General features: G+C 71.6%; 103 protein-coding genes and 2 pseudogenes (1 of these 105 cut by a window edge). 55 read left to right on the forward strand and 50 right to left on the reverse strand.

Going from position 1 to position 113,803, the window contains the following annotated elements:
- Positions 1-75 precede the first annotated feature (75 nt).
- Positions 76-1,146 carry a septation protein SepH gene (sepH, locus tag AB0J02_RS25455; protein ID WP_363196071.1) on the reverse strand — a complete coding sequence of 357 codons (1,071 nt, stop codon included), beginning with the start codon at positions 1,144-1,146 and terminating at the stop codon, positions 76-78.
- 521 nt (positions 1,147-1,667) lie between these two features.
- Here sepH and AB0J02_RS25460 point away from each other — a divergent pair.
- A complete protein-coding gene (locus AB0J02_RS25460; RefSeq protein ID WP_363196072.1) occupies positions 1,668-2,867 on the forward strand; it encodes a hypothetical protein in 1,200 nt (399 codons plus the stop codon).
- Between the two features lie 7 nt (positions 2,868-2,874).
- On the opposite strand, the gene AB0J02_RS25465 is transcribed toward AB0J02_RS25460, so the two are convergent.
- Both AB0J02_RS25465 and AB0J02_RS25470 read right to left on the reverse strand, forming a co-directional pair.
- Complete coding sequence (locus AB0J02_RS25465) at positions 2,875-4,206, reverse strand: D-arabinono-1,4-lactone oxidase (RefSeq protein WP_363196073.1); 1,332 nt, start codon at positions 4,204-4,206, stop codon at positions 2,875-2,877.
- The gene (locus AB0J02_RS25470; RefSeq protein WP_363196074.1) at positions 4,154-5,410 is read right to left on the reverse strand and encodes an MFS transporter; all 1,257 of its coding nucleotides are present in this window, start codon (positions 5,408-5,410) and stop codon (positions 4,154-4,156) included. Before AB0J02_RS25470 ends, AB0J02_RS25465 begins: the two co-directional genes overlap by 53 nt.
- Before the next feature lie 116 nt (positions 5,411-5,526).
- On the opposite strand from AB0J02_RS25470, the gene AB0J02_RS25475 reads away from it, so the two are divergent.
- A complete protein-coding gene (locus AB0J02_RS25475) occupies positions 5,527-6,666 on the forward strand; it encodes a ferrochelatase (RefSeq protein WP_363196075.1) in 1,140 nt (379 codons plus the stop codon).
- Positions 6,667-6,676: 10 nt separating this feature from the next.
- Positions 6,677-7,474, forward strand: a complete 798-nt coding sequence (locus AB0J02_RS25480; protein ID WP_363196076.1) for an inositol monophosphatase family protein — start codon at positions 6,677-6,679, stop codon at positions 7,472-7,474.
- 101 nt (positions 7,475-7,575) lie between these two features.
- On the opposite strand, the gene AB0J02_RS25485 is transcribed toward AB0J02_RS25480, so the two are convergent.
- A complete protein-coding gene (locus AB0J02_RS25485; RefSeq protein ID WP_363196077.1) occupies positions 7,576-7,749 on the reverse strand; it encodes a hypothetical protein in 174 nt (57 codons plus the stop codon).
- 335 nt (positions 7,750-8,084) lie between these two features.
- On the opposite strand from AB0J02_RS25485, the gene AB0J02_RS25490 reads away from it, so the two are divergent.
- The 4 genes from AB0J02_RS25490 (at position 8,085) to AB0J02_RS25505 (ending at position 11,692) form a co-directional block, all read left to right on the forward strand.
- A complete protein-coding gene (locus AB0J02_RS25490; RefSeq protein WP_018535991.1) occupies positions 8,085-8,738 on the forward strand; it encodes a response regulator transcription factor in 654 nt (217 codons plus the stop codon).
- Between the two features lie 7 nt (positions 8,739-8,745).
- Positions 8,746-9,987, forward strand: a complete 1,242-nt coding sequence (locus AB0J02_RS25495) for a HAMP domain-containing sensor histidine kinase (protein WP_363196078.1) — start codon at positions 8,746-8,748, stop codon at positions 9,985-9,987.
- Positions 9,988-10,416: 429 nt separating this feature from the next.
- A complete protein-coding gene (locus AB0J02_RS25500) occupies positions 10,417-10,713 on the forward strand; it encodes a DUF4193 domain-containing protein (RefSeq protein ID WP_018535993.1) in 297 nt (98 codons plus the stop codon).
- Between the two features lie 13 nt (positions 10,714-10,726).
- A complete protein-coding gene (locus tag AB0J02_RS25505; RefSeq protein ID WP_363196079.1) occupies positions 10,727-11,692 on the forward strand; it encodes a hypothetical protein in 966 nt (321 codons plus the stop codon).
- 1 nt (position 11,693) lies between these two features.
- Here AB0J02_RS25505 and AB0J02_RS25510 read toward each other — a convergent pair whose 3' ends face one another.
- Positions 11,694-12,140, reverse strand: coding sequence for a DUF3093 domain-containing protein (locus AB0J02_RS25510; RefSeq protein ID WP_363196080.1), 447 nt, complete (start codon positions 12,138-12,140; stop codon positions 11,694-11,696).
- A 58-nt stretch (positions 12,141-12,198) separates the two neighbouring features.
- Here AB0J02_RS25510 and AB0J02_RS25515 point away from each other — a divergent pair, with 58 nt between their 5' ends.
- From AB0J02_RS25515 to AB0J02_RS25555, 9 genes are all read left to right on the forward strand, one after another.
- Positions 12,199-12,783, forward strand: a complete 585-nt coding sequence (locus AB0J02_RS25515) for a PaaI family thioesterase (protein ID WP_363196081.1) — start codon at positions 12,199-12,201, stop codon at positions 12,781-12,783.
- Positions 12,780-13,298 carry a dUTP diphosphatase gene (gene dut, locus AB0J02_RS25520; protein ID WP_363196082.1) on the forward strand — a complete coding sequence of 173 codons (519 nt, stop codon included), beginning with the start codon at positions 12,780-12,782 and terminating at the stop codon, positions 13,296-13,298. Before AB0J02_RS25515 ends, dut begins: the two co-directional genes overlap by 4 nt.
- Before the next feature lies 1 nt (position 13,299).
- Positions 13,300-14,082 (forward strand): DUF3710 domain-containing protein, encoded by a 783-nt coding sequence (locus tag AB0J02_RS25525; protein WP_363196083.1) that lies wholly within the window; start codon positions 13,300-13,302, stop codon positions 14,080-14,082.
- A gap of 226 nt (positions 14,083-14,308) precedes the next feature.
- Complete coding sequence (locus tag AB0J02_RS25530; RefSeq protein WP_363196084.1) at positions 14,309-15,514, forward strand: alginate lyase family protein; 1,206 nt, start codon at positions 14,309-14,311, stop codon at positions 15,512-15,514.
- A gap of 99 nt (positions 15,515-15,613) precedes the next feature.
- On the forward strand, positions 15,614-16,342 hold the full coding sequence (locus AB0J02_RS25535) for an ABC transporter ATP-binding protein (protein WP_363196085.1): 729 nt from the start codon (positions 15,614-15,616) through the stop codon (positions 16,340-16,342).
- 92 nt (positions 16,343-16,434) lie between these two features.
- Positions 16,435-19,050 (forward strand): sensor histidine kinase KdpD, encoded by a 2,616-nt coding sequence (locus tag AB0J02_RS25540; protein ID WP_363196086.1) that lies wholly within the window; start codon positions 16,435-16,437, stop codon positions 19,048-19,050.
- On the forward strand, positions 19,047-19,730 hold the full coding sequence (locus tag AB0J02_RS25545) for a response regulator (protein ID WP_363196087.1): 684 nt from the start codon (positions 19,047-19,049) through the stop codon (positions 19,728-19,730). Before AB0J02_RS25540 ends, AB0J02_RS25545 begins: the two co-directional genes overlap by 4 nt.
- Positions 19,731-19,823: 93 nt before the next feature.
- Positions 19,824-20,234, forward strand: a complete 411-nt coding sequence (locus tag AB0J02_RS25550) for an OB-fold nucleic acid binding domain-containing protein (protein ID WP_255970494.1) — start codon at positions 19,824-19,826, stop codon at positions 20,232-20,234.
- A 3-nt stretch (positions 20,235-20,237) separates the two neighbouring features.
- On the forward strand, positions 20,238-21,005 hold the full coding sequence (locus AB0J02_RS25555) for a DUF3159 domain-containing protein (RefSeq protein ID WP_363196088.1): 768 nt from the start codon (positions 20,238-20,240) through the stop codon (positions 21,003-21,005).
- A 112-nt stretch (positions 21,006-21,117) separates the two neighbouring features.
- Here the strand turns inward: AB0J02_RS25555 and AB0J02_RS25560 are convergent, their stop codons facing one another.
- Both AB0J02_RS25560 and AB0J02_RS25565 read right to left on the reverse strand, forming a co-directional pair.
- Positions 21,118-21,789, reverse strand: a complete 672-nt coding sequence (locus AB0J02_RS25560; RefSeq protein WP_164558793.1) for a TrkA family potassium uptake protein — start codon at positions 21,787-21,789, stop codon at positions 21,118-21,120.
- Positions 21,789-22,457 carry a TrkA family potassium uptake protein gene (locus AB0J02_RS25565; RefSeq protein WP_363196089.1) on the reverse strand — a complete coding sequence of 223 codons (669 nt, stop codon included), beginning with the start codon at positions 22,455-22,457 and terminating at the stop codon, positions 21,789-21,791. Before AB0J02_RS25565 ends, AB0J02_RS25560 begins: the two co-directional genes overlap by 1 nt.
- A 264-nt stretch (positions 22,458-22,721) precedes the next feature.
- Here AB0J02_RS25565 and AB0J02_RS25570 point away from each other — a divergent pair, with 264 nt between their 5' ends.
- The 3 genes from AB0J02_RS25570 (at position 22,722) to AB0J02_RS25580 (ending at position 27,002) form a co-directional block, all read left to right on the forward strand.
- Positions 22,722-23,423 carry a lytic transglycosylase domain-containing protein gene (locus AB0J02_RS25570; protein ID WP_363196090.1) on the forward strand — a complete coding sequence of 234 codons (702 nt, stop codon included), beginning with the start codon at positions 22,722-22,724 and terminating at the stop codon, positions 23,421-23,423.
- Positions 23,424-23,503: 80 nt separating this feature from the next.
- On the forward strand, positions 23,504-25,549 hold the full coding sequence (locus AB0J02_RS25575; protein WP_363196091.1) for an APC family permease: 2,046 nt from the start codon (positions 23,504-23,506) through the stop codon (positions 25,547-25,549).
- 124 nt (positions 25,550-25,673) lie between these two features.
- Complete coding sequence (locus AB0J02_RS25580) at positions 25,674-27,002, forward strand: TRAM domain-containing protein (protein WP_363196092.1); 1,329 nt, start codon at positions 25,674-25,676, stop codon at positions 27,000-27,002.
- Positions 27,003-27,029: 27 nt separating this feature from the next.
- On the opposite strand, the gene AB0J02_RS25585 is transcribed toward AB0J02_RS25580, so the two are convergent.
- Both AB0J02_RS25585 and AB0J02_RS25590 read right to left on the reverse strand, forming a co-directional pair.
- On the reverse strand, positions 27,030-28,454 hold the full coding sequence (locus AB0J02_RS25585) for an MFS transporter (protein WP_363196093.1): 1,425 nt from the start codon (positions 28,452-28,454) through the stop codon (positions 27,030-27,032).
- Positions 28,451-29,302, reverse strand: a complete 852-nt coding sequence (locus tag AB0J02_RS25590; RefSeq protein ID WP_363196094.1) for an alpha/beta hydrolase — start codon at positions 29,300-29,302, stop codon at positions 28,451-28,453. Before AB0J02_RS25590 ends, AB0J02_RS25585 begins: the two co-directional genes overlap by 4 nt.
- A 90-nt stretch (positions 29,303-29,392) precedes the next feature.
- On the opposite strand from AB0J02_RS25590, the gene AB0J02_RS25595 reads away from it, so the two are divergent.
- Both AB0J02_RS25595 and AB0J02_RS25600 read left to right on the forward strand, forming a co-directional pair.
- Positions 29,393-30,322 carry a LysR family transcriptional regulator gene (locus AB0J02_RS25595; RefSeq protein WP_363196229.1) on the forward strand — a complete coding sequence of 310 codons (930 nt, stop codon included), beginning with the start codon at positions 29,393-29,395 and terminating at the stop codon, positions 30,320-30,322.
- Positions 30,282-30,512 carry a hypothetical protein gene (locus AB0J02_RS25600; protein ID WP_363196095.1) on the forward strand — a complete coding sequence of 77 codons (231 nt, stop codon included), beginning with the start codon at positions 30,282-30,284 and terminating at the stop codon, positions 30,510-30,512. Before AB0J02_RS25595 ends, AB0J02_RS25600 begins: the two co-directional genes overlap by 41 nt.
- 179 nt (positions 30,513-30,691) lie before the next feature.
- Here the strand turns inward: AB0J02_RS25600 and AB0J02_RS25605 are convergent, their stop codons facing one another.
- From AB0J02_RS25605 to AB0J02_RS25650, 10 genes are all read right to left on the reverse strand, one after another.
- Positions 30,692-31,315: a TetR/AcrR family transcriptional regulator gene (locus tag AB0J02_RS25605; protein ID WP_363196230.1), complete on the reverse strand. Its 624-nt coding sequence runs from the start codon at positions 31,313-31,315 to the stop codon at positions 30,692-30,694.
- Positions 31,316-31,427: 112 nt separating this feature from the next.
- Complete coding sequence (locus tag AB0J02_RS25610; RefSeq protein WP_363196096.1) at positions 31,428-33,056, reverse strand: ABC transporter ATP-binding protein; 1,629 nt, start codon at positions 33,054-33,056, stop codon at positions 31,428-31,430.
- The gene (locus AB0J02_RS25615) at positions 33,053-33,976 is read right to left on the reverse strand and encodes an ABC transporter permease (protein ID WP_363196097.1); all 924 of its coding nucleotides are present in this window, start codon (positions 33,974-33,976) and stop codon (positions 33,053-33,055) included. The genes AB0J02_RS25610 and AB0J02_RS25615 overlap by 4 nt, the downstream gene beginning before the upstream one ends.
- A gap of 66 nt (positions 33,977-34,042) precedes the next feature.
- Positions 34,043-34,993: an ABC transporter permease gene (locus AB0J02_RS25620; protein ID WP_363196098.1), complete on the reverse strand. Its 951-nt coding sequence runs from the start codon at positions 34,991-34,993 to the stop codon at positions 34,043-34,045.
- 2 nt (positions 34,994-34,995) lie between these two features.
- Positions 34,996-35,865 carry an IclR family transcriptional regulator gene (locus tag AB0J02_RS25625; protein ID WP_363196099.1) on the reverse strand — a complete coding sequence of 290 codons (870 nt, stop codon included), beginning with the start codon at positions 35,863-35,865 and terminating at the stop codon, positions 34,996-34,998.
- Positions 35,866-35,952: 87 nt separating this feature from the next.
- On the reverse strand, positions 35,953-36,930 hold the full coding sequence (locus tag AB0J02_RS25630; protein WP_363196100.1) for a polyprenyl synthetase family protein: 978 nt from the start codon (positions 36,928-36,930) through the stop codon (positions 35,953-35,955).
- A gap of 322 nt (positions 36,931-37,252) precedes the next feature.
- Positions 37,253-38,599: an NtaA/DmoA family FMN-dependent monooxygenase gene (locus AB0J02_RS25635; RefSeq protein WP_363196101.1), complete on the reverse strand. Its 1,347-nt coding sequence runs from the start codon at positions 38,597-38,599 to the stop codon at positions 37,253-37,255.
- 106 nt (positions 38,600-38,705) lie between these two features.
- Positions 38,706-40,334: an ABC transporter substrate-binding protein gene (locus AB0J02_RS25640; RefSeq protein ID WP_363196102.1), complete on the reverse strand. Its 1,629-nt coding sequence runs from the start codon at positions 40,332-40,334 to the stop codon at positions 38,706-38,708.
- Positions 40,335-40,401: 67 nt separating this feature from the next.
- The gene (locus AB0J02_RS25645) at positions 40,402-41,424 is read right to left on the reverse strand and encodes a polyprenyl synthetase family protein (protein ID WP_363196231.1); all 1,023 of its coding nucleotides are present in this window, start codon (positions 41,422-41,424) and stop codon (positions 40,402-40,404) included.
- 62 nt (positions 41,425-41,486) lie between these two features.
- Positions 41,487-44,045: a cytochrome P450 gene (locus tag AB0J02_RS25650; RefSeq protein WP_363196103.1), complete on the reverse strand. Its 2,559-nt coding sequence runs from the start codon at positions 44,043-44,045 to the stop codon at positions 41,487-41,489.
- A 234-nt stretch (positions 44,046-44,279) separates the two neighbouring features.
- Between AB0J02_RS25650 and AB0J02_RS25655 the strand changes: the two genes are divergently transcribed.
- Positions 44,280-45,509: a cytochrome P450 gene (locus tag AB0J02_RS25655; RefSeq protein WP_363196104.1), complete on the forward strand. Its 1,230-nt coding sequence runs from the start codon at positions 44,280-44,282 to the stop codon at positions 45,507-45,509.
- Positions 45,510-46,412: 903 nt separating this feature from the next.
- On the opposite strand, the gene ispG is transcribed toward AB0J02_RS25655, so the two are convergent.
- Both ispG and dxs read right to left on the reverse strand, forming a co-directional pair.
- Positions 46,413-47,555: a flavodoxin-dependent (E)-4-hydroxy-3-methylbut-2-enyl-diphosphate synthase gene (gene ispG, locus AB0J02_RS25660; protein WP_363196105.1), complete on the reverse strand. Its 1,143-nt coding sequence runs from the start codon at positions 47,553-47,555 to the stop codon at positions 46,413-46,415.
- A gap of 6 nt (positions 47,556-47,561) precedes the next feature.
- Entirely contained in the window at positions 47,562-49,493 is a 1,932-nt protein-coding gene (gene dxs / locus AB0J02_RS25665; protein WP_363196106.1) for a 1-deoxy-D-xylulose-5-phosphate synthase, read from the reverse strand.
- Positions 49,494-49,645: 152 nt separating this feature from the next.
- Here dxs and ispH point away from each other — a divergent pair, with 152 nt between their 5' ends.
- The 3 genes from ispH to AB0J02_RS25680 are packed head-to-tail and all read left to right on the forward strand — an operon-like array spanning position 49,646 to position 53,585.
- Positions 49,646-50,686 (forward strand): 4-hydroxy-3-methylbut-2-enyl diphosphate reductase, encoded by a 1,041-nt coding sequence (gene ispH, locus AB0J02_RS25670; RefSeq protein WP_363196107.1) that lies wholly within the window; start codon positions 49,646-49,648, stop codon positions 50,684-50,686.
- Entirely contained in the window at positions 50,683-52,080 is a 1,398-nt protein-coding gene (locus AB0J02_RS25675) for a cytochrome P450 (protein WP_363196108.1), read from the forward strand. Before ispH ends, AB0J02_RS25675 begins: the two co-directional genes overlap by 4 nt.
- 47 nt (positions 52,081-52,127) lie before the next feature.
- Entirely contained in the window at positions 52,128-53,585 is a 1,458-nt protein-coding gene (locus AB0J02_RS25680) for an MFS transporter (protein WP_363196109.1), read from the forward strand.
- A gap of 18 nt (positions 53,586-53,603) precedes the next feature.
- On the opposite strand, the gene AB0J02_RS25685 is transcribed toward AB0J02_RS25680, so the two are convergent.
- Together AB0J02_RS25685 and AB0J02_RS25690 are read right to left on the reverse strand one after the other, a co-directional pair.
- The gene (locus tag AB0J02_RS25685) at positions 53,604-54,278 is read right to left on the reverse strand and encodes a response regulator (RefSeq protein WP_363196110.1); all 675 of its coding nucleotides are present in this window, start codon (positions 54,276-54,278) and stop codon (positions 53,604-53,606) included.
- Complete coding sequence (locus tag AB0J02_RS25690; RefSeq protein ID WP_363196111.1) at positions 54,275-54,502, reverse strand: hypothetical protein; 228 nt, start codon at positions 54,500-54,502, stop codon at positions 54,275-54,277. Before AB0J02_RS25690 ends, AB0J02_RS25685 begins: the two co-directional genes overlap by 4 nt.
- Between AB0J02_RS25690 and AB0J02_RS25695 the strand changes: the two genes are divergently transcribed.
- From AB0J02_RS25695 to AB0J02_RS25705, 3 genes are all read left to right on the forward strand, one after another.
- Positions 54,497-54,823 (forward strand): hypothetical protein, encoded by a 327-nt coding sequence (locus tag AB0J02_RS25695; RefSeq protein ID WP_363196112.1) that lies wholly within the window; start codon positions 54,497-54,499, stop codon positions 54,821-54,823. The two genes, AB0J02_RS25690 and AB0J02_RS25695, sit on opposite strands and share 6 nt — an antisense overlap.
- Positions 54,824-54,906: 83 nt before the next feature.
- Positions 54,907-55,134, forward strand: a complete 228-nt coding sequence (locus AB0J02_RS25700) for a DUF2945 domain-containing protein (protein WP_363196113.1) — start codon at positions 54,907-54,909, stop codon at positions 55,132-55,134.
- Positions 55,131-55,472, forward strand: a complete 342-nt coding sequence (locus tag AB0J02_RS25705; RefSeq protein WP_363196114.1) for a DUF3140 domain-containing protein — start codon at positions 55,131-55,133, stop codon at positions 55,470-55,472. The genes AB0J02_RS25700 and AB0J02_RS25705 overlap by 4 nt, the downstream gene beginning before the upstream one ends.
- Here AB0J02_RS25705 and AB0J02_RS25710 read toward each other — a convergent pair.
- Positions 55,437-55,643 (reverse strand): annotated as a pseudogene (locus AB0J02_RS25710) (hypothetical protein); the annotation flags it as partial. The gene AB0J02_RS25705 and the pseudogene AB0J02_RS25710 sit on opposite strands and share 36 nt — an antisense overlap.
- A 114-nt stretch (positions 55,644-55,757) precedes the next feature.
- Here AB0J02_RS25710 and AB0J02_RS25715 point away from each other — a divergent pair.
- From AB0J02_RS25715 to AB0J02_RS25725, 3 genes are all read left to right on the forward strand, one after another.
- Complete coding sequence (locus AB0J02_RS25715; protein WP_363196115.1) at positions 55,758-56,924, forward strand: spore photoproduct lyase family protein; 1,167 nt, start codon at positions 55,758-55,760, stop codon at positions 56,922-56,924.
- A 67-nt stretch (positions 56,925-56,991) separates the two neighbouring features.
- Positions 56,992-57,402 (forward strand): VOC family protein, encoded by a 411-nt coding sequence (locus tag AB0J02_RS25720; protein WP_363196116.1) that lies wholly within the window; start codon positions 56,992-56,994, stop codon positions 57,400-57,402.
- 57 nt (positions 57,403-57,459) lie between these two features.
- On the forward strand, positions 57,460-59,850 hold the full coding sequence (locus tag AB0J02_RS25725) for an excinuclease ABC subunit UvrA (RefSeq protein ID WP_363196117.1): 2,391 nt from the start codon (positions 57,460-57,462) through the stop codon (positions 59,848-59,850).
- Positions 59,851-60,203: 353 nt separating this feature from the next.
- Here AB0J02_RS25725 and AB0J02_RS25730 read toward each other — a convergent pair whose 3' ends face one another.
- The 7 genes from AB0J02_RS25730 to AB0J02_RS25760 all read right to left on the reverse strand — a co-directional run bounded on the left by AB0J02_RS25730 (position 60,204) and on the right by AB0J02_RS25760 (position 67,611).
- Positions 60,204-60,620, reverse strand: coding sequence for a DUF3237 domain-containing protein (locus AB0J02_RS25730; RefSeq protein ID WP_363196118.1), 417 nt, complete (start codon positions 60,618-60,620; stop codon positions 60,204-60,206).
- A gap of 13 nt (positions 60,621-60,633) precedes the next feature.
- Positions 60,634-61,446 (reverse strand): ATP-binding cassette domain-containing protein, encoded by an 813-nt coding sequence (locus tag AB0J02_RS25735; protein ID WP_363196119.1) that lies wholly within the window; start codon positions 61,444-61,446, stop codon positions 60,634-60,636.
- Entirely contained in the window at positions 61,439-62,404 is a 966-nt protein-coding gene (locus tag AB0J02_RS25740) for an ABC transporter ATP-binding protein (RefSeq protein WP_363196120.1), read from the reverse strand. Before AB0J02_RS25740 ends, AB0J02_RS25735 begins: the two co-directional genes overlap by 8 nt.
- Positions 62,401-63,249, reverse strand: coding sequence for an ABC transporter permease (locus tag AB0J02_RS25745; RefSeq protein WP_363196121.1), 849 nt, complete (start codon positions 63,247-63,249; stop codon positions 62,401-62,403). The genes AB0J02_RS25740 and AB0J02_RS25745 overlap by 4 nt, the downstream gene beginning before the upstream one ends.
- Positions 63,246-64,196 carry an ABC transporter permease gene (locus AB0J02_RS25750; RefSeq protein WP_363196122.1) on the reverse strand — a complete coding sequence of 317 codons (951 nt, stop codon included), beginning with the start codon at positions 64,194-64,196 and terminating at the stop codon, positions 63,246-63,248. Before AB0J02_RS25750 ends, AB0J02_RS25745 begins: the two co-directional genes overlap by 4 nt.
- Positions 64,193-65,851: an ABC transporter substrate-binding protein gene (locus AB0J02_RS25755; RefSeq protein WP_363196123.1), complete on the reverse strand. Its 1,659-nt coding sequence runs from the start codon at positions 65,849-65,851 to the stop codon at positions 64,193-64,195. The genes AB0J02_RS25750 and AB0J02_RS25755 overlap by 4 nt, the downstream gene beginning before the upstream one ends.
- A gap of 77 nt (positions 65,852-65,928) precedes the next feature.
- Positions 65,929-67,611 (reverse strand): CocE/NonD family hydrolase, encoded by a 1,683-nt coding sequence (locus AB0J02_RS25760; RefSeq protein ID WP_363196124.1) that lies wholly within the window; start codon positions 67,609-67,611, stop codon positions 65,929-65,931.
- Between the two features lie 145 nt (positions 67,612-67,756).
- Between AB0J02_RS25760 and AB0J02_RS25765 the strand changes: the two genes are divergently transcribed.
- From AB0J02_RS25765 to AB0J02_RS25790, 6 genes are all read left to right on the forward strand, one after another.
- The gene (locus AB0J02_RS25765; protein WP_363196125.1) at positions 67,757-68,338 is read left to right on the forward strand and encodes a TetR/AcrR family transcriptional regulator; all 582 of its coding nucleotides are present in this window, start codon (positions 67,757-67,759) and stop codon (positions 68,336-68,338) included.
- 184 nt (positions 68,339-68,522) lie between these two features.
- Positions 68,523-69,998, forward strand: a complete 1,476-nt coding sequence (locus AB0J02_RS25770) for an amidase (RefSeq protein WP_363196126.1) — start codon at positions 68,523-68,525, stop codon at positions 69,996-69,998.
- Positions 69,999-70,266: 268 nt separating this feature from the next.
- A complete protein-coding gene (kdpF, locus tag AB0J02_RS25775) occupies positions 70,267-70,356 on the forward strand; it encodes a K(+)-transporting ATPase subunit F (protein WP_363196127.1) in 90 nt (29 codons plus the stop codon).
- 8 nt (positions 70,357-70,364) lie between these two features.
- Positions 70,365-72,029, forward strand: coding sequence for a potassium-transporting ATPase subunit KdpA (gene kdpA, locus AB0J02_RS25780; RefSeq protein WP_363196128.1), 1,665 nt, complete (start codon positions 70,365-70,367; stop codon positions 72,027-72,029).
- Positions 72,030-72,067: 38 nt separating this feature from the next.
- On the forward strand, positions 72,068-74,176 hold the full coding sequence (gene kdpB, locus AB0J02_RS25785; protein WP_363196129.1) for a potassium-transporting ATPase subunit KdpB: 2,109 nt from the start codon (positions 72,068-72,070) through the stop codon (positions 74,174-74,176).
- Between the two features lie 5 nt (positions 74,177-74,181).
- Positions 74,182-74,832 (forward strand): potassium-transporting ATPase subunit C, encoded by a 651-nt coding sequence (locus AB0J02_RS25790; protein ID WP_363196130.1) that lies wholly within the window; start codon positions 74,182-74,184, stop codon positions 74,830-74,832.
- A gap of 54 nt (positions 74,833-74,886) precedes the next feature.
- Here the strand turns inward: AB0J02_RS25790 and AB0J02_RS25795 are convergent, their stop codons facing one another.
- From AB0J02_RS25795 to AB0J02_RS25820, 6 genes are all read right to left on the reverse strand, one after another.
- On the reverse strand, positions 74,887-76,440 hold the full coding sequence (locus AB0J02_RS25795; protein ID WP_363196131.1) for an AbgT family transporter: 1,554 nt from the start codon (positions 76,438-76,440) through the stop codon (positions 74,887-74,889).
- A 14-nt stretch (positions 76,441-76,454) separates the two neighbouring features.
- A complete protein-coding gene (locus AB0J02_RS25800) occupies positions 76,455-77,402 on the reverse strand; it encodes a PHB depolymerase family esterase (RefSeq protein ID WP_363196132.1) in 948 nt (315 codons plus the stop codon).
- A gap of 67 nt (positions 77,403-77,469) precedes the next feature.
- Positions 77,470-78,243: a creatininase family protein gene (locus AB0J02_RS25805; RefSeq protein WP_363196133.1), complete on the reverse strand. Its 774-nt coding sequence runs from the start codon at positions 78,241-78,243 to the stop codon at positions 77,470-77,472.
- Positions 78,240-78,938: a GntR family transcriptional regulator gene (locus AB0J02_RS25810; RefSeq protein ID WP_363196134.1), complete on the reverse strand. Its 699-nt coding sequence runs from the start codon at positions 78,936-78,938 to the stop codon at positions 78,240-78,242. The genes AB0J02_RS25805 and AB0J02_RS25810 overlap by 4 nt, the downstream gene beginning before the upstream one ends.
- Positions 78,939-79,010: 72 nt before the next feature.
- Entirely contained in the window at positions 79,011-79,676 is a 666-nt protein-coding gene (locus tag AB0J02_RS25815; protein ID WP_363196135.1) for a response regulator transcription factor, read from the reverse strand.
- On the reverse strand, positions 79,673-80,893 hold the full coding sequence (locus AB0J02_RS25820) for a sensor histidine kinase (RefSeq protein WP_363196136.1): 1,221 nt from the start codon (positions 80,891-80,893) through the stop codon (positions 79,673-79,675). Before AB0J02_RS25820 ends, AB0J02_RS25815 begins: the two co-directional genes overlap by 4 nt.
- Before the next feature lie 238 nt (positions 80,894-81,131).
- Between AB0J02_RS25820 and AB0J02_RS25825 the strand changes: the two genes are divergently transcribed.
- From AB0J02_RS25825 to AB0J02_RS25855, 7 genes are all read left to right on the forward strand, one after another.
- On the forward strand, positions 81,132-81,962 hold the full coding sequence (locus AB0J02_RS25825) for an ATP-binding cassette domain-containing protein (RefSeq protein WP_363196137.1): 831 nt from the start codon (positions 81,132-81,134) through the stop codon (positions 81,960-81,962).
- A 145-nt stretch (positions 81,963-82,107) separates the two neighbouring features.
- Positions 82,108-82,947 (forward strand): ABC transporter ATP-binding protein, encoded by an 840-nt coding sequence (locus AB0J02_RS25830; protein WP_363196138.1) that lies wholly within the window; start codon positions 82,108-82,110, stop codon positions 82,945-82,947.
- 12 nt (positions 82,948-82,959) lie between these two features.
- Positions 82,960-84,297: an FtsX-like permease family protein gene (locus AB0J02_RS25835; RefSeq protein WP_363196232.1), complete on the forward strand. Its 1,338-nt coding sequence runs from the start codon at positions 82,960-82,962 to the stop codon at positions 84,295-84,297.
- A gap of 95 nt (positions 84,298-84,392) precedes the next feature.
- Positions 84,393-84,779 carry a cell division protein SepF gene (locus AB0J02_RS25840; RefSeq protein ID WP_363196139.1) on the forward strand — a complete coding sequence of 129 codons (387 nt, stop codon included), beginning with the start codon at positions 84,393-84,395 and terminating at the stop codon, positions 84,777-84,779.
- Positions 84,780-84,881: 102 nt separating this feature from the next.
- Positions 84,882-86,051, forward strand: coding sequence for an ATP-binding protein (locus AB0J02_RS25845; protein WP_363196140.1), 1,170 nt, complete (start codon positions 84,882-84,884; stop codon positions 86,049-86,051).
- Between the two features lie 200 nt (positions 86,052-86,251).
- Positions 86,252-86,566 (forward strand): nucleotide pyrophosphohydrolase, encoded by a 315-nt coding sequence (locus tag AB0J02_RS25850; RefSeq protein ID WP_363196233.1) that lies wholly within the window; start codon positions 86,252-86,254, stop codon positions 86,564-86,566.
- Positions 86,567-86,772: 206 nt separating this feature from the next.
- The gene (locus tag AB0J02_RS25855) at positions 86,773-87,264 is read left to right on the forward strand and encodes a DUF6099 family protein (RefSeq protein WP_363196141.1); all 492 of its coding nucleotides are present in this window, start codon (positions 86,773-86,775) and stop codon (positions 87,262-87,264) included.
- Positions 87,265-87,345: 81 nt separating this feature from the next.
- Here AB0J02_RS25855 and AB0J02_RS25860 read toward each other — a convergent pair whose 3' ends face one another.
- Entirely contained in the window at positions 87,346-87,582 is a 237-nt protein-coding gene (locus AB0J02_RS25860; RefSeq protein WP_363196234.1) for a hypothetical protein, read from the reverse strand.
- A 431-nt stretch (positions 87,583-88,013) separates the two neighbouring features.
- Between AB0J02_RS25860 and AB0J02_RS25865 the strand changes: the two genes are divergently transcribed.
- The 6 genes from AB0J02_RS25865 (at position 88,014) to AB0J02_RS25890 (ending at position 97,336) form a co-directional block, all read left to right on the forward strand.
- A complete protein-coding gene (locus AB0J02_RS25865; protein ID WP_363196142.1) occupies positions 88,014-88,934 on the forward strand; it encodes an LLM class F420-dependent oxidoreductase in 921 nt (306 codons plus the stop codon).
- 87 nt (positions 88,935-89,021) lie between these two features.
- Entirely contained in the window at positions 89,022-90,617 is a 1,596-nt protein-coding gene (locus tag AB0J02_RS25870; protein ID WP_363196143.1) for a 3' terminal RNA ribose 2'-O-methyltransferase Hen1, read from the forward strand.
- Positions 90,614-93,178, forward strand: a complete 2,565-nt coding sequence (locus AB0J02_RS25875; RefSeq protein ID WP_363196144.1) for a polynucleotide kinase-phosphatase — start codon at positions 90,614-90,616, stop codon at positions 93,176-93,178. Before AB0J02_RS25870 ends, AB0J02_RS25875 begins: the two co-directional genes overlap by 4 nt.
- 155 nt (positions 93,179-93,333) lie before the next feature.
- Positions 93,334-94,569 (forward strand): arginine deiminase, encoded by a 1,236-nt coding sequence (locus AB0J02_RS25880; protein ID WP_363196145.1) that lies wholly within the window; start codon positions 93,334-93,336, stop codon positions 94,567-94,569.
- Positions 94,570-94,732: 163 nt separating this feature from the next.
- Positions 94,733-95,749 (forward strand): ornithine carbamoyltransferase, encoded by a 1,017-nt coding sequence (gene argF / locus AB0J02_RS25885; RefSeq protein WP_363196146.1) that lies wholly within the window; start codon positions 94,733-94,735, stop codon positions 95,747-95,749.
- Positions 95,750-95,872: 123 nt separating this feature from the next.
- Positions 95,873-97,336 carry an amino acid permease gene (locus tag AB0J02_RS25890; protein ID WP_363196147.1) on the forward strand — a complete coding sequence of 488 codons (1,464 nt, stop codon included), beginning with the start codon at positions 95,873-95,875 and terminating at the stop codon, positions 97,334-97,336.
- Here the strand turns inward: AB0J02_RS25890 and AB0J02_RS25895 are convergent.
- A complete protein-coding gene (locus AB0J02_RS25895; protein ID WP_363196148.1) occupies positions 97,290-97,745 on the reverse strand; it encodes an ATP-binding protein in 456 nt (151 codons plus the stop codon). The two genes, AB0J02_RS25890 and AB0J02_RS25895, sit on opposite strands and share 47 nt — an antisense overlap.
- Positions 97,746-98,033: 288 nt before the next feature.
- Here AB0J02_RS25895 and AB0J02_RS25900 point away from each other — a divergent pair, with 288 nt between their 5' ends.
- Positions 98,034-98,864: an enoyl-CoA hydratase family protein gene (locus AB0J02_RS25900; protein ID WP_363196149.1), complete on the forward strand. Its 831-nt coding sequence runs from the start codon at positions 98,034-98,036 to the stop codon at positions 98,862-98,864.
- A 7-nt stretch (positions 98,865-98,871) separates the two neighbouring features.
- Positions 98,872-101,172 carry a bifunctional salicylyl-CoA 5-hydroxylase/oxidoreductase gene (locus AB0J02_RS25905; RefSeq protein WP_363196150.1) on the forward strand — a complete coding sequence of 767 codons (2,301 nt, stop codon included), beginning with the start codon at positions 98,872-98,874 and terminating at the stop codon, positions 101,170-101,172.
- Positions 101,173-101,343: 171 nt separating this feature from the next.
- Here the strand turns inward: AB0J02_RS25905 and AB0J02_RS25910 are convergent, their stop codons facing one another.
- The 8 genes from AB0J02_RS25910 to AB0J02_RS25945 form a co-directional block, all read right to left on the reverse strand.
- On the reverse strand, positions 101,344-102,570 hold the full coding sequence (locus tag AB0J02_RS25910) for a GTP-binding protein (RefSeq protein ID WP_363196151.1): 1,227 nt from the start codon (positions 102,568-102,570) through the stop codon (positions 101,344-101,346).
- A 2-nt stretch (positions 102,571-102,572) separates the two neighbouring features.
- Positions 102,573-103,496 (reverse strand): sulfate adenylyltransferase subunit CysD, encoded by a 924-nt coding sequence (gene cysD / locus AB0J02_RS25915; RefSeq protein WP_363196152.1) that lies wholly within the window; start codon positions 103,494-103,496, stop codon positions 102,573-102,575.
- The gene (gene cysC, locus AB0J02_RS25920; protein ID WP_363196153.1) at positions 103,493-104,065 is read right to left on the reverse strand and encodes an adenylyl-sulfate kinase; all 573 of its coding nucleotides are present in this window, start codon (positions 104,063-104,065) and stop codon (positions 103,493-103,495) included. The genes cysD and cysC overlap by 4 nt, the downstream gene beginning before the upstream one ends.
- Positions 104,062-105,291, reverse strand: coding sequence for a glycosyltransferase family 4 protein (locus tag AB0J02_RS25925; RefSeq protein ID WP_363196154.1), 1,230 nt, complete (start codon positions 105,289-105,291; stop codon positions 104,062-104,064). Before AB0J02_RS25925 ends, cysC begins: the two co-directional genes overlap by 4 nt.
- Positions 105,288-105,728, reverse strand: coding sequence for a hypothetical protein (locus AB0J02_RS25930; protein WP_363196155.1), 441 nt, complete (start codon positions 105,726-105,728; stop codon positions 105,288-105,290). Before AB0J02_RS25930 ends, AB0J02_RS25925 begins: the two co-directional genes overlap by 4 nt.
- Entirely contained in the window at positions 105,725-106,615 is an 891-nt protein-coding gene (locus tag AB0J02_RS25935) for a sulfotransferase (RefSeq protein ID WP_363196156.1), read from the reverse strand. The genes AB0J02_RS25930 and AB0J02_RS25935 overlap by 4 nt, the downstream gene beginning before the upstream one ends.
- A 156-nt stretch (positions 106,616-106,771) precedes the next feature.
- Positions 106,772-107,608, reverse strand: coding sequence for a PaaX family transcriptional regulator C-terminal domain-containing protein (locus tag AB0J02_RS25940; RefSeq protein WP_363196157.1), 837 nt, complete (start codon positions 107,606-107,608; stop codon positions 106,772-106,774).
- A 4-nt stretch (positions 107,609-107,612) separates the two neighbouring features.
- Positions 107,613-109,250 carry an AMP-binding protein gene (locus AB0J02_RS25945; protein WP_363196158.1) on the reverse strand — a complete coding sequence of 546 codons (1,638 nt, stop codon included), beginning with the start codon at positions 109,248-109,250 and terminating at the stop codon, positions 107,613-107,615.
- Between the two features lie 133 nt (positions 109,251-109,383).
- On the opposite strand from AB0J02_RS25945, the gene AB0J02_RS25950 reads away from it, so the two are divergent.
- From AB0J02_RS25950 to AB0J02_RS25960, 3 genes are read left to right on the forward strand one after another with little or no spacing between them, the layout of a single operon-like run.
- Complete coding sequence (locus AB0J02_RS25950) at positions 109,384-110,535, forward strand: acyl-CoA dehydrogenase family protein (protein WP_363196159.1); 1,152 nt, start codon at positions 109,384-109,386, stop codon at positions 110,533-110,535.
- A complete protein-coding gene (locus AB0J02_RS25955; protein WP_363196160.1) occupies positions 110,532-110,945 on the forward strand; it encodes a RidA family protein in 414 nt (137 codons plus the stop codon). Before AB0J02_RS25950 ends, AB0J02_RS25955 begins: the two co-directional genes overlap by 4 nt.
- 27 nt (positions 110,946-110,972) lie before the next feature.
- On the forward strand, positions 110,973-111,824 hold the full coding sequence (locus AB0J02_RS25960; protein WP_363196161.1) for an alpha/beta hydrolase: 852 nt from the start codon (positions 110,973-110,975) through the stop codon (positions 111,822-111,824).
- Here AB0J02_RS25960 and AB0J02_RS25965 read toward each other — a convergent pair.
- From AB0J02_RS25965 to AB0J02_RS25975, 3 genes and pseudogenes are all read right to left on the reverse strand, one after another.
- A pseudogene (locus tag AB0J02_RS25965) lies at positions 111,824-111,946 on the reverse strand (leucine zipper domain-containing protein); the annotation flags it as partial. The gene AB0J02_RS25960 and the pseudogene AB0J02_RS25965 sit on opposite strands and share 1 nt — an antisense overlap.
- Positions 111,947-112,046: 100 nt before the next feature.
- Positions 112,047-113,495: a hypothetical protein gene (locus AB0J02_RS25970; protein WP_363196162.1), complete on the reverse strand. Its 1,449-nt coding sequence runs from the start codon at positions 113,493-113,495 to the stop codon at positions 112,047-112,049.
- Between the two features lie 25 nt (positions 113,496-113,520).
- Positions 113,521-113,803, reverse strand: the end of a protein-coding gene (locus AB0J02_RS25975) for a UDP-N-acetylglucosamine 1-carboxyvinyltransferase (protein ID WP_363196163.1). The gene runs 1,247 nt beyond the window's last position; the window shows 283 of its 1,530 coding nt (coding positions 1,248-1,530); its start codon lies off the right edge, out of view; the stop codon is at positions 113,521-113,523.

Here is a 113,803-nt window from a genome sequence, read left to right on the forward strand (position 1 = left end):
GCCTACCTCTGGTTCGTCATCGCCTCGCCGCTGCTCCTGTGGGCGTTCCGCAAGGCCACTACGTATCAAGCGCGCCTAGTCCTGCTTCTTGCGGCGCGTGCCGAAGACGATCTCGTCCCAGCTCGGCACCGCGGCCCGGCGCCCGGGGCGCACCCCGTCGGCCTCGGCCTGCCGGTCGGTGGTGCCGGTGAGCCGGTCCCGGTGGCCCGCGACGCTGCGCGGCATCAGCACGTCCGCGTACGCCGATCCGGCCCCGGCCGACGCCGCGGGCGCCTGGGGCTCGTCCAGTTCGGCGACCATGGGAGGCTCCGGCTCCTCCTGTGGCGGCTCGGGAGCCGTCGTCGGGCGGTCGGGCACCACGATGTCGCCGCGGTAGCTGGGCACGGCCTCCAGGAGGCTGGTCAGCGAGTCGCGCTCCGAGGTGGAGGCGATCGCCGGCAGGGTCTCCTCGGAGGGCGGCTCCGGCGGCGCCGGACGCTCCAACTGCCGGTCCAGGGCGCGGTCCAGCGGACGGTCCCTGGGCAGCCGTGCGATACGCGGCACGAACGGGAACGTGGGTTCGGGCGCGCCGATGTCGTCGGACTCGCCGATCAGCGAGCGCGCCTCGTCGTCCACGGCCTGGACGAGCCTGCGGGGCGGGTCGTACGTCCAGCTCGCCGAGTGCGGTTCGCCCGCGACCCGGTAGACGAGCAGGACTTCCCAGGTGCCGTCGTCGCGGCGCCAGGAGTCCCACTGGACCGTTTCCTTGTCGGCGCCGCGCAGCAGGAGTCGCTCCTGCACCGCCTCGCCGAGCTGAGGGCCGGTGTTCTCGCCGGGACGGCGCACGGGGGTCTTCCTGGCCCGCTCGGCCATGAAGGCGCGCTCCGCGAGCACAGGGCCCTCGAAGCGGCGTACGCGATCCACCGGAATGCCCGCGAACTGGGCGACCTCCTCGGCGGAGGCGCCTGCTCGTATACGCGCCTGGATGTCGCGCGGGCGGAGGTGGCTCTCCACCTCGATCTCGATCTGGCCGAGGCGCGGACGGTCGCCGCGCACGGCGGCCCGGAGGCGCTCATCGATCGGAAGCGTGTACTCCGTGCTGTCCGCAGCCTTCAGCACCAGCCGTGTGCCGTCGTTAGAGACGGCCACGACACGCAGTTCGGGCATGGGGACCTCCCGGGTGGTGCCTGCCGACGTCACGTGCGTCGCTGCTTCCGCTAGTCGAGTGTGGCCTGCCCGGGTGCAGCCTGCCACAACCTTGCCGAGTTGCCCGGCGTGTCGGGCAACGACCCGAGAGCGCCGTTATGGCACGGTTACCTGTTCGCAACGCTAAGTGACCGAAGCCGTCACCCTGTGCAACGAGCCCCCTCCCGGCGGTCCTGGAAGGCCCCGGACACCCTGGCGGGAGACCGGACCCAGGGCTCGCAACAGTACTCCATTCGGGCCACTCGCGTGGATCGGCTCGCCGCCGAACTTCTCACGGGGGACGGGAGTTGGCCGCGGAGTGCCGCTGAGGCGTGTCCGATTCGTGGCGGATGCGCGTGGTGTGCTTCACGGAATCTCCAGAAGCGGAACTACAGGCTTCGGTCATACGTCCCTTTCTCACGTGACACATGAAGTTCGCGTAGCCTCGGGAGCTTCATTGTGGAAAAGGCAGATATGTCGAGAAAGGCAGGTAGGCACCGGAGATGGGCGTGACGCCGGACAACCCCGAGGACGACCAGAAGCAGCCCAAGGGGAAGAAGAGGCGGGTGGATCTGAGCGTGCCTCAGGTGGCAGGCAGTGCCGTCGCCGCCGTCGTGGCAGCGAAGCTCGCCTCCAGTTTCGGCGTCTACGGGACGATCCTCGGCGCCGGCGTGGTCAGCGCACTCGCGACCTGCGGCGGCACCGTCTTCCAGCACTTCTTCAGCCGCACCGGCGAACAGATACGCGACGTCGCGGTGCAGACGAAGCCCAAGGGGCGGCAGATACCGGTCACCGCGGAGGGCCGCCCCGTACCGCGCACTTTCCGCTCGGACGACTCCATGGACGCCACGAAGGCCATGGTCGCCGGCGCCCGGCCGGCTGCGGCGCGCCCCGCCACGGGCGCGCTGCCGACGACCACGACGTGGGGGACGCCGCCGACGGCCGATGCGGAGGCGACGACGGCGCTGCCGCAGAGCCCCGCCGACGACGAGATGACCCAGCTGCTCGACACCGGTGCCGTCGCCGATCTGCTGCCCGACGAATCCCCGGCCGACGCGGAAACCCGGCTGCTCGGCACGGTGGATCCGGAGAAGACACAGCTGATCGAGCCGGGCGCGGTCGACGACGCCACGCGGATGCTGCGGGCCGCGACGGATCTGCCGCACCAGCCGGGCCCGGCCGACGAGGAGTTCACCGGCGGGACCGTGCACAGGTCCCGCGTCAAGAGCTGGAAGCGGCCGCTGATCGCCGCCGCCGTCGTCTTCGGCGTGACCATGGGCGGCATCACGACGTACGAGATCGTGGCCGGGCAGAGCTTCAGCGGGGACGGCGGCAGCACGACGTTCCGGGACGCCTTCAGCGGCCACAAGTCCTCCGGTGACAGCGACCCCGCCCCCAGCACCCCGCAGCCCTCGGACGGCAGCAGCACGGGCTCGGACGGCACCCAGCAGAACGGGGGCGACTCGTCCACGGACGGGACCACGACGCCCAGTCCGACGCCGAGCGACGGCAGCGGCTCGAACACCGGCTCGGACACGGGCTCCGACTCGGGTTCGGACACCGGCTCGGACGGTGATTCCGGTTCCGGGGACGGCAAGGCGACCCCGACCCCGACACCCACACCGACCCCGTCGGGGAGCGCGGGCTCGGGTGCGGACACCGGGTCGGGCGCCGACTCCGGCCGGCAGAGCCCGGCCGAGTAGGGCGTGATCAGTCGCCCAGGACCCGGCGCAGATAGGCGTTGCCGAAGAGCCGGTCCGGGTCCAGCCGGTCGCGCAGACCCGTGAACTCGGCGAAGCGCGGGTAGGCCTGCGCGAAGTACGCGGCGTCGCGCGTGTGCACCTTGCCCCAGTGCGGGCGGCCCTCGTGGGCGGTGAAGATCCGCTCGGCGGCCGTGAAGTACCGCTGGTATGGAGTGCCCTTGTACATGTGGACCGCGATGTAGGCGCTGTCGCGACCGGAGGCCGTGGACAGCGTGATGTCGTCGGAGGGGGCGGTGCGGACCTCGACAGGGAAGCTGACGCGCAGGTTCGAGCGGTCCACCATGGACTTCAGTTCGCGCAGCGTCTCCACGAGGGCCGCGCGCGGAACGGCGTACTCCATCTCGACGAAGCGCACGCGGCGCGGAGATGTGAAGACCTTGTAGGGAACGTCGGTGTACGTCCGGGCGGAGAGCGCCTTGCTGGAGATCTTGGCGATCGTCGGGATCGTGGCGGGCACCGCCCGGCCGAGCGAATTGACCACCTGGAACAGGCCGTTGGAGAGCACTTCGTCGTCGACGAAGCCGCTGATCCGCGACACCGGCGCTTCCGGCCCGGCGCTGCGGTTGTTCCGCTTGGTGTTGCAGTTGCCGGTGTGCGGGAACCAGTAGAACTCGAAGTGCTCGTTCTCGGCGTATAGCTCGTCGAAGTCGCCGGTGACCCGGTCGAAGGTCATCGGCTCCTCCCGTGCGGTGAGCAGGAAGATCGGCTCCACGGCGAAGGTGAGGGCGGTGATGATGCCGAGCGCGCCCAGACCGATGCGGGCGGCCGCGAAGACCTCCGGGTTCTCCTTCTCGGAGCAGGTGAGGAGCTCGCCGCTCGCGGTCACCAGTTCGATCCCCTTGATCTGCGCGGCGATGGAGGCGGAGTCGCGGCCCGTGCCGTGGGTGCCGGTGCTGGTGGCGCCGGAGACGGTCTGCTCCATGATGTCGCCCATGTTCGTGAGCGACAGACCCTCACGGGCCAGGGCCATGTTGAGTCGCTTGAGCGGAGTGCCGGCCTCGACCGTGACCGTGCCGCTGTCCCGGTCGATATTGCGGATACCGGTCAACAGTTGAGGGCGTATCAACACCCCGTCGGTGGCGGCGGCCGCCGTGAAGGAGTGCCCGGTGCCGACAGCCTTCACCTTCAGGCCGTCCTCCGCCGCTTTGCGTACGGCCGCGGACAGCTCGTCCACGGAGGCGGGCATCACCTCTCGTACGGGGCGCGCGGTGACGTTCCCCGCCCAGTTACGCCACGCTTCGCCGCTCTTCGCGCCGCTGCCCGTCTGCGCCGTGCTCATCGGTGAGTCCTCCCCGCTGCGGAACCGGCTGCTTCAGCCGGCGGTAGCCGAGGAACGCGACCAGGACCGCGACGGCGCCGGCGACTCCCGGAACCCCGTACCCGGCCTTCGCACCGGCGGCGTCGATCACCCAGCCGGCCACGGAGGAGCCGAGCGCGACGCCGACCGCGAGTCCGGTGCTCACCCAGGTCATGCCCTCGGTCAGTTTCGCGCGTGGTACGTGCTGCTCGACGAGGGCCATCGTCGTGATCATCGTCGGTGCGATGGACAGGCCCGCGACGAAGAGCGCCACGGCCAGAAACGGCAGGTTCCCGACCAGTTGGAGGGGGATCATACTCACGCCCATCGCGACGACCCCCACCAGCCACCTGCGCGCGGGTGCCCCCTTGAAGTGCAGGAGTCCGAACACGGCGCCCGCGACGCAGGATCCGGACGCGTACACGGCGAGCACCACACTGGCCAGGGACTTGTGCCCCTGGTCCTCGGCGAACGCCACCGTCACCACATCGACCGCCCCGAAGATCGCTCCCGTCGCCGCGAACGTGACGACCAGAACCTGCAGCCCGCGCGCGCGGAGCGCCGATCCCGCGCCGTGCTGTTCACGGGGGTGCGGCGCCGGTTCGGTGGCGCGCTGTCCGGTCAGCCAGAAGACGCCCACCGCGAGGAAGCAGCCCGCGAGGAGAGGCCCGGCCTCCGGGAACCAGGCCGTGGAAAGACCGATCGAGATGATCGGTCCGAAGATGAAGCACACCTCGTCGATCACGGACTCGAAGGAGTACGCCGTGTGCAACTGCCGCGGGGTCTCCCGGTACAGGACCGCCCACCGTGCGCGGATCATCGAGCCGACGCTCGGTACGCAGCCGATGAACGCGGCACACAGGAACAGCGTCCAGTCCGCGGCCTCGTACTTCGCGCACAGCAGCATCCCGGTGACCGCGGCGAGCGAGACCAGCGTGGCCGGGCGCAGCACGCGCCGCTGGCCGTACCGGTCGACCAGGCGGGAGATCTGCGGCCCGATCGCGGCGGCGGAGAGCGCCACCGTCGCCGACAGGGCGCCCGCGAGCCCGTAGCGCCCGGTCAGCTGCGAGACCATCGTGACGATGCCGATGCCCATCATCGACAGGGGCATCCGCCCCAGGAACCCGGCCAGCGAGAAGCTCTTGGTCCCGGGCAGGGCGAATATGGCGCGGTAGGGGCTGGGCAACGGGACTCCGGCGTAAGGGGTAAGGCGTAACTGCGACCGATACAGCTTACGCGTGTCACACGTCGGTCGGCATGGCAGTTTTCTGCCTGTCAGTGTCGGGTGGCAGGATCGAACACATGCCAGACGCGCACGCTGCCAGCCTTGATACCCGCCCCTACGACGCTCTGCTCCTGCTCTCGTTCGGAGGCCCCGAGGGCCCCGACGACGTCGTCCCGTTCCTGGAGAACGTGACGCGGGGCCGCGGCATCCCCAAGGAGCGGCTCAAGGAGGTGGGGCAGCACTACTTCCTGTTCGGCGGGGTCAGCCCCATCAACGACCAGAACCGTGCCCTGCTCGACGCCCTGCGCAAGGACTTCGCCGAGCACGGCCTGGATCTGCCGGTCTACTGGGGCAACAGGAACTGGGCGCCGTACCTGACCGACACCCTGCGCGAGATGGTCACCGACGGGCACCGCCGCATCCTCGTCCTCGCGACCAGCGCGTACGCCTCGTACTCGGGCTGCCGCCAGTACCGCGAGAACCTCGCGGAGTCGCTGGCCGTCCTGGAGACCGAGGGCCTGAGGCTGCCGACGATCGACAAGCTGCGGCACTACTTCAACCACCCCGGCTTCGTCCGGCCCATGGTCGACGGTGTCCTGCAGGCCCTCGCCGACCTCCCCGAGGACGTACGGGACGGCGCCCAGATCGCCTTCAGTACGCACTCCATCCCGACCACGGCGGCCGACTCCTCCGGGCCCGTGGAGGAGCACGGCGACGGCGGCGCGTACGTGAAGCAGCACCTGGACGTCGCGCGGCTGATCGCCGACGCCGTCCGCGAGGAGACCGGCGTCGACCACCCCTGGCAGCTCGTCTACCAGTCGCGCTCCGGCGCCCCGCACATCCCGTGGCTCGAGCCCGACATCTGCGACCACCTGGAGGAGCGGCACGCCGCCGGGGTACCGGCTGTCGTCATGGCGCCCATCGGGTTCGTCTCGGACCACATGGAGGTCCTGTACGACCTCGACACCGAGGCCACGGACAAGGCAGCGGAGTTGGGCCTTCCGGTACGACGCTCGGCAACCGTGGGCGCGGACCCGCGCTTCGCCGCCGCCGTACGGGAGTTGGTCCTGGAGCGAGCCGCGGACGAGAGCGGCAGGAACGTCACGCCATGCGCCCTGGGCGCGCTCGGCGCGAGCCACAACCTGTGCCCGGTGGGCTGCTGTCCGGCCCGCGCCCCCAAGCCCGCAGCCGCGGGTGCCGACAGCCCGTACGCGTAAGGACGCCGACGTGACCGACCTCAAGGCAGAACTCCTCGACGTCGCCCTGGAAGCGGCCGCCCGCGCCGGGGTCTTCCTGCGCGACGGCCGCCCCGCCGACCTCGGCGTCGCCGCCACCAAGACCAGCGCGGTCGACGTGGTCACCGAGATGGACATCGCGTCCGAGAAGCTCATCACGGACTTCCTGGCCGAGCGCCGCCCCGACGACGGCGTACTCGGCGAAGAGGGCGCCTCCTCGGAGGGCTCCAGCGGCGTCCAGTGGGTGATCGACCCCATCGACGGAACCGTCAACTACCTTTACGCGCGCCCCGATTGGTCTGTCTCCATCGCGGCACGCAAGGACGGCGAGACGATCGTCGGCGTCGTCGCGGCGCCGATGCGCGGCGAGACCTACCGCGCCGTCCTGGGGGAGGGCGCCCACGTGAACGACCGCCCCGCCCGCGTGCGCGTGGCACCCCCCTTCGCGCAGGCCCTGGTCGGCACCGGCTTCGGCTACCTGGAGACGCGCCGGGTCCATCAGGCGGACGTCGTACGGGAGTTGGTGCCCCGGGTGCGCGACATCCGGCGCGGCGGCTCGGCCGCGATCGACCTGTGCGACGTGGCACTGGGCCGCCTCGACGCGTACTACGAACGCGGCCTGAACCCCTGGGACTTCGCGGCCGGCGACCTCATCGCGCGCGAGGCGGGCGCCCTGACCGGCGGCCGCCCCGGCGAGCCGGTGTCGCCCGAGCTGACGGTCGCCGCGCCCCCCGGCCTCTTCGAGCCACTGCAGAAGTGGCTCGAAGAGCTCGGCGCCTGGCACGACTGACCCGGCCCTCCCGCACCCGCCCGCACGACGCGAAGGGCCCCGGCGCCCGCCTGGATCGATATCAGGCGCCGGGGCCCTTCACTGTGACTGTCGGATCTGGTTCAGACGCTCGAGGCGTGGATTTCCACGCCGTGCTCCGCGGCGAGGCGGTGGAGGTCGTCCAGCTCGCCCTGCTCGACCTCGGCAAGGAAGTCGTCGCCGGTCTCGCGCGCCAGCGTCAGGTCGGACTCGGCCGCCTTTATGCGCTGCAGCAGTCCTGCGGTGAATGCGTCCATGGTTGCGCCCCCTCGTCCTGGGTCGTGGGTCGGTGGCACGGGGGTGTGCCCTGTGGAAGGGGTGATCACGTCTCCAGCCGCCCTGCGGTAAGCAGCTCGTGGCACGCCACATACAAAGCGTGATCGCGGATGTACACCCGTCCTCCCCCCGCTCCCTTCCGCGGAAACCTCAACCCCGGGAGAAAAACCGGCATTCCCCGTCCGCTTCGCCACCCGCCTCGCCGCCTTACAGCCGGTTTATGGCCGAAAGGGGCAGGATGGAGGCTCACACCCCATGAGACCTGCCCGCGCGCGCTCGAATCTGCCCGCGGGTGGCCAGAGGAAGGACAAGCGACGTGCGCGTACTCGTCGTCGAGGACGAGCAATTGCTCGCCGATGCGGTGGCCACCGGACTGCGCCGGGAGGCCATGGCCGTCGACGTCGTGTACGACGGCGCGGCCGCCCTGGAGCGCATCGGCGTCAACGACTACGACGTGGTCGTCCTCGACCGTGACCTCCCGCTCGTGCACGGCGACGACGTCGCCCGCAAGATCGTCGAGCTGGGCATGCCCACCCGCATCCTGATGCTGACCGCCTCCGGCGACGTCAGCGACCGCGTGGAGGGCCTGGAGCTTGGCGCCGACGACTACCTGCCCAAGCCCTTCGCGTTCAGCGAGCTGACGGCCCGCGTCAGGGCCCTCGGACGCCGTACGAGCGTGCCCCTGCCGCCCGTGCTGGAGCGCGCCGGGATCAAGCTCGACCCGAACCGGCGGGAGGTGTTCCGCGACGGCAAGGAGATCCAGCTGGCGCCCAAGGAGTTCGCCGTCCTGGAGGTGCTGCTGCGCAGCGAGGGCGCCGTCGTCTCGGCCGAGCAGCTCCTGGAGAAGGCCTGGGACGAGAACACGGACCCGTTCACGAACGTCGTACGCGTCACCGTCATGACCCTGCGCCGCAAGCTCGGCGAACCTGCGGTCATCGTCACGGTGCCCGGCTCCGGCTACCGGATCTGATCCCTCCATGGCCGCCGCACCAGCGCCCCCCTCGGCGCCACCGAAACCGACCTGGATGCCCGGCTCGAAGGAAGACCCTCCCTTCCCCTGGCTCCGCCCGACCATCCGCATACGGCTCACGCTGCTCTACGGCGGCATGTTCCTCATCGCCGGCATCCTGCTGCTGTCGATCATCTATCTGCTCGCGGCGCAGGCCTTGAACGTGGGCAGTGAGCTGCCGTTCAAGGTCGTCGACGGACATGTGGCCAGCAGCGTGTGCAACATCCCGAACGGCACCGCGCTGCCCGCCAGCGAGCTGAACAGCGCGCTGAGCGAATGCGTCAACCAGCAGCGCCAGCACGCCCTCGACACCCTGCTGAGCCGCTCCCTGATGGCCCTGCTCGGCCTCGCCATCATCGCGTTCGCCTTCGGGTACGCGATGGCGGGCCGCGTCCTGTCCCCGCTCGGCCGCATCACCCGCACCGCACGCCGCGTGGCCGGCACGGACCTGTCGCGCCGCATCGAGCTGGACGGTCCGGACGACGAGCTCAAGGAGCTCTCGGACACCTTCGACGAGATGCTCGACCGCCTGGAGCGGGCGTTCACGGCGCAGCAGCGCTTCGTGGGCAACGCGTCGCACGAACTGCGCACCCCGCTCGCCATCAACCGCACGCTCCTGGAGGTCCACCTCTCGGACCCGGGCGCCCCCGTGGAGCTGCAGCAGCTCGGCAAGACGCTGCTCGCCACGAACGAGCGCAGCGAGCAGCTCGTGGAGGGCCTGCTGCTGCTCGCCCGCAGCGACAACCAGATCGTCGAGCGCAAGCCGGTGGACCTGGCGGAGGTCGCCTCCCAGGCGCTCGACCAGGCCAGGTCCGAGGCGGACGAGAAGGGCGTGGAGATCCGCGGCGAGCGCAAGGAAGCGGTCGTCCAGGGCAACGGTGTCCTTCTGGAGCGCATCGCGCTGAACCTCGTACAGAACGCGATTCGCTACAACGTGCGAGAGGACGGCTGGGTCGAGGTGCACACCGAGGCGCAGCACGGCCAGGCCGTTCTGGTCGTGGCCAACACGGGCCCGGTGGTCCCCGCGTACGAGATCGACAACCTTTTCGAGCCGTTTCGGCGGCTGCGCACCGAGCGCACCGGCAGCGACAAGGGCGTGGGCCTCGGCCTGTCCATCGCCCGGTCCGTGGCGCGCGCCCACGGCGGCCGGATCACCGCCGTGCCCCGCGAGGGGGGTGGGCTCGTGATGCGCGTCACCTTGCCGATCTAGACAGGTTCGACGTGCGCGGCGGGGGCGGATCTGACATGCTTCCGCCGACGCGCTGGAAGTGTTCGCTTTTAGCGGAATTTTCGGGACCTGCGCCCGCGAAGGCCGTGTGTGATCGATCACATGGGCGAATTTCTCATCATCTACTCTCCGTGATCGCAAAAGCCGCGTGAAAGCCGGGAAAATCCGGGTTTTCGGGCAGCTTGATCACGGGAAGTACACGGGGTGGCGCCCGTGCAGTGCGGCAAACGGACCGTGTACGGTCCCGTTCGCCACCCAAGCCGATCACTCAAGAGGGGTCCGGTTGGGTGTCGATTGAGTAACAGACCTTGATGTGAGGCAAAATCTCCGCCTCAGGTCGGGCACAAGTCCGGCCTCTCATGCGTTACGGCGCTTGAGACACCGCAGACACCCAGAGGGGGAGAGCGCGACATGGCAACGGATTACGACACCCCACGCAAGACCGATGACGACCTCAACGAGGACAGCATCGAAGAGCTGAAGTCACGGAGGAACGACAAGTCCGCGTCGAACGTGGACGTGGACGAGTTCGAGGCGGCCGAGGGCCTGGAGCTTCCGGGCGCCGACCTTTCGAACGAAGAGCTGGCCGTTCGTGTCCTGCCCAAGCAGCAGGACGAGTTCACCTGCATGAGCTGCTTCCTGGTGCACCACCGCAGCCAGCTCGCGCGGGAGAAGAACGGTCAGCCGATCTGCCGCGACTGCGACTGAGGTGGGGTCGGGCATGAGTGGCTCGACCCCGCCCTGGAAGCGCCGTATCCGGAGCAAGCACCGGGATGCGGCAGAAGGCCTGCCAGAGGCCGTGCGTGACGACGACGGGCGAGGCTCTTCCACCAGTGAAGACGCCTCGCTCGAAGCGGCGTACGAGCGCGAAGTGGCGGGCGACCTGACGGCGGCCGGCGTCGTGGATCTGCACGACGCCGACGCGGTCGAGGCGACGGACACGGGCACCAGGTCACAGCAGACCAGACGCCGGGTGGCCGCTGTCAAGGACGGTGTCCGCAAGAGCGGCAGCGTCGCGAGAACGGGGATGATCAAGGGCGGCAGTGCCGCCAGAGCCGGTATCGGCTACCTCGCCGACCGGATCATCGACATCGCGCCGCGAGTGCCCGTACGGGACCTCGCGGCTCTGCGTAAACAGTTCCCGGGCCTGGGGCCCGAGCAGATCGCGGACAAGCTGATCGCCGGTGCGGCGGCCGCCTCGTCCACGGTGGGCGCCGGAGTCGGCGCGGCCGCGATGCTGCCGGTACCGCCCGCGATGCCGACCGAACTGGCCGCGGAGATCACGGGCGTCGCGGCGATCGAGCTGAAGCTCGTCGCCGAACTGCACGAGGTCTACGGGGTGCGGCCCGCGGGGAACCTGACGGACCGCACCAGCGCCTACCTGACCTCGTGGTCGGAGGAGCGCGGGATCGACGTGTCGAAGCCGTCGACCATAAACATGGCGCTCGGCGGCCAGATGAAGCGCGAGCTGCGCCAGCAGATCATGAAGCGGATGGTGCGGAACCTGCCGACCCTGATGCCGTTCCTGGTCGGGGCGGCGGTCGGCGCGGTCATGAACCGCCGGGAGACGAAGAAGCTGGCCGAGCGGGTGCGCAGGGACCTGCGGCGGCTCCAGGTGCCGTGGGAGGCGCTGCCGGAACTGCCGCCGCTGGACGCGCCCCAGGACGTCCTGGAGATCGAGGGCTGAGTCAGGCCCCCAGAGCCTTTGCCAAAGTTTCAGGTTCGCGCGTCGACAGGTAGACGTAGGGCGTCGGGTCCGTCGGGTCCGTGATCTCCGCGCGGACCGCCGTGCGGACGTAGCTGCGCAGGAGCATGAAGGCGCGCGGGTCCGCCTTGAACGTGCGCCAGGCGCGCGCCTCCTCCTCGTCCAGGATCTCCACGGCGCCCAGGGCCGACAGCGGGATCTTCGCGTCGCCCGCGACCAGCGAGCCGGCCACGACGCGGATCCGGATCGAGCCGTACTGGCTGGTGATCACCGCGGCGACGAGCAGGCCGCCGACGAATCCGCTGAGCAGCGGGATCGTGCCGAAGGGCAGCAGGGTGAGGCCGCAGGCGACACCCACCAGGAAGGTGATGAGCCACCACGAACGGGGTGCGGTGAGGCGTTCTTCGTAAGGCGTCGTGGAGAGCTCCATGGAGCCAAGCTTGGCACGATGCATGACGGCACAGGACGCGCGGGTAAGGTCTGCGCCTGTGAGTGGTACTTCAGCAGCTCTGACGCCCCCGGCCGACGCCATAGTGCCGGTGCGGCACCCCGACGCTCCCGCCCCCGGAGAGCTTCTCGGCGCGCACTACGGACACTGTTTCGGCTGTGGCGGCGAGCAGCCGCACGGGCTGCACCTGGCGGCGCGGGCCGGTGACGGCGTGCGCGTCACCGCCGAGTTCACCGTGCGCGCCGCCCACCAGGGCGCGCCCGGCCTGGCGCACGGCGGCATCCTCGCCACCGCGCTCGACGAGACGCTCGGTTCGCTGAACTGGTTGCTGCGCGTCATCGCCGTGACGGGACGGCTCGAGACGGACTTCGTGCGCCCTGTCCCCGTGGACACCGTGCTGCACCTGTCCGCCGAGGTCACCGCCGTCGCCGGACGCAAGATCTATTCGACCGCCACCGGCCGGATCGGCGGCCCCGACGGGCCCGTCGCGGTCCGGGCCGACGCCCTCTTCATCGAGGTCAAGGTCGACCACTTCATCGACAACGGCCGCCCGCAGGAGATCCAGGCGGCCATGAGCGACCCGGACCAGATCCGGCGCGCCCGTGCCTTCGAGGTGAACCCGTGAAGCAGCCGTTGGACGTGCTCATCCGGCGTGTCGACCCCGACGTACCGCTGCCCGCGTACGCGCACCCGGGCGACGCGGGCGCCGATCTGCGGACGACCGAGGCCTGTGCGCTCGCTCCCGGCGAGCGCGTCGTGCTGCCCACCGGGGTGTCTGTCGCGCTGCCCGAGGGGTACGCGGCCTTCGTGCACCCGCGATCCGGTCTCGCAGCGCGCTGCGGTGTCGCCCTGGTGAATGCCCCAGGGACGGTGGATGCCGGGTACCGTGGGGAGATCAAGGTGATCGTGGTGAATCTCGACCCGCGCGAGAGCGTGCGGTTCGAGCGCTTCGACCGGATTGCCCAACTGGTCGTCCAGCAGGTCGAGAAGGTGCGCTTCCACGAGGTGGCCCAGCTTCCCGACTCCGCTCGGGCCGATGGGGGCTTCGGGTCCACCGGCGGGCACGCCGCTGTGGGCACGGACGGTCAAAAGGGTGGGAATCGATACGCTTCGGTCGTATCCGACCGGGAAGGACAGTGACGTGTTCGGACGTCGCAAGAAGAACAGCTCCGCTGAAGACGCAGTGGACGCGGCGGGCGAGGCCGAGCAGGTCGACGGTGTCGACAGGGCCGACAGTGCCGACACGGACGCCGCGGGGGAGTCGGGGCGCGTGCGGCTCGAACCCGAGCCGCGTCCCGACGGCCCCTGGGACTCCACCGAGGTCCGCGAGCCCGGCGAGGGCCGCGTGGACCTGGGCGGACTCTTCGTCCCCGGCGTGGAGGGCATGGAGCTGCGCGTGGAGGTCGCGGGCGACGCGATCGTCGCGGCGACCGTCGTCCTCCAGGACAGCGCGGTCCAGCTGCAGGCCTTCGCCGCCCCCAAGAAGGAGGGCATCTGGGGCGAGGTCCGCGAGGAGATCGCCTCGGGCATCACTCAGCAGGGTGGTGTGATCGACGAGGTCGAGGGTTCGCTCGGCTGGGAGCTGCGGGCCCAGGTGCCGGTGCAGCTGCCGGACGGCACCGGCGGGTTCCAGGTCGTGCGCTTCATCGGCGTGGACGGCCCGCGCTGGTTCCTGCGCGGGGTGATCTCGGGGCAGGGCGCGGTGCAGCCGCAGGCCGCCGGCCTGCTCGAGCAGATCTTCCGGGACACGGTCGTGGTCCGCGGCGAGGGCCCGATGGCCCCGCGCGACCCGATCGTCCTCAAGCTCCCGGACGACGCGCAGATGGTCGCCGAGGGTGCCGCTCAGGACTCCGCGGAGGGCTCGCGCTTCTCCGGTGGCATGGGGCAGCTGGCCCGTGGCCCGGAGATCACCGAGGTCCGCTGACCCGACAGTTCGTACGTATGTGGCCGGGGCCGCGCATCCCACAGGGTGCGCGGCCCCGGCCTTTGTCGTGCGTGCGTGCCCGCTCCCGGCCGCTGTTCTCTCCGCTGCCAACTGCCGTTCTTTTCTCAGTACTTGACGGAAGGCTGGTCCGTACCTAGGGTCACCGGCCAACGCCACGTTCACATCGGCGCCTCAAGTTCACATACGAGAACGGATGGCCCCCACCATGCAGGCTCGTCACAAGAGATCGCGTACCGCCCTGCTCGCCACCCTCACCGCCGCCACGGCTCTCGTCGCCGGCATCGTCGCCTGGCCCGGCGCGGACCGCGCCGACGCGGCGCCCGCCACGTTCGCCCACCCCGGAGTCACCGTCTCCAAGGGGCAGCTGGACTTCGCCAAGTCCAAGGTCGACGCCGGAGCGCAGCCCTGGAAGAGCGCCTTCGACCAGATGGTCGCGAGCAAGTACGCCGATCTGAACCGGACGCCCAAGCCCCGCGCCACCGTCGAGTGCGGCTCGTACTCGAACCCCGACTACGGCTGCACGGACGAGCGCGAGGACGCGATAGCCGCCTACACCGACGCGCTTGCCTGGTACTTCACACGCGACGAGCGGTATGCGAAGAAGTCCATCGCCCTCATGGACGCCTGGTCCGGCACGATCAAGGACCACACCAACAGCAACGCGCCCCTGCAGACCGGCTGGGCCGGCTCCTCCTGGCCCAAGGCCGCCGAGATCATCAAGTACACGTACACCGGTGGCTGGGCGAACGAGAGCCGCTTCAGGACCATGCTGCGCGACGTGTACCTGCCGAAGGTCATCAACGGCTCCAACTCCAACGGGAACTGGGAGCTGTCGATGATGGAGGCCGCTGTCGGCATCTCCGTCTTCCTGGAGGACAAGGCCTCGTACGACAAGGCGATGGCGAAGTTCCGCACGCGCACGGCGGCGTACGTCTACCTGGCCTCGGACGGCGCGCTCCCCAAGACCGTGCCGAGCCAGAACCTGGACACCAAGGCGAAGATCGTCAACTACTGGCAGGGCCAGTCCACGTTCGTGACGGGGCTGACGCAGGAGACCTGCCGCGACTTCACGCACACCGGATACGGCATCTCCGCCATCTCGCACATCGCCGAGACCAGCCGCATCCAGGGCCAGGACCTCTACGGCACGGACGTCGGCGAGCGGCTGCGGCAGGCGCTCGGCTTCCAGGCCAAGTACGAGCTCGGTGAGGCGCCGCCCGGCTCGCTGTGCGGCGGCAGCGTCAACCGCGGACTCGGCCCGGTCACCGAGGTCGGCTACAACGCCCTGCACACCCGCCTCGGCACCGCCATGACCAACACCCAGAAGCTGACCGAGCAGCAGCGTCCCGCGGGCTCCAACAACCTGTTCGTCGCCTGGGAGACCCTCACCCACGCCGAGAACCCGAGCTAGCCCGGCGCTTCGACGACCGGTCTCGGCCATTGCCCGGCCGGGCGCCACGTGACCATACTGGCGCCCGGCCGGGAACGTATGTACGGGGGAGCGGGGAGCGTGAGCGAGAGGACCGAGACGGGGACCGCCGTCCTGGACCGGGACGGCCGCGGGCCGATGGTCGTCGTACGGGACCTGCACCGCTCGTACGGGACCGGCGCCGCCGCCGTGCACGCCCTGCGCGGAGTCTCCTTCGAGGTGCCGCGCGGTGAACTCGTCGCCCTCAAGGGACGCTCCGGATCCGGCAAGACGACCCTGCTCAACCTGGTGGGCGGCCTCGACGAGCCCGACCGGGGGCGGATCACGGTCGACGGGCTCGACCTCACCGAACTCGGCGAGAACGGACTGCTCGCGCTGCGCCGGGACCGCGTCGGCTTCGTCCTCCAGTCCTTCGGGCTCATCCCGATCCTCACCGCCGCCGAGAACGTCGGCGTGCCGATGCGACTGCGCAAGGCGCCGGTGCGCGAGCGCGAGGAGCGCGTCGAACTGCTGCTCTCCCTCGTCGGCCTCGAAGGACACGCCAAGCAGCGGCCCGGCGAGCTCTCCGGCGGCCAGCAGCAGCGCGTCGCCATCGCCCGCGCCCTCGCCAACAGACCGGCTCTGCTCATCGCCGACGAACCGACCGGGCAACTCGATGCCGAGACCGGGCTCGCCGTGATGGAACCGCTGCGCGCCGTCGTCCGCAGTGAGCACGTCACCGCGCTCGTGGCCACGCACGACCCGGCGCTGCTCGACCTCGCCGACCGGGTCCTGGAGCTGAGCGACGGCGAGATCGTGCGGCAGCCCTGAGCCACTCGTCGCGCATCAGGGTTCTGTCAAAGACACCCGCCCACCAGGCCTCCGTCCCCTTTGTCGGACTTCCTGACCGTAAGGTCGAGCCCATGGGACGCGGCAAGCTTCGGATCTATCTCGGTTCCGCACCGGGCGTCGGCAAGACGTACGCGATGCTGTCCGAGGCGCACCGCCGCATCGAACGCGGCACCGACTGCGTGGTCGCGTTCGTCGAGCACCACAAGCGGCAGCGCACCGAGGTCATGCTGCACGGCCTGGAGTACGTCCCGCGCAAGGAGATCGAGTACCGCGGCTCCCTCTTCGAGGAGATGGACGTCGACGCGGTCCTGAGCCGCGCCCCGGCCGTCGCCCTCGTCGACGAACTGGCGCACACGAACGTGCCGGGCTCGCGCCACGCCAAGCGCTGGCAGGACGTCGAGGAACTCCTCGCCGCGGGCATCGACGTCGTGTCCACCGTCAACATCCAGCACCTGGAGTCGCTGGGCGACGTCGTCGAGGCGATCACCGGGGTCCGCCAGCGGGAGACGGTGCCCGACGAGGTCGTGCGCCGCGCGGACCAGATCGAACTGGTCGACATGTCGCCACAGGCGCTGCGCCGCCGGATGGCCCACGGCAACATCTACAAGCCGGACAAGGTCGACGCGGCCCTGTCCAACTACTTCCGCCCCGGAAACCTCACCGCCCTGCGCGAGCTGGCCCTCCTGTGGGTCGCCGACCGGGCCGACGAGTACCTCCAGCAGTACCGGGGCGAGCACAACATCCGCTCCACCTGGCAGGCCCGCGAGCGCATCGTCGTCGGCCTCACCGGCGGACCCGAGGGCCGTACGTTGATCAGGCGTGCGGCGCGGCTCGCGGAGAAGGGCGCGGGCGGCGAGGTGCTGGCCGTCTACATCGCCCGCAGCGACGGGCTGACCGCCGCCTCGCCCAAGGAACTGGCCGTCCAGCGCACCCTCGTCGAGGACCTCGGCGGCACGTTCCACCATGTGATCGGCGACGACATCCCCTCGGCGCTCCTGGAGTTCGCCCGCGGCGTCAACGCCACCCAGATCGTCCTCGGCTCCTCGCGCCGCAAGACCTGGCAGTACGTCTTCGGGCCCGGCGTCGGCGCGACCGTCGCCCGCGAGTCGGGGCCCGACCTCGACGTGCACATCGTCACGCACGAGGAGGCGGCCAAGGGGCGCGGCCTGCCCGTCGCGCGCGGCGCCCGGCTCGGCCGCACCCGGATCCTGGGCGGCTGGCTCGTCGGTGTCGGCGGCCCGGCGCTGCTCGCCCTCCTCCTCACCCACGTCGACTCCGACCTCGGCCTCGCCAACGACATGCTGCTGTTCCTGTCGCTGACCGTGGCCGCGGCACTGGTCGGCGGACTCCTTCCGGCCCTCGCCGCGGCGGCGTTCGGCTCGCTGCTCCTGAACTACTTCTTCACGCCGCCGCTGCACCTGTTCACGGTCGCCGACCCGAAGAACATCGTCGCCATCGTGATCTTCGTCAGCGTCGCCGTCTCGGTCGCCTCCGTCGTGGACCAGGCCGCCCGCCGCACCCACCAGGCCGCACGCCTGCGCGCCGAGTCCGAGATCCTCTCCTTCCTCGCCGGCAGTGTGCTGCGCGGGGACACCAGCCTGGAAGCGCTGCTCGAACGCGTACGGGAGACGTTCGCGATGGAGTCCGTGGCGCTCCTGGAGCGGGAGGGCGACACCGCGCCCTGGACCTGCGCGGGCAGCGTCGGGCCGCACCCTGACGGCCGGCCCGAGGACGCCGACGTCGACGTGCCCGTGGGCGACCACATGGCGCTGGCCCTGACCGGGCGCGTCCTGCCCGCGGAGGACCGGCGCGTCCTGGCCGCGTTCGGCGCGCAGGCCGCCGTCGTCGTGGACCGGCGCCGCCTCCAGTCCGAGGCCGAGCAGGCCCGCACGCTCGCCGAGGGCAACCGCATCCGTACCGCCCTGCTCGCCGCGGTCAGCCACGACCTGCGCACCCCGCTGGCCGGCATCAAGGCCGCCGTCTCCTCCCTGCGCTCCGAGGACGTCGACTGGTCGCCCGAGGACCAGGCCGAACTGCTCGCCGGGATCGAGGCGGGCTCGGACCGGCTCGACCACCTCGTCGGGAACCTGCTCGACATGTCCCGCCTCCAGACCGGCACCGTCACCCCGCTCATCCGGGAGATCGACCTCGACGAGGTGGTGCCGATGGCGCTGGTCGGCGTACCGGACCCGGATCTCAGCGTCGACCTGGACATCCCCGAGTCGCTGCCGATGGTGACCGTCGACAAGGGCCTGCTGGAGCGGGCCGTCGCCAACATCGTCGAGAACGCCGTCAAGTACAGCCCGCCCGACGAACCCGTCCTGGTCTCCGCCAGCACGCTCGGCGAACGCGTCGAACTGCGCGTCGTGGACCGCGGCCCCGGCGTGCCGGATGAGGCCAAGGAGCGCATCTTCGCCCCGTTCCAGCGGTACGGGGACGCTCCTCGCGGCGCGGGCGTGGGGCTCGGGCTCGCCGTGGCGCGCGGCTTCGTCGAGGCCATGGGCGGCACACTCGGCGCGGAGGACACTCCTGGGGGCGGGCTCACGATGGTGCTCACCCTGAGGGCGGCGAAGCCCGTGCCCGAGGCGCGGGACCAGCCGTTGACCCGTACGACGCCATCATCCGAGACAACGACAACGGCATCAGCAGCCGACACCGCAGAACCGCAGAGAGGCAGGCACGCATGACCCGGGTGCTCGTGGTCGACGACGAGCCGCAGATCGTTCGCGCCCTCGTCATCAACCTGAAAGCGCGCAAGTACGAGGTGGACGCCGCGGTCGACGGAGCCGGCGCGCTGCAGCTCGCGGCCGCCCGCCACCCCGACGTGGTCGTCCTCGATCTGGGCCTGCCCGACATGGACGGCGTCGAGGTGATCAAGGGGTTGCGCGGCTGGACACGCGTACCGATCCTGGTGCTGTCCGCACGGCACTCCTCGGACGAGAAGGTCGAGGCGCTCGACGCGGGCGCCGACGACTACGTGACGAAGCCGTTCGGTATGGACGAGCTGCTCGCCCGGCTGCGGGCGGCCGTGCGGCGGGCCGAGCCCACCGGGGGCGGCGAGGACGAGGGGATCGTCGAGACCGACGACTTCACCGTCGACATGGCCGCGAAGAAGGTTCACAGGGGCGGACGCGATGTGCGCCTCACGCCCACCGAGTGGCACCTGCTGGAGGTGCTGGTGCGCAACACGGGGCGCCTGGTCAGCCAGAAGCAGCTGCTTCAGGAGGTGTGGGGTCCGTCGTACGGCACCGAGACCAACTATTTGCGTGTGTACATGGCCCAGCTGCGCCGGAAGCTGGAGACCGACCCGTCGCATCCGCGGCACTTCGTCACCGAGCCGGGCATGGGGTACCGGTTCGAGAAGTGAGGCCCGAGAAGTGCGGGCCCGGGAAGTAAGGGCCCCGAAAGCGGGTACACCAGCGAGTACGACCGTGTCTCCGGCCCCGGGTACGCTTCAAGTATGAGTGCTGTTCCTCGCTCCGACAGGGCGTCCGAGAAGCCGGCGGGCCGGTTCCGGCGCATGCTCGACCGACTGTCCACCTCCCAGGAGGACCTGGAGTCGGAGGAGCTGCGCGAGGACTCGGAGACCACGGGCTGTACGCGTATCGGGGATTGCCAGGACCGACAGATCGTCACGGTTACTGGTACGTTGCGCACGGTAACCCTGCGACCACGCGCCGGAGTTCCGGCCCTCGAGGCGGAGTTGTTCGACGGCTCCGCCGCCCTGGATGTGGTGTGGCTCGGCCGACGCTCGATCCTGGGGATCGAACCCGGCCGCAAGTTGATCGCTTCGGGGCGGATCTCGATGAGCCGGGGCCGTAGGGTGCTCTTCAACCCGAAGTACGAACTCAGACCGCTCGGACGGGAGTAGCCGGTGACGTCGCTCGACAAGCCGACCGACCGCGAACCCGGAGTCGACCAGGACTCCGCCGCTTCGAAGGCGGTGACCGAGGCCGCGCTCTTCGAGGCCTTCGGCGGCCTGCGGGGCATGGTGGAGACCGTCGTGCCCGGTCTTCTCTTCGTGACCATCTTCACGATCAACAAGGACCTGCACATGTCGGCCATCGCGGCCCTCGCGGTGTCCCTGGTCCTGGTCGTGGTGCGGCTGGTCATGAAGGACACCGTCAAGCACGCCTTCAGCGGCGTCTTCGGTGTCGCGTTCGGTGTCGTCTTCGCGATGATGACCGGCAACGCCAAGGACTTCTATCTGCCCGGCATGCTCTACACGTTGGGGCTCGCGCTCGCGTACATCGTGACCACGCTGTGCGGGGTTCCGCTGATCGGGCTCATCCTCGGGCCGGTGTTCAAGGAGAACCTGTCGTGGCGGACGCGCAACCCCGGCCGCAAGAAGGCCTATGCGAAGGCGAGTTGGGCCTGGGGGCTCATTCTCCTCGCGAAATGCGCGGTGCTGTTCCCGCTGTACTGGTGGGGCGACACGACGCAGTTCGGCTGGGTGCTCATCGCTCTGAAGATCCCGCCGTTCCTGCTGGCGGTGTGGCTGACGTGGGTGTTCCTGGCGAAGGCGCCCGCGCCGATCGATGTGTTCGCGGAGATGGAAGCCGCGGAGGCTGCCGAGAAGGAGGCGAAGGCCGAGCGTGAGGCCTCCTCGGGTGCGGGTGCGCGGCATCGCCGGGAGGGCTGAGCTGCTCCGGCGCGTGCGGGTCGAGTGTGGCTGGTCGCGCAGTTCCCCGCGCCCCTAGAAGCACATGAGAGGGCCCGGCAAGCAAAGCTTGCCGGGCCCTCTCATGTGCTTCTTAAGCGTCCTCGCGGCGGACCGACAGCAGGTCCTCCAGTTGTTCCTCCCGCGCCTGTGCGGCGACGAACAACAGCTCGTCGCCCGCCTCCAGGGAGTCCTCCTGGCTGGGGGCCAGGACGCGGGTGCCGCGGATGATCGTGACCAGGGACGTGTCCTGCGGCCACTGGACGTCGCCCACGCGCGTGCCGGCGAGGGCCGACTCCGGCGGGAGCGTCAGCTCGACCAGGTTCGCGTCGCCGTGGCTGAAGCGGAGCAGGCGGACCAGGTCGCCCACGCTCACCGCCTCCTCGACCAGGGCCGACATGAGGCGCGGCGTGGAGACGGCGACGTCGACGCCCCACGACTCGTTGAACAGCCATTCGTTCTTGGGGTTGTTGACGCGGGCGACGACCCGCGGGACCCCGTACTCGGTCTTCGCGAGGAGGGAGACGACGAGGTTGACCTTGTCGTCGCCGGTGGCCGCGATGACCACGTTGCAGCGCTGCAGCGCCGCCTCGTCCAGGGACGTGATCTCGCAGGCATCGGCGAGCAGCCACTCCGCCTGCGGGACGCGCTCGACCGAGATGGCCGTCGGCGCCTTGTCGACGAGGAGGACCTCGTGACCGTTCTCCAGGAGCTCGCCCGCGATCGAGCGGCCGACCGCCCCGGCTCCGGCAATGGCGACCCTCATCACTGACCGCCTTCCTCGGGGCCTTCGGCGAACGCCGCCTCGACCTTCTCGACCTCGTCCGTGCGCATCATCACGTGCACGAGATCGCCCTCCTGCAGCACCGTCTGCGACGTCGGCAGCATTGCCTCGCCGAGGCGGGTGAGGAACGCCACGCGCACCCCCGTCTCCTCCTGGAGGCGGCTGATCTTCTGGCCCACCCAGGACTCCGACGCGTGCACCTCGGCGAGCTGGACGCCGCCGGTCGGGTCGCGCCACAGCGGCTCCGCGCCGGACGGCAGCAGCCGGCGCAGCATCTGGTCGGCGGTCCAGCGGACCGTGGCGACCGTCGGGATGCCCAGGCGCTGGTAGACCTCGGCGCGGCGGGGGTCGTAGATACGCGCCGCCACGTTCTCGATGCCGAACATCTCGCGGGCCACGCGGGCGGCGATGATGTTCGAGTTGTCACCGCTGGAGACGGCGGCGAAGGCGCCCGCCTCCTCGATGCCGGCCTCGCGCAGGGTGTCCTGGTCGAAGCCGACCCCGGTGACGCGACGGCCGCCGAACCCGGATCCCAGACGGCGGAAGGCCGTGGGGTCCTGGTCGACCACGGCGACCGTGTGGCCCTGCTGTTCCAGGGTCTGGGCGAGTTGGGACCCTACTCGGCCACAGCCCATGATCACGATATGCACGGACCTACCCCGCACTCCTCATAGGCCTACTGACCTGCGTAAACGTCCTGCTCATGTCTCTCTCTCGCGGCTCGGTCCAGCCGGTGCGGCTCGATCTCGGGCACGATACGGGCTGTTCGCGGCTCGCGCTCTGGACCACCGTATCGGCAATATGCTCGAAGTCCGCCTTCGCGTCGGCGCCTAGATCGCCACCGCTTCCCGGACCGGTGGACAGGGGCTCCGCGGCGGTTGCACGGGCGGGCTTCGCGGGTGGAGGAGGCGGTCATGGCGGGACGGCGTTCTCGGTGGACGTGGCTCGTGCTCGTGGTGGCCGCGGTGGTGGTGTGGGGGCTGCTGTCACGCGGAGGGCGTACGCCGTCCCAAGCGGGTGGCGACCAGCCGTCACCCTCCGGCGGACAGGCTTCACGATCCCCGGAGCGATCCCCGGAGTCGTCCCCGGAGCGGTCCGCACCGGCCCCCTCTGCGTCCCGTACGGAGAGCGGCGACTACGACCCCGCCGACTACGCGCCCCAGGTCCGCGCCCGCGCCCGGCAGGCCGGTGTCGGGCCCCGGCTGGTGATGGCGATCCTCTACAACGAGGCGTACAAACCGCACGACCCCGCGCTGGAACGGGCCTGGCAGAAGTACAAGCCGGACGCCGCCTTCGGTATCGCCAACATGCACCGGGCCGCGTACGACGAGACCAGGCGCGGCCGTGACTTCGCCGACCGTGCCTGGGACGAGCTGCCCGACGACCGGGACCTGGCGATCGAGGCCGCCGCCTGGCATCTGCACGACCTGGACGCGCGGCTGCCGGCGCACTGGAGCGGCCCGTACACCCGCGACGAACTGCTCGCGCTCGGCTACAACGCCGGGGCGTCCAACATGCTGGCCTTCGCCCGTGACGTGAGCCCCGGCGGCCAGGCCCGCTCCTATCTCGACCGGCTGCGCGGCAACTGGGCGAAGGCGGGGCGCGCGGCGGGCTGAGGGCGGGCCGGGAGAGGGCCGGGTGCCGATTCGGGGTGGTGGGTGGGCGGCCCCCCGTTCGAACGCTTACGATCCTCTGCGTGTCCAAACTGACCGACGTGCCCAAACGGATCTTGATCGGGCGCGCACTGCGCAGCGACCGGCTGGGGGAAACACTCCTTCCGAAGCGCATCGCACTCCCCGTTTTCGCCTCCGACCCGCTGTCCTCCGTGGCGTACGCGCCGGGCGAGGTCCTGCTGGTCCTTTCCATCGCGGGAGTGTCGGCCTACCACTTCAGCCCCTGGATCGCGGTCGCGGTCGTCGTGCTGATGTTCACGGTCGTCGCCTCGTACCGGCAGAACGTGCACGCCTACCCGAGCGGTGGCGGCGACTACGAGGTGGCCACCACCAACCTCGGCCCGAAGGCCGGGCTCACCGTCGCCAGCGCCCTGCTCGTCGACTATGTCCTGACCGTCGCCGTCTCCATCGCCTCCGGCATCGAGAACCTCGGCTCGGCGATCCCCTTCGTGGTCGAGCACAAGGTGCTCTGCGCCTGCGCCGTCATCGTCCTGCTGACGGTGATGAACCTGCGCGGCGTGAAGGAGTCCGGGAAGCTCTTCGCCATCCCCACGTACGTCTTCGTGGCCGGCGTCTTCATCATGATCGCCTGGGGCGCCTTCCGCGGGATCGTCCTCGGCGACTCCATGAAGGCACCCACCTCCGACTTCCACATCAAGGCCGAGCACCAGGGCCTCGCGGGCTTCGCGCTCGTCTTCCTGCTGCTGCGCGCCTTCTCCTCCGGCTGTGCGGCGCTCACCGGCGTCGAGGCGATCTCCAACGGCGTACCGGCGTTCCGCAAGCCCAAGTCGAAGAACGCGGCGTCCACGCTCGCGCTGATGGGCGCGCTCGCCGTGACCATGTTCTGCGGCATCATCGCGCTCGCCATGGTGACCAAGGTGCGGATGGCCGAGCACCCGGCGACGGACCTGATCCACAACGGTCTCGCGGTCGGTTCCGGCTACGTCCAGAACCCGGTGATCTCCCAGGTGGCGGAGGCCGTCTTCGGCAAGGGCAGCTTCCCGTTCGTCATCCTGGCGGCAGCCACCGCGCTGGTCCTCTTCCTCGCCGCCAACACGGCGTACAACGGCTTCCCGCTGCTCGGCTCGATCCTCGCGCAGGACCGCTACCTGCCGCGCCAGCTGCACACCCGCGGCGACCGCCTCGCGTTCTCCAACGGCATCGTGCTCCTCGCCGGCGCGGCCATGCTGCTCGTCGTCATCTACGGCGCCGACTCCACCCGCCTGATCCAGCTCTACATCGTCGGCGTGTTCGTGTCCTTCACACTCAGCCAGACCGGCATGGTCCGGCACTGGAACCGCCACCTGCGCACCGAGCGGGACGCCGACAAGCGGCGCCACATGATCCGCTCCCGCGCGATCAACACCTTCGGCGCCTTCTTCACCGGCCTGGTCCTCGTGGTCGTCCTCGTCACGAAGTTCACGCACGGCGCGTGGGTCGCGCTGCTCGGCATGTGCATCTTCTACGCGACGATGACCGCGATCCGTAAGCACTACGACCGGGTCGCCGAGGAGATCGCCGCGCCGGAGACGCCGTCCGACGACAGCGTCCGCCCGTCCCGCGTGCACTCCATCGTGCTCGTCTCGAAGATCCACCGCCCCACCCTGCGGGCCCTCGCCTACGCCAAGCTGATGCGCACGGACACGCTCGAAGCGCTGAGCGTCAACGTCGACCCGGCCGAGACGAAGGCGCTGCGCGAGGAGTGGGAGCGGCGCGGCATCGACGTACCGCTGAAGGTCCTCGACTCGCCCTACCGCGAGATCACCCGGCCGATCATCGAGTACGTGAAGAGCCTGCGCCGGGAGTCTCCGCGCGACGCCGTCAGCGTGATCATCCCCGAGTACGTGGTCGGCCACTGGTACGAGCACCTGCTGCACAACCAGAGCGCGCTCAGGCTGAAGGGACGGCTGCTGTTCACTCCGGGGATCATGGTGACGTCCGTCCCCTACCAGCTGGAGTCCTCCGAGGCCGCCAAGAAGCGGGCCCGCAGGCGCTCCGAGTGGCACGCGCCGGGCGCCGTCCGCCGCGGCCCGGTGGAGAAGCGCCCGAAGGAGCCGAGCAACAAGTAGCGGCGCCCTGTAGGCCCACGGCTCGTGGTGAGCGGCCGGGTGACAGCCACGTAGACTGGTGGGCTGTTGTCCGGCCGCTTTCGCTTTTTGGCCGTTTCCCCCTTGAGGTACTGGAGCCCCCGCCATGCAGGCAGAAGAGAAGACGTCACTGGTGGGGGAGGAGTACGAGGTCGAGATCGGGCCCGTCGCACACGGCGGTCACTGCATCGCGCGTACAGCCGAGGGCCAGGTCCTCTTCGTCCGGCACACGCTGCCCGGCGAGCGGGTCGTGGCGCGGGTGACGGACGGCGACGAGGGCGACCGCTTCCTGCGCGCGGACGCCGTGAAGGTGCTCGACGCGTCCAAGGACCGCGTCGAGGCGCCCTGCCCCTACTCGGGCCCCGGCCGCTGCGGCGGCTGCGACTGGCAGCACGCGAAGCCGGGCGCGCAGCGCCGCATGAAGGGCGAGGTCATCGCCGAGCAGCTGCAGCGCCTCGCGGGCCTCACGCCCGAGGAGGCCGGCTGGGACGGCACGGTGATGCCGGCCGAGGGCGACAAACTGCCGGCGGGCCAGGTGCCGCAGTGGCGTACCCGTGTCCAGTACGCGGTCGACGCGGACGGCAACGCCGGACTGCGCCGCCACCGCTCGCACGAGGTCGAGCCGATCGAGCACTGCATGATCGCGGCCGAGGGCGTGTCCGAGCTGGGGATCGAGCAGCGGGACTGGTCGGGCATGGTGTCCGTCGACGCGATCGCGGCGACCGGTTCCCAGGACCGCATGGTGATCCTGGAGCCGGCGCCCGGCGCCCGGCTGCCCCTCGTCGAGCTCGACAAGCCGGTGTCCGTGATGCGGGTCGGCGAGAAGGACGGCGGGGTGCACCGCGTGCACGGCCGCGCCTTCGTGCGCGAGCGCGCCGACAACCGCACCTACCGGGTCGGCAGCGGCGGCTTCTGGCAGGTCCACCCGCAGGCCGCGGAGACGCTGATGCGCGCGGTGATGCAGGGTCTGCTCCCGCGCAAGGGCGACACCGCCCTCGACCTGTACTGCGGCGTCGGCCTGTTCGCCGGCGCCCTCGCGGACCGCGTCGGCGAGAAGGGCGCGGTGCTCGGCATCGAGTCCGGCAAGCGCGCCGTCGAGGACGCCCGGCACAACCTCGCCGCCTTCGACCGGGTCCGCATCGAGCAGGGCAAGGTCGACGCGACCCTGCCGCGCACCGGCATCACCGAGGCCGACCTCATCGTCCTGGACCCGCCGCGCGCGGGCGCCGGCAAGAAGACGGTCGCCCACCTCACGACGCTGGGCGCGCGCCGGATCGCGTACGTGGCCTGCGACCCGGCCGCGCTTGCCCGGGACCTGGGGTACTTCAAGGAGGGCGGGTACCGGGTGCGGTCGCTGCGGGCGTTCGATCTGTTTCCCATGACGCATCACGTGGAGTGCGTGGCCATTCTGGAGCCTGCGGACAAGGGCGCCTGAGCGGCGGGTCGGCCGGCCTCGCGCGGGTCAGTGGCGCAGGGCGCCGCGTCGGGCGGTCTGCCCGCGCCCTTCGATGGCCGGCCCCTGCCGGGACCGCTCCGGACCGGAGTCGGTCCGTCGTAGCCGGAGGGCGATCAGCGCCGTGAGTACGAAGATCGCGGCCTCGTAGGCCATGGCGTGGGTGAACGCCGCGTTCGCACTGTCGGCCGGTGCGAAATAGGCAAGGCCGGCCGCCGTCACCCCGATCGAGCCGCCGAGTTGCTGGGCTGTGGGCAGCAGCCCGGACACCGAACTCGCGGCGGCGCCCCGCACACCCGCGAGGACCAGCGTGAACACCGCGGCCGTGAACAGGCCGAACGCGGCGCCCCCGGCCGCCAGTACCGGCAGCGCCGCACGGCGCCCGGGGCCGGTTGCGATGAGCGGCGCGAGCGCCACGGCCGTGCCCGCAAGCACGAGCGCGGCGGCCGTCAGCGCCGTCGCGCCCAGCCGGCGGGAGAGGGCCGGGGCGACACGGCTGCCCACCACGGCCGCGGCGGCGAACGGCGCCGAGACCAGCGCGGCGGACAGCGCCGAATACCCGACAGCGGACTGCAGATGCAGGAACAGCAGGTACGTGAACGACGGGACACCGGCGTTGAAGACGAACACCAGCAGCACGCCCCGCCGCGCGGTCCCGTCCCGCAGGACCGACGGGTGGACCAGGGGGTCCGGCCGGTGCCGGAGCGTGCGGACGAAGCAGGTGAGGGCGGCCGCGGCCACGGTGAAGGAGGCCCAGGTCCACCAGGGCCAGCCGGCCTCCCGGCCCAGCGCGCACGGCAGGACCAGCGTCGCGAAGCCGATGGTGGTCAGTGCCACTCCCACCCGGTCCACGCGCTGTCCGTCCGTGCCGCGCGCAGGAGGCAGCAGGGCGGCGCCCGCCAGCGAAACGAGTGCCACGGGCACCGTGACCAGGAAGACCGCGCGCCAGCCGAGGCCGAAGAGGTCGGCGCCGACGAGCAGCCCGCCGATGAGCGGACCGGCCAGCGAGGCCACGCCCATCGTGGCGCCGTACAGGGCGAGGGCTCGTGGGCGGCGGGCCGGCGGGACGCCGGTGCGGATGAGCGAGAGCACCTGCGGGGCGACCAGGCCGCTGCCCGCACCCTGCACCAGCCGGGCCGCGATCAGCCATCCGGCGCCGGGCGCGGCGGCGCAGGCCACCGAGCCGACCGTGAACACCGTGGTGCCCAGCACGAACAGCCGCCGGTGACCGTAGCGCTCGCCAAGCCGTGCGGCGGTGATGAGCAGGCACGCGTACGCCAGGGTGTAGCCGGCCAGCACGAGCTGCACCGCGCCGGGGCCCGCGCCCAGGCCGGACTGGATGGCCGGAGCGGCGATCTGCGCGATCGTGACGTTGAGCAGCTGCACGAAGGTCGCGCTCAGCACCACCGGCAGCAGGAAACGTCGGACGTTCACCGGACCAGGGCCTCGGCGAGTTCCTGCGGGCGGGCGGCGAACGGGCTGTGGCTGCCCGGAAGCGTGCGGACGGTGAACGGCTCGCCCGGCATGGCCCGGTCGGCCTCCGCGATCATCAGGTCCTGTGTGGCCGTCGGCAGTCCCCGGTCCTGCGCGCAGCGCAGGAAGGTACGCGGGATACGGCCCCACCGTGCCGCGGTCAGAGTGATGGGGGTCGCCGGGACGGCCAGCGGCAGATCGGGGCTGAGTGCGGAGCGCCAGCGGTCGAAGCGGTCTGCGGGCGTGTCGTGGTAGTGGGCCTGCCGCAGCTCCTCGATGTAGGCGGGGTCCGACGAGAGCGGGTCGATCCGTACGGCCCCCAGCGCCTCGGGATCACCGAGGTTGAGGCCCTGCCCCAGAGCGGTGGCGTTCTCGGGCGCGCTCAGGTAGTCGAAGAACCGGGGACGGCCGGCGGGGACGAACGCGGAGAGGTAGACGACGCGGTCGACCAGTTCGGGCGCGCGCTCCGCGGCCAGCGACGCGGGACCGCCGCCCGCGCTGTGCGCGACGAGCACGACGCGGCCGTAGCGGCGGACCCGGCGCAGCGTGTCCAGGACGGCATCGGCGCAGTCGTCCATCGTGATGTCGGCGAGCTGCGATCTCTCGGTCAGCAGACCGGGGCGACCGGGCAGCAGGTATCCGCTGGGCAGGGGAGCGCCGAAGCCGTGCCCGGGCAGGTCGACGGCAACACTCGCGGTACCGAGACCGGCGAGCGCCCGTTGCGTCGCCGCCCACTGCCATGAGCCGTGCCAGGCGCCGTGCACCAGGACGAAGACGGTGTTGTTCGGGTTGTTCGGGGAGGGAGCCATGGCCCCATCTCAGGGGACCCTAGCGAGTCGATCCAGCGAAAGATATGGCACGCTGGGCGGCGATACTTTGTATGTATGAAGGGGGCGGTCTTGGAAGCGCGGCATCTGCGGTACGCGCTCGCCCTCGCCGAGCACAGACACTTCGGCCGGGCCGCCCGCGCGCTGGGTATCGCGCAGCCCCCGCTGTCCAAACAGATCGCCGACCTGGAGCGCGAGACCGGGGCCCGGCTGTTCGACCGCACGCGCCAGGGAGTGTTCCCGACCGCCGCGGGCGAGGCGTTCCTCGACCGGGCGCGGCGGGCACTGGAGGAGATGGCGGCGGCCACAGTGGACGCCGGCCGGGCGGCGCGCGGCGAGACGGGCCGGTTGCGCCTTGGATTCATCGCCTCCGCGCTGCTCGACCCGCTCCCGGACGTCCTGGGCCGGTTCGGCCGCGAGCGGCCCGACGTCCGCCTTGAGCTGCACGAGATGGCATCGGGCCGCAGCACCGCCGCGCTCATCGCCGGAGAACTGGACGTGGCCGTCACCCTCGGACCGCCCCGGGGCGCCGGGGCCGAGCATCTGGTGTCCGTCCCGGTCGGACACGACCATCTGATCGCCGTGGTCGCCGGCGCCCACCCCTACGCGGGCCAGGCGTCGGTGAGCGTGGACCAGCTGCGACGGCAGCCGCTGATCGTGGCCGCCGGGGAGGACGAGCCCGCCATCGCCACCGGGCTGCGCGTCCTGCTGGGCGAGGACGCCGCAGCGCTGGAAGGCGCCACCGTGGCGAGGGACGTACACACGATCATGGGCCTGGCGGCCTGCGGGGTCGGCGTGGGCCTCGGGCCCTCCCGCATGCGAGAGGCTCCGAGGCCGGGGATCCGGTTCTGCGAGGTGACCCCGAGGACGGCGCTTCCCGACCTGGTCCTGTCCTTCGCCGACCGGGACCGCTCCCCGGCGCTCGGTGCCTTTCTCGACACCGTCCGCCGGAACTGCCCCGATGTCGGTGCCGCGCTCGACCTGCGGCTGGGGCGGGCGTGAGTGCCTGCATGACAGCAGCCTGACGCCCCATCAAGGGGGTGTCGGGGTCGACCCGGCGGCGCTTGTCGAGTGGGGCGCGGGGGATACGGGTGAGAGGGCCCGCGCCGACGAGAAGCGGCTCACCGACACCATCGCCATCGTCTTCGTCTTCGTCTTCGAGCGCACGCTGGGCATCCACCGGCCGGGGTGAGTGAGCGGTCAGAACCTCCGTTACGTGCGCGGTGGGCGAGTGGCGTGTCCCTTTCTCTCCAAGTCAGGATGGGCGAGGCAACCCAGGGCGCCCTTCATGGCGCCCTCGCCGCCGTGCAGATCGACCATCACGGGACGTCGGTCGGTCGGCAGTGTCACCCTCCAGGACGCTGGTGGCTGTCAGGAAGACGTCGTGTGGCGGGGCCCGGCGTACTGGCGGCAGTCGCCGGTGAAGACGGCCGTGAGCTCCTCCGCGATGGACGCTGCCGACACTTCGCTCGCGGGTACTCCGTCGGCCTGGGCGGTGTCCCGGTAGACCTGCATCGCCAGGCCCTCCGTCACCGCGGTCGGCCGGACGGCCGCGGGCCACGGGTCCAGGTCCGGTGCGACCTCGCCGCACTCCTTGCCGTTGTGTACGGCCCGCGCCACATCCGTGCGCAGCCGGTGGGCGGTCTCCACGTCGACGTCGGCGAGCGCGGGCGCGTCCAGGGCCCGGCCGGCGAACGCCCGCGTCACCCGGAACTCGGTGCGCCGCGTCTCGTCCAACGGGAGGAGTTCGGCGAGCGCTTCGGCCAGGACGTGCCTGATCGGACGGTGGTGCTCGATGCCGGTCCGGATCCGTTCGTCGGCCCGGCTCCTGATGCGCGCGGTCACCTCCTTGAACGCGTGCAGCAGCATCTCGTCCTTGGAACGGAAGTAGTGCTGCACGAGCCCCACCGACATCCCGGCGGTCGCGGCGGTCCGTGCCACGGTCACCGCGTCCAGGCCGTGTTCGGTGATGAGTCGGCAGACGGCGTCCGCGATCTGGCGGCGTTCTTCTTTGGTCGGCCGTCGGCGCGGTCGTCGTGGTGCTGCGTATCGTCCTCGTGGTGCGCGGGCCCGGCCGTGTCTGACGCCCGCGGCGAGCGCGGCCCGCTCAGGCCCGGGTGCCGGGGACGGCGGCGAGGAGTTCCTGGGTGTACGGGTCGGCGGGGGTGGCGAAGACGTCGTCGGTCGTGCCCGTCTCGATCAGGCGGCCCCGGCGCATGACGCCGACCCGGTCGGCGATCTGGCGGACCACGGCCAGGTCGTGGGAGATGAAGAGGTAGCTGAGGCCGAGGTCGCGCTGGAGGTCCACGAGCAGTTCGAGGATCTGTGCCTGGACGGACACGTCGAGGGCCGACACCGGTTCGTCGCAGACGACCAGGTCGGGTTCCAGGGCGAGTGCCCGGGCGATCGCCACGCGCTGGCGCTGCCCGCCGGAGAGTTCGGCGGGGCGGCGCCGGAGGGCGGAGACGGGGAGCGCGACGCGTTCCAGCAGGTCACTCGCGCGCCGGGCGCGCTCCTTGCGGCCGCCGATGTTGAACGCGCGGAGCGGCTCGGTGATCACGTCCGCGACGGACTGCCGAGGATCCAGGGAGGCGTACGGGCTCTGGTGGACGAGCTGCATCCGCCGGCGCAGCCGCCGCAGCGCCCCGCCGCGCAGGCCGGTGATGTCCTGCCCGTCGAAGGTGACGGTGCCGGCCGTGGGATCCGCGAGGCGCACCACGAGCCGGGCGGTGGTCGACTTCCCGGACCCCGACTCGCCGACCAGCGCGAAGGTCTCGCCGCGGCCGATCCGGAACCCGACCTCGTCGACCGCCCGGAACGTACGGGCGCCCGCTGCCCCGCGAGGCGACGGGAACTCCTTCACGAGCCCCCGGACGGTCAGCAGATCGTCCGCGCCCACGGGCCCGCCGGCGCCGCGCCGGTCCACCACCAGACGGCCCCCGGCCAGACTCGGGGCGGATGCCAACAAGCGCCGCGTGTAAGGGTGTTGGGGGGCGGTGCGCACCTGTTGCGTGGCGCCGCTCTCGACCACCTCGCCGTCCGCCATGACGACGATCCGCCGCGCCCGGTCCGCGGCGACGCCCAGATCGTGCGTGATCAGCAGGACCGCGGTGCCCGACTCCCGGGTGAGGTGCTCGATGTGGTCGAGGATCTGCCGCTGGACGGTGACGTCGAGCGCGCTCGTCGGCTCGTCGGCGATCACCAGTTTCGGCCGGGCGGCCACCGCGACGGCGATCAGCACACGTTGCCGCATACCGCCGGAGAGTTCGTGGGGGTAGCGCCGGGCCTGGACCGCGGGGTCCGGCAGACCGGCCCTGCCGAGGATCCCGACGGCCTGCGCCGCCGCCGTCCGCCGGTCGGCGAGGCCGTGGATCAGCAGCACCTCGGCGACCTGTGTCCCGACGCGCTGCACCGGATTGAGCGACACCATCGGGTCCTGCGGGATCAGCCCGATGTCACGGCCCCGGCGGGCCCGCAGCTCCTTGTCCTTCACCCGGGCCAGGTCGACACCGTCGAAGAGGATCCGCCCCGCCTCCAGTACGCCACCGGCCGGGAGCAGCCCGATGACGGAGTGCGCCGTCGTGCTCTTGCCCGAACCGGACTCGCCGACCACGGCGACGACCTCGCCGGGCCGCACGGTGAGGTCGACGCCCCGTACGGCCCGGACGATGCCGGTGCGGGTCCGGTACGAGACCCGCAACCCGCGTACGTCGAGCAGGGGTTGGTCGTCGTTCACCGGGTCTGCCTGCCTTCCCCGTCGAGCGCGCGGGAGATGCGATTGGCGGCCAGGACGGTGGCCGCGATGGTCAGGCCGGGCAGCGTGGTCAGCCACCACGCCGTGGCCAGGTAGTCGCGGCCGCCCGAGACCAGCGCGCCCCATTCGGGGGTCGGCGGTGTGGCGCCGTAGCCGAGGAAGCTGAGCGAGGACACCTGAAGGAGGACGGCGCCGAAGTCGACGGCCGCGTACACGAGGACCGGGCCCGCGGAGTTCGGCAGCACGTGCCTCCCGAGTACGGAGTACCACCGGGACCCCGAGGCGCGCGCCGCCTCCACGTACACCGAGCCGCGCACCCGCAGCACTTCGGAGCGCATGATGCGGGCGAAGCTCGCCACGCCGGTGACGCCCACGGCGATCGCGACCTTCGCGGTGCCGAAGCCGAGCGCGGTCACGACGGCCAGCGCGAGCAGCAGGTTCGGGATGGCGAGGAGGACGTCGGCGCCGCGCATCAGGACGTCGTCGACGCGGCCGCCGAGGTACCCGGCGAGCAGCCCGACGAGGGAGCCCACCCCCAGGCCCACGGCGACGGCGAGCAGCGTCGCCCGCAGGGACAGGGCCGAGCCGTGCACCACCCGCGAGAACAGGTCGCGGCCCAGCTGGTCGGTGCCGAACGGATGCCCGGCGCCGGGCCCCTGCACCTTGTCCCGGGGCACACCGGAGAGCGGGTCCTGCGCGGTGAAGAGGCCCGGGAAGAAGGCCGCCAGGAGGACGAGCGCCAGCACCAGGACGGAGAGGACGAGTCCGGGGCGGCGCAGCAGGAACCCGGCCAGCCGCCGGAGCCGCCGCGCCGCGCCCGCCCGGCCGGAGCGTTCCGGGTGCGGGGAGCCGGTTCCGCCCGGCGGTCGGGTGAGCGCCTCGGCCGTCATGAGTTCGGTCACCGCGCCACCGCCACAGCTGTCGTGAGTTCGGTCATCGCGTCACCGCCACAGCCGTCGTGAGTTCGGTCATCGCGCCACCGCCACAGATGTCGTGATCCGCGGATCGAGGAGGGGGCAGATCAGGTCGACGGCCAGATTGGCCAGGACGAAGGCCAGCGCGCCGAACACCACCAGCCCCTGGACCACCGGGATGTCCTGCGCGCTCACCGCCATGGCGGTGAGCCGCCCCACCCCGGTCCGGGAGAACACCGTCTCCACGACCACCGACCCCGCCAGCAGGTTGCCGACCAGCATGCCCACCACCGTCAGCGGAGGGATCGAGGCGTTGCGGGCGGCGTGCCGGAAGTGCACCCGGGCCCGGCCGGCACCCTTGGCCAGCGCGGTCTCCACGTACGGTTCGGCGAGGGTGGTCCGCAGGCTCTTGGCGAAGACCTGCGCGAGGATCGCGCCGGTGGGCAGCGCCAGGGTGATCACCGGCAGGATCAGGCTCTCGAAGCCCTCGTTGCCGACGGCGGGCAGCAGGCCCCAGCGGAACGACACGATCTGTACGAGCACCAGGCCGACCAGGAACGTGGGGGCGGACACACCGAGCGCGGGCAGGGACAGCAGCGTCTGCCGCAGCCAGCGCGATCGGGTGTAGGTGGCGAGCAGGGCCACGCCCGCCCCCAGGATCAGCGCCAACAGCAGCGCACCGGAGGTGAGTTGGAGAGTCGCGGGCAGGCTCTCGGCGATCATGCGGGTGACGTGGTCGCCGCTCTGCACCGAGGTCCCGAAGTCGCCGTGCAGGGCGTGCCACAGCCGGCTGCCGTACTGCTCGGCGACCGGTCTGTCGAGGCCGTACGTCCTTCTCAGCTCGGCCAGTTGGCCGGGACCGACGCTGCTCGTCTCGCCGCCGCCCGCCGCCATGATGGACACCGGGTCGCCGGGCAGCAGGTACAACACCGCGAACGACAGGGTGAACGCCGCCCACAGGACGAGGACGGCCTGGACCAGTCGCTGTGCCAGATAGCGCCGCACGGTCAGGACGCCGCGGAGGACAGTTCGCCGACGGCGGCGCCGGCCGTCGCGGCCAGCGTGCGCGAGGCCTCGTACGCGACCTGGCGGAGCTCGCGCGCGGTCCGTTCGACGTCGACCCGGAAGGCGGGGCCGCACACCGAGACGGCCCCGGCGAGCGCCCGGCCGCGCCCCCACACGGGCACCGCGACGCAGACCACGCCCTGCCTGAACTCGCCCCGGTCCAGGGCCACTCCGCGCTCCCGTACGCGGTCGAGGTCGTCCTGCAGGTCCGGCCCCGTGGCGAGGGTGCGGGAGGTGATGTGCGGCAGGTCGCCGTCGAGCCCGCGGCCTGCCAGGGACTCGTCGGTGAAGGCGAGCAGCGCCTTGCCCAGGGCGGTGGCGTGCGGCGGCAGGATGCTGCCGATGCGCAGCGGCAGCGGGGCGCTGCGATGGCCGTGCAGCCGCTCCAGGCAGAGCACGCCCTGCTCGCGCAGCACGCCGAGGTGCACCGCCTCGTCGGTGAGCCGGTACAAGTCCAGCAGGTAGGGCAGGAGTTGGTCGCGCAGGGCCAGGGTGCGCACGCACGGGGTCTGCGCGACGAGGTCGACGATGCGCCGGCCGAGCCGGTAGCCCCCGGCGGGGTGGTCGGCGAGGCCGAGTCCGGTGAGCAGCCCGAGGATCCGGTGGACGGTCGTCTTGGGCAGGCCGGTGCGGCGGGCGATCTCCGAGACACCGATCCAGTTGCCGTCGCCGGGCAGGTGGTCGAGGACGAGGAAGGACTTCTCGACGGCGCCCGGCCCGTCCTGGACCGTGGTGAGGGCCGTGGTGATCGCCGCGCGCGCCGTGCTGTCGGTGCGCACCGAGGTGCTGAGCGTGGAGGTGGTGGAGGTCATCGTCACTCCTGTGGAGGCGGGGGTACGCGGGCGGCGGCGGACGGCGGTGGGGGCGACTCGGGGGTCGCGGGCGGGGGCGGACACGGTTCAGTGGGCCCGCTCGACGGCGGAGCGCACCAGAGTGGTCAGCCGTCCGGCGGCCGACGGCGCGACGCTCACCGCCTCGACGGTCCGCAGCACCGCGTCGAGGCGGCGCCGGACGGTCCTGCTCGTGCGGGCCGCGCCACCCCCGCGCACCGCGAGGTCGGCGACCTGTCGTGCGGTGGCGGCGTCGAGCTCCGCCCCGCCGTGCGTACTTTGGGCCCGCGCGAGCAGGGCGGCCAGTTCCCGGGCGGTGCCGTCGTCGGCCTCCAGGGCGTACAGGACCGGGTACGACAGCGGCCGCGGGCAGCCGCGGCGCAGCGCGGCCAGGTCGTCGGCGGCGTGCAGGGCGTGCCCCAACTCGCGCCCCGCGACGGTCAGTCGGCAGACCGCGTCGGGGTGGGCGCCGCCGAGCCGGGCCCCGATCCCGGCCGCGCAGCCGAGCAGGACGCCCCGGGCGCGGGCGGCCGCGGCGGTGTACGCGTCGACGGTCACCGCGCCCGCGCCGTCGACCGGGCGGCCGTGCAGCGCGGTGGTGGACGCCTCGCCGTGCACGAGGTCGACCAGTGCGGAGGACAGCAGGGAGATCGACGTGGAGTCGGCGAGGGTGCGCAGCGCCAGGGCGAGGAAGCCGTCACCGGCGAGGACCGCGGGGCCGACGCCCCGGACGGGTCCCGCACCGGTGATCCCGCGGTGGGTCCGGGCGAAGAGGTGGGCCAGCTCCACGGCGACCGCGCCGGGCACGGCGTCCCGGGCCCGGCCGCCGACCGCCTCGGCGCTCAGGAGGGCGAGGGCCGGGCGTAATCCGCGCTCGTTCTCCGCGTCGGGGTGGCCGCAGTCGCCCGCGGCCGCCCTGACCACGTCGGGGTGCAGGCGTCCGACGACCTCGCGCAGGGCGGGTCGCACCATGGCGCGGTACGGCTCGGCGGCCTGCGCGGAATCGGCGGACGTGGAATCGGTCAGCGTGGAATTGCTGTGCGCCATGGGAGAAACGAACCTCACTTCGCGGCGGAGCACCGGCAGCTGGACCGGTGCGCGGAGCAACGCAGGGAATAGCGCTCGGAACGGCACATGATGCAATGCCCCGTGAATTCAAGGGCGTTGAAGACGGTTCAAATATCCCCGGTCGCCGGACGAGTGTCCACCGCACTTCTTTCCGCGTTCCCCTGATCGGATTGCCTTCGAACCGATTCCCGGGAAATGTGGCCCGATTCGTTCCCCGGCGGGCCCGCGTGGCCAGCCCTTTTCCGGACGCCGCCGGGGAATATGTCGTTCCGATGAAACATCGGCCGCCGTGTGCCGCGTCTCAGCCCGTGGTCACCGCCACGGGGCGCCGGCCGGGCAGCGGCAGACCGTAGTGCGAGCGCAGGGTGCTGCCCCGGTACTCCGTGCGGAACAGGCCACGCCGCCGCAGGATCGGCACCACCTCGTCGACGAGCGCGGGGAGCCCGTCGGCGAGCACGTCCGGCATGAGGTTGAAGCCGTCCACGGCGCCCGACTCGAACCACAGCTGGATCCGGTCCGCGACCTGCTCCGGGGTGCCGACGACGTGGAAGTAGCCCGCGCCCAGGCCCCTGCTGAGCAGTTCGCGCACGGTCAGACCCCGCGCGGCGAGGCGCCGCGCCACCGGGTCGACGTGCCCGCCGCCGTCGCCCGGCTCCTCGCGCAGCAGCTCGGCGGCGACCGGCGCGTCGAGCTCCAGAGCCGCGTAGGGCACCCCCAACCGCCCGGCGAGGGCGCCCAGTTCGCCGGTCCGGTCGGTCAGGTCGGCCAGCCGGTCGCGCCGGTCCCAGGCCTCGCGCTCGGTGCCTCCGATGGTCGTGCGCAGGCCCGGAAGGACCCGGATGGCGTGCGGGTCGCGGCCGAACGCGGCGGCCTGCGCGCGCAGTTCGGCGGTGGCGGCGCGGGCGTCGTCCAGATCGCTGGGGGCGGCGAACACGGCGTCCGCGAACCGGGCGGCCAGCTCCCGGCCCTCGACACCGCCGCCCGCCTGGAAGATCACCGGGTAGCCCTGCGGCGATCCGGGCAGGGTGAGCGGGCCGTGCACGGTGAAGTGCGGGCCCCGGTGGGCGACGGGCCTGATCCGGCCGGGGTCGGCGAACCGGCCGGTGGACCGGTCGGCGAGGACCGCGTCCGGCTGCCAGCCGGTCCACAGCTCACGGACGACGTGCACGAACTCGTTGCCGCGCGCGTAGCGTTCCGCGCGCGTGGGCTCACCGGCCCCGAAGTTCCGCCCGGAGTGGGCGTTGTACGTGGTCACCGCGTTCCAGGCGACCCGCCCGCCGCTGAGCACGTCCAGGCCGAGGAAGCGGCGGGCGATGTTGTACGGCTCGTTGTACGTGGTGGACGCCGTACCGATGAGTCCGATGTGCTCGGTCTCCCGGGCGATGGCGGTCAGCAGCAGGGTCGGCTCGATGCCGTTGTACGGCGGCACGTCCGCGACGTCCTGCACGATGCCGGGCGAGTCCGCGAGGAACACCGCGTCGAGCAGGCCGCGTTCGGCGACCTTGGCCGCGGCCACGTAGGAGTCGACGTCGAGGAAGGACAGCGGGTCGGCGGCGGGCCAGCGCCAGGCGCCGGGGTGCAGCCCGAGGCCGCCGAGGATGTTGACGTTCAGGTGCAGTTCGCGTGCGGGGGCGTCGGCGGTGGCCATGGTCGGGGGTTCCTCTCCGGGACGGGTCTTGCCAGGCAAAGCTCACGAAGGCCGGGTGGGCACGAGAACCAGGTGTTCACGAGCCAGGTGCTCACGAGCCAGGTGTTCACGAGAGCCAGGCGGTCGCGAACAGCGGGCGCGAGGCGGCGTCGAAGGTGACACCGTGCACCTTCTTGCCGACGCCGATGACGGTGCGCGACTCGTACAGCGGAATGGCGTAGGCGTCCTCGACCAGCAGGCGCTGTGCGGTGCGCAGGTCCCGTCCGCGGACCTTCGGGTCGATGTCGGTGGACTGCGCGTAGAGCGCGCTGCGCAGCGGTCCCGCGCCCAGGCGCACCACGTCGAGCCCCTTGGCCGTGTAGTAGTTGCGCAGGATGTCGGGGTCGGCGGTCGAGGCGTTGCCGAGCGCCAGGTCGTACGCGCCGGTCTTGAAGGTCTCCAGCGCGCGCGACAACGGGACCGTCTTGATGGTCAGGGCCACGCCGACCCCCTTGAGCTGCTGCTGTACGAGTTCGAGGGTCGACTGGGCGGGACCCGAGCCGGCGCCGAACCATACGGTGGTGAGAGCGAGTCGCTTCCCGTCCTTGGTGCGCACCCCGTCCGCCCCGGGGCGCCAGCCGGCCCGGTCCAGGAGGTCGCGGGCGGCGGCCCGGTCGGTGGCCAGGTACGAGCCCACGTCGGCGAAGTGCGGCGTGGTCGACGCGAGGGCGCTGCGGGCCGTTCGGTAGTCGGGGGTGTACACGGTCCTGACGATCTCGGCGCGGTCCACGGCCTTCTGCAGGGCGCGGCGCACGTCGGGGTCCTTGGTCGCCGGGCGCCCGGTGTTGACGTTGAGACTCTGCACGAGGCCCGGCACGGGCCGCGACAGCAAGGGGAGGCCGGCGGTCTTCAGGGTCTGTTCGTTCTGCGGCGGCACCGCGGCCACGGCGTCGAACTGGCCGGACTGCAGGCCGCCCACGCGTACCCCGGTCTCCGGGACGACCTTGAACACGAGGCGGTCCAGACGGGCGCGCCCGGCGCCCGCGGATTTCGCGGTCACGTCCGACGGCCACGCGTAGCCCTTCCGGGCCCGCTGCACGACCTGCTGGTTCGGTGCGAAGCGGTCGAGCGTGAAGGGGCCCGATCCCACGACCGCGTGCGCACAGCGGTCGGCCGCGGCACGCCGGGCCGTGGCCGGGCTCACCACGGCCAGGCTCACCGACGAAGTGGCTTGCAGGAACTGGGCGTTGGGCCGGTCGAACTCGAAGCGGACGGTGTTGTCGCCCACGACGACGGCGCGCCGGAATCCGGTCAGGTAGGTGCTCGCCTGGACCGCTTTCGCGCCCAGCTTGCGCACCCCGTCGAAGCTCTCCTTGACGGCGCGGGCGTCGAGCTTGCCGCCGTCGCTGAAGGTGACGTCCCGGCGCAGCGTGAACGTATAGCTCCTGCCCTTCGCGTCGACCCGCCACTTCGTGGCCAGCCAGGGCACGATGCGGCCGGTGGCCGGGTCCTGGTCGGTCAGGGAGTCGGCGAGTCCGCGCGCGGCGGTGAGCTCGTCGCCGTTGCCCGCCTGCTGCGGGTCGGCGCAGGCGAGGTCGGAGCCGACGGCGTAGGTCAGGGTGCCGCCCGTGCGCGGCGGCCCGTCGCCGCCCGCCGCCTGCGTGCCCCCGGAACAGCCCGCGAGCACGGTGGTCGCGGTCAGCGCGGTCAGCGCCACCGTGGTCCGCGGCACTCTGGGGCGGGCGCGTTCGGGCATGCGGGACTCCTCATGGTCTACGTCGTCTGCGTGGGGGCCTGCGAACTTGCTGCGTGGTGCGGGGAGTTCAGTGCGTGCGGGTGACCGCGAACGCGGCGAGTGCGCCGAGCGACTCGGCGGCCGCGCGATCCGTGGCGACCCGGTCGAGCGCCAGGCGGGCGCGCTCCAGATGGCGTTCGGCGAGCGCGGAGGTGAAGGCGCGGCCGCCGGCCGCCTCGATGGCCCGCGCCGCCTCGTGCAGATACGCGTCGTCGCCGAGGAGGCCGGCCAGGCGGGCGCCGGCCGGCGTGCCGGAAGCGAGGGCGGAGACGACCGGCAGGGTCTTCTTGTGCTCCCGCAGGTCGTTGCGGACGGGCTTGCCGGTCAGCGCCGGGTCGCCCCAGACGCCGAGCAGATCGTCGACGGCCTGGAAGGCGAGGCCGACGTCCCGGCCCATCCGGTCGAGCGCGGCGACCGTGTCCGGCGCGGCGCCGCCGAGCAGCGCGCCGAGCCCGGCCGAGCAGCCGAGCAGGGAGCCGGTCTTGCCGACCGCCATGGCGGTGTACTCGTCGACACTCACCGCCCCCGGGCCGGTCCAGGGCCGGGTCTCGAACGCCACGTCGGCGGCCTGCCCGTTGACGAGTTCCAGCAGCGCCGTGGTGAGGATGTCCATCGCGGCGGCCCGGTCCTGCTCCGGTGCCGCGGCCGCGAGGGTGTCGACGGCGAGCGCGAGCAGCGCGTCACCGGCGAGGACCGCGGGCCCCACACCGTAGGCCTTCCACACGGTGTCCCGGTGTCTGCGCCGTTCGTCGCCGTCCATGATGTCGTCGTGCACCAGCGAGAAGGCGTGCACCAGTTCGACGGCGACCGCGCCGGGCACGGCCGCCTCGGCCGGAGCGCCGACCGCCTCGGCGGCGAGCACCGCGAACGCGGGCCGCAGCCCCTTGCCCGCGGCGCCCGCCAACGGTGTCCCGTCGGCGTCCTGCCAGCCGAACGTATAGGCCGCCATGGCGCCCACGTCGGCCGCGAGACGTTCGACGGCGGCGCGCAGCGCGGGGGTCACCAGGGCGCGGCAGCGTTCCAGCGTGCCGGCGATCGCCGCCGCGTCCACCGCCGCGTCTGGTGCCGGGTCTCTCGTGGAGTCGACGATCCCGGTCGGTCCTGCCGCCGTGCTCACCGGCTGTCCGTCAGACTGAGATCCGCCCGGGCCCTGGCCGGCTTGCGGGGCTCGGGCAGCATCGGCAGCGGACCGGTGCCGAGCGAGGCCCGGGGGACGGCGGTGCCGGCCCGGGTGCCCGGCACGGTGCGCAGCCGCCAGCGGGCGGCGATCCCGGCGAGCGTGATGGTGGTCTCCGCCATGCCCAGGCTGTCGCCGATGCACTTACGACTGCCGCCCCCGAAGGGCAGGTTGTAGCCGCGCGGCAGCCGGTCGGCGTGCTCGGGCAGCCACCGGTCCGGGTCGAAGCGCTCCGGGTCCGGGTAGACGGACGGGTTGTGGCCGAGGGCGTAGGGGCTGTAGAGCACGATGGTGCCCGGGTCCAGGGCGTGCCCCGCGAGTTCCGTCGCGCGGGTGGTGGTCCTGGTCAGCAGCCAGGCGGGCGGGTACATGCGCAGTGTCTCGGTGATGAGGCGGCCCGTGAAGTCGAGCCGGTGCAGGTCCTCGAAGCCCGGAGTGCGCCCGTCGAGGACGGTGTCCAGCTCCTCGTGCAGCCGGCGTTCGAGGTCCGGGTGGGTGGCGAGGACGTGGAAGACCCAGGCCATGGTGTTGCCGGTGGTCTCGGTCCCGCCGATGAGGAGCGTCATGACCTGGTCGTGGATCTCCTCGTCCGTGAGCCCCTTGCCGGTCTCCTCGTCACGGGTGTTGACGAGGATCGACATCAGGTCGCCGGTGTCCACCGAGCCCGCCGCGCGGTACGACTCGACCGTGCGCCGGATCAGCCGCCGCATCCGGGTGCGCACCTGCTCGAAGTCGCGGTTGTGGGCGGTCGGCAGCTTCTCCTGGAGGCCGGTCGGGGCGATCATGCGCTTGTAGACGCCGCGCATGATGACGGGCATGCAGTACGCGACCTCGTCGAGCGCGGCGCGGTCCGCGGTGGTGGCGAACATGGTGCGGGCGGTGATCTTCAGGGTGAGGCCGTGCATGACCTCACTGACGTCGAGGGCCTCGCCCTCGCGCCATGCGGCGAGCTCACCCTCCACCTCCTCGCCCATCAGCGAGATGTAGCCCGGCACCCGGCCGGGATGGAACGCGGGCTGCAGCATGCGGCGCTGGCGCCGGTGCGGCTCCCACGCGGAGGAGACCAGCCCGTCGCCCACCAGAAGCCGCGCCTTCTCGAAGAGCGGGCCGCCCTTGTCGAAGGTGCGGGAATCGGTGAGCACCTGCTGGGCCAGGTCCCAACTGTGCGCCAGATACGCCCGCTTGGGGCCGAGCCGCAGCTCGACCAGATCGGCGTCCGGCGGCAGGTCGGCCAGGAAGCGCAGCGGGTCGCGCCAGAGCGGCACGGCATGGCCGAGCACGGGGAGGGCGCCGCCGGGGGTCACCGTCTTCCAGACCCGGTCCGTGCGCGCCGCGCGCCGGGACCCCTGCGCGGGCTCCGTGCGTACCCGCTCCGACGGCGCCGTACGCAGCCTGTCCAGAGCCGCTGCCTCGTCCTGCTGCGGACCCGGCTCAGGGTTCTGCTCCGGATCCTGCCCCGTGGAGTCGTACGGGCGCTCCCGGAAGCGGGTCACGGGCGCGTTCAGGTCGAGCCAGCCGGACGTACTGCCGTCCCACACCGAGCCGTCGCCGTAGTAGCGCGGGGTCAGGTACTCGAACTCCTGGCTGCCGCCCATGAGATGGTCCACGGCGCGCAGATAGCGGCGCAGGTCCTCGCGCTCGCCGAGCGGTCCGGCGAGCAGCTCGTCACGCGCGGCGATGTACGCCTTCTCGTGCTCCTCGACCCGGGCGCACAGCCGGTCCACGGCCTCCTGGAGGCCGAGACCCTCCCGCTCGGTGAGGACGCGGACCACCGTCATCTTGTCGTCCTGGGCGTGCTCCTTGCGCCAGGACAGCAGGTCGTTGATGAGGATCATCTGCCGGCGGCAGTGCAGGTGGACGTCGGTCAACTCCGGTATCAGTTCGGTCATGTCGACCTCGGCCCCGTACTCCGTCATCAGCTCGATGAAGTCGCAGCCGAAGCTGTCGATACGGACCTCCAGGCAGGTCTCGTAGTCCGGCACCTCGTCGGACAGCTTGGCCTGGATCTCGGTGGCGCAGCCGCGCAGGAAAGCCTCCAGGCCGAGCGCGAACCGGCGCACCTGCCCGGCGCTGAGACCCGGGCTGATCCGCCGCCACAGGTCCTGACCGGCGCGGCCGTAGGGGAAGCCGGGGTCCGTGGGCAGGTCGCCCTCGAAGTCGGCGAGGATCCGGGCGAAGACCTCGCGGGCGGCCGTGGCGCTGGCGCCGAGCGCCGAGCGGTCGGAGACGAAGGAGTCGATGACGGTCACGTACTGGTACCAGTCGGCGATGTCGAGCGCCCGCTGGTACGTGGCCTCCGGCACGGTCAACGGGCCGTAGATCCCATTCCGTTGCCGCAGGAAATACAGCAGGTCCTCTTCGGCGGGGAACGTCTCGGCGAGAAACCGGCGGATCCAGCCGTTCGAGGCGATCTCCACCTGCGCGGCCCGCGGGTGATACGCGTACGGCAGCAGACGCGGGAGTTCGGGCAGGAAGAATTCCGTGGGCTTCGACATGCGGTGTGGATCCTTTCTCGGGGGACGCGCCGGATCCGGTCGCGTCGGCCTCGCGGAATTCCCTCTGCGCCGCATCCATCGAGCGCCGAATACCGGTGTGCGTTCGATTCGTCGAATCTCTTCCGCGCTCTGGCGTTCGGATGCTAAGCATGCTGTTCGAGGCCTGTACACGGGTCGTTCCGCGGTGTGGAACGGCGGGGTGAGCGCGGCGTGGCAGAGGTCTACCAAGAAGTCATGACCGACAACTGCGCCTCCGCTTTCGCACCCGAGCCCTACCCCTTCGACGCCGGCCGCGTCGGCGACCAGGACGCCGAGTACGCGCGCCGCCGCCGCTCGTGCCCCTTCGGCACGGTGCGGCTGCCGAGCGGGCACGACGCCGTGCTGCTCACCCGGCACGAGGACGTCGCGCCCGGCCTCGCCGACCCGCGGCTCTCCCGGGATCTGACGGCGCCGGGGGCGCCCCGCATCTATCTGGGCGCGAGCCTCATGGACGACCCCGAGGTCCTCGGGAACATGGAGGGAGAGGCGCACTTGCGTCTGCGCCGGCTGCTGTCACCGTCGTTCACGCCGCGCAGCGTCGAGCGCAGGCTCCCGCTCGTCGAGGAGATCGCCTCCGGTCTGATCGACGGACTCGTCCGGCGCGGCGGCCCGGTCGACATCATCGACACGTTCGCGCGCCGGCTGCCCGCCCACGTGATGTACCGGCTGCTCGGTGTGCCCGAGGAGGACTCGGAGCCGTTCATGGAGTGGTCGGGCGCGTTCGCCCTGTCCGCCAAGGTGACCGAGGAGGAACGGGCCCGCAAGATGGCCGAGTTCACCGCGTACGTGACCGGTCTGATCGCCGCCCGGCGAGCCGCCCCGGGCCGCGGTCTCGTCGACGAACTGATCGGTGCGCGCGACGGCACCGACCGGCTCTCCGAGCGCGAACTGGTCTCCCAGGTCATCGCGTTGATCGCGGCCGGCACGGAGACCACGACCACGATGATCGGCCGGGGACTGCTCACCCTCCTCGACGACGGCCGGGCCCGCTGGGAGGAGCTGCGGGCCCGCCCCGACCGGCTGCCCGCCGCCGTCGAGGAACTGCTGCGCCACAACCCGCTGTTGCGGGTGCCGGCGATGCGGGTCGCGCAGGCGGACGTGACACTGCCGTCGGGCACGGTACGGGCCGGACAGCCGGTGCTGCTCGCGATCGACTCGGCGCTGGGCGACGAGGACGCCTACCCCGACGCGGGCACGCCCCGCTTCGACCGCGAGGAGCGCGAGGGCTTCGCCAAACAGCTCGCCTTCGGTGCCGGGGTGCACTACTGCCTGGGCGCGCCGCTCGCCCGGGCCATTCTGCGCATCGGGCTGCGCCGGCTCATGGAGCGGCTGCCGGGGCTGCGCCTGGCGAGCGATCCGGCGCGCCTGCGGTGGACGGACGGCGAGAAGATCAACTCCCTGGTGGAGCTACCGGTCACCTGGTGAACGGCCCTGCCGGTACGGAGTGGCCACCGGGCATACCTCGGCCGACCGCCTCGGCCGACCGCCTCGGCCTGGCATCTAGGTCGGTCATCCTCGCTGGTCGCCTCGGCCGGTCGCCTCGGTGGGTCGCCGTGGCTGGGCATCTCGGTCGGCCGTCTCAGCTGGTTGCCTCGCCTGGTCATCTTGGCCGGGCGCCTCAGCCGGTTATCTCGATTGGTCCTCGCGGTCGCCCGCCTCAGCCGTCCGCCTCATCCCTCAGCCGGTCACCGTAGTTGGCCACCGCAGCCGGTCATCTCGGCCGCCCGCCTCAGCCGAGCACCTCAGCCGCCCGTCTCAGCCCTCAGCCGGTCACCGTAGCTGGCCACCTCAGCCGTCCGACTCGGCCGCCCACCTCAGCCACCGGCCTCAGCCACCGGCCTCAGCCGCCGGCCTCAGCCGGTTATCTCGGCCGCCCGACTCGGCCGCCCGACTCGGCCGCCCACCTCAGCCGCTGGCCTCAGCCGGTTATCTCGGCCGCCCGACTCGGCCGCCCACCTCAGCCGCTGGCCTCAGCCGGTCATCTCAGCCGTCCGACTCGGCCGCCCACCTCAGCCGCTGGCCTCAGGCCTCAGCCGGTTATCTCGGCCGCCCGACTCAGCCGAGCACCTCAGCCGTCCGACTCATTCCTCAGCCGGTCACCGTAGCTGGCCACCTCAGCCGTCCGACTCAGCCGCCGGCCTCAGCCCTTAGCCGCCCGTCTCATCCCTCAGTCGGTCACCGCAGCCGCCGGCCTCAGCCCTCAGCCGGTTATCTCGGCCGCCCGACTCAGCCGAGCACCTCAGCCGCCCGTCTCATTCCTCAGCCGGCCACCGTAGCTGGCCGCCGCAGCCGTCCGACTCAGCCGAGCACCACACACAGTCGCCCACCTCACTCGTCCAACCCCTCCGGCAGTTCGAGGCCGCGCTGTCGTGCCAGGGACAGTGCCTCCTCTATCAGGGTCTCCACGATCTGTGACTCGGGTACCGTCCGTACGATCTCGCCCTGTACGAAGATCTGGCCCTTGCCGTTGCCGGAGGCGACGCCGAGGTCGGCCTCGCGGGCTTCTCCCGGGCCGTTGACGACGCAGCCCATGACCGCCACGCGCAGGGGCAGCCGGAGCCCGTCCAGGGCGGCGGTCACCTCGTCGGCGAGGCGGTAGACGTCGACCTGGGCGCGGCCGCAGGAGGGGCAGGAGACGATTTCCAGGCCGCGTTCGCGCAGGCCGAGCGATTCCAGGATCTGGGTCCCGACCTTGATCTCCTCGACGGGCGGCGCGGACAGCGAGACGCGCAGGGTGTCGCCGATGCCCTCGCTGAGCAACGCCCCGAACGCCACGGCCGACTTGACGGTGCCCTGGAAGGCGGGGCCCGCCTCGGTGACGCCCAGGTGCAGCGGGTAGTCGCAGCTCCGGGACAGCAGCCGGTAGGCGGCCACCATCACGACCGGGTCGTTGTGCTTCACGGAGATCTTGATGTCGCGGAAGCCGTGCTCCTCGAACAGGGAGCACTCCCACAGCGCCGACTCCACCAGGGCTTCCGGGGTCGCCTTCCCGTATTTCTGGAGCAGCCGCTTGTCCAGCGACCCCGCGTTGACCCCGATCCGGATCGGTATCCCCGCGTCCGAGGCGGCCCGCGCGATGTCCTTGATCCGGTCGTCGAACTTCTTGATGTTCCCGGGGTTCACCCGGACCGCCGCGCACCCGGCGTCGATGGCCGCGAAGACGTACTTGGGCTGGAAGTGGATGTCGGCGATCACCGGTATCTGCGACTTGCGCGCGATGGCGGGCAGCGCGTCCGCGTCGTCCTGCGAGGGGCAGGCGACGCGCACGATCTGGCAGCCCGCGGCGGTGAGTTCGGCGATCTGCCGCAGGGTCGCCTCGACGTCGGCGGTCACGGTCGTGGTCATGGACTGGACGGACACGGGCGCGCCACCGCCCACCGGTACGGGGCCGACCTGGATGCGGCGGGTTCTGCGCCGCTCGGCCAGCGGGCGCGCCGGCAGCTCGGGCAGGCCCAGGGCTACTGCGGTCACGGGCTGTCACGCTCCTTCGGTCAGTGCGGTGAGCCGGCCCGCGGTCACGGGGCACGGTGCGAGTCGCGCGTACGCGCTGCGGATGGAGGTCGCCAACTCATCCTCGGTCAGGCCGAGTTGACCGAGAATCAGGCGGCGCGACGCGTGCTCCAGGAAGCGGCGCGGCACGCCGTGGACGCGTACGGGCACGTCGACGTCGGCGTCGGCGAGGGCCTGGGCGATCGCCGAACCGACCCCGCCCGTACGGCTGTTGTCCTCCACGGTGACCACGAGCCGGTGTTCGCGGGCGAGTTCGACGAGCGCCGGGTCGACCGGGGTGACCCAGCGAGGGTCGACGACGGTGACACCGGGTCCGCCCGCCGCGTCGATCCGCGCGGCGGCGCCCAGGCAGGCCCCGGCGGTCGCGCCGACGGCCACGAGGAGGATCCGGGCGGGTGCGGTGCCGGTGCGGGCCAGGACGTCGAGCGGGCCGTACCGGTCGACGGCCGGGATGTCGGCGGGCACCGCCCCTTTGGGGAAGCGGACCACGGTCGGGCCGTCCCGGACGTCGACCGCCTCGCGCAGTTCGGCGCGGAGCGTGGCCGCGTCCCGCGGCGCGGCGACCCGCAGCCCGGGCACGACCTGCAGCACGGACAGGTCCCAGACGCCGTTGTGGCTGGGGCCGTCGTCGCCGGTGACCCCGGCCCGGTCGAGGACGAGGGTGAGGGCGGCCTTGTGCAGCGCGGCGTCCAACAGCACCTGGTCGAAGGCTCTGTTGAGGAACGTCGCGTAGAGGGCGATGACGGGGTGCAGTCCGCCCATGCTCATGCCGACGGCCGATGTGACCGCATGCTGCTCGGCGATGCCGACGTCGAAGACCCGCCCGGCGTGCTCGGCGGCGAACCCGTCCAGGCCCACGGGTCCGCGCATGGCGGCGGTGAGGGCGACCACGTCGGGCCGCCGGTGTCCGATGCCGGTGAGTTCCTCTTCGAACACCGACGTCCAGGAGCGGCCGCCCTTGGTGCGCGGCCGCCCGGTGGCCGGATCGACCACGCCGATCCCGTGGAACCGGTCCGCCTCGTCCCGTTCGGCGGGGCCGTAGCCCTCGCCCTTGCGGGTCAGGGCGTGCACGATCACGGGTCCGTCGAAGTCCCTGGCCTGGACGAGCGCGGCGCGCAGCGCGGTCAGGTCGTGGCCGTCCACCGGGCCGAGGTACTTGAGCCCGAGGTCACCGAAGAGGGCCTGCGGTGCGGCGAGATCCTTCAGGCCCTCCTTCACTCCGTGCAGGCCTCGGTAGACCGCCTCGCCCGCGACCGGGATCCCGCAGGCGGCCCGCTTCCCGGCCCGCAGGACCTGCTCGTACGCCGATGTGGTGCGCAGCCGCCCGAGGTGTTCGGCGAGGCCGCCGACGGTCGGGGCGTAGGAGCGGCCGTTGTCGTTGACGACGATCACCAGGTTGCGGGGTGCGGCCGCGGCGATGTTGTTGAGCGCCTCCCAGGCCATGCCGCCGGTGAGCGCGCCGTCGCCGACGACGGCGACGACGTGGCGGTCGGTGCGGCCGGCGAGCGCGTCGGCCTTCGTGAGGCCGTCGGCGTAGCTGAGGGCCGTGGAGGCGTGCGAGTTCTCGATGTGGTCGTGGGCGGACTCGGCCCGCGAGGGGTAGCCGGAGAGCCCGCCGTGCTCGCGCAGCCCGCCGAACTCCGCGGCCCGCCCGGTGAGCAGTTTGTGGACGTACGTCTGGTGCCCGGTGTCGAAGAGCAGGGCGTCGCGCGGGGAGTCGAACTCCAGGTGCAGTGCGAGCGTCAGTTCCACGACCCCCAGGTTGGGCCCCAGGTGTCCACCGCTCCGGGGCACCCGGTCGATGAGGAACTCCCGGATCTCCAGGCACAGTCGGGTCAGTTGCGCACGGTTCAGGCGGGCGAGGTCGTGCGGTCCGCGAAGGGTGTCCAGGAGAGTCATCGGGCTCCTTGTCCAAGGCGTGCCGAGCCGCCATCAAAACGCCGCGCGGGCGTCCGTGCAGTCGGCTGTTCCGCGTGACGGAACGACGACCTGCGCGGCGCCGCGCCGTTTCCTAGCGTGTGGCGGGCATCGCAGTCGCACCGGGAGGACAGATGGCGGACAGTCCGGCGGAGGTGCCGCCGCACGCCGCGAAGTGGTTCGCCGCACAGGCGCGCCGCGACGGCCGGGACGCGGCCCTTGCGGCCTGGCGTGCGGCGCGCGGCCCGCGCACGGTGCTGCTGGCCGGGCCCCGCTCGTTCTGCGCGGGTGTGGAGCGGGCCGTCGAGATCGTCGAGCAGGCCCTCGACCGCTTCCCGCACCCCGTGTACGTACGCAAGCAGATCGTCCACAACCGGCACGTCATCGAGGAACTCGCCGCCAAGGGCGCGGTGTTCGTCGACGACCTCGACGCGGTCCCGGCCGGCGCCACCGTCGTCTTCTCCGCCCACGGGGTCGCCCCCGCGGTCCGGCGGGAAGCGGCGGGGCGGGACCTGACCGTCCTGGACGCGACCTGCCCGCTGGTCACCAAGGTGCACAGCGAGGTACGCCGCTACGCCCGCCGGAACCATCGGATCTTCCTCGTCGGGCACGCGGGCCACGAGGAGAGCGAGGGCACGCTCGGCGAGGCATCGGACCGCACCACGCTGGTGGAGAGCGTCGCGGATGTCGCCGGGCTGCCACCCCTGGCGGCGGGTGAGTCGGCCGCGTACGCGCTGCAGACCACCCTCGCCGTCGACGAGGCGGCGGATGTCGTCGCCGCCCTGCGGGCCCGCTTCCCCGGCATCGAAGGGCCCGGCTCCGACGACATCTGCTACGCCACGACCAACCGTCAGGAGTCCGTGCGCGCCGTGGCCGCCGAGTCCGGCCTCGTCCTGGTGGTCGGCTCCGGCAACTCCTCCAACTCGGTGCGCCTGGTGGAGGTCGCCCGGCGCGCTGGCACCCCCGCCCTCCTGGTGGAGGACGCCGAGGAGATCCCCCTCACCGCGCTCGCCGGCATCCGCACCGTCGGCCTCACCGCGGGCGCGTCCGCGGCGCCGGGACTCGTCGACGGTGTCGTGGCGGCGCTGCGCGGGCTCGGTCCCGTCGATGTGGCCGAGCGGCGGGTCGCCGTGGAGACCGTGACGTTCGCACTGCCCAAGGAGCTGAGCCGATGACGGCCACCACCGCCCCCGCCCCTACCACCGCCAGGGCCCCCGGCCGGGTGCCGCTGCTCGGTCATGTGCTCCAACTCCTCATCCGGCCAAGGGAGTTCTTCAACGGCCTGCGCGGCAGCGGCGACGTCGTCACCATCGGTCTCGGCCCGGCCCGCGCCTATGTCGTCAACGACCCGGCGCTGGTGCACCAGATCCTGACCAGAGACGTCCGCAAACTCGACAAAGGCGTGGCCTACGAGAAGTCCGCGCCGTTCCTCGGCGACGGCCTGCTCAACTCCTCCGAGCCGACACACATGGCCCATCGCCGCCTGCTGCAGCCGGCCTTCCACCACCACCGCATCGCCGACTACTCCCGGCACATGCGTGAGGCGATCGCGGAACGCACGGCCCGATGGAGCGACGGCCAGACGCTCCCGCTCGACCAGGAGATCCACGGCTACGCGGTGACGGTCGTCTGCCGCGCCCTGTTCTCCTCCGGACTGGGCGACACCGTCGCGGACGAGGTGGAGACCTCCCTGCCGGTCCTCCTCGAAGGCGTCAAGCGGCGGATCGCCTTCCCGGTCCGCTGGGTGGAGAAGCTGCCCACACCGGCCAACCGCCGCTTCGAGCGGGCCCGTGAACGCCTCGCCTCGACGCTCGGCGGCGTCATCCGCGAGTACCAGCGCCAGGGCGGCGAGGAGGGCGACCTGATGGCGCTGCTGCTGGCCGCGCGCGCCGCGGACGATGCTCCCGCGCCGGACCCCGCGTCCGACCGCGCCCACGCGTACCGGCTCACCGACGAGCAGATCCACGACGAGGCGATGGCGCTGTTCCTCGGCGGCGTGGAGACCGCCCGGGACGTGCTGAGCTGGGCCTGTCATCTGCTCGCCGAACACCCGGACATACAGCGGGAGTTGGCCGACGAAGTGGACCGGGTGCTCGCCGGCGGACGGGACCTGGACCATGACACCCTGCCCGAACTCGCCCTGACGCGCCGGGTCCTGAACGAGACGCTGCGCCTGTACCCGCCGGCCTGGCTGCTCACCCGCCGCACCCTCGTCGACCTCGACCTGAACGGCCACCGCGTCCCGCCGGGCCAGAACGTGCTGTTCTCCCTGTACGCCATGCAGCGCGACCCCGCCGTCTACACCCGCCCCGACGCCTTCGAGCCGGACCGCTGGGCGGGCGAGGCCGGTGCCGCGCTGCCCCGCGCCTCGTTCCTGCCGTTCGGCGCGGGCAACCGCGGATGCATCGGCGAGCCCTTCGCCTGGGAGGAGATGCTGATCTTCCTGGCGGCCGTGGCCCGCGACTGGACCCTGCACCCGGTGCCCGGCCACCGCATACGCCCGGCCCGCTCCCCGATGCTGTCCCCGCGCGATCTGCCGATGACCGTACGGGCCCGGAAGCGGGCGTAACTCCCGTACCCACCAGACCATTTGTCCCATCGCCTCCAGGAGTTCCGTTGTCCACCTCAGCGAAGCCCTCGGCCGTCGGCGCGTCCGACGACCGGCACGCCGCCACCCGGGCGGGCCGCCACCCGGGCATCGTGCTGACGCTGCTCGTCACCTGTTACCTCATGATCACCGTGGACAACACGGTCGTCACGATCGCCCTGCCCCAGATCCGCGAGTCCCTCGACTTCTCGCCCACCGGCCTGTCCTGGGTGCTCAGCGCCTACACGCTCACCTTCGGCGGCCTGCTGCTGCTCGGGGGACGCGCGGGTGATGTCCTCGGTCACCGGCGCACGTTCGTATGGGGCGTGTGGCTGTTCACGGTGTGCTCGCTGCTCGGCGGGTTCGCCACCGAGCCGTGGATGCTGCTGACCGCGCGCGCCGTGCAGGGAGTCGGCGCCGCGATCGCCTCACCCGGCGGCATGTCACTGCTGATCACCAACTTCCAGGAAGGACCGCCCCGCAACCGGGCTCTCGCCGTCTACTCCACGCTCGCCGGACTCGGCATGGCCACCGGCATGATCCTCGGCGGTGTGCTCACCGAGTGGACGTCCTGGCGCTGGGTGCTGTTCGTGAACGTCCCCTTCGGCATCGCCGTCGCCGTCCTCACCCCGCGCTACGTGACGGGCTCGGACCCGCACCCGGGCCGGCTCGACCTGGCGGGCGCGCTCACCGGGACCGCGGGCACGGCGGGTCTCGTGTACGGGTTCATCCGGGTCGGCTCCGACGGCTGGGGCGACGCGCTGGCCCTCACCGCCTTCGCGGTCGGCGCGGTGCTGCTCGCCGGGTTCGTGGCGCTGCAGACCCGGGCGCGGACGCCGCTGCTGCCGCTCGGCCTGTTCGCGAACCGCAACCGGGCCGCCGGGTATCTGACGGTGCTGCTGAGCATGGCGACCTTGTTCAGCGCCCTGTTCTTCATCTCCCAGTTCCTGCAGGGGCCGCTCGGCTTCTCGCCCGTGCGGGCCGGTCTGGCGTTCCTGCCCATGGCGCTCGGCATGTTCGGCATGTCCCGGCTCACGCCGAAACTGCTTCCGCTGCTCGGCTCCCGCGTCCTGATCACCGCGGGCATCACCCTGGTCACGGCGGGAGCTCTGTGGCTGTCCCGGCTGACGGCCGACTCCTCGTACGCCCTCGGTGTCGCGGGCCCGACGATCCTGCTGGGCATCGGCATCGGCTCGTTCCTCATGCCCCTCAACGTGCTGATCCTGAGCGGAGTCCCGCCGCGGGAGGCGGGCGCCGCCTCCGGCACCATGCAGACGATGCAGCAGGTCGGCGGCGCACTGGGCCTCGCCGTCCTGGTCACGGTCTACGGCACCGCCCTCGGCGACTCCCGCACCCCGGGCGCCCTCGCGCACGCCACGGCCGAGGCCTTCGTGGGGGCGACGGTCTTCGCGGCGGCGGGGCTGCTGCTGGTGATCGCGGCGATCCGGGTGCCGAAGAAGGCGCCGTCACCCGAGAAAAAGGCCTGACACCGTCTCAAGGAACCGTCACGGCATCCGGTACTCCTGTTCCGGGCGCCCCGTGGTCCCGTAGCGCAGGCTCATCCGGAGAAGGTCCGTGGAGACGAGCGAGGCGAGGTAGCGCTGGGCGGTGGCGCGGGAGACGCCGATGAGTTCGCCGACCTGTCCCGCGGACAGGGGAGTCGGGGAGGTCCGTACGGCCGTCAGCACCGCGTCGCCGGTCACGGTGCCGGCGGTGGGCCGACGGGCCGGGCGCCGGGCAGCGGACTCCCGCAGTGCGCCGTACGCGTTCTCGACGGTGCTCCGGTCCACGGACTCCGCCTCCGTCAGCTGCCGGAACCGGGCGTAGCCCCGCAGTTTCTCCGCCAGCAGCGCCGGCGGGAACGGTTTGATCAGATAGGCCAGCGCGCCCGCCGACAGCGCGCGGCGCACCACCGGGCCCTCGGCCGCCGCGCTGAGGACGAAGGCGTCGCACTCCAGGCGGCGCAGCAGGTCGATGCCGGAACCGTCGGGCCAGTAGATGTCGACGAGGGCCAGGTCGACGGCGCCGGAGGCGACCGCCTCCAGCGCCGTCGCCGCCGTGTGGGTCGTGGCGGCCACCGTGAAACCCGGGACCCCCTCCACCAGTGAGGCGTGGATACCGGCGACGCGGAAATCGTCGTCGACCACGAGGACCGAGAGCTGCCGGTCGGTATCGCTCACGTGCCTGCCTCCATGACGTCGTGGAGCCGGGCCACGAACACCGCACCGCCCGAGACGGGTTCGGAGCCGGTTCTCCGGAGCTCCGGAATGGGCGGCGGCCCGCCGGGTTCCGCGAGGTACACGTCGCCGCCCCTGACGCGGGCGATCTGGCGGGCCAGGGCGAGACCGATGCCGCGCCCGCCCACGACCGAGGTGTGGTCGAGTCCGCGGCATCCGGCATGCACATCAACGTCATCGTCCTCGGCTGGCTGCTGGCCCTGCTCCTGTCCTTCTCCACCGGTTCCGCCACGGCGGGCATCGTCGCCGCGACGGGCATCCTCGCCCCGCTCGCCCAGGACGGCGGCAGCCTGCACACCTCGCTGCTCGTGGTGGCCGTCGGCGCCGGTTCGATCGGCCTCAACTACGTCAACCACGCCGGTTTCTGGCTGGTCAAGGAGTCCTTCGGAATGACACTCGGCCAGGCCACGAAGTCCCACACCACGATCCAGACCATCGTGTCCGTCCGCGGACTCCTGATGGCGCTGCTCCTGTCGGTGTTCGCCTGACCCCGGAATGCGCCGGGCCCCGAAGGACGGGAGAGTGAGGAACGTCGTCCATCGGGGGCCGGAACCGAGGGAGCGTGCGGATCGTGGCCAAAGGCAAGAAGCTCAGCAAGGGTGACAAGGTTTCCTGGAGCAGTCACGGACAGACCGTCCCGGGGAAAGTGAAGAAGAAGATCACGGAACGCGACGAGGTGGCGGGACGCACCGTCGACGCCTCCAAGGACGAACCGCAGTACGAGGTCGAGAGCGACAAGTCCGGCCGCAACGCCGTCCACAAGCCGGGATCCCTGCGCAAGAAGAACAACAGCTCATGAGCGACAAGAGCGACGCGGGCCGGCAGGACACCATCGACGCGTTCGGCGAGGCCGTCAACATGACACCCGCCGCCCTCAAGAAGTGGCTGGCCACCGACGACTCCAAGAGCGTGGGCCAGTCGGACGGCAACGGCGAAAGCGTGGGCCACGCGTCCGGGCGCCGCATCATCGACCTCCTGGACAAGAACAGGACCGACCTCACCGATGACGACGTCGCACATATGCGCAAGGTGGTCGGTTACGTACACCGACACCTCGAGCAGCGGCCCTCCGGCGACGTCACGGACACGCGCTGGCGCTACTCACTGATGAACTGGGGCCACGACCCGAGCAAGTAGCCCGGCCGGCTGTGCGAGGGCGGGTGCCGCCACTCCGGACTCCGGGTGCACGAGCGAGCGCAGCTTGTCGCGTGTCCCCGGGTCCGTCGAGCAGACCATGGTGCTCACCATGCTCCAGGTCAGCAGCACCTTGCAGGTGTGACGGATCAGCCGGTCGATCCCGCTGTCGGGCGCGCACATTCATCCTGCGGATGTGGGAGGTTCTTCTGAATGCGCCGCGCCCTGATCGGCGGGACAGCGAAGGGCACCGTCCGTCGGGGCCGGAACCGAAGGAGTGTACGGATCGTGGTCGCGGAACCCGGCTCCGGAGCGCCCGAGCAGCAAGCGCTCTTCGGGTGGGCGGACACCGCGCAGGACACCTCACCGCACCAGCCGTTCCGCGACAGTCCGCAGGCCCGGCGGATGCTCGACGTACGCGAGGTCTACGCGGAGCGCGCCGCGCTCGACTCACCGCGCGGCCAGCAGATCATGGCCCGGCTGCCGGGCGTGCGCGTGACCGAGGTCGACAGTCACTGGAACATCCCCGCCCTGCACGGCAACGACGGCAACATCGCCCGATGGGTCCGTATCAAGACCGAGGTCCTCGTCCTCGGGGTCAAGCACACTCTCGCGACGCGCCCCAACGGCAGGTCGGCCGACTGGATCGCCCCGGGGCCGTCCAACGGGTGCGCGATGGCCTGCGCCTACTGCTACGTGCCCCGCCGCAAGGGCTTCGCCAACCCCATCACGCTGTTCACCAACATCGAAGCGATCGTGGCTCATGTACGGCGTCATGTACGGGCTCAGGGGCCCAAGACGGAACCCAGTCAATGTGATCCCCGGGCGTGGGTCTATGACATCGGTGAGAACGGGGACTGTTCCGTCGACGCCCTGGTCTGCGACAACACGGCCGATCTCATCGCCGCGTTTCGCAGCCTGCCCACAGCCAAAGCCTCCTTCGCGACCAAGTTCGTCAATCCCGACCTGCTCGCACTCGACCCGCAGGGCCGTACCCGCGTGCGCTTCTCCCTCATGCCGCCCGACGACGCGCGACTGCTGGACATCCGCACCAGCCCGATCGACGAGCGGATCGGCGCGGCCGCCGACTTCCTCGACGCCGGGTACGAGGTCCACTTCAATCTCTCGCCCGTCGTGCTGCGCCCGGGCTGGCAGCGGGACTGGGCCGACCTGCTCACCCACCTCGACGACGTCCTGCCCGACCGTGTGAAGGAGCAGGCGGCGGCCGAGGTCATCATGCTGACCCACAACCAGGCGCTCCACGAGGTCAACCTGGGCTGGCACCCGCGCGCCGAGGACATGCTCTGGCAGCCGGCCGCCCAGGAGGCCAAGCGCTCCCAGAACGGCGCCCTCAATGTGCGCTACGCCCAGGAGACCAAGCGGCACGCCCTGAACCGGATCCGGGAACTGCTCGCCGCGCACGCACCGTGGCTGCGCGTCAGGTACGCCTTCTGAGAGCGCGGCCCGAACCGGTCAGGAACGGAGAAGCCCCGGTGGCCCGGTCCGGCCTAGCGTCAAGGGCATGGACCTCACCATTCACTGGACCTTCCTCCCGCACGACGACCCGGAGGCCGCCCTGGCCTTCTACCGGGACACTCTCGGCTTCGAAGTGCGCAATGACGTCGGGTACGACGGGATGCGCTGGCTCACCGTCGGCCCGGCCGGGCAGCCCGGCACGTCCATCGTGCTGGAGCCACCGGCCATGGACCCCGGGGTCACCGAGGACGAGCGGCGCACCATCGTGGAGATGATGGCCAAGGGCAGCTACGCCCGCATCACCCTGGGCACCAGCGACCTCGACGGCACCTTCGAGCGCGTGCTGGCCAGCGGCGCCGACGTCGTGCAGGAGCCGATCAAGCAGCCGTACGGCGTCCGCGACTGTGCCTTCCGGGACCCCGCGGGCAACTTGATCCGCTTCAACGAGCTGCCCTGAACCCGCCCACCGGAGATACTGCTGCTCGCAGCCGGTTGCCCGACATATGGAGACTCGATGACCAAGGCCAGGAAGACCGACGCGGCGTCGCCCGGGCAGCACGTGGCCGACAGCCATGATCTGATCCGTGTGTACGGCGCGCGGGAGAACAATCTCAAGGACGTGAGCGTCGAGCTTCCCAAACGGCGCCTCACGGTGTTCACCGGTGTCTCCGGTTCGGGCAAGAGCTCGCTGGTGTTCAACACGATCGCCGCGGAGTCGCAGCGGCTGATCAACGAGACGTACAGCGCTTTCGTGCAGGGCTTCATGCCGACGCTCGCGCGGCCCGAGGTCGACGTGCTCGACGGGCTGACGACCGTGATCACCGTGGACCAGCAGCGGCTCGGCGCCGACCCGCGCTCCACGGTGGGTACGGCGACCGACGCCTACGCGATGCTGCGGATCCTGTTCAGCCGGCTCGGCAAGCCGCACATCGGCTCGCCCAAGGCGTTCTCCTTCAACGTCGCCTCGATCAGCGGCGCGGGCGCGGTCACCGTGCAGCGCGGCGGGCAGGCCGTCAAGGAGCGGCGCAGCTTCAGCATCACCGGCGGCATGTGTCCGCGCTGCGAGGGCCGCGGTTCCGTCACCGACATCGACCTGACCGCGCTGTACGACGACAGCAAGTCGCTGGACGAGGGCGCGCTGACCATCCCCGGCTACAGCATGGACGGCTGGTACGGGCGCATCTTCACCGGCTGCGGTTTCTTCCCGCCGGACAAGCCGATCGCCCGGTTCACCAAGAGGCAGCTGCACGACCTGCTGCACAAGGAGCCGACCAAGATCAAGGTCGACGGCATCAACCTGACGTACGAAGGGCTGATCCCGAAGATCCAGAAGTCGATGCTGTCCAAGGACGTCGACTCGCTGCAGCCGCACGTCCGGGCGTTCGTGGAGCGGGCCGTCACCTTCACCGTCTGCCCCGACTGCGAGGGCACGCGGCTCAACGAAGGGGCCCGGTCGTCGAAGATCAAGCGGGTCAACATCGCCGAAGCCTGTGCGATGGAGATCCGGGATCTCGCCGCGTGGGTGGGCGGGCTGAAGGAACCGTCGGTGGCGCCGCTGCTCGAAACGCTGCAGCAGACCCTGGAGTCGTTCGTGGAGATCGGCCTCGGCTATCTCTCGCTCGACCGGCCCTCCGGCACCCTGTCGGGCGGTGAGGCGCAGCGCGTCAAGATGATCCGCCACCTCGGGTCGTCCCTCACCGACACGACGTACGTCTTCGACGAGCCGACCACCGGTCTGCACCCCCATGACATCCAGCGGATGAACGAGCTGCTCCTGCGGCTGCGCGACAAGGGCAACACGGTGCTCGTCGTGGAGCACAAGCCGGAGATGATCGCGATCGCCGACCATGTCGTGGACCTCGGTCCCGGCGCCGGCTCGGGCGGCGGCAGCGTCTGCTTCGAGGGCACCGTCGACGGGCTGCGGGCCGCCGACACCGTCACCGGGCGGCACTTCGACGACCGGGCCGCCGTGAAGGACGAGGTGCGCAGGCCCACCGGCACGCTGGAGATCCGCGGCGCCGCGACGCACAACCTCCAGGACGTCGACGTCGACATCCCGCTCGGGGTGCTCGCCGTCGTGACCGGCGTCGCCGGGTCCGGCAAGAGCTCGCTGGTGCACGGGTCGATCCCGGGTGGGGACGGTGTCGTCTCCGTCGACCAGGGGGCGATCCGCGGCTCGCGGCGCAGCAACCCGGCGACCTACACCGGCGCGCTCGAGCCGATCCGCAAGGCGTTCGCCAAGGCCAACGGTGTGAAGCCCGCCCTGTTCAGCGCCAACTCCGAGGGCGCCTGCCCCACCTGCAAGGGCGTCGGCGTCGTCTACACCGACCTGGCGATGATGGCCGGTGTCTCCACGACCTGCGAGGAGTGCGACGGGAAGCGGTTCGACGCCTCCGTCCTCGACTACCACCTCGGCGGGCGCGACATCAGCGAGGTGCTCGCCATGTCGGTGGCGGAGGCGGAGGAGTTCTTCGCCGACGGCGACGCGCGGACACCCGCCGCGCACAAGATCCTGGAACGGCTGAACGACGTCGGGCTGGGCTACCTCACCCTCGGCCAGCCGCTCACCACCCTCTCCGGCGGCGAGCGGCAGCGCCTCAAGCTCGCTACGCACATGGGCGAGAAGGGCGGCGTCTACGTACTCGACGAGCCGACCGCCGGCCTGCACCTCGCCGACGTCGAGCAGCTGCTCGGCCTGCTGGACCGGCTGGTCGACGCCGGCAAGTCGGTCATCGTGGTCGAGCACCACCAGGCCGTCATGGCGCACGCCGACTGGATCATCGACCTCGGTCCCGGCGCGGGCCACGACGGCGGCAAGATCGTCTTCGAGGGCACACCGGCCGACCTCGTCGCGCAGCGCAAGACCCTCACCGGCGAACACCTGGCGGAGTACGTAGGAGCCTAGGGTCAATGCCGTTGCGTTACGGGCGATCCTGCCCTTCGTCGCCCCAGGCTCATGAACCGCCGTGACACGGTGGACTCCTGCGGTTCTTGAGAATGTCACCAGGATGCGCGCCGCGCCTGCGCTCGGGGGTGCACGCACCAAGATCGCGGCTAACGCAACGGCATTGGGCCTAGGGTCTGTCTTCACACTCGCCTCTGCCCGGTGACGCCCGGCACGCACTCTCGCCGCGCCGGGCGCAAAGCCGAGTACGCCCCCTAAGAGACGCTGCACCCGGCCCGGCGAGAGCACGCACCGAACGCCGCCGGGGCGCCCTCCGGGCGACGAGGGGAGTTTGAAGACAGGCTCTGGCGGGGTCAGTCCAGGCTGTAGCAGCGGATGACGATGGCGCCGCCGTCGTCGTGCGCCAGGCCGACGAAGACGGTCGCGGCGAGCCACTGGTGGGCCGCGGCGTCGGTGCGGAAGACCGGGGCGGTGCGGAAGTAGACGTCCGCCCCGGACTCCGTGTAGTAGCCCCGGTTGACGATGTCGATCACGGCGCCGTCGTCGGCGCGCAGCAGGTAGCGGGCCTCCAGCTGGCAGACGTCGCCGCGGGTGCTGGACCAGTCGCCGCCGCCCGCGAGGACGGTGCCGTTCAGCCGGGGCCCGCGTACGGTGCCGCCCATGATGGGGGTGAACTCGGTGACCTCGCCGCTGCCGTGTCCGATGTGCAGCGGCGGGTCGATCTCGGCCCGGATCTCGAAGGCGAAGGTCAGGGAGGGGGTGCTGGTCATCGCGATATGCCTTTCAGGTGACGGGAGCTGCGGTCCGGCGGGTCGGTTTCCAGCCGGGGCGTGGCACCGAGTCGAGCAGTGTCCGGGTGTACGCGTGCGAAGGCGCGGTCAACACCGAGCGCACAGGCCCCCGTTCGACGATCCGGCCGCCGCGCATGACCACGATGTCGTCGCAGACGTGCCGGACGATGCCCAGGTCGTGGGTGATGAACAAGTAGGCCACCGGGGTCTGTTCGCGGATCTCGCGGAGCAGGGTGAGGATCTGCGCCTGCACGGACACGTCGAGCGCCGCGACCGCCTCGTCCAGCACCAGCACCTTCGGCTGCACCGCCAACGCCCTTGCGATGGCGACCCGTTGCCGCTGGCCGCCGGAGAGGGCGCCGGGGAGCGCGCCGGCCTGGCGTTCGTCCAGGCCCACCTGGTCGAGGTGGTCGGCGACGCGCCGGTCGAGCGCGGAGCCCCGTAGGTCCGTGTGCAGCGCGACGACCTCGGCGAGGCAGTCGCGCACGCGCTGGCGGCGGTCCAGGGAGGCGTACGGATCCTGGAAGACGAGCTGGACATCGCGGGCGGCGCGGCGCCGTTCGGCGGTCCGCCGGGGCGGCCGGGTCCGTTCGTGCCCGGCGAGCCGTACGGTTCCGGCCGTCGGACGTTCCAGGCCCGCGATCATCCGGGCGGCGGTCGTCTTGCCGGAGCCGGACTCGCCGACGACGGCCAGCGAGCCGCCCGGCGCCAGCTCCAGATCGACGTCGTCGACGGCGACGACATCACCGAACTCCTTGCGCAGGCCGCTGACGTGCAGCACGTACGAGTCGGTCGGGTCAGTCATCGGCGGGCTCCGCGGGGTAGTGGCAGGCGGCGAGGCCGTCGCCGACGGGCCGCAGTTCGGGACGGTCGGTGCGGCACAGGTCCCGGGCCGCCGGGCAGCGCGGCGCGAACGCGCAGCCAGGACCCGCCTCGAACGCGGACAGCGGCCGGCCGGGGATCGCCCGCAGCCGCTGCTCGTCCGCGCCGGGCGCGGGACGGGAGGCGAGCAGTGCCCGCGTGTAGGGGTGCCGGGCGGCCTTGTGCAGGCGGTCGGCGGGGAGGTTCTCCACCAGCGTGCCCGCGTACATGACGGCGACGCGGTCGCAGACGGCGGCGGCCAGGGCCAGGTCGTGCGTGATGAACAGCATGGCCAGGCCGCGGGCCGCCCGCGCCTCGTCGATGATCGCCATGACCTCGGCCTGGGTCGTGACGTCGAGCGCCGTCGTCGGTTCGTCGGCGAGCAGCAGACGCGGGCCGCCGGCGAGCGCGGCCGCGATCATGACGCGCTGGAGCAGCCCCCCGGACAGCTCCGGCGGCCGCTGCCGCAACCGGCGTTCCGCGTCGGGGATGCCGACGTCGCGGAGGAGTGCGGTGACCGTGGCCGTGGCGTCGCGTGGCCGGGTGCCGCCCGCGACGAGTCCCTCGGTGAGGAAGTCGCCGACCGTGCGCACCGGGTTGATGTGGGCGCGCGGGTCCTGGAAGACCATGGCGATGTCCCGGGCCCGCAGCGCGCGCAGCGCGGCGGGTCCCATGGCGGGCACGGAGACCCCGTCGACGCGCACGTCGCCCTCGACGCGGGCGCCGGGTGGCAGGAGCCGCAGCACGGACCGGGCGGTGAGCGACTTGCCGGAGCCGGACTCGCCGACCAGGCCCACCGCGGAACCGGCCGGTACGCAGAGGTCGACCCGGTGGATGACCGTGCGGTCGGCCCCGTCCAGGGGGAGGGTGACGCGCAGGTCCTGGATGTCGAGGAGTGTCATCGGTCGTCCCCCAGGAGCCGTCGGGACAGGCCGTTGCCGAGCAGGGTGCAGGCGATGACGAACACGACGATCACCAGGCCCGCGTACAGCGACTGTTCGGCCCGTCCTGCCAGGACGCCCGAGGCACCCTGCGCGACCATCAGCCCCCACTCGGCCGTCGGCGGCTGGGCGCCGAGCCCGATGAAGGAGAACGCCGCCACGTCGAGCAGCGTGTAGCCGAACGAGACCGTCACCTGCACCAGGACCAGCGGCAGCAGCGCGGGCGTCAGATGGCGCAGACAGATCCGCCACCCGGACATGCCGAGCATGCGCAGCGCCGACACGTACGGCAGATGCACCTCGCGCAGGGCGGCGCCGCGCACCGTGCGGGCCACGTAGGGCAGATACGCGACGGACAGCGTCACGACCGCCACCTGCAGACCCGCCCCGAAGACGGCCGCGCCGACCACGGCGAGGATCAGGCCGGGGAAGCCGAACACGACGTTCAGCAGGCCGGAGACCACCCGGTCGTACCAGCCGCCGAGCCAGGCCGCCGCGATCGCGAGCGCCGTGCCGACGACGCTCGCCGCGAGGGTCACGACGGCGGGCGCGAGCAGGCTGAGCCGCGCCCCGTACAGGATGCGGGACAGGATGTCGCGGCCGGTGTCGTCGGTGCCGAGCCAGTGCGCCGCCGAACTGCCCTGGTACACGGCCATCGGGTCGACGGCCTCCGGGTCGTACGGAGCGACGAGCGGGGCGCAGACGGCGAGCGCCACCACGAGCGCCACCACGGCCCCGGAGGCGATCAGCACGCCGTTGCCCCGTTTGAATACCCGTGCGGTGGCCGTCAGTTGATACGTCGTCATGCGGAGGCCTCCAGCGGAGTGCGGCGGTCGAGCAGCGCCGTGACCATGTCCACGACGGTGTTCACGCCGACGAAGAGGACGACGCTGATCAGGGCGAGCGCCTGCACCACCGCGAGGTCCTGCTTGGCGGCGCTCTGCACGAGCAGCGCCCCGATGCCGTTGACGCCGAAGGCCTGCTCGACGATCGCGCAGCCGGCGATCAGGCCCGCGACGGCCACCCCGGACACCGAGAAGATCGGCGCCGAGGCGTTGCGCAGGACGTGCTTGCGTACGACGAGCCGCTCGGGCAGGCCCCGGCCGCGCGCGGTCTGTACGTGCTCCGAGGCGAGTTCGCTGCGCACCGCGGAGCGCGTCACCTGGGCGACGTACGCGAGCCAGGTCGCGGCGAGCGCGAGCGCGGGCAGGGTGAGGTGTTCGAGGCGTCCGGTGAAGCCCTCGCCGGTGCCGTAGGCGGGGAACAGGTCCCAGCGCACCGACAGCCACCAGATCAGCAGCACCGACATGACGAACGTGGGCACGGCCATGAGCGTCGTGGTCACGACGGTCACCACGGTGTCGCCCCAGCCGCCGCGCAGCGCCGCGAACGTGCCGAGGGCGACGCCCGCCACGATGATGATGACCGCCGCGAACGTCACGAGGAACAGGGTGTTGCCGATGCGGTCGCCGACCAGGTGCGTGACCGAGTCCCGGTAGCTGAGGGACTGCCCCAGGTCGCCGTGGAACAGGGCGGTCAGCCAGCGCCAGTAGCCCTGCAGGAACGGGTCGTCGAGGTGGTACTGGTGGTGGATCTCGGCGAGCAGCTTCGCGCTCGGCGGTCTGCCGCCGCCCACCAGCAGGGTCGCCGGATCGCCCGGCGAGACGAACAGCGCCCCGTACACGGCGACGCTCGCGACGAGCGCGGTCACGGCGAGCGTCGTGGCACGCCGGACCATGAAGCGCCAGATCATGAGGCGCCCTGTCCGGTGCCGCCGAGGCGGGCCGCCCACGGCATGTTGATGTAGGCGAAGGAGGCGGGGGTGCCGCTGAGCCGCTTGTTGAGGAAGAGCCGCTCGTACGGGCAGACGATCGGCACGACCGGGAAGTCCTTCGAGTAGAGCGCCTGCGCCTCGGTGAACTCGGTCGCGGCGGCCTCCTCGTCGGTCGTCGCCTTGGCCGCCCCGATGTGCGAAGTCACCTCGCTGTTACGGTAGTTGGTCCAGTTCAGCGGGGACTTCGGGTCGGTGAGCATGTCCGCGTAGGAGAGCGGGTCGGGTATCTCGACATAGCCGAGGACCATGGTGGCGTCGAGGCCCTTGCGCAGCGCCGGGTTGTAGAACATGCCGGACATCTGTGTGGGCTGGAGTTGCCGGATCACGACCTTGAGGCCGATCTTCTTGGCGCCGGCCTGGAGGAACGTCAGGGTCTGCAGCGACTGTTGGTCGCCCGCGCCCATGGCGACGGTGATCGTGCGCTGCTTCGGGTCGGCCCGTTCGACGAGCTTCTTCGCCTTGGCGACGTCCGGCCCCGGCAGCTGGGGCAGCGCGTCGTACCCCTTCGCGTACACGTCCTTGGCCTTGCTGTTCTTCCACACCAGGGAGGGGATGAAGGTCTTCTGCCGCTGGGCCGCGCCGTCGTACACGTTCTTGACGAGCGCGTCGCGGTCGAGGACGAGGGAGAGCGCGTCGGCGACACGACGGTCGGCGAGCGGTGAGGCGGGGCTCGTCGGGGTGAGGAAGACGGTCTGCGCGGACGGGCCGTAGTAGAGGTTCCCCTCCTTGGACGTGCGCAGGGCCTTCGCGGCGGTCGACGGGATCTCGAAGCTGCCGTCGATCTGGCCGGACAGCAGGGCGCTGGTCAGTGTCCCGTTGTCGGTGACGAACCGGAACGTGAGTTTCTTGACCTTGGGGCGCAGCGCAGGGTCCCAGTACGCGGTGTTGCGTACGGCGGTGATCGACTCGCCCGACCGCCACCCGGTCAGCTTGAAGGGGCCGGTGCACATCAGGCCGCCCTTGGCGGTGCCGTAGGAGGAGCCGGCCTTCTTCAGGTAGGAGGCTTTGCTGACGGCGCCGAACCCGTTCACGAGGTACTTCAGGAACAGCGAGTCCGGGGTGCGGAAGCGGACGGTGACCTGGTGGGACGCGGTCGCCTTGATGGTGGTGACGTTCGCCAGGACCTGGATGTTGACGCTCTGCGTGGCGGGCACGCGCTGGCGCTCCAGGCTCGCCACGACGTCGTCGGCGGTCATCGGGCTGCCGTCCCAGAACGTGACGCCGCGGCGCAGGTTCAGCACGAGCGTCTTCGGGTCGGGCCGCTTCCAGGAAGTGGCGAGCCCGGGGGCGGTGGAGTAGTCGGCCTTCAGGCGCACCAGGGGGTCGCAGAGGTTGGAGGCGACGGTGCTGGGCGAGTAGTCGCCGACCTTCGCCGGGTCGAGCGTGGTCGGCTCGCCCATGGGCAGGTTCCAGGTGACGTCGTCGACGGTGCCGTGCGCGGCGGGCGTCGTGGTGGTGAGCCGCACCGCGCCGGGGGAGGAGTCCGCCGCCGGGTCGCCGCTGGAACAGGACGTGAGCGCGAGCACCGTGGCCAGCGCCGCGAGCGGCAGGGCGGTGCGTCGGGGAGCGTGCATGAGGGTGCTCCTGATCGGGGAGTTCCGAGTTGTGCCGGGTCCTTCGGTGTGGGGGAGCGAGCGCGTGGAGCAGGGGGTCAGGGCTGCCCGGGCAGGGCGGTGACGACGAGGCGTGAGGGGTGGGCCCCGCCGGTGCGCAGCGTCTGGGTGCTCGGCTTCGGGGCGAGCGTGGTCCACGGGTTCTCGTCGCTGCCCGAGGCGGGCAGATAGAGCGGGTAGTCGCTGCTCGCCAGCAGCAGGGCGAGGCGGTGCCCCGGGCGCACCCGGTAGCCGGTGTGCCCGAGGTCGAGGCGCACCGCGTCGGGCGCCTCGTCCGTCCGTACGTGGACCTCGCCACGGGCGAGGGGCCGCATCGTTCCGTCCGGGAGGACATCGACGAGCTTGGCGAAGACGTCGAACTCCGTTGCCGTGCTGGTCACTTGGAGATCGAGGGAGAGAGGTCCCGCGAGGTCGACCGGCCCGGTCAGTACGGGTCCGGTGAAGCAGAGCACGTCCTCGCGGGCGGCGAGCGGGGCGAAGTCGGGGTAACTGTGCAGCAGGGCGAAGGAGTTCGGCACGACCGACGGCACGGGGTCCTCCGGGTCGTACGCCCATCGTGCCTCGTCCGGCGCGGTGGGTGCGGGCGCCCCGAGGGTGCCGTTCGTCGCGTCGAGCCACCAGCTCTGCTCCATGGCCCCAGGCGGCGGCCACGACGCGTCGGCCCGCCACTCCGCGTGCCCCAACTCCCAGCGCACCTTGGGCAGTTCATCCGCGCGGCGGATGCCCTTGAGGAATACGTCGAAGAATTCGAGCGCCGGGTCGACATAGCCCGGCAGCATGCGGTCGAGGGCTGCCGCGCTCGCCGCGTGGTCGCTCTCCCCGGTCGCCGGGGCGTCCGCGAGCCGGTAGTTCTCGTGGTCGACCGCACCGGCCCACAGGTACTGCACGGCGTCCCAGCCGGGGCGCGCGGCGAGCTCCGTGTAGTCCCGCATGTGCGGGGTCACGATGTTGTCGAACCAGCCCACGCAGTGCAGCACCGGCACCGGGCGCGCGTCGAAGGGGTGCCGGCCGCGCGCCGGGAACAGGTCGGTGAAGCGCGGGGCGAGCAGGTCGAACCAGGTGGAGCGGGCGCCGATCGCGCGGAACGCCTGCTCGTACTGGTCGATGACCGGGCGGACGGTCCGGTCCGGCTCGTACTCGTACACGCCCTGGTCGACCCAGTAGTGCGCGTAGTACTCGATGCCCTCCAGCCATACGGGCCGGCCGACCGGAGTGCCGCTCTGTGTGGTCGCGTTGAAGTCGACCGTGGTCACCCGGGGGACGATCGCGCGCAGCGCCGGGTGCTGCGAGGCGACCGCGGCCCACTGCGTGAAGCCGTAGTACGAGTCGCCGAACATGCCGACCAGCCCGTCCGACCAGGGCTGCCGGACGATCCAGTCGATCGTGTCGTAGCCGTCCTCGGGCTCGCGCAGGAACGGCACGGTCGGGCCCTCGGAGCGGAACTTGCCGCGCACGTCCTGCACGACGACCGCGTAGCCGCGGGCGGTGAACAGGGCCGCGATCTCGTCGAAGTACACGTAGCGGCTGTTCTTGTCGTACGGCAGTCGTACGAGGACGGCGGGGGTGCCGGTGTCGGCATCGGTCGAGCCGGTACCGGGTGCGCCGGGATCGGGGAGGTAGACGTCGGTGGCGAGCCGGACCCCGTCGCGCATCCGCACCCGGAACTCGTGGGCCCGGGCGGGCACAGGAGCCGGGCCGACGCGCTCAAAAGCAAAGGTCATGAGGGTGGTCTCCCGTGAGTGGCCCGTGAATGGCCCGTGGGTGTCCCATGAACAGGGATGAACAACGCCGTGATGTAACAGCGTTGTATGACAACATTGCAGCTCCGTGTGAACGCGGTCAACCCATTGCGTTAAGGTCGGCGACATGCCGATCGAGGTAGACGAGGCCAGGCGGCTCGACGAGATCGCGGACGCCACCATCCAGGTCGCCCGCGAGCGCGGCGTCCGCTCCGTGACCATCCGGGCGGTGGCCGGACAGCTCGGCGGCTCCACCGCCATGGTCACCAACTACGTCTCCAGCCGCGCCGCCCTGATGACCAACGCGATGCGCCGCGCCGAGGCCGACTGGGGCCGTGAGATGGCCCGGGCCCTGGAGGGGGTCGAGGGTGAGGAGCGGCTGCGCGCGGCCGTCCGCTGGATGTGCACCACCGAGCGGGACGACGAGGTGCTGCGCCGTCTGATGATGGAGATCGCCAGCGCGGGACCCGGCGCGGGTGCCGAGGTCGAGAAGGCGCGGCGCGCCACGTCGCGGCGCAACCACGAGGAGTTGGGCGCGCTCGCCGGTGAAGGAGGCCTGGGCGGAGGGGAGTTGAGCGGTGACGTGCTCCATCTCCTGCTGCGCGGATACTGGCTGTCGACGCTGGAGGACCAGGAGAGCTGGACCGCGGAGCGCGGGGAGCGGGCGATCCTGGCCGTCGTCGACCTGCTGCGGGGCTCCGCCGGCTGACGAAGCCCGCTGACGCAGCGGCGGACGAAGCGGCGGGCGGGGGTTGACAGCGATCGAGGCCGCGGCGCAGTCTGTGCGCGAAATAAAACGCCGTTGTATGACGGCGTCCCGTGCCGGCCCGCCCTGAGCGCCGCACGTCACCGATCACGGTCCCGTCCCTCACCCCCTCCCGAAGAGGTGCCCCATGGGAAGTCCAGGTCAGCACGGAGAGCTGTGGCAGTGGCCCGCCACCGAACTCGCCGCCGCCGTGCGCCGCCGGGAGGTCTCCGCCGTCGAGGTCGCCGCCTCCTGCCTCGCCCGCGTCGAGGAGGCGAACCCGGCGACGAACGCGCTCGTGGAGGTCCGCCCCGGCGAAACCCTCGCCGCGGCCCGCCGGGCGGACGCGGCCGTCGCCGCGGGAGAGCCGCTCGGCCCCCTGCACGGTGTGCCGGTGTCCATCAAGGTCAACACCGAGCAACAGGGGTACGCCACCACCAACGGCGTGGCCGCCCTCGCCGGGAACGTCTCCGACGAGGACGCCGCCTGCGTCACCGCCCTGCGCGCCGCGGGCGCGATCCCGCTCGGGCGCAGCAACGTCCCCGCGTTCTCGCTGCGCTGGTTCTCCGGCAACGACCTGCACGGCCGGACCCTCAACCCCTGGGACCACTCCAGGACGCCGGGCGGCTCCAGCGGGGGCGCGGCCGCCGGGATCGCCGACGGCCTGACGCCGCTCGCCCAGGGCAACGACATCGGCGGCTCCATCCGCTTCCCCGCGGCCTGTTGCGGGGTCGTCGGGGTGCGTCCCACCGTCGGCCGGGTCTCCGGCTGGGGGCCGCCCGCCTTCGCGGACACCCCCGACGGGCCCGTACCGCTGGACTTCCCGCCCACCGTGCACGCGTGCGCCGTGCAGGGGCCGCTCGGCCGGACCGTGGCCGACGCGCGGCTCGCGCTGCACGCCATGACCACACCCGACCTGCGCGACCCCGCGGGCGTCCCGGCCGTACCGGAGCGCGCGCCCGCGACCGGGCCGGTACGGGTCACCGTCGTCCGCGGCAACGAGGGCGTGAAGAACCATCCGGCGGTCGACGCGGCCGTGGCCGACGCCGCGGCCCGGCTCGCCGACGCCGGGTACGAGGTCGACGAGGTGGACGCCGAACCGCTGCTCGCGGAGGCGGCCCGGCTCTGGCTGCTGCTGATCACCGAGGACACCCGGCCGCTGCTGCGGGTCGTCGAGCAGATCGGCGACGACGCGATCCGCACCGCGCTCGCCGGGCACTTCGCGGCGGCGGCCACGGTGTGGGGCGAGCGCCCGGACCTGGAGACGTACATCAACGGCTGGGGGCGGCGGGCCACCCTGATCGCGCGGTTGCAGCAACTCCTGGGCGCGGGACGGCTGTTGCTGACCCCGGTCTGCGCCGAGATCCCCTTCGAGCAGGACGCCGACCTCGCCGGCGAGCGGCGGTCGGGGGAGCTCTTTCCCGCGATGTGGCCGATGACCGCCGTGCCGGTCCTCGGCTTCCCGGCCGTCACCGTGCCGGTCGCGCTGCACGACGGGCTGCCGCTCGGGGTGCAGCTCGTCGGCGGCCGGTTCACCGAGGACCTGGTGCTCGACGCCGCCCAGGCCGTCGAGGACAGGTCGCCGGTCCTGCGGGCGTGGGCGGGACCGGGGCTTTCCGTTTGATGTGAATCACGGCGCGCCCCCTCCACGTAAGAGATGCGTCAAGGGCGGATACGCCCCCGTATGAGAGGCGTCAACGGGGATCGGATCCGGCCACGACCGGGAGTTTGCTCTAAGCGTCCGAACACTTCACATGTTCGGGCGCTTCGAGTCCGTCCCTGTCCCTTTCGCACCTCATCCAGGAGCTCACGATGGCCGACCTGGCCTTCGTCGTCACCACGATCGCGGTTTTCGCTCTGGTGGCACTTGTCGCCAAGGGGGTGACGAAGCTGTGACCGCCGAGAACATCGTCGGCCTGGTCGTGGCCGTCGCCCTGCTGGGCTATCTCGTCCTCGCCCTCGTCCACCCGGAGAGGTTCTGAGAACAGATATGAGCCCCGTCCTTGCCGGAGCGCTCCAGTTCCTCGCCCTGTTCGCGGCGCTGGCACTGGCCTACCGACCCCTCGGCGACCACATGGCCCGGGTCTACTCCTCCGAGAAGCACCTCCGGGTGGAGAAGTGGATCTACAAGGGCATCGGCGCCGACCCGAACACGGAGATGCGCTGGACCGCCTACCTGCGGGGCGTCCTCGCCTTCTCGGCCGTGAGCGTCCTCTTCCTCTACCTGCTGCAGCGGCTCCAGGGCTCGCTGCCCGGCTCGCTCGGCTTCACGTCGATCGACCCGGACCAGGCCTTCAACACGGCCGCGTCCTTCGTCGCCAACACCAACTGGCAGTCGTACTACGGCGAACAGGCCATGGGCCACGTCGTGCAGACCGGCGGTCTCGCGGTGCAGAACTTCGTCTCCGCGGCGGTGGGGATCGCCGTGGCGGTGGCCCTGGTCCGCGGCTTCGCCCGGACCCGCACCGGTGAACTGGGCAACTTCTGGGCGGACCTGGTACGCGGAGTCGTCCGCATCCTGATTCCGATCGCGGTCGTCGGCGCCCTCGTCCTGGTCGCCTGCGGCGCCATCCAGAACTTCTCCGGCATCCACGAGGTCGGCCAGTTCGGGGGCGGCTCGCAGCAGTGGAACGGCGGCGCCGTCGCCTCCCAGGAAGCCATCAAGGAACTCGGCACCAACGGCGGCGGCTACTTCAACGCCAACTCCGCCCACCCCTTCGAGAACCCCAGCGGTTTCACCAACCTCTTCGAGGTCTTCCTGATCCTGGTCATCCCGTTCGCGCTGACCCGCACGTTCGGCAGGATGGTCGGCTCGCTCCGGCAGGGCTACGCGATCCTCGCCACGATGGCGACGATCTGGATCGCCTTCACCGGCCTCATGATGTGGACCGAATTCGCCCACCACGGCCCCGCGTTCGACCTCGCGGGCGGCGCCATGGAAGGCAAGGAGAACCGCTTCGGCATCGGCGGCTCCTCGATCTTCGCGGTCGCCACGACGCTCACGTCGACCGGCGCGGTGGACTCCTTCCACTCCTCCTACACGGGCCTCGGCGGCGGCATCACGATGCTCGGCATGCAGCTCGGCGAGATCGCGCCCGGCGGTACCGGTTCCGGCCTCTACGGCATGCTGATCATGGCGCTCATCGCGGTGTTCATCGCCGGCCTCATGGTGGGCCGCACGCCCGAGTACCTCGGCAAGAAGATCGGCACCCGCGAGATCAAGCTCGCCGCCTGCTACATCCTGATCACGCCGGCGCTCGTCCTCGTCTTCACGTCCCTCTCGATGGCCCTGCCGACGCCGAAGAACTCCATGCTGAACAGTGGCGCGCACGGCTTCTCGGAGATCCTCTACGCGTTCACGTCGGGCGCCAACAACAACGGCTCGGCCTTCGCGGGCCTGAGCGCCGACACCAACTGGTTCAACACCACGATCGGCCTCGCGATGCTCCTCGGCCGCTTCCTGCCGATGGTGTTCGTGCTCGCGCTCGCCGGTTCGCTCGGCGAGCAGAAGCCGGTCCCGGCCACCGCGGGCACCCTGCGCACCGAGAAGCCGCTGTTCACCGGACTCCTGGTCGGCACGGTCCTGATCGTCACCGGCCTGACCTACTTCCCGGCGCTCGCGCTCGGGCCGCTCGCCGAGGGACTCGCCTCATGAACGTACGTACTGAAGAACCCAGGGAGGACGGGGCCGCAATGTCCACAGCCACACCCGGCCGGGCGCCGCACCAGTCCGCGCAGAGCGGCCACCCGTCCGCGGAATCCGGGGGCGGCAAGGTCGGCGGAGGTCTCTTCGACCCGAAGCAGCTGGTCAGGTCGGTGCCCGACGCCTGCCGCAAGCTCGACCCTCGGGTGATGGTCAAGTCCCCGGTCATGTTCGTGGTGCTGGTCGGCTCGGTCCTGACGACGGTGTTCTCGTTCAAGGACCCGTCCGACTGGTTCGGCTGGACCATCAGCGCCTGGCTGTGGCTGACGGTGATCTTCGCCAACCTCGCGGAGGCCGTCGCCGAGGGCCGCGGCAAGGCCCAGGCCGACACCCTGCGCAAGGCCAAGACCGACACGGTCGCGCGCCGGCTCCTGGGGGGCCGCGAAGAGCACGTCCCGGGTACGGAGTTGAAGATCGGCGACCTCGTGGTCTGCGAGGCCGGCGATGTCATCCCCGGTGACGGTGACGTCGTCGAGGGCGTGGCCTCCGTCGACGAGTCGGCCATCACCGGCGAGTCGGCCCCGGTCATCCGCGAGTCCGGCGGCGACCGCTCGGCCGTCACCGGCGGCACGAAGGTGCTCTCCGACCGCGTCGTCATCAAGATCACGACGAAGCCCGGCGAGACGTTCATCGACCGCATGATCAACCTGGTCGAGGGCGCGGCCCGGCAGAAGACGCCGAACGAGATCGCGCTGAACATCCTGCTCGCGTCACTGACCATCGTGTTCCTGCTGGCCGTCGCCACGCTGCCGCCCTTCGCGCACTACGCGGGCAAGAACCTCGACATGGTCGTCCTGGTCGCGCTGCTCGTCTGCCTCATCCCGACCACCATCGGCGCCCTGCTCTCCGCCATCGGCATCGCGGGCATGGACCGCCTCGTGCAGCGCAACGTGCTCGCCATGTCCGGACGGGCCGTCGAGGCCGCCGGCGACGTGTCCACCCTGCTGCTCGACAAGACCGGCACCATCACCCTCGGCAACCGGCAGGCCGCCGAGTTCGTCCCCGTCCGCGGCACCACCGAGGCGCAGCTCGCCGACGCCGCGCAGCTCTCCTCGCTGTCCGACGAGACCCCCGAGGGCCGCTCGATCGTGGTCCTCGCCAAGGAGAAGTACGGGCTGCGCGAACGCCACCAGGGCGAATTGACCGGCGCCGACTGGATCGAGTTCACCGCCCAGACCCGGATGTCGGGCGTGGACCTCGACGGACGCAGGATCCGCAAGGGGGCGACCGGGTCCGTCATCGCCTGGGTCGAGGAGCGCGGGGGCGTGGTCGCCGGGGACGCACGGGAACTGAACGACCGGATCTCGGAGGCCGGCGGCACCCCGCTGCTGGTGGCGCTGGAAGACGCCGACGGCGCCCGCGTGCTCGGCGTCATCCACCTCAAGGACGTCGTCAAGGACGGCATGCGGGAGCGGTTCGACGAGCTGCGCCGCATGGGCATCAAGACCGTCATGATCACGGGCGACAACCCGCTGACGGCGAAGGCGATCGCCGACGAGGCGGGCGTCGACGACTTCCTCGCGGAGGCCACTCCCGAGGACAAGATGGCCCTCATCAAGCGGGAGCAGGCGGGCGGCAAACTCGTCGCGATGACCGGTGACGGCACCAACGACGCCCCGGCCCTGGCCCAGGCGGACGTCGGCGTCGCGATGAACACCGGTACGTCGGCGGCGAAGGAGGCCGGCAACATGGTCGACCTCGACTCGAACCCGACCAAGCTCATCGAGATCGTCGAGATCGGCAAGCAACTCCTCATCACCCGGGGCGCGTTGACGACCTTCTCGATCGCCAACGACGTCGCGAAGTACTTCGCGATCATCCCGGCGCTGTTCGCCGCGGTCTACCCGGGCCTGGACAAGCTGAACATCATGCACCTGTCCTCGCCCGACTCCGCGATCCTCTCCGCGGTCGTCTTCAACGCGATCATCATCATCGCGCTGGTCCCGCTCGCCCTGAAGGGCGTCCGGTACCGGCCGGTGAGCGCCGACCGGATGCTCCGCCGCAACCTCGGGATCTACGGACTCGGCGGACTGATAGCCCCCTTCATCGGCATCAAGATCATCGACCTTCTGCTCTCCCTCATCCCCGGAATCGGTTGACGGCCATGAACAACTCGGTAGCAAACACAGGCCGGTTGATGTGGGCGGGCCTGCGGGCCCTGCTCCTCCTCACCGTCGTGTGCGGGATCGTCTACCCGCTCGCGGTGACCGGCGTCGCCCAGGCCGCCTTCCACGGCAAGGCCAACGGCTCGGAGATCACGTCCCAGGGCAAGGTGGTCGGTTCGTCCCTCATCGGACAGACCTACCTCACCAAGGACGGCAAGCCCGACCTGACCTGGTTCCAGCCGCGCCCCTCGAACGGTCTCGGCACCAACAGCGTCAACACCCGGTACAAGCTGATCCTGTCCGGCGCCACCAACCTCTCCGGTGACAACAAGGACCTGATCAAGCAGGTGAAGGACGCCAAGGCCGCCGTCGTCGCGGACAACTCCACCGCGACGTACAAGGTGAAGGCCGCGGACATCCCGGCCGACGCCGTCACCTCCTCCGCCTCCGGCCTCGACCCGCAGATCTCCCCGGCCTACGCCGAGCTGCAGGTCCACCGCGTGGCGGAGAAGAACCACCTCTCCGTCGCGCGGGTACAGAAGCTCGTCGACGACCACACGGACGGCCGGATCCTCGGCTTCATGGGGGAGCCCGGCGTCAACGTCCTCGAACTCAACGTGGCGCTCCGGGAGTTGACGACCAGGAGTTGATGACCCGGCCGGGGCCGCCGTACGCCGACGCACATGGCACGTCACATGGGGCACTCAGCGCACGGCGGCCCCCGGTCCGAGCGGAATCCCCAGTGCCCACCACGCCAGGAACAGCAGCGTCCACGCCACCGTCATGGCGACCGCCAGCGGCAGGGTGTACGAGGTGAGGGTGCCGATGCCCGCGCTCTTGCGGTAGCGCTGCAGGAAGCCGAGCGCCATCACGAAGTACGGGCTCATCGGCGTGATCGCGGTCGACCCGGAGTCCGCGATGCGGAACAGCGCCTGCGTCGTCTCCGCGGGCACGTGCACCAGCATCAGCATCGGTACGAGGACGGGCGCGGCCAGCGCCCACATCGCCGAGCCGCTGGTGACCATGACGTTGACCAGCGTCAGCAGTACCAGGACCAGCAGGAAGACCACGACGATCGGCAGGCCGCTGTGCCGCAGCGCCTCCGCCGCCCGCACCGCCAGCACATCCCCGATGTGCGTCCAGTCGAAGTAGGCGAGGAACTGGGCGATGGCGAAGAAGAGGACGAGCACCGGAGCCATCTGCTTGACGCCGTCGGCCATCAGCCCCGGCACGTCACCGGCTCTGGTGATCGACCCGGCGCGCCGGCCGTACACGATGCCGGTGACCGCGAACAGGCAGGCCACGACGGCCGCGATGCCGTCCAGGAACGGCGACTCGACGATGCTGCCGCCGGCCCCGCGCAGCGGTGACGACGTGGGCAGCAGCGCGGCCACGACCAGCACCAGACCCGCACCGAGCGCGAGCAGCGCCGCCCGCAGCGCGGCCCGTTCCCGCTCGCTCAGTCGCAGCGTCCCGAGATCCTCGACGTCGGCGTCCGGATCGGGGCCGAGATCGGGCCTGCGCGACAGGACGTAGCGCGTGACGAGGGTGATGACGGCGGCGAGCAGAAGGGAGGAGGCGATGTTGAAGAACCAGTTGGACAGCGGGGACACGTACGCGTCGTCGCCGCCCGTGATCTTCGCGGCCGCCGTGGTGATGCCCGCGAAGATCGCGTCGTTCGGCGTGGGCACGGGGCTCGCGTCGTAGCCGGAGGCGATCGACGTGTACGCCACGACGATGCCGAGGATGGGGGAGCGGCCCACGGCACGGAAGGCGAGCCCGCCGAGGGGCACCAGGATGATGTACGCGGCGGCCGACGCGACGTGCGCCACCGTCCCGGCGAACGCCACGGCGAACACGACCCACGACGCGGGCACGCGGGCCACGCCGACCTTCATCGCGGCGGCCAGGAACCCGCTGCGCTCGGCCACCGCGACGCCCATGATGACCACGACGATCGTCGCCATCGGCGGGAATTCGGCGAAGTTCGACACCATCGACGACACCGCCATGGCGAGCCCGTCGCCACTGAGCAGGTTCTGCACGACGACGGTCCTGCCGTCGGCGGGCGACACGACCGACACGTCGAATACGGCGAGCACGGCGCTGACGACGGCGAGCAGCGCGGACAGGATCCAGAACAGCCAGAAGGGGTGCGGCAGGGCGTTGCCCGCGCGCTCCACGACGGCCAGGGCGCGGATGACGCGCGGCAGTCGCGCCGCCTCGTCGAGTGGTGGTGCGTCTCTCTGTACGGACATGGCGGCGGCTCCGACTAGCGCTTGTCGCGGGGAAGTTGCCTGGTCTGGAAGAAGTCCCAGATGACTTCGTGGGCCTTGATCGTCTGGGTCGTGCTGCCGCCGCCGCTGTACCCGTCGGCGCCCGGCCAGGTGTGCCCGCCGTCGGTCACCGCGACATGCGTCACCTCGGCGCCGCCCGCGCAGCCGGTCCACCGCCGCGTCGTGATGTCGGGCCCGGTCACCTCGTCGGGCAACCGTGTGGCGCAGTGGTCGCGCTCCGCCCAGCCGGCCACCCAGTCCGGGATCGCGGGCAGACCGCGGTCCGCGTCGCCCTGGTACGGGATGGTGGCATCGCCGGTGCCGTGGAAGTCGATGACCGGCACGGGCCGTGCGGGGTCGCAGTTCTCCCCGGTCCCGGGGTAGAAGGCCCCGGCGACCGGTGCGACGGCGGCGAACCGGTCTGCCATCCGGCACGCCAGCAGCCCGGTGAATCCGGCCCCGTTGGACTTCCCGGTGGCGTACACCCGACTCGTGTCCACGCAGAGGCGGCTCTCAAGGCTGTCGAGCAGGTCGCCGGTGAACGCGACGTCGTCCACCCCGGCCGCCGCGTACGGCGCACCCTGCCACGCCTGCCGGTCGCCGTCGCCGGTCCCGATGACACCGTTCGGATACGCGACGACGGCCGGCAGCGTCGACAGCCGGGAGAACGCCTCGGTCCCGGCACCCGTGTTCCCGCGCCCGTGATAGGCGACGATGAGCGGCCAGCTCCTGGCCGGGTCGTAACCGTCGGGCAGATGCAACTGATACGTCCGGGCGCGCCCACCGCTGCTGATCGTCTGCGGCACGCTGGTGCCGGGTTCCTGCGGGGCGGCGCTCCCGCACCCTTCCGAGGAGGGGGCGCCGGAGGCGGCCTGGGACGGGGCCAGTGGTACGGCGACGAGCGCGGCGGCCAGTACGCAGGCACGCCGAAGCAGACCCTTCATGTGCGGCTCCCTTGAGGGGTTCGGTGGGGTTCGGTGAGGTTCGGTTTTTGAGGGGGTGAGGCGAGGGCTAGACGTCGAGCCATTCCTCGACGAACGCGCACACACGCTCGACAACGGCGTCCACGATGGCCCGCCCGTCGTCGGCGGTCACGGAAGTCGGGTCCCCGAGGACCCCGTTCGCGCTCAACTCGTCGTACGGCAGGGTCAATGACGGCTGGGAGAAGGAGCGGGCGAGGCGGGCGACGGGCTGGAGCCCGTCGACGGAGACGGACCCCGCCGCCAGCCGGTCCCGGTGCACCAACTCCGGTGCCAGAAACAGCATTTGGGCCGTCTCGGCCTCGCCGCTGTGGCCGTGCACCGCGCTCACGCCCATCTCGGCGATCACCTTGGAGGCGAGCGACGTCACGGGCGACCAGGCGAACCGCACCTCGGGGTGTGCCATGAGCAGATCCTGGGCGACGGTGGTGAGCGCCGCGTTGTTGCCGCCGTGTCCGGTGAGCACCAGGAACCGGCGCCATCCGTGCCGTCGCAGGCTCTCCACGTACTCGCGCACCACGGCCGCGAACGTGGTCGTCGTCAGCGTCACCGTCCCGGCGAACGCCATGTGGTGCGGCGAGACCCCGACCGGCAGCGGCGGCCCGATGACCACGCGGCCCGCGAGCCGGGCGCCCACCAGGGCGGCGATGCGCTCGGCCCGGATCGTGTCCGTGGCGAGCGGCATCCCTGGCCCGTGCTGCTCGTACGCCCCGGCCGGGATGATCACAACGGGCGCCCGGCTGACGGCCTCTGCGGCCTCCTCGGTCGTCAACTCGGCCAGCAGCAGCGGTGACTGGGTGCTCACGACAGCTCACCGCCGTCGGGGAATTCGGCCGCCTGGACGGCATCCCGGATCGCGCCGAGGTGCTCCCGGGTGATCCGCTCGGCGGCCTCCGCGTCCCCGTCCCGCACCGCTTCGAGGATCAGCAGGTGCTCGGCGTGGTCGCGCTCCCGGTCGTTGTAACGATGCCGGATCTCGACCTGGTCGCGGGCGCGGACCTGGAGCAGCGCCTCGACGGTCTCCTTCAGCAGCGCGTTCCCGCTGGCCGTGGCCAGCGCGACATGGAAGTGCACGGAGCGGCGCAGCGATTCCTCCGGCGGGAACAGCGCGTTGGCCGCCGCGTACTCCAACTGCTCCAGTCCTTGCGGGAGTCGGGTGCGCGCCGCCTCCGCGGCGACGGCCGGCTCGACGACGAGCCGGGCCCCGACGAGTTCGAGCACCGACTGCCGGGTGCTGCGCGGCAGATGCGGGTTGGCGAGCAGCCGCCGCTCGGCGCCCGGGCCGACGTACGTGCCCGAACCGTGCCGGAACTCCACGACCTGCGTCGCCTCCAGACGCCGCAGCGCCTCCCGTACGGTCGGCGTCGTCACCTCGAAGCGCCGGGCCAGTTCGCGCGAGGAGGCCAGGACGTCACCGGGGGAGAGCCGCTCGCTGCGGATGATCTCGACTATGTCGTCCGCCAGGCGTTCGGACAGGGAGGGCTGATCGGCGTAACTCATAAAGTGAATAGATCACTTGATCTCTGGGGGTGTCAACGGTCGTGCACCCACGGGTTGTCCCGGGTGCTGCCGTCAGTCCTTGCCGGGCCGGTCGAGGAGGCCGCGCTCCATCGCCACCACGACGGCCCGCGTCCGGTCGCTCACGTCCAGCTTCGCGAAGACCCGCAGCAGATGCGTCTTCACGGTCGCCTCGCCGATCACGAGCCGCTTGCCGATGTCGGCGTTGGACAGGCCGTCGGCCACCGCCTCCAGCACGTCCACCTCGCGCGCGGTGAGCGCGGCCTGGACCGGGCGGCGCATCTTCGCGACGAGCTTCTGCGCGACGCGCGGGGCGAGCACCGTCTCGCCGCGGGCCGCCGAGTGGATCGCGTCGACGAGCTGCTCGCGCGAGGTGTCCTTGAGCAGATAGCCGATCGCGCCGGCCTCCACCGCGCGCTCGATCTCGGTGTCCGTGTCGTACGTCGTCAGGATCAGCACGCGCGTACCGCTCGGGCCCGCGACGATCCGCTGCGTCGCCGCGACACCGTCGAGGACCGGCATCCGCAGGTCCAACAGGGCGACATCGGGGACGAGTTCCTCGACGAGCGCCACGCCCGCGCGGCCGTCGTCCGCCTCCCCGACCACCTCGATACCGGGCTCTGAGGCGAGCAGCGCCACGACACCGGCGCGCATCACCGTGTGGTCGTCGACCACGACGATCCGCAGGCGGGATGCGTGGCCTTGGTCCTGGACGGTCATACGAGCTCCTCGTGGCCGGGGGCGGTGGTGGGCAGGGAGGCGAGGATGCGGGTGCCGTCGCCGAGCGAACTGGTGACGGTCAGCTCGCCGCCGAGTTCGGCGAGCCGCTTGCGCATGCCGTCGAGACCGAAGCCGCGGGCCGCCGCGACATCGAAGCCGCGCCCGTCGTCGGTGATCTCCAGATCGACCCCGTACGGGCCGGGCGTCAGCACCGCGACCACCGTCGAGGCCCGCGCGTGCTTGCGGACGTTGGCGAGGGACTCCTGGGTGCAGCGCAACAGTGCGATCCGGGTCTGCTGGTCGCAGTCGACGTCCGCGAGGTCCGCGTCCACCGCGATGCCGGTGTCCTCGGCGAACCGGTCGAGGATGCGCCGCAGGGTCGCGGAGACCGAGCCCTGGACCGCGCCGCCCGGCGGCGGAGTCGCACCGACCAGGGCGCGCGCCTCCGCGAGGTTCTCCCGCGCGGTCTGCTCGATGGACGTCAACTGCTGGGTCGCGCGCGTAGGTTCGGCATCCAGGCCGGAACGGGCCGCCTCCGCCAGCACGATGATGGAGGCGAAGCCCTGCGCGAGCGTGTCGTGGATCTCGCGGGCAAGCCGCTCCCGCTCGTCCGCCGCGCCCTGCCGGCGATGGGCCTCGGCCAACTCGGCTTGCGTATCGGCCAGTTGTTCGGTGAGCAGCTGGGCGCGCGCCTCACCCTGCTCGCTGATCCGGTGCACGAGGAGACCCACCCCGGCGCCCACGACGTAACCGAGAGCGATGAACGCCGTGTCGCCGGTCAGGACTCGGGGCTCGGGGTCGCGGCCGGCGGCACTCGCCAGGGCGGTGAGCACCGCCGCGCCACCGCTGAACGAGAGGGCGGCGGCGGGACCGGACGCGTAGATCCAGAAGTGCGGCAGCGACACGATGAACAGGGCGGCGCCACCGCCCATCACGTAGGCGACGGCGCCGAGGGCGACGGTCAGGATCGCCAGGTACGCGGACGGTCGCAGGGCCGGATTCGAGGGGAACATCGCGACGGCCGCGTAGGAGAACGTGAGGACGGCCAGCAGCCCGTATGTCGTGTACTTCGTCCCGCCCGTCGCGTCCGACACCGCGATGGCGGGCGGCAACAGGCCGCAAAGCACCCATACCACCGCATTCCAGCGGTGCGCGACGGGGACGGCGGACGCGGGCGGTGTCGCGGCGTCGACGACGGGCTGCCGGCTCAGGTCCATGGTGATCAGCCTACGTTCGCCGACGGCGGGGCGAGGGGTGACCGGGCCTGTCGCCACGCTCTGCCCATCCCGCGCGGAGATCACCAACTCCCCTGGCCGGGCGGCAACATCGGCGCGGGAAGGCCATGCCTGGACGAACCCGGCCACCCCCGGGCCGCGTCCACGACTCGGACGCGGCCGCAGGTAAATGTCTCCTACAGCTACTCTCTGTCCGATACGCGACGAAGCGGGAGGCGCCATGAGCGGGACGGACGAACAGGCGAACGGTGCGGGGAGCGGGCGCGTCGTCGCCGCCCTCGACGGCGCGAGCATGCGCCGCTACACCACCGGCCAGGTCATCCTCGACGCCATCGACTGGACCGTGCGGCCCGGTGAGCACTGGGCGCTGCTCGGCCCCAACGGCGCGGGCAAGACCAGCATCCTGCGCCTCGTCGGCGCCACCACCTTCCCCACCACGGGCACCGTCGAGGTCCTCGGTCACCGGCTCGGCCGCGTCGACGTGCGCGAGCTGCGCGCCCACATCGGCCATGTCTCCACGTCCCAGCGCGTCCCGCAGGACCTCACCGGCCACACCGTCGTCCTGACCGGCCACACCGGCACCGTCCAGCCGCTCTGGAAGTCGTACGACCACGAAGTGCGCGAGCGCGCCCACGAGTTGCTCGCCGAACTCCAGATCAAGGATCTCGCCGACCGCCCGTACGGGGTCTGCTCGGGCGGCCAGCGTGCCCGCATCCTCATCGCCCGCGCCCTCATGGCGAACCCGGCGCTGCTGCTGCTCGACGAGCCGTTCAACGCGCTCGACCTGCCCTCGCGCGAGGACCTCATCGACACCATGCGCCAACTGGCGTACGGGCGGCCGGAGTTGGCGACCGTCACCGTGACCCACCACCTGGAGGAGCTCTCCCCGGCGATCAGTCACGCCCTGCTCCTGCGCGAGGGCCGCGTCCTCGCCCGAGGGCCGGTCGAGGAGGTGCTGACGGCCGAGCGCATGACGGCCTGCTTCGGCCGCCCCGTCGAGGTCACGCGGCACGCCGGCCGCTGGCTCGCCCGCTCGGGCGGCCACCTGTAGGGCGCGGTGCACGTGTGACGGGTGCACGGACCGGGTGTACGTAGCGACACCCCCGGTCCGGGCCGTACGCCCAATGTCCCGCGCGGCCGCCGTCCCTAGCGTCGTAGGTGAGGCGCACAGGGCGCCGGACGAGGGGAACGGCGACATGCGAAACCACCATCAGGGCCGCCATCAGGACGGACCGGCAGCGGCGAACGGCCGTGGCGAGGCGCTCCGTCTCGTCAAGGTCACCAAAACGTACGGCACGACGGAGGCGGAAGACGGCGCGGGAGCCGGCGGCACGCTGGTCAGGGCGCTCGACGACGTCACCCTCACCCTCCCCACCGGCAGCTTCACAGCCGTGATGGGCCCTTCCGGCTCAGGCAAGTCGACGCTGCTGCACTGCGCGGCCGGGCTCGACCGGCCCGACAGCGGCCTCGTCGTGGTCGACGGCGAGGAGATGTCCGGCGGCCCGGGGCCGGCCCGCGGCGAGGCCGCGCTGACCAGGTTCCGCCGCACCCGCGTCGGCTTCGTCTTCCAGCAGTACAACCTGCTGCCCACGCTCACCGTCGCGCAGAACACGGTCCTGCCGCTGCGGCTCGCGGGGCGGCGCGTGAACCGGGCGAAGGCCGAGCGGGTCCTCGCCGAGGTCGGCCTGGGCGACCGGCTCGGGCACACCCCCGACCAGCTCTCCGGCGGCCAGCGCCAGCGCGTCGCGATCGCCCGCGCCCTGGTCACCGAGCCCTCGGTGATCTTCGCGGACGAACCGACCGGCGCCCTCGACACCCGCAGCGCCCGCGACGTGCTGCGCCTCCTCCAGGAGGCGGTACGGCTGCACGGCAGGACCGTCGTGATGGTGACGCACGACCCGGTCGCGGCGTCGTACGCGGACACCGTGCAGTTCCTCGCCGACGGCCGCCTCGCCGGGCAGCTGACGGCCCCGGCGGCCGACCGGATCGCCGAGCGCCTCGCGCACCTCGGCGACGACACCCTCCTGGAGGCGTGAGCCATGTTCACGATGCTCGGACTCGCGGCACGCTCCGTACGGCAGCGCCCCGGCCGCTTCCTCGCCACCTTCCTGTCCGCGTTCTTCGGCGCGGCCGTCATCATGACGTTCAACTCGATGCACGACACGGCGGCCGCGAACGGCGTCGACAAGGTCAGCGCGGACACGCTCACCACCGCGGCGAGTGTCGTCGGCGGCTACGGAACCCTCCTGGTCTTCTTCGCGATCGCCTCGACACTCACGGTCAACGTGCGTCAACGTACGGACGAGATCAACTTGTTGCGCACCACAGGCGCCACACCCGCCCAGATCAAGCGCATGGTCGTCGGCGAAGCCGTGGCCGTCGCGCTCGTGGCCACGCTCCTCGCGATCGGCCCCGCCGTGCTCGGCGGGACCGTCCTGCTCGACGTGTTCAAGGACAGCGGCCAGGTCGCCGACTCCGTCGACCACTCCTTCGGCCCGATCGCCCTCACGTCCGGCATCGCCGTCACGCTCCTCGCGGCGGCCGGCGCCGCCTTCCTCGCCGTGCGCCGCGCGACGAAGGCGGCCGCGGGCGTCCACCAACGAAGCGGACGTGGCCGGAAGTTCGCGTCGTGGGCGGCTCTCGTGGCCGGCGCGCTCGCCGTGTCCAGCACCTTCGCCATGAACGCCACCGACGCGGCCCTGATGGCAGCCCCCGCCTACGGGGCGATCCTCCTGTCGGTCGGCTTCGCCCTCGTCTCGACCCGCCTGCTGCGCATCGTCCTGGGCCGCGCCGAACCCCTCGTCACCGCTCTCACCGGCGTGAGCGGCTACCTGACCGTGCGGAACATGCGCCGCCGCGCACCCGAACTCTCCGGCATCCTCATGCCGTTGATCCTCTTCACGGGCATGGCCACCGCGACGCTGTACATGCAGGCCGTCGAGAATGACGCGATCAAGGCGTCCGGGTTGACCAGGTCAATAGATGACAAGAACCTCGAGACGCTCAACTTCACCGTGGTCGGCATCATCGTCGTCTTCGCCTGCGTCATGCTGATCAACTCTCTGTACGCCGCCACGGCCTACCGCGTCCGTGAGTTCGGGCAGCAGCGGCTGGCCGGGGCCACCCCCGCCCAGGTGCTCGGAACCGTCGCGGTGGAAGGCGTCGTCCTCACCGTCACCGGCGTGTTCTTCGGCACACTCGCGGCGCTCGCGGGCATCCTCCCGTTCACCGCCGTACGCACCGACGGAGCGCTGCCCGAACGGGGCCTCGGCATCTGGATCACGGTGGTGGCCATAGCCGCCGCGGCCACCCTGGTCACCAGCGTGGCCACCGCGCGGCGCGGGGTCCGGGTGCCCGCGGTGGAGGCGGTCGACCTCGCCGCATGAGACTCCCGTCCGTGTCGGTGTTGGGCTGAACGGGTGACATGGCGTAAGAATTGATCGGTGCAGACAACAGTGCGAGCCCGGACGGGGTGGGAGCAGTGAACGGCCACGACGTCACCGACGAACAGTGGGAAGGGCTCGCCCAGGTAGTACCGCTGCGCAGCCGCAACGAATGGCCGTCGGCGGTCGGCCACCGTTCGATCCCCGAACCCGAGACCGAGCCGCGCCGCCGTTTCGTCGTCCTGCGCGTCAACGTCTTCGGTGACGCGCGTGACGTCGCCGAGACGGTCATGACCGGCATTCCGGTGCTGCTCGACCTGTCCGGCGCCGAGACCGAAGTGGCCAAGCGCGTCCTGGACTTCAGCAGCGGTGTCGTCATGGGCCTCGGCTGCGGCATGCACCGCGTCGACCGCAACGTCTTCCTCCTGGCCCCGCCCGGAACCGAGGTCCAGGGTCTGGTGGCGGGAGCCGGCGCCGTCTCCTGACCGGTGGCTCCGGTGGCAAGCCCGGAGGGCATAGTCCCTCGATCGTAGGAAGGTCGCGGGGATGAACGGTTCTGCCGACGACGGGCGGCCTACGTTCGCCGCATGACCGTGCTCCACCGGGGCGCGCCCCCGCTGCCCCCGGGCGTGTCCCCGGACCGACCGCGCGTGACCGAACTGCGGCTCTCGGCCTTCGGCCGCCACCGCGGCCTGACCTTCGCCCTCGGCCCGTTCACCGTGCTGACCGGGCCCAGCGGCAGCGGCAAGACCAGCGCGCTGCGGGCACTGGAGGCACTCGCCGGACTCGGCGGAGGGGCGCATCTGGCGGAGGTGTTCCCCGATCCGCCGCGGTACGTTCCCGAACGGGCCAGGCCGGATGCCCAGCACCGCCGCGGGTTCCGCATCGGCTGCACCGTCGAGGGACCGGCCGGACCCGTCCGGCTCGACCTCGCCGTCCAGGCCGAGCCCGAACTCCGCGTCGTGGGCGAGCGGCTGACCGGCCCCGGCGTCACCTACCTGGAGACCGCGCTGCGCGACCCCGGCCGCCGCCACGTCCAGGCCGCCTGGCACACCGCCGGATCGGTACCCGTGACGCGCGCCCCGCTCCCCGACGACCTGCTCGGCACGGCGCTGCTCCCGCTGCGCGTCGCCGGCCGGACGGAAGGGCAGCGCCGGGTCCTCGCCGCCGCCGAGCAGGTCGTGGTCGGACTGCGCTCGGTGTTCGCCTGCGACCCCGACCCGGCCCGTATGCGCGCCCCGGTGCGGGCGCACACCGACCGGCTGTTCACCGGCTGCGACAACCTCGCCACGGTGCTGCGCCGCACCCGCTCCGAATGCGGCACCCGGCACTCCCTCCTCGTCGCCGCGGCCCGGGCCGGGCTCGCGGGCCCGGTGGCGGACGTGCTCGCCGAGCAGACGCCGAACGGTGCGGTACGCGCCGTCATCGACCGCGGCGACGGGCCACGCAGCCCCGTCGAGCGGCTCGCGGACGGCGAGTTGAGGTACCTGGCCCTCGCCCTCGTCCTCCTCACCGGTCCCCGCGTCCTCGAGGTCGACACGGCGGCCGAAGTCCCGGAGGCGTACCAGAGCCTCACCGTCCTCGCGGACGGCCTCGACCGCGGCCTCGACCCGGCCCAGAGCGGCGAACTCATCGCGCTGGCCACCCGGATGTGCGCCCGCGGCCACATCCGGCTCGTCGCCACGGTGGGGGAGGGCGGGCCGGCGGACCGGGCGGCACGGGAGCACGGCGCGACGGTGGTAGACCTGAAGCCGTGACAGACGCAAACAGTGATGGGCTCCGCGTGAGTGGTGCGAGTGGTGCGAGTGGTGCGAGCGGCCGGGTCGGCGTGACCGGGTCGACCGGCCCGACCGATGTGACCGGCACGACCGGGTCGGCCGACACGACCGGGTCGGCCGACGCGACCGGCACGGCCGACCCGGCGAGCCGGGCTGAGGGGCAGGCGCTCCCTCTCGACGTGGCGGGTCTCCAGAATCGGCTCGCGCGTTTCGCGGAGGCCCGGGACTGGGGGCCCTTCCACACCCCGAAGAACCTGGCCGCGGCGCTCAGCGTCGAGGCGTCCGAACTGGTCGAGATCTTCCAGTGGTTGACCCCCGAGCAGTCGGCCCGCGTGATGGACGACGCGGAGTCGGCGCACCGGGTCGAGGACGAGGTCGCCGACGTCCTCGCCTACCTGCTGCAGCTGTGCGAGGTGCTCGGCATCGACGCGCTTGCCGCCCTCGCGGCCAAGATCGACCGGAATGAGAGCCGCTTCCCCGTGCCGGGCGCGTAGCCCCCGGACCATCAACACGCGTAGCCCCCTCGGACCATCGGCATCTCTCCGGCCGCGATCACCGACCGTCACTCTCCGGAGTCACGGAATTATCCACAGGAGACTTTGTGTCCACAGATTTCGGGCTTCCTCTGGCTTTTCGTCTCGCTGACCCTCACTCTGGGTAGTGAGCAAGGGAGTTCGAAGCAGGACGGACGGGGACGCGGATGGATGCGGTGCGGCTCATCGGGGTCGGCCGACGGGCCCTGGCACAGAGCCAGGACGCGCCGGACATCATGAGGGAGGCGTGGCAGGCACAGGCATTGGCCCAGGCGATCGGCGTACGGCTCGCGCTGCTGGGGCCACCGGAATTGCGGGGTGAGGCGCGCGGCCTGACCGAGGCGGGGGCACGCGGCAGTGGCGGCTCGGCGGTCCCGGTGGTGGGCGCGGGCGGGATACGGGCGGCGCGGCTGACCGAACTGGGCGATGTGCAGGAGGCGTTGCGGGGCCTCGGGGCACTGCTCGGCGATGTCGGCATCGCGCTCGTCGCCGTGGCGAGCGCGTCCTTCGAGGAGGGGGCCTACTGGCAGTGCATGGACGCGATCGACGCGGCGGACGAGTCCCGGGACCGCGTCCTGGAAATACTGCGGCGACTTCCGGAGTGGGACAGCCGACCGCGCAGACCGGAGGCGGAGCCCGACTCGGACTCGGCGGCCTGACCGGGAGCGAACCGCCACCGCGGCGCTCCCGGTACGGGGACAGGGGAGCGCGGCGGCTTCTTCAGGAGGGCGACAGCACCGTCAAGCGCCCGCGCGGCCCGGACGCCAAGCTTCGGGGTACTGCGGGAGGGAGGCGTCGGGGTACTGAGGGAGCGAGGCGTCGGGGGACTGCGGGAGAGGGGGCCCGGGGGGCTGCTGGAGATCGGCGTCGAGCTGCGACAGATCGGCGTTGAGCACCGCCATCAGCGCCTCCATCTGCTGCAGCAGACCCGCGGGCGCACCTTGCCGCTCCGGCACGGTCGTCTCCTGTGACGTCACCTCGTGCGACGTCACGTCGTGCACAGTCGTCTCGTGCGACGTCGTCCGGTGCACGGTCGTCTCGTGCGCGGCCTGTTCGGGTACGGCTTGTTCAAGTACGGCTTGTTCAGGCACGGCTTGTTCAGGCACGGCTTGTTCAGGCACGGCTTGTTCAGGCACGGCTTCCTGGGACATGACGGCCTCCTCGGCCTTCGACCCTCCCGCAGTGGGCGGGCTGTCGACGCAAATGACGCCCGGCAGCGACCGCCGGCGCGGGGGCCGGGCGGTCCGGCTCCGCCCCGGCCAACGATCACGCGAAGCGCCGGGTCACTGGGGGCGGCCCGCCGCCGCGTACCGGTTGACGTGTTTTCACCCGACCGTGGGAGGGAGGGACGTGCGGGGCCAGTGGGGTTGACGCACGCTCGGCGGTACGGGCGTGCAGGATGGGAGGCATGGATCTTCGAATTTTCACGGAGCCCCAGCAAGGGGCCACCTACGACACGCTTCTGACCGTGGCCAAGGCGACGGAGGACCTCGGTTTTGACGCCTTCTTCCGCTCGGACCACTACGTGCGGATGGGCTCGTCCGACGGGCTGCCCGGCCCGACGGACGCCTGGATCACGCTGGCGGGTCTCGCCCGGGAGACCCAGCGGATCCGGCTCGGCACGCTGATGACCGCCGGCACCTTCCGCCTGCCGGGCGTGCTCGCGATCCAGGTGGCGCAGGTCGACCAGATGTCGGGCGGCCGGGTCGAACTCGGGCTGGGCGCCGGCTGGTTCGAGGAGGAGCACAAGGCGTACGGAATCCCGTTCCCGAAGGAGAAGCTCGCCCGCCTGGAGGAGCAGCTGGCGATCGTCACCGGCCTGTGGTCCACCGAGATCGGCGCCACGTTCGACTACGACGGCACGTACTACCAGCTGACCGACTCCCCTGCGCTGCCCAAGCCGGCACAGGACAAGGTGCCGGTGCTGATCGGCGGGCACGGGGCGACGCGCACGCCGCGGCTGGCCGCGCGGTACGCGGACGAGTTCAACATCCCGTTCGCGTCGATCGAGGACAGCGAGCGGCAGTTCGGCCGGGTGCGGGCGGCGGCCGAGCAGGCCGGGCGGGCCGGCGACGACCTGGTGTACTCGAACGCGTTGGTGGTGTGTGTCGGCAAGGACGACGAGGAGGTGAAGCGCAGGGCGGAGAAGATCGGCCGGGACGCCGAGGAGCTGAAGGCCAACGGGCTCGCGGGTTCCCCGGCCGAGGTGGTCGACAAGCTCGGCCGGTATGCGGCGATCGGCTCCCAGCGCGTCTACCTCCAGATCCTCGACCTCGACGATCTCGACCACCTGGAGCTGATCTCCTCGCAGGTGCAGTCGCAGCTGTAGGGCGACGGGTCCCGCGTCCCCCGGGCCCCGGTCAGGGTGGTGAAATGCGCTGGCCAGGGGGCGTGCCGACGCGGGACACTCGGCCTTGTGTTCCTGACGATCAGCACCACCGGCACCCCGGAACGCCCCGCGACCGACCTCGGGTTCCTGCTGCACAAGCATCCCGAGAGCGCGCAGGCGTTCTCCACCTCCTACGGCACCGCGCACGTCCTCTACCCCGAGGTGAGCGTGGAGCGCTGCACGGCCGCGCTGCTCCTGGAGGTCGATCCGGTGGCGCTGGTCCGGCGTGGCAAGGGCAAGGGCCGCGGCGGTGCCCCCGACGCGGCGCTCGCGCAGTATGTGAACGACCGGCCGTACGCCGCGTCGTCGCTGCTTGCGGTGGCGCTGAGCAGCGTGTTCTCCAGCGCGCTGCGCGGGGTCTGCAAGGCGCGCCCCGAGCGCGCCGAGGAGGCCCTGCCGCTGCGGATCCAGGTGCCCGCGGTGCCCGCGCGGGGCGGGCCCGACCTCGTACGGAAGCTGTTCGCGCCGCTCGGCTGGGCGGTCGAGGCCGAGTCGGTGCCGCTGGACGAGAAGTTCCCCGAGTGGGGGGCGTCGCGGTACGTACGGCTCGTGCTGGAGGGCGAGTTGCGGCTCGCGGAGGCGCTGCGGCACCTGTATGTCCTGCTGCCTGTTCTCGACGACGCCAAGCACTACTGGGTGTCGGCCGACGAGGTCGACAAGCTGCTGCGCGCGGGCGATGGCTGGCTGGCCGAGCACCCTGAGCAGAAGCTGATCACCAGCCGGTACCTCTCGCGTCGCTGGTCGCTGACCCGGCAGGCGACCGAGCGGCTCGAACTGGTGCGGCTCGCGGACACCGACGACATGCAGGTCGAGAACCTCGACAACGCCGTCGATCCAGTCGATGAGCAGACCGAGACCGAGACCGAGACCGAGACCACCGAGACCGAGGAACGGCCGGCGCCGCTCGCCGGGCAGCGGCGTGAGGCGATTCTCGCCGCGCTGCACGCGTCCGGCGCGGCGCGGGTGCTCGATCTCGGGTGCGGGCAGGGGCAGTTGGTGCAGGCGCTGCTCAAGGACGTGCGGTTCAGCGAGATCGTGGGCGTCGACGTGTCCGTGCGGGCGCTCACCATCGCCGCCCGCCGCCTCAAGCTGGACCGGATGGGGGAGCGGCAGGCCGCGCGCGTGCAGCTGTTCCAGGGCTCGCTCGCGTACACCGACAAGCGGCTCAAGGGGTATGACGCGGCGGTGCTGAGCGAGGTCGTCGAGCACCTCGATCCGCCGCGGCTGCCCGCTCTCGAATACGCGGTGTTCGGTTCGGCGCGGCCCCGCACCGTCCTGGTGACCACGCCCAACGTCGAGTACAACGTGCGCTGGGAGACGCTGCCCGCCGGACATTCCCGGCACAGCGACCACCGGTTCGAGTGGACTCGCTCGGAGTTCCGCGACTGGGCGGAGCGCGTCGCCGGGCGGCACGGCTACCAGGTGCGGTACGTGCCGGTCGGGCCCGACGACCCGGAGGTGGGGCCGCCCACGCAGATGGCCGTGTTCACCCTGTCCGAGCCGCACACCACGACAGGCAAGCCGCACACCACGACAGACAAGCCCCACACCGCGACAGGCAAGCCCCACGCCACAACAGAGAAGCCGACCACCACATCGGAGAAGGAGGGGAAGGTCGCATGAGTACTGTCACCGAGGCCACCGAGAAGAGCGGCGCGCGCACCTTGCCTGTCACCGACCTCTCCCTCGTCGTGCTGATCGGCGCGTCGGGCTCCGGCAAGTCCACGTTCGCGCGCGCCCACTTCGGGCCCACCGAGACCATCTCCAGCGACTTCTGCCGCGGGCTGGTCGCAGACGACGAGAACGACCAGAGCGCCAGCCGTGACGCGTTCGACGTGCTGCACTACATCGCGGGCAAGCGGCTCGCCGCCGGCCGCCTCACCGTCGTGGACGCGACCAACGTCCAGCCGGAGGGGCGTCGGCAACTGGTCGAGCTGGCACGGGAGTACGACGTGCTGCCGATCGCCATCGTCCTCGACGTACCGGAGGACGTGTGTGCCGCGCGGAACGCGGCACGCACCGACCGCGCCGACATGCCGCGCCGCGTCATCACCCGGCACACCCGTGAACTGCGGCGCTCCCTGCGGCACTTGGAGCGCGAGGGCTTCCGCAAGGTGCACGTGCTGCGCGGCGTCGCGGAGGTCGAGGGCGCGAGCGTCGTGCGCGAGAAGCGGTTCAACGACCTCACGCACCTCACCGGGCCGTTCGACATCATCGGCGACATCCACGGCTGCGCGAACGAACTGGAGTCGCTGCTCAGGAAGTTGGGATACCAGGACGGCACGCACCCCGAGGGGCGCTCCGCCGTCTTCGTCGGCGACCTCGTCGACCGCGGACCCGACACCCCGGGCGTGCTGCGCCGCGTCATGGGAATGGTGAAGGCCGGCACCGCGCTGTGCGTGCCCGGCAACCACGAGAACAAGCTGGAGCGCTGGCTCAAGGGCCGCAACGTGCAGCACACGCACGGACTCGCCGAGACCGTCGCGCAGTTGGGGGACGAGAGCGAGGAGTTCCGCGAAGAGGTGCGCGCGTTCGTCCGCGGCCTGGTCAGCCACTACGTCCTCGACGGGGGCGACCTCGTCGTGTGCCACGCCGGGCTGCCCGAGAAGTACCACGGGCGGACCTCGGGACGGGTGCGTTCGCACGCGCTGTACGGGGACACGACCGGCGAGACCGACGCGTTCGGCCTGCCCGTGCGCTACCCGTGGGCCGAGGACTACCGGGGCAGGGCGGCCGTGGTCTACGGCCACACCCCGGTGCCCACGGCGACGTGGCTCAACAACACCATCTGCCTCGACACCGGCGCCGTGTTCGGCGGCAAGCTGACCGCGCTGCGCTGGCCGGAGCGCGAACTCGTCGACGTACCGGCCGAGCAGGTCTGGTACGAGCCGGTGCGGCCGCTCGCGTCCGAGGCGCCCGGCGGGCACGAGGGCCGGCCGCTCGACCTGGCCGACGTGCACGGACGCCGGATCGTGGAGACCCGGTACACCGGCCGGGTCACCGTACGCGAGGAGAACGCGGCGGCCGCGCTCGAAGTGATGAGCCGGTTCGCGGTCGACCCGCGCCTGGTGCCGTACCTGCCGCCGACGATGGCGCCCACCGCCACGTCGTCGCAGGACGGCTACCTGGAGCACCCGGCGGAGGCGTTCGCGCAGTACGCCGCCGACGGCGTGGCCCGCGTCGTGTGCGAGGAGAAGCACATGGGGTCCCGGGCCGTGGCGCTCGTCTGCAAGGACGCGGACACGGCGCGCGAACGGTTCGGCGTCGAGGACGGCTCGGTGACGGGTTCCCTCTACACCCGCACCGGGCGCCCGTTCTTCGACAGCCGGGAAACGACCGAGGAGGTGCTCGGCCGGGTCCGGGACGCGGCGACCGAGGCCGGGCTGTGGGACGAGCTCGACACCGACTGGCTGCTGCTCGACGCCGAGTTGATGCCGTGGTCGCTCAAGGCGTCGGGGCTGCTGCGCTCGCAGTACGCCGCGGTCGGCGCCGCCTCCGGGGCCGTGTTCCCCGGGGCCCTCGGCGCGCTGGAGGCGGCGGCCGCGCGCGGGGTCGACGTGGCCGGCCTGCTGGAGCGCCAGCGCGGGCGGGCCGCGGACGCCGTCGCGTTCACGGACGCGTACCGGCGCTACTGCTGGAGCACGGACGGGCTCGACGGGGTACGGCTCGCGCCGTTCCAGATACTCGCCGCGCGGGGCCGTACCCTCGCCGCGCTGCCGCACGACGAGCAGCTCGCGCTGATCGACCGGATGGTCGAGCACGACGGGAGCGGGCTGCTGCAGACGACGCGGCGGCTGTACGTCGACACCGGGGACCCGGAGTCGGTGCGGGCCGGCGTGGACTGGTGGCTGGAGATGACCGGGCGCGGCGGCGAGGGCATGGTCGTCAAGCCCGTCGGCGCCCTGGTCCGGGACGAGAAGGGGCGGCTCGTGCAGCCCGGCGTCAAATGCCGGGGGCGTGAGTACCTGCGGATCATCTACGGGCCGGAGTACACGCGCCCGGAGAATCTGGAGAAGCTGCGGCAGCGGTTCCTCGGTCACAAGCGGTCGCTGGCCATCCGCGAGTACGGCCTGGGGCTCGAGGCGCTGGAGCGGCTGGGGGGCGGGGAGCCGTTGTGGCGGGTGCACGAGGCGGTGTTCGCCGTGCTGGCGCTGGAGTCGGAGCCGGTCGACCCTCGGCTGTGACATCCGGGCTCGGCCCTGTTCCGGCCGCCCGTGCGCCGTCGCCGGTCGAGGACGGCGCGCGGGTGCATCGAGCCGCATATCGGCACAGCCCCGTGCTCCTGAGGGGCGCTCACCCGCCCCGCGCATAGGTGGGATCGCCGGGGAAGGATGGAGCCATGGGATTTCACGTCGACTCCGAGACCGGGCGGCTGCGCCGCGTCATTCTGCACCGGCCCGATCTGGAGCTGAAGCGGCTCACGCCCAGCAACAAGGACCAGCTCCTCTTCGATGACGTGCTGTGGGTGCGGCGCGCCCGGCAGGAGCACGACGGGTTCGCCGACGTGCTGCGCGATCGGGGCGTCACCGTGCACCTCTTCGGCGATCTGCTCACCGAGACGCTGGAGGACGACGCGGCCCGCTCCCTCGTCCTGGACCGCGTCTTCGACGAGAAGGAGTACGGCCCGCTGGCCACCGGACCGCTGCGATCCGTCTTCGAGACGCTGCCGGCGCCGGAGCTGGCCGAGGCGCTGATCGGCGGGATGACCAAGCGCGAGTTCCTCGACCGGCACGCCGAGCCGACGTCCGTCCGTTTCCATGTGATGGAGCTCGACGACTTCCTGCTCGGGCCGCTGCCCAATCACCTGTTCACGCGCGACACCTCGGCCTGGATCTACGACGGCGTCTCCATCAACGCCATGCGGTGGCCGGCCCGGCAGCGCGAGACCGTGCACTTCGAGGCGATCTACCGGCACCACCCCCTCTTCCGCGACACGGGCTTCCACGAGTGGTCCGAGGGGCAGGCCGACTACCCGTCCACCATCGAGGGCGGGGACGTGCTCGTCATCGGACAGGGCGCCGTGCTGATCGGGATGAGCGAACGCACCACACCGCAGGCCGTGGAGATGCTCGCCCACAAGCTGTTCGCGGCGGGTTCGGCGCGGACCATCGTCGCGCTCGACATGCCGAAGCGGCGGGCCTTCATGCATTTGGACACCGTGATGACGATGGTCGACGGCGACACGTTCACGCAGTACGCGGGGCTCGGCATGCTGCGCTCGTACACCATCGAACCGGGCGGCTCCGCAACGGAGTTGAAGGTCACCGACCATCCGCCGGAGCACATGCACCGGGCCATCGCCGCGGCTCTGGGGCTGAGCGGGATCCGGGTCCTGACCACCACCCAGGACGTGCACGCCGCCGAGCGCGAGCAGTGGGACGACGGCTGCAACGTCCTGGCCGTGGAGCCCGGCGTCGTGGTCGCGTACGAACGGAACGCGACCACGAACACGTATCTGCGCAAGCAGGGCATCGAAGTGATCGAGATCCCCGGCAGCGAGCTGGGCCGGGGACGAGGCGGCCCGCGGTGCATGAGCTGCCCGGTCGAACGGGACCCGGTGGCGTCCCGCGGGTGACCTCCTGTGACAGCCGGCGCCGAACGGGACGGCCCCCCACCGAACGTGACCGCCCCGCCGAATCGTGACCGCCCGCGTCGGACGTGACCGTATAGAAATGTGAAGGGTCGTATATACTTCCACCATTCCCTTGTTCCGCCCCGTCGTATCCCAGGAGCGCCCCATGGCGACTGATCAGCGTCCCGACCTCACCGGCCGCCACTTCCTCAAGGAGGTGGACTTCACCGCCGAGGAGTTCCGCGCCCTGGTCGACCTGGCCGCGGAGCTGAAGGCGGCCAAGAAGGCGGGCACCGAGACGCAGCGGCTGCGCGGGAAGAACGTCGCCCTGATATTCGAGAAGTCCTCGACCCGCACCCGCTGCTCCTTCGAGGTGGCCGCCGCGGACCAGGGCGCCGCCACGACGTACATCGACCCGGCAGGCTCGCACATAGGCAAGAAGGAGTCGAGCAAGGACACCGCCCGGGTGCTCGGCCGGATGTTCGACGCCATCGAGTTCCGGGGTGACGCGCAGGGCACCGTCGAGACGCTCGCCGCGTACGCGGGTGTCCCCGTCTACAACGGGCTGACCGACGACTGGCACCCCACTCAGATGCTCGCCGACGTGCTCACGATGACCGAGCACAGTGACAAGCCGCTGACCGAGATGGCTTTCGCGTACCTCGGCGACGCCCGGTTCAACATGGGCAACTCCTACCTCGTCACCGGCGCCCTGCTGGGCATGGACGTCCGGATCGTCGCGCCGAAGTCCTACTGGCCCGCGGACTCGGTCGTCGCCAAGGCGCGCGAGCTCGCCGCCGGGAGCGGGGCCCGCATCACGCTCACCGAGTCGGTCGAGGACGGCGTCGTGGGCGCCGACTTCGTCGTCACCGACGTCTGGGTCTCCATGGGGGAGCCCGAGGAGGTGTGGGACGAGCGCATCAAGTCGCTCACGCCGTACGCGGTGACGATGGACGTGCTGCGCGCCACGGGGAACGCGGACGTGAAGTTCCTGCACTGCCTGCCCGCCTTCCACGACCTGGGCACCAAGGTCGGCCGCGAGATCCACGCGAAGTACGGCCTGGACTCGCTGGAGGTCACCGACGAGGTCTTCGAGTCGGCGCACTCCGTCGTCTTCGACGAGGCCGAGAACCGGATGCACACCATCAAGGCCGTCATGGTCGCCACGCTCGGCCAGAAGTAACAAACCGCCTGAAGCGCTGATACCCGTACAAACTGGTGGGACCGGAACACCTTCCCGGCCCCACCGGCCCGCGGCACACCCCCGCCGCACCGCACGCACCACAAGAAAAGAGCACCACCCCCCATGCCGCCGTCGCCGTCGCCGACCCCCACCGGCCTGCGCATCAAATCCCCCGAGTCCCTCCTCGCCGAATCCGGCGCCGACCTGGAGGGGCACGGCCTCAAGCGCACGATGGGGCTCTTCCAGCTCGTGTGCTTCGGGGTCGGCGCGATCGTCGGCACCGGCATCTTCGTCGGCCTGTCCGACACGGTCGCCGAGGCCGGCCCCGCCGTCATCATCTCGTTCGTGCTCGCCGCGATCACCTGCGTCTTCACGGCGTTCTCGTTCGCCGAGCTGGGCGGCGCGATCCCGGTCTCCGGGTCCTCGTACTCGTTCGCCTACGCGACCCTCGGTGAGCGCGTCGCGTTCCTCGTCGGCTGGTGTCTGCTCCTGGAGTACGGCGTCTCGGTCTCGGCGGTCGCCGTCGGCTGGAGCCAGTACCTGAACGAGCTGCTCGACAGCCTCTTCGGCCTGCAACTGCCCGAGGTCCTGTCCGCCGGACCCGGCGACGGCGGAATCGTGAACCTGCCCGCCGTGATCGTGATCCTGATGGCCGCCACGCTCCTGGTGCGCGGCATCCGCGAGAGCGCGGGCGCCACCGCGGCCATGGCGATCCTCAAGATCGGCATCCTGATCGCGTTCTGCGCGATCGGCTTCAGCGCCTTCGAGGCGGGCCATCTGACGCCGTTCATGACCGCGGGCATCGGCGGCATCACCTCGGGCGCCTCCCTCGCCTTCTTCTCGTACATCGGCTTCGACGCGATCACCACGGCCGGCGAGGAGGTCAAGAACCCGCGGCGGAACATCCCCGTAGCGATCCTGATCTGCATCGGCATCGTCACGCTGCTGTACTGCGCCGTCGCCGTCGCGGCCATCGGCGCGCTCGGCGCGGACGCCGTCGGCGACAAGCCCGCCGCGCTCTCGCTCGTCGTCAACCAGGTCACGGACTCCGCCGTCGGCGGCGGCATCATCGCGTTCGGCGCGGTCGTCGCCATCGCGTCCGTCGTACTCGCCGTGATGTACGGGCAGACGCGCATCCTGATGTCGATGTCCCGGGACGGACTGATCCCGCGGGTCTTCGAGCGGATCTCCCCGAGGACGGCGACGCCCGTCGCCAACACCTGGATCGTCGCGCTCGTCTTCGCGATCCCGGCGGCCTTCTCGTCACTCGACGCCGTGGTCAACCTGACCACCATCGGCACGCTCGCCATCATGGCCGTCGTCAACGTCGCCGTCGTCGCCCTGCGCCGCTCGCACCCCGGGCTCACGCGCTCCTTCCGGGTGCCGCTGTACCCGCTCAGCCCGGTGCTCGGCGTGGCGATGTGCCTCTATCTGATCTGGGGGACGGGCTGGACGACCTGGGTCCAGTTCGTCGCGTTCCTCGTCGTGGGAGCGCTGGTCTACGCGCTCTACGGCCGCCGGCACTCACGCTTGGGCGCGGCTACGGCTCCGACGCCGGACGCTGGCGCGGCACCGCGGGAAGGGTGAACCAGACCGCCTTGCCGGACTCGGTGGGGCGGTGCCCGCACGACGAACTCAGCATGCGGATGAGCAGCAGGCCGCGGCCGTGCTCCTGCCAGGGGTCGGGCATCTCGGCGTCGTCCGGATTGGTGAGATCCGCGGGCGGCGCCGGATCCGGGTCGTGCACCTCGACCTGGCAGCCGGTCTCCAGAAGCTCCACCACCAGCTCGATCGGGGTCTCGCCCGTCGTGTGCTCCACCGCGTTCGCCACCAGCTCCGCCGTGAGCAGCTCGGCGGTGTCCGTGTCGGTCGCCGGCGACTCGAGCTCGGCCAGCGCGGTGCGGACGAGGGCGCGCGCGACCGGCACGGCGGCGGCCGTGTGCGGCAGCGCCAGGCGCCACGAGGTGGGAGTGGGGGGACCGGAAGGAGGGGGCAAGGCGAGTCCTGAGTGGGGTGGCTCGGGAGCGGGCTGAAGGTCGACAGGTCCCAGGCCCTCTCTCGACCTGATGACTGCCGTCCTGCTTTCAACCTTATGAATGGTACGGCGTGCGCCGATAGAGGCTCCCGGTGGTCTTCCTCGGGACATTGGTCCCTATGGGCGGACGCGAGGCTTATGCCGGACCGGAATTCCCGGTTATCGCGCGATGCTGACGGCAGTCACGAACCGGTGATAACTTCGAAAGGTAGCCGCCGCGCACGCCCGCCCGTAGGAGGCAGCACGCGTATGAGTCCCTTCACCGGCTCCACTCCGCGCACCGAGACCTGGCGCCATCTGTCCTACGCCGTGGACGCGGGCGGGGTCGCGACCGTCACGCTCGCCCGGCCCGAGAAACTCAACGCCCTCACCTTCGGCGCCTACGCCGACCTGCGTGACCTGCTCGCCGAGCTGTCCCGCGAGAAGACGGTGCGCGCCCTCGTCCTCACGGGGCGGGGGCGCGGCTTCTGCTCCGGCGGCGACGTCGACGACATCATCGGCGCCACCCTCGCCATGGACACCGCCCAGCTCCTCGACTTCAACCGGATGACGGGCCAGGTGGTGCGGGCGGTCCGGGAAGCGCCGTTCCCCGTGATCGCGGCCCTGCACGGGGTCGCCGCGGGCGCGGGCGCCGTGCTCGCCCTGGCCGCCGACTTCCGGGTCGCGGACCCGAGCGCCCGCTTCGCGTTCCTCTTCACCAAGGTCGGCCTCTCCGGCGGCGACATGGGCGCCGCCTATCTGCTGCCGCGCACGGTCGGCCTCGGCCATGCCACCCGGCTGCTGATGCTCGGCGAACCCGTCCGCGCCCCCGAGGCCGAACGCATCGGGCTGATCAGCGAGTTGACCGAGGAGGGCCGGGCCGACGAGGCGGCGCTCGCCCTCGCGCGGCGCCTCGCCGAGGGGCCCGCCCTCGCGTACGCGCAGACCAAGGCGCTGCTCACCGCGGAACTCGACATGCCCCTCGCCGCAGCCGTCGAGATGGACGCCGCGACGCAGGCGCTGCTCATGAACGGCGAGGACTACGCCGAGTTCCACGCGGCCTTCACCGAGAAGCGGGCGCCCAAGTGGCAGGGGAGGTGAGGCCACGGTGAGTACGCGGGCGAGCACGCGCGCGCAGCGCATCGCCGTCATCGGCGGCGGTCCGGGCGGCCTGTACGCGGCCGCGCTCCTCAAGCGTCTCGCCCCGGACCGCGAGATCACGGTCTGGGAGCGCAACGCCCCGCACGACACGTTCGGCTTCGGCGTCGTCCTGTCCGACGAGACCCTCGGCGGCATCGAGCACGCCGACCCCGTCGTGTACGCGGCGCTGCGGGACGAGTTCGTGCGCTGGGACGACATCGACGTGGTGCACCGGGGCGTGCGCCACACCTCGGGCGGCCACGGTTTCGCGGCACTCGGCCGCCGCCGGCTCCTGGAGATACTGCAGGGCCGCTGCCGACAGCTCGGCGTCGACCTGCGCTTCCGCACCGAGGCCCCACCGGTCGCCGAACTCCGCGCCGCGTACGACCTCGTCATCGCCGCCGACGGCGTGCACAGCCGGACCCGCGAGACGTACGCCGACGCGTTCCGACCGCACATCGAGGAACACCGCAACCGGTACATCTGGCTCGCCGCCGACTTCGCCTTCGACGCGTTCCGCTTCGAGATCGCGGACACCGGGCACGGCGTGATGCAGTTGCACGGCTACCCGTACAGCGACCACGAGTCCACGGTCATCGTCGAGATGCGGGAGGAGGTGTGGCGGGCGGCCGGCTTCGCGGATCCGGACGTCCACGAGACGATCGAGCGCGCGGCCAAGATTTTCACGGACGCCCTCGGCGGCCGAGCCCTGAACTCCAACAACTCGTCCTGGCTCACCTTCCGCACCGTCGTCAACGACCGCTGGTCGCACGGTAATTGCGTACTCATCGGAGACGCCGCGCACACCGCTCACTTCTCCATCGGCTCCGGCACCAAGCTCGCCGTCGAGGACGCGCTCGCGCTCGCCGCGTGTCTGCACGAACACCCCACCATCGGTGCGGCGTTGCGGGCGTACGAGGCCGAGCGCCGGCCCGTCGTCGCCTCCACGCAGCGCGCCGCGCGGGCCAGCCTGGAGTGGTTCGAGGACCTGTCGCGCCATCTCGGCCAGCCCCCGCGGCAGTTCGCCTTCAACCTGCTCACGCGCAGCCGCCGGGTCACCCACGACAACCTGCGGTTGCGCGATGCCCGCTTCACCGCGGCGGTGGAGGAGGAGTTCGGCTGCCCGGCGGACACACCCCCGATGTTCACGCCGTTCGCGCTACGGGGCCTGCGCCTGCGCAACCGGGTCGTCGTCTCCCCGATGGACATGTACTCGGCCGCGGACGGCGTCCCCGGGGACTTCCACCTCGTCCACCTCGGGGCGCGGGCGCTCGGTGGGGCGGCCCTGGTCATGACGGAGATGGTGTGCGTCAGCGCCGAGGGTCGCATCACCCCGGGCTGCGCCGGCCTCTACACGCCCGAACAGGCCGACGCCTGGCGGCGGATCACCGAGTTCGTGCACACCCGGGCGCCCGGCACGGCGATCGGTGTCCAGCTCGGCCACGCGGGCCGCAAGGGTTCCACCCGGCTCATGTGGGAGGGCATGGACGAACCACTGTCCGCTCCCGAGGCCAACTGGCCGTTGGTGGCGGCGTCCCCGATCCCGTACAAGCCGGGAAGTCAGACGCCGCACGAACTGACGCCCCGTGAGCTGGCCTTCCTGCGCGAGGAGTTCACGTCGGCGGCGTGGCGCGCGGCCCGGTCCGGATTCGACCTGCTGGAACTGCACTGCGCGCACGGCTACTTGCTGTCCGGGTTCCTGTCACCGCTGACGAACCGGCGTACGGACGCGTACGGCGGCTCCTTGGAAGGGCGGCTGAAGTTCCCCCTGGAGGTGTTCGACGCGGTGCGCGGCGTGTGGCCCGACGACCGCCCCATGACCGTGCGGATCTCCGCGACGGACTGGGCCGAGGGCGGCACGAGCGCCGAGGACGCGGTGGCGATGGCGCGGGCGTTCGCCGCGCACGGGGCCGACGCGATCGATGTGTCGACCGGGCAGGTCGTGGCCGGGGAACGGCCCGCGTACGGGCGCTCCTACCAGGTGCCGTACGCCGACCGGATCCGGGGCGAGGCGGGGATCCCGGTGATCTCGGTGGGCGCGATCTCGTCCTGGGACGACGTCAACTCCCTGATCCTGGCGGGCCGCACGGACCTCTGCGCACTGGCCCGCCCGCACCTGTACGACCCGAACTGGACGCTGCACGCTGCGGCGGAGCAGGGGTACTCGGGGCCGGGGGCGGTGTGGCCCGAGCAGTACCGGGCGGGGAGCCGGCGGCCCCGGACGGGGCGTTCGGACGCGCCCAGGCCACGCCTGACCCTGCCGGGGTGAGCGGGGACCGCGTCTTCGTGTGCCGGGTGCGCTTTCGTCGGCGGGTGCGGGTCGTGCGTGGCTGGTCGCGCAGTTCCCGCGCCCCTGGAGCATGCGGGTTCGCCGCAGCCCCATAAGGGGCGCGACCAGCCGCGACCAGCCGCGACGAGGGCGTCGGCGGGCCGGCCGGCCTCAGACGGGCAGCTCCGCCATCCCGGCCGTGAGCGTCGTCCCGTCCGACGGGTCGATCAGCAAGAACGCCCCGGTCCACCGGATTTCCGCGTAATCGTCGACGACAACCGGCTCGGCCGTGCGCAGCACCACTCGGCCCAGGTCGTTCGCCGTCAACTGGGCCGCACCGCCGAGGGACTTGACGATGGCCTGCACCGTACGGGTGGTGTGCCGCAGCAGGACCCGCCGGCCGACCCGCAACGGCTCGTCCGCCAGATGACAGACCGCGCCGCTCACGTCCCGCGTGACCGAGGGCGCCGACCGTCCGGACGGGGCGATCAAGTCGCCGCGCGCCACGTCCAGTTCGTCCGCCAGCCGCACCGTCAGGGATGCCCCGGCGTGGGCCGCGTCGACGGCCGTGCCGAGGACGTCGAGGGACGCGATCGTCGACGTGCGACCCGAAGGATGGACCGTGACCTCCTCGCCCACGCGCAGCGTCCCGGAGACCAACTGGCCCGCGTAGTAACGCGATTCACCGTGGCGGATGACGTACTGGACCGGGAAGCGGGCCGGGGCGTCGGTGGCGGCGGTCGCGACCGGCACCGTCTCGAGGTGTTCGAGGACGGTCGGACCGGCGTACCAGTCCATGTGTGCGGACGGGTCGACGACGTTGTCGCCGGCGAGCGCGGAGATCGGGATCGCGGTGACGCGGGGCACGCCCAGTTCGTTCGCGTACGCCGTGAACTCCTCGGCGATGGCGGCGAAGACGGGCTCCGCGTAGCCGACGAGGTCCATCTTGTTGACGGCGAGGACGACGTGCGGGACGCGCAGCAGCGCGGCGATCGCGGCGTGCCGGCGGGTCTGCTCGACGACGCCGTTGCGGGCGTCGACGAGGATGATCGTCAGCTCGGCGGTGGAGGCGCCGGTGACCATGTTCCGGGTGTACTGCACATGGCCCGGGGTGTCCGCGAGGATGAAACGGCGCCGGGGCGTGGCGAAGTAGCGGTAGGCCACGTCGATGGTGATGCCCTGTTCACGCTCGGCGCGCAGGCCGTCGGTGAGGAGGGCGAGGTCCGGGGTGCCGGTGCGGGAGATCGACTCCAGCTGGTCGGCGAGGACCGACTTGGAGTCGTGCAGCAGGCGGCCCACGAGCGTGGACTTGCCGTCGTCGACCGAACCGGCCGTGGCGAGGCGCAGCGTGCCCACCTCGGTCGGCGTGGCGGTCTCGGTCATCTCGGAAACGGACATGGCTAGAAGTACCCTTCGCGCTTGCGGTCTTCCATCGCGGCCTCGGACATCTTGTCGTCGGCGCGGGTGGCACCCCGCTCGGTGAGCCGGGAGGCGGCGATCTCGGCGATGACCTGATCCAGCGTCTCGGCGTCGGAGTCGACGGCGCCGGTGCAGGACATGTCGCCGACGGTGCGGTAGCGGACCTGGCGCTTCTCGGGCGTCTCGCCGTCCTTGGGGCCTCCCCAGTCGCCGGCCGTCAGCCACATGCCGTGCCGGCCGAACACCTCGCGCCGGTGGGCGAAGTAGATCGACGGCAGCTCGATGCGCTCGCGGGCGATGTACTGCCACACGTCCAGCTCGGTCCAGTTGGACAGGGGGAAGACGCGGACGTGCTCGCCGGGCGCGTGGCGGCCGTTGTAGAGGGACCACAGTTCGGGTCGCTGACGGCGCGGGTCCCACTGCGAGAACTCGTCGCGCAGGGAGAACACCCGCTCCTTGGCCCGCGCCTTCTCCTCGTCACGGCGGCCGCCGCCGAAGACCGCGTCGAAGCGTTCGTGCTGGATCTTCTCGGTCAGCGGGACGGTCTGGAGGGGATTGCGGGTTCCGTCCGGACGTTCCTTCAGCACACCCCGGTCGATGTAGTCCTGCACGGAGGCCACATGGAGGCGCAACCCATGTGCGGCCACCACGCGATCCCGGTATTCGATCACCTCCGGGAAGTTGTGCCCGGTGTCGACGTGCAGCAGCGGGAACGGCACGGGCGCCGGCGCGAACGCCTTCAGCGCCAGGTGCAGCATGACGATCGAGTCCTTGCCGCCGGAGAAGAGGATCACCGGCCGCTCGAACTCGCCCGCCACCTCACGGAAGATGTGCACCGCCTCGGACTCCAGCACGTCCAGGTGGCTGAGCGCGTACAAGGGCGCGGCGGAGGGTGAGTCGCTCATACCAGGCCCCTCGCCGCGAGCACCGCGTGCACCGAACCGGCCGACTCCTGCGGCGACTGGTCCTGCGTCTCCAGGAACAGATCGGGTGAGACCGGTGCCTCGTACGGGTCGTCCACGCCGGTCAGCCCCTTCAGCGCGCCCGCCGCCTGACGGGCGTACAGGCCCTTCACGTCGCGTGCGCTGCACACCTCCAGCGGAGTGGCGACGTGGATCTCGAAGTACGGGGTGTCGCTGGAGGCGTGGCGTTTGCGCACCGCCTCGCGGCTGTCGGCGTACGGGGCGATGACGGGTACGACGGCGAACACGCCGTTGCGGGCGAGGACTTCGGCCACCAGGCCGATGCGCTGCACGTTCGTGTTGCGGTCCTCGCGGCTGAAGCCGAGGCCCGCCGACAGGAAGCGGCGGATCTCGTCGCCGTCGAGCACCTCGACGCGGTGACCCTCCGTGCGCAGCCGCCCGGCGAGGGCGCGCGCCACGGTCGTCTTGCCCGAACTGGGCAGCCCCGTCAGCCAGATCGTGGCTCCCTGGGCGCGGCCTCGTGGGGTCCGGGCCGTCGTGGCCGTTGTCATACGTGCTGTCCTTCCGCGGCGCCGGACGCGGGCCGCTTGCCATCGGGGGTGGTCAGTTCGGTGAAGAGGGCCTCCCAGCGCGGGTGCACCGCGTCGGGGCCGTAGGCCGCGGCCGTCAGGAGCGCCGCCGTGCCCATCTCGGCCCGCAGGTCGCGGTCGCCCATCAGGCGGCCGAGCGCGTCGGCGAGGGCGTCGGGGTCCTGCTCCGGGACGAGCAGCCCGTCCACGCCGTGCGTCAGCACGTCCGAGGGGCCCGTCGGACAGTCGAAGGAGACCACCGGGAGTGCGTGGCTCATGGCCTCGATCATCACCATCGGCAGGCCCTCGAAGCGCGAACTCAGCACGTACAGAGAGGACTTGGCGAGTTCGTCGTCGAGCCGGTCGGTGTGGCCCATCAGAAGGACGTGGTTGTAGAGGTGGTGCTCCTCGATGAGGGCCCGCAGCTGTGCCTTCTTCTCGCCGCTGCCGTAGATCCGCAGCTGCCAGTCGGGATACGTCTCGACGAGTTTGGCCCACGCGGGGATCAGCAGGTCGAAGCCCTTCTGCGGGAAGAGCCGGCCGGCCGCGACAGCGATCTTGGAGCTGTGATCGGCGAATGTCTGGTCGAGCGAGTGCACGGCGTTGGGGATGCGGACGACGCGGGTACCGGGCAGCAGCCGGGCGTACTCGCCGCGGTCCCGCTCCGTGAGCACCGCGACCGCGGCGAACCGCTCGTACGTCTCGACGATGCGTTTCTGCACGTCGGGCCGGTGGGTGCCGTGGTTCATGTGCTCCTGGGCCACCCGCACCACGCCGTTCGTGGCGTGTGCGGCGGACAGGAAGTTCAGGGCGGGGCGGGTCGTGACGAGCACCCCGTCGGTGAGCGAGCGCAGATAGGCGCCGAGGGCCAGCTCCAGCCGCCGGTCGAAGTACCGGTAGCCGAACTCGCCGCTGGGGATCTCCCGCGCGGGCCGGTCGGTCTGCTTGTCGCGCCTGCGCGCCCGCCACCAGCCGGCGAGTCCGCGCTCCTCGGTCCGGGACGGCGCTTCGCGCAGGTCGACGATGGTCGTCACCGGTACGCGCTCGTCCAGCGGGAACTGCGGGGCGTCGCGCCGCCGCACCGCGCTGACGATCTCCACGTCCCAGCCCGCCGCCACCAGGGAGTTGGCCTGGTTGAAGACCGTGCGGATGGTGCCGCCGCGGCCGTAGGCGTGCAGCAGCAGATAGCGAATTCTCGGAGACTTCATGAGCGGCTCTCCAGGGAGGCGCGGCACTCCAGCGACAGGTTGTCCTCGACCGTGAAGTACGGACGTACGCCGAAGCCCGCGCCCGGCACCGACTGCTGCGGATAGACCAGGACGGCCTTCTTGCCGCGGATGTCGTCGAGCTTGCGGCCGACGCGCAGCTTCAGGCCGCCGTCCGTGAGATGCAGGTCCCACTGGTCGGTACCGGTGAAGCCGTCGTACGCGGCCAGGTCGGACACGTCCCACTCGCACGCGTAGCGGTCGCCGTCCAGCTCGGCGCCGTAGCGCAGCACGTGGTCGGTGCGCGAGCGGCGGGTCAGCAGCAGCCGCCAGCCGTCGCCCGCGGAGGCGTCCGCACCGTACAGGCCGTACAGGCGGCCGACGACCCTGATCCGTCCGTCCCGCGGCCACACCTGCTCGACCTCGGCCTGTGGCTTCACTTGAGGTACCCCCAGGCCTTGCACATGGGCCGCAGCAGCTCGGGGATCTCGTCGTCCGTGGGCAGTGCCCGGCCCTGCTGCACGCTGCCGGTGCGGATCTTGTCGCGCCAGTCGCCGAGCCCCTTCTGGATCTGCGTCTCGTCGCGCTTGCCGTACTCCAGCATCGACGGCTCGAACTCCACGCCGAGGAAGTCGCACAGTCCGCGCAGCTTCTGCTCGGGGTCCTCGGTGAGCTCCTCGTAGCGCACGGTGTGCCCGCCGGTGAGGCCCTTGCGCGCGTGGTCGACGGCCTTCATGTAGCGCAGCGCGTCGGCGCACGCCTCCTCGTACGTCCGCTTCTCCGGGTCGCCCTCGTGCCAGGACCGGGCGATGGAGACCGGGTGGCGGAGCAGGAAGATGTACCGCGCGTCCGGCCAGCAGTCCCGGATCCGCTGGTAGACGAAGGCGTTGCTGGGGGTCTTCTCGACGATGAAGTCCGCTCCGGACCTGGTGAGTTCGCGGTGCAGGACGCGGTCCCACAGCAGGTGCTCCAGGTCGCCGCGGCTCAGGTCCAGGGCGTCCATGGCCCGCTCGGACAGCTTGCTGCCGTAGCCGACTTCCAGGCGGCGGATGTGCAGTTCGTGCGGGGCGTGCAGGCGCGGGTGCGCGTCGAGCAGCATCCGCAGCAGGGTCGAGCCCGAACGCACCGGCGACATGATGAAGACCGGTCGCCGCAGCAGCCGGTCGGTCGCGAGGTCGTCGGTACATCGGTATCCGGGAGCGGGCCGCTTCGCGGGTTTCGGGGCCGTGGCCGGCGGGGGCGTCGCATGCGGTGCGCTCCCTGCCCGGCGGACCTCGAGTCCCGTGGCCGCGGACAGGGCCCGGTTCAGATTGCGCTTCAGGCTCATGCGTCCCGACGCTAAAGGCGCATTCTGAGAAGAGGGATGGAGAAACCTGAGGGTTCCCTTAGCACTCTTTCATGTGTCAGGGATCACTCCGGCCGAATTGTTCATGCAGCGTTCACGATGCGGCCACCGTCGCAGCCCGCGTTCCCCTCCGGCCTCTCAGCCCGCGCTCACGAAGCGGGCGCCGGCCTCGTGCAGCCGCTCGTGCAGCGCCCGGAACACCCCCGCCGACCGCAGCCCCGGCCAGCCCTCCGGCAGCAGCCGGGCCGGCAGCCCGGGGTCCGCGTAGGGCAGGTGCCGCCACGAATCCAGGGCCAGGAGGTAGTCGCGGTACGCCTCCCGCGGCGGGGTGTCGGCACGCGCCTCCCAGTGCCGCAGCACCGGCGCGTGCTCGTCGAGGAACGCCTCGTGCAGCTTGGCCAGCGCGGCCAGGTCCCACCAGCGGCCCACCGCGTCGGCCGTCGCCGCGAACCCCAGGTGCTCGCCCCGGAACAGATCCACGTACCCGGCGCAGCCGATCCGCTCCAGCGTGTGCCGCGTCTCCTCGTACAGCCCGGCGGGCGCGAGCCAGACGCCGGGCGCGGCCGTGCCGAAGCCGAGGCCGGCCAGCGTGGAGCGCAGCACGTGCCGCTTGGCCCGCTGCGCCTCCGGCACGGAGAACACCGCGAGCACCCAGCCGTCCGTGTCCTTGAAGTCCTCGAAGGCCCCGTAGACGCGCCGGTCGCCGTCGGCGAGGAGCTGGCGCGCGTCGTCCGACAGGGCGTACCCGGCGGCTCCCGAGGCACTGCGCGCGGGCACCAGGAGGCCGCGCCGCTTCAGCCGTGAGACCGCCGAGCGCACCGAGGGGGCGTCGACCCCGGTGGCGCCGAGCAGCCGGATCAGCTCGGCGACCGGGACGGGCCCGGGGAAGCCGCGCCCGTAGGCGCCGTAGAGCGTGACGATGAGGGAGCGCGGGGTGTGTGCCTGGCCGGTGGGCGAGGTCTGCTGCTCGGACACGTGGTCACTGTACGGTTCCGGGCTCGCGCAGCCGGAACCGCTGGAGCTTGCCGGTGGCGGTCCGCGGCAGCGCGTCCAGGAACACGAACGCGCGCGGACACTTGTACGGCACCAGCTCCGCCCGTACGAACTCCCGCAGCGCCTCCGGGTCCCGCCGCGCCCCGGCGCGCAGCACCACACAGGCGACCGCGATCTGGCCGCGCGTCGCGTCGGGCCTGCCGACGACCGCCGCCTCTGTCACGTCCGGGTGCCGCAGCAGCGCGTCCTCCACCTCCGGGCCCGCGATGTTGTACCCGGCGGAAATGATCATGTCGTCGGCGCGTGCGACGTACCGGAAGTAGCCGTCGGGTTCGCGGACGTAGGTGTCTCCGGTGATGTTCCACCCGTGGCGCACGTACGCCGTCTGCCGCTCGTCGGCGAGATAGCGGCAGCCGACCGGGCCGCGCACCGCGAGCAACCCCGGCTCCCCGTCCGGGAGTTCGGACCCGTCGGCGTCGATGATGCGCGCCTGCCAGCCGGGCACCGGGAGCCCGGTGGTGCCGGGCCGGATCGCGTCGTCGGCGGCGGAGATGAAGATGTGCAGCAGCTCGGTCGCCCCGATGCCGTTGATGACGCGCAGCCCGGTCGCCTCGTGCCAGGCGTGCCAGGTGGCGGCGGGCAGGTTCTCCCCGGCGGAGACACAGCGGCGCAGACGCGTCAGGTCGTACGTGTCCCAGGACGGGTCCGAGAGCATCGCCCGGTACGCCGTCGGCGCCGTGAACAGGACCGACACCCGGTGTTCGGCGAGGGCGGGCAGCAGCCGGCGCGGGCCCGCCTCTTCGAGCAGCAGCGCCGAGGCGCCGGCGCGCAACGGAAAGACCACGAGCCCGCCGAGCCCGAAGGTGAACCCCAGCGGCGGACTGCCCGCGAACACGTCGTCCGGCGCCGCCCTCAGGACGTGCCGCCCGAACGTGTCGGCGATCGCGAGCACGTCCCGGTGGAAGTGCATGCAGCCCTTGGGCCGCCCGGTCGTCCCCGAGGTGAAGGCGATCAGGGCGACGTCGTCGGCCGCGGTCGGCACGGCCTCGTAGGACGCCGGTTTCGGGGCGGCCAGGTGCGCCAGGTCGTCGGGCCCGTCGCCGCCGAACGGGGTGATCCGCAGCTCCGGCACGTCCGCCTTCGCCAGATCGTCGACCGACCGTACGTCGCACAGCGCGTGCCGCACCCGCGCGATCTCGCACATCGTGGCCAGCTCGGCCGGCCGCTGCTGTGCGAGCACGGTCACGGCGACGCCGCCCGCCTTCATCACGGCGAGCCAACAGGCCGCCAGGCAGGGCGTGGTGGGGCCGCGCAGCAGTACCCGGTTGCCGGGCACGACCCCGAGGTCCTCGGTCAGCACGTGCGCGATCCGGTCGACGGTGACCTGCAACTCGCCGTACGACCACGGTGGTCGGCCGGGGGAGTGGAACACCGGCCGGTCCGCGCCGAACCGCCGCACGGTCGCGTCCAGTAGTTCGGCGCCGCAGTTGAGCCGCTCCGGGTAGCGCAGCTCCGGCAGGTCGAAGGCGAGGCGGGGCCACAGCTCCGCGGGCGGCAGATGGTCGCGCGCGAACGTGTCGGTGTGGGCGGACGGATGCAGGGACTGCAGGGTCTGTGGCCTCATCGTGGAGCGCCCCCTTGCCGTGGCGTGGTCGCGCATCGAGCGTATCGTGATGGTGACGACAGTCAACGGGGCGCGATACCGTTCGTGGAGTCGAGGGGCCGGCCGGCCGCCGTCGTGAGAGGAGCTCCGGCGTATGGGCACATTCTCGCTCGCACCCGACCGATCCGCCTGGTGCGCCGAACTGCGCGAGGACGCCGGACGACGTCTCGCTCCGCTCGCCGAGAAAGGCGAGCCGGGCCGCGTCAACCGCCCGCTCGTCGCCGGACTCGGTCAACTCGGCCTCCTTGAGCGCCTGTTCACCTCGGGCGCGCTCGATCTGTGCCTGATGCGCGAATCCCTCGCCCGGGTCTGCACCGAGGCCGAGACGGCCCTCGCCCTGCAAGGTCTCGGGGCGCACCCCGTGCACGCGTACGGCACGAAGGAGCAGCGCGAGCGCTGGCTGCCGGAGGTGGGCGCGGGCCGCGCGGTCGCCGCGTTCGCGCTCAGCGAGCCGGGCGCGGGCTCCGACGCGGCGGCCCTCGCGCTGCGCGCCGAAAAGGACGGCGCGGACGGTACGGGCTGGCGCCTGACCGGCGAGAAGTGCTGGATCTCGAACGCCCCCGAGGCCGACTTCTACACCGTCTTCGCCCGGACCGGCCCGGCGTCGGGCGCCCGCGGAGTCACCGCGTTCCTGGTCCCCGCCGACCGGCCGGGCCTGACCGGCGACCACCTCGACATGCTCTCCCCGCACCCCGTCGGCTCCCTGGCCTTCGACGGCGTACCGGTGGGCCCGGCCGACGTGCTCGGCGAGGCCGGCGGCGGATTCCGGGTCGCCATGAACACCCTGGACCTGTTCCGGCCCAGCGTCGGCGCGTTCGCCGTCGGCATGGCGCAGGCGGCCCTCGACGCGACCCTCGCGCACACTGCCGAACGGGAGGCGTTCGGCGGCCCGTTGAAGGATCTCCAGGCTGTCGCCCACCAGGTCGCCGACATGGCGGTACGCGTCGAGTCGGCCCGCCTCATGGTGTACGCGGCAGCGGCGGCCCACGACGAGGGCGCCGAAGGAGTGCCCCGCCGGGCGGCGATGGCCAAACTCCTGGCGACCGAGACCGCCCAGCAAGTCGTCGACACCGCAGTGCAGTTGCACGGAGCGCGGGCGCTGCGACGCGGCCACCTCCTGGAGCACCTGTACCGGGAGGTACGGGCGCCGCGCATCTACGAGGGCGCGACCGAGGTCCAACGAACCATCATCGCCCGCGAGTTGTACAAGACGCGCGCGTCGCGCAAGGAAGAGGCCTCCCGATGAGTGCGCCGCGCAAGGGCCCCGAACGGCTGAACCCGCCCGAACTCTCCCCGCCCACAGGCTTCTCGCACGCCGTCGTCGCCACCGGCAGCCGCCTGGTCCTGCTGGCCGGCCAGACGTCCCTGGACGCCGACGGCAAGATCACCGGCGCGACACTGCCCGAACAGTTCGCCCGGGCCCTGACGAACCTGCTCACCGCCCTGCGGCACGCGGGCGGCACCCCGGCCGACCTCGCACGCGTCACCGTCTACACGACGGACGTGCCGCAGTACCGCGCCGACACACGCGAACTGGGCCGCATATGGCGGGAGTTGGCGGGACGCGACTACCCGGCGATGGCGGTGATCGGCGTCACCCGCCTCTGGGACGAACAGGCCCTGGTCGAACTCGACGGCACGGCGGTCCTGCCGTGACCGGACGGGCGGCATAGTCTCGGAGCCATGACGCAACTGGCCGAACTCTCCGTAGGTCCGATCGCGTACGACGACACGGGCGGCGACGGTACGCCCGTGGTCCTGCTGCACGGGCTCGCCCAGGACGGCACGGTGTGGCGGCACGTCGTGGACGAACTCGGCGCGTCCGTACGCTGCATCGTCCCGACCCTCCCGTACGGCAGTCACCGCACACCGCTGCGTCCCGGCGCCCAACTCTCGCCCCGCACCATGGCGTTGCTCATCGGCGAGTTCGCCGACACCCTGAAGCTGGGCGACGACACCGTCTTCGTGGAGAACGACGCGGGCCGCCTCCAACAGCTCGTCGCCGAGCGGCCCGAGCGGGTGGGCCGTCTCGTCATCGCGGGCTGCGAGGCCTTCGACAACTATCCTCCGGGACCCGGCGGCAAACTCCTCGACGCGGCGTCCCGGGTCCCCGGCGGCCTGGCATTCCTCGCCCAGGTCCTCTCCGTGCGCCCGTTGCGCCGGATGCCCGGCACGGGGTACGCGGTGATGTCCCACCGCCCCGTCCCGCACGACCTGATCGACCGCTGGGTCGAGCCCCTGCGCAAGGACCCCGTGGCCCGCGCCACTCTCCAGCACTACCTCCGCGCGAGCGTGAAGTCGGAGATGATGGAGGCGGCCGAGGCCCTGCGCACCTACGACCGGCCGGCCCTTGTCGTCTGGGGCAGGCAGGACAGGATGATGCCGCCCGCCCACGGCCGCCGGCTGGCCGAACTGCTGCCGCAGGGGCGCCTGGTGGAGCTGGACGAGTGCGGCACGCTGATCCCGCTGGACCAGCCGCGCGCCCTGGCGAAGGCGATCCGGGAATTCGCCGATTCAGGCCCCTCCGACGACTAGTGGGCGGTGGGCCGTGAGATGCCCCTCTCGGCCGCAACGTGCGCGACGGGGCGGCCGGTACGGACCCGCTCGACCAGCAGGCGCCTGCCGTGAACGGTCAGCCGGGCCTTACGGTGGGACACGAAGGCCTCCGTGCGGTGAAGATTCGACACCTCCACCACACACGGGGGCCTTCGCCATGATCGAGCCCGCCAGCGTTGACAACGCTCATGATCAATACACCTAGGGGCCCTGGGTCAGGGCGAACGAGGTGACGTCCCGTCCCGAGGCGCCCGACGTGATCCACCAGTGCGTGGGCCGCTGCCCGTACAGCCCGAACAGGGCGTCGGCCCCCCAGCCCATCACCACCTCGTCCCGGCCGTCCGCGTCGAAGTCGGCGGCGGCGTACGGCCGGGCGTGACGCCACTTCGCCGGGATCTTCTTCCCGCCCGTGCGGGCGGGGCCCCGGCGCCGCACGGTGCGCCGCTCGGACCCGTCGATCAGCGTGGCACCGTCGTAGGTGGCGACGAGGATGCCGTCGCGGCCGTCCCCGTCCGGGTCGGCGGCGAGATACCCGCCGGGGCCGTAGTCGGTGCGGGCCGCCGCCGGCGCCGTCGGCAGCCGGTACGTCGTCGGGGCGCCCCCGGCGCCCGGGTACACGGACAGCGAATCCTCGACGTCCGGCGCCTCCGTCTCGGACCCCGGCTCGTCGTTGCGGCTGCCGTCGTCGCCAATGGCAAGATCCCGCCGGCCGTCGCCGTCGAAGTCCCCGAAGGCGTACGCGTTCCCCTTGCGGACTTCCCGTCCGGTGCCGGTGCGCGGATCGGCGTAGAGCGTGCCGGACGTCTGCTCGCCGTCGTCCATGTGGTGCAGGAGGAGCGCCGTGACCTTCGGTTTCCCGGCCGGGTCGAGGGCGTCGGCGTACAGCGTCCCGTCGGCGCCGGGCAGGGTGCCGCTCCGCGCCGGGGCACCGGACCGGGAGAACGGGCCGTACAGGATCCACACCGTCCCGGTGTCGCGGGAGACCCCGGCCACATCGGGGTGGCCGTCCCCGTCGAAGTCCCCGCGTACGTCGATGCCGATGCCGAACTCCGATACGCCGGAGGGGAGTTGAAGCGGTGTCGCCTTCGTGCCGGCTCCGCCGGGGCCGGTCGGCGTACCCCACGCGATGTACGGGACGTTGCGCCCCATCGAGATGCCGCCGACCTCCACGTCCGTCCCGCCGGCCGGCGCCACGAAGTCGGGGAAGCCGTCGCCGTCCAGGTCGGCGACGGTCACCGCGTCCGCGGCAACGTTGTCGTCGTCGCCGCCCGACGCGGCGGCGGGCGGCAGTCCGAGGTCGCCGCGCCCGTACACCGCCCGGGTCGCCGGATCGAGTCCGTGCGCGGACCCGAACACGACGCCGACCCGCTCGTGCGTGATCCCGGGCCCCTCGTCGGGGTCGGAGCGGGGCGTCACCGGCACGACGAGGTCCCGGTACCCGTCCCCGTTGACGTCGTCGGGATCCTTGGACCCCTTCCCGGCGGCCGGGCCGCGGCCGGCCTCCGGCACCGGGGGCACACCCCCACTACCCGAACTCCCGCTCGGGGCCGGGGACTTGTCGCTTTCGGACACGGCGCCGCCCCCGCACCCGACGAGCAGGGCGAGGGCGGCGCACACGGCAAGGGAGACAGGGGCGCGGTGGTACCTCATGGGCCCACCCTCACACCCCGCCGGATCAGATGTCGCGGAACGTCTCGATCTGGGCGCCCACGGAGTTGAGGCGCTCCGCCAGGTCCTCGTAGCCGCGGTTGATGACGTACACGTTGCGCAGCACCGAGGTGCCCTCGGCCGCCATCATCGCGAGGAGCACGACCACGGCCGGGCGCAGCGCGGGCGGGCACATCATCTCGGCGGCCCGCCAGCGGGTCGGGCCCTCGACCAGTACCCGGTGCGGGTCGAGGAGCTGCAGGCGGCCGCCGAGCCGGTTGAGGTCGGTCAGGTAGATCGCACGGTTGTCG

It is taken from the genome of Streptomyces sp. NPDC050264, from assembly GCF_040655895.1.
GTDB lineage: Bacteria > Actinomycetota > Actinomycetes > Streptomycetales > Streptomycetaceae > Streptomyces.

Excerpts from the sequence above, each read along its gene's own strand:
- AB0J02_RS25510 (WP_363196080.1), bottom strand. The coding sequence starts at position 12,140 with ATGGAGCTCTCCACGACGCCTTACGAAGAACGCCTCACCGCACCCCGT.
- AB0J02_RS25890 (WP_363196147.1), top strand. The coding sequence starts at position 95,873 with ATGCCGCCGTCGCCGTCGCCGACCCCCACCGGCCTGCGCATCAAATCC.
- AB0J02_RS25855 (WP_363196141.1), top strand. The coding sequence starts at position 86,773 with ATGGATGCGGTGCGGCTCATCGGGGTCGGCCGACGGGCCCTGGCACAG.
- cysC (WP_363196153.1), bottom strand. The coding sequence starts at position 104,065 with ATGACAACGGCCACGACGGCCCGGACCCCACGAGGCCGCGCCCAGGGA.
- AB0J02_RS25845 (WP_363196140.1), top strand. The coding sequence starts at position 84,882 with ATGACCGTGCTCCACCGGGGCGCGCCCCCGCTGCCCCCGGGCGTGTCC.
- AB0J02_RS25540 (WP_363196086.1), top strand. The coding sequence starts at position 16,435 with ATGGGACGCGGCAAGCTTCGGATCTATCTCGGTTCCGCACCGGGCGTC.
- kdpB (WP_363196129.1), top strand. The coding sequence starts at position 72,068 with ATGTCCACAGCCACACCCGGCCGGGCGCCGCACCAGTCCGCGCAGAGC.
- AB0J02_RS25900 (WP_363196149.1), top strand. The coding sequence starts at position 98,034 with ATGAGTCCCTTCACCGGCTCCACTCCGCGCACCGAGACCTGGCGCCAT.
- argF (WP_363196146.1), top strand. The coding sequence starts at position 94,733 with ATGGCGACTGATCAGCGTCCCGACCTCACCGGCCGCCACTTCCTCAAG.
- AB0J02_RS25955 (WP_363196160.1), top strand. The coding sequence starts at position 110,532 with ATGAGTGCGCCGCGCAAGGGCCCCGAACGGCTGAACCCGCCCGAACTC.
- AB0J02_RS25600 (WP_363196095.1), top strand. The coding sequence starts at position 30,282 with ATGTCGGTGCCGCGCTCGACCTGCGGCTGGGGCGGGCGTGAGTGCCTG.
- AB0J02_RS25760 (WP_363196124.1), bottom strand. The coding sequence starts at position 67,611 with ATGACCTTTGCTTTTGAGCGCGTCGGCCCGGCTCCTGTGCCCGCCCGG.
- AB0J02_RS25485 (WP_363196077.1), bottom strand. The coding sequence starts at position 7,749 with ATGGACGCATTCACCGCAGGACTGCTGCAGCGCATAAAGGCGGCCGAG.
- AB0J02_RS25640 (WP_363196102.1), bottom strand. The coding sequence starts at position 40,334 with ATGCCCGAACGCGCCCGCCCCAGAGTGCCGCGGACCACGGTGGCGCTG.
- AB0J02_RS25770 (WP_363196126.1), top strand. The coding sequence starts at position 68,523 with ATGGGAAGTCCAGGTCAGCACGGAGAGCTGTGGCAGTGGCCCGCCACC.
- AB0J02_RS25655 (WP_363196104.1), top strand. The coding sequence starts at position 44,280 with ATGACCGACAACTGCGCCTCCGCTTTCGCACCCGAGCCCTACCCCTTC.
- AB0J02_RS25705 (WP_363196114.1), top strand. The coding sequence starts at position 55,131 with ATGAGCGACAAGAGCGACGCGGGCCGGCAGGACACCATCGACGCGTTC.
- AB0J02_RS25960 (WP_363196161.1), top strand. The coding sequence starts at position 110,973 with ATGACGCAACTGGCCGAACTCTCCGTAGGTCCGATCGCGTACGACGAC.
- AB0J02_RS25475 (WP_363196075.1), top strand. The coding sequence starts at position 5,527 with ATGCCAGACGCGCACGCTGCCAGCCTTGATACCCGCCCCTACGACGCT.
- AB0J02_RS25495 (WP_363196078.1), top strand. The coding sequence starts at position 8,746 with ATGGCCGCCGCACCAGCGCCCCCCTCGGCGCCACCGAAACCGACCTGG.
- AB0J02_RS25500 (WP_018535993.1), top strand. The coding sequence starts at position 10,417 with ATGGCAACGGATTACGACACCCCACGCAAGACCGATGACGACCTCAAC.
- cysD (WP_363196152.1), bottom strand. The coding sequence starts at position 103,496 with ATGAGCGACTCACCCTCCGCCGCGCCCTTGTACGCGCTCAGCCACCTG.
- AB0J02_RS25825 (WP_363196137.1), top strand. The coding sequence starts at position 81,132 with ATGAGCGGGACGGACGAACAGGCGAACGGTGCGGGGAGCGGGCGCGTC.
- AB0J02_RS25650 (WP_363196103.1), bottom strand. The coding sequence starts at position 44,045 with ATGTCGAAGCCCACGGAATTCTTCCTGCCCGAACTCCCGCGTCTGCTG.
- AB0J02_RS25810 (WP_363196134.1), bottom strand. The coding sequence starts at position 78,938 with ATGAGTTACGCCGATCAGCCCTCCCTGTCCGAACGCCTGGCGGACGAC.
- AB0J02_RS25745 (WP_363196121.1), bottom strand. The coding sequence starts at position 63,249 with ATGACGACGTATCAACTGACGGCCACCGCACGGGTATTCAAACGGGGC.
- AB0J02_RS25815 (WP_363196135.1), bottom strand. The coding sequence starts at position 79,676 with ATGACCGTCCAGGACCAAGGCCACGCATCCCGCCTGCGGATCGTCGTG.
- AB0J02_RS25635 (WP_363196101.1), bottom strand. The coding sequence starts at position 38,599 with ATGGCCACCGCCGACGCCCCCGCACGCGAACTGCACCTGAACGTCAAC.
- AB0J02_RS25835 (WP_363196232.1), top strand. The coding sequence starts at position 82,960 with ATGCTCGGACTCGCGGCACGCTCCGTACGGCAGCGCCCCGGCCGCTTC.
- AB0J02_RS25925 (WP_363196154.1), bottom strand. The coding sequence starts at position 105,291 with ATGAAGTCTCCGAGAATTCGCTATCTGCTGCTGCACGCCTACGGCCGC.
- AB0J02_RS25910 (WP_363196151.1), bottom strand. The coding sequence starts at position 102,570 with ATGTCCGTTTCCGAGATGACCGAGACCGCCACGCCGACCGAGGTGGGC.
- AB0J02_RS25580 (WP_363196092.1), top strand. The coding sequence starts at position 25,674 with ATGCAGGCAGAAGAGAAGACGTCACTGGTGGGGGAGGAGTACGAGGTC.
- AB0J02_RS25625 (WP_363196099.1), bottom strand. The coding sequence starts at position 35,865 with ATGACCTCCACCACCTCCACGCTCAGCACCTCGGTGCGCACCGACAGC.
- AB0J02_RS25740 (WP_363196120.1), bottom strand. The coding sequence starts at position 62,404 with ATGACACTCCTCGACATCCAGGACCTGCGCGTCACCCTCCCCCTGGAC.
- AB0J02_RS25880 (WP_363196145.1), top strand. The coding sequence starts at position 93,334 with ATGGGATTTCACGTCGACTCCGAGACCGGGCGGCTGCGCCGCGTCATT.
- AB0J02_RS25550 (WP_255970494.1), top strand. The coding sequence starts at position 19,824 with ATGAGTGCTGTTCCTCGCTCCGACAGGGCGTCCGAGAAGCCGGCGGGC.
- AB0J02_RS25950 (WP_363196159.1), top strand. The coding sequence starts at position 109,384 with ATGGGCACATTCTCGCTCGCACCCGACCGATCCGCCTGGTGCGCCGAA.
- AB0J02_RS25630 (WP_363196100.1), bottom strand. The coding sequence starts at position 36,930 with ATGGCGCACAGCAATTCCACGCTGACCGATTCCACGTCCGCCGATTCC.
- AB0J02_RS25560 (WP_164558793.1), bottom strand. The coding sequence starts at position 21,789 with ATGAGGGTCGCCATTGCCGGAGCCGGGGCGGTCGGCCGCTCGATCGCG.
- AB0J02_RS25530 (WP_363196084.1), top strand. The coding sequence starts at position 14,309 with ATGCAGGCTCGTCACAAGAGATCGCGTACCGCCCTGCTCGCCACCCTC.
- AB0J02_RS25875 (WP_363196144.1), top strand. The coding sequence starts at position 90,614 with ATGAGTACTGTCACCGAGGCCACCGAGAAGAGCGGCGCGCGCACCTTG.
- AB0J02_RS25695 (WP_363196112.1), top strand. The coding sequence starts at position 54,497 with ATGCACATCAACGTCATCGTCCTCGGCTGGCTGCTGGCCCTGCTCCTG.
- AB0J02_RS25465 (WP_363196073.1), bottom strand. The coding sequence starts at position 4,206 with ATGAGCACGGCGCAGACGGGCAGCGGCGCGAAGAGCGGCGAAGCGTGG.
- AB0J02_RS25970 (WP_363196162.1), bottom strand. The coding sequence starts at position 113,495 with ATGAGGTACCACCGCGCCCCTGTCTCCCTTGCCGTGTGCGCCGCCCTC.
- AB0J02_RS25800 (WP_363196132.1), bottom strand. The coding sequence starts at position 77,402 with ATGAAGGGTCTGCTTCGGCGTGCCTGCGTACTGGCCGCCGCGCTCGTC.
- AB0J02_RS25765 (WP_363196125.1), top strand. The coding sequence starts at position 67,757 with ATGCCGATCGAGGTAGACGAGGCCAGGCGGCTCGACGAGATCGCGGAC.
- AB0J02_RS25820 (WP_363196136.1), bottom strand. The coding sequence starts at position 80,893 with ATGGACCTGAGCCGGCAGCCCGTCGTCGACGCCGCGACACCGCCCGCG.
- AB0J02_RS25865 (WP_363196142.1), top strand. The coding sequence starts at position 88,014 with ATGGATCTTCGAATTTTCACGGAGCCCCAGCAAGGGGCCACCTACGAC.
- AB0J02_RS25545 (WP_363196087.1), top strand. The coding sequence starts at position 19,047 with ATGACCCGGGTGCTCGTGGTCGACGACGAGCCGCAGATCGTTCGCGCC.
- AB0J02_RS25935 (WP_363196156.1), bottom strand. The coding sequence starts at position 106,615 with ATGAGCCTGAAGCGCAATCTGAACCGGGCCCTGTCCGCGGCCACGGGA.
- AB0J02_RS25795 (WP_363196131.1), bottom strand. The coding sequence starts at position 76,440 with ATGTCCGTACAGAGAGACGCACCACCACTCGACGAGGCGGCGCGACTG.
- kdpA (WP_363196128.1), top strand. The coding sequence starts at position 70,365 with ATGAGCCCCGTCCTTGCCGGAGCGCTCCAGTTCCTCGCCCTGTTCGCG.
- dxs (WP_363196106.1), bottom strand. The coding sequence starts at position 49,493 with ATGACTCTCCTGGACACCCTTCGCGGACCGCACGACCTCGCCCGCCTG.
- AB0J02_RS25750 (WP_363196122.1), bottom strand. The coding sequence starts at position 64,196 with ATGATCTGGCGCTTCATGGTCCGGCGTGCCACGACGCTCGCCGTGACC.
- AB0J02_RS25720 (WP_363196116.1), top strand. The coding sequence starts at position 56,992 with ATGGACCTCACCATTCACTGGACCTTCCTCCCGCACGACGACCCGGAG.
- AB0J02_RS25735 (WP_363196119.1), bottom strand. The coding sequence starts at position 61,446 with ATGACTGACCCGACCGACTCGTACGTGCTGCACGTCAGCGGCCTGCGC.
- AB0J02_RS25730 (WP_363196118.1), bottom strand. The coding sequence starts at position 60,620 with ATGACCAGCACCCCCTCCCTGACCTTCGCCTTCGAGATCCGGGCCGAG.
- ispH (WP_363196107.1), top strand. The coding sequence starts at position 49,646 with ATGGCGGACAGTCCGGCGGAGGTGCCGCCGCACGCCGCGAAGTGGTTC.
- AB0J02_RS25505 (WP_363196079.1), top strand. The coding sequence starts at position 10,727 with ATGAGTGGCTCGACCCCGCCCTGGAAGCGCCGTATCCGGAGCAAGCAC.
- AB0J02_RS25675 (WP_363196108.1), top strand. The coding sequence starts at position 50,683 with ATGACGGCCACCACCGCCCCCGCCCCTACCACCGCCAGGGCCCCCGGC.
- AB0J02_RS25725 (WP_363196117.1), top strand. The coding sequence starts at position 57,460 with ATGACCAAGGCCAGGAAGACCGACGCGGCGTCGCCCGGGCAGCACGTG.
- AB0J02_RS25590 (WP_363196094.1), bottom strand. The coding sequence starts at position 29,302 with ATGGCTCCCTCCCCGAACAACCCGAACAACACCGTCTTCGTCCTGGTG.
- AB0J02_RS25460 (WP_363196072.1), top strand. The coding sequence starts at position 1,668 with ATGGGCGTGACGCCGGACAACCCCGAGGACGACCAGAAGCAGCCCAAG.
- AB0J02_RS25945 (WP_363196158.1), bottom strand. The coding sequence starts at position 109,250 with ATGAGGCCACAGACCCTGCAGTCCCTGCATCCGTCCGCCCACACCGAC.
- AB0J02_RS25790 (WP_363196130.1), top strand. The coding sequence starts at position 74,182 with ATGAACAACTCGGTAGCAAACACAGGCCGGTTGATGTGGGCGGGCCTG.
- AB0J02_RS25755 (WP_363196123.1), bottom strand. The coding sequence starts at position 65,851 with ATGCACGCTCCCCGACGCACCGCCCTGCCGCTCGCGGCGCTGGCCACG.
- AB0J02_RS25570 (WP_363196090.1), top strand. The coding sequence starts at position 22,722 with ATGGCGGGACGGCGTTCTCGGTGGACGTGGCTCGTGCTCGTGGTGGCC.
- AB0J02_RS25830 (WP_363196138.1), top strand. The coding sequence starts at position 82,108 with ATGCGAAACCACCATCAGGGCCGCCATCAGGACGGACCGGCAGCGGCG.
- sepH (WP_363196071.1), bottom strand. The coding sequence starts at position 1,146 with ATGCCCGAACTGCGTGTCGTGGCCGTCTCTAACGACGGCACACGGCTG.